The 114712-nt window shown below is 59.5% G+C and carries 101 protein-coding genes and 1 tRNA gene (2 of these 102 running past the window's edge); 56 read left to right on the top strand and 46 right to left on the bottom strand.

Annotation, left to right across the window (positions count from 1 at the left end; genetic code table 11):
• On the bottom strand, positions 1–292 hold the beginning of the coding sequence (locus K3G63_RS17230; RefSeq protein WP_220615364.1) for a DUF4142 domain-containing protein. 449 nt of this gene lie to the left of the window's left edge; only the first 292 of its 741 coding nucleotides appear in the window; its start codon is at positions 290–292; its stop codon lies off the left edge, out of view.
• 295 nt (positions 293–587) lie between these two features.
• On the opposite strand from K3G63_RS17230, the gene K3G63_RS17235 reads away from it, so the two are divergent.
• Positions 588–1574: a YheT family hydrolase gene (locus K3G63_RS17235; RefSeq protein ID WP_220615365.1), complete on the top strand. Its 987-nt coding sequence runs from the start codon at positions 588–590 to the stop codon at positions 1572–1574.
• Positions 1575–1695: 121 nt separating this feature from the next.
• Here K3G63_RS17235 and rsmG read toward each other — a convergent pair whose 3' ends face one another.
• The 3 genes from rsmG to K3G63_RS17250 all read right to left on the bottom strand — a co-directional run bounded on the left by rsmG (position 1696) and on the right by K3G63_RS17250 (position 4406).
• A complete protein-coding gene (rsmG, locus tag K3G63_RS17240; RefSeq protein ID WP_220615366.1) occupies positions 1696–2334 on the bottom strand; it encodes a 16S rRNA (guanine(527)-N(7))-methyltransferase RsmG in 639 nt (212 codons plus the stop codon).
• 342 nt (positions 2335–2676) lie between these two features.
• On the bottom strand, positions 2677–3294 hold the full coding sequence (locus K3G63_RS17245) for an RNA polymerase sigma factor (protein ID WP_188558823.1): 618 nt from the start codon (positions 3292–3294) through the stop codon (positions 2677–2679).
• Complete coding sequence (locus K3G63_RS17250; RefSeq protein ID WP_220615367.1) at positions 3285–4406, bottom strand: glycosyltransferase; 1122 nt, start codon at positions 4404–4406, stop codon at positions 3285–3287. Before K3G63_RS17250 ends, K3G63_RS17245 begins: the two co-directional genes overlap by 10 nt.
• A gap of 168 nt (positions 4407–4574) precedes the next feature.
• Here K3G63_RS17250 and tgt point away from each other — a divergent pair, with 168 nt between their 5' ends.
• The 3 genes from tgt (at position 4575) to K3G63_RS17265 (ending at position 7941) form a co-directional block, all read left to right on the top strand.
• Complete coding sequence (tgt, locus tag K3G63_RS17255) at positions 4575–5705, top strand: tRNA guanosine(34) transglycosylase Tgt (RefSeq protein WP_220615368.1); 1131 nt, start codon at positions 4575–4577, stop codon at positions 5703–5705.
• Between the two features lie 117 nt (positions 5706–5822).
• Complete coding sequence (locus tag K3G63_RS17260; protein ID WP_220615369.1) at positions 5823–6899, top strand: LptF/LptG family permease; 1077 nt, start codon at positions 5823–5825, stop codon at positions 6897–6899.
• Between the two features lie 106 nt (positions 6900–7005).
• Positions 7006–7941, top strand: a complete 936-nt coding sequence (locus tag K3G63_RS17265) for a DMT family transporter (protein ID WP_220615370.1) — start codon at positions 7006–7008, stop codon at positions 7939–7941.
• A gap of 82 nt (positions 7942–8023) precedes the next feature.
• On the opposite strand, the gene ispE is transcribed toward K3G63_RS17265, so the two are convergent.
• Positions 8024–8836 carry a 4-(cytidine 5'-diphospho)-2-C-methyl-D-erythritol kinase gene (gene ispE, locus K3G63_RS17270; RefSeq protein WP_220615371.1) on the bottom strand — a complete coding sequence of 271 codons (813 nt, stop codon included), beginning with the start codon at positions 8834–8836 and terminating at the stop codon, positions 8024–8026.
• A gap of 49 nt (positions 8837–8885) precedes the next feature.
• On the opposite strand from ispE, the gene K3G63_RS17275 reads away from it, so the two are divergent.
• From K3G63_RS17275 to K3G63_RS17285, 3 genes are all read left to right on the top strand, one after another.
• Positions 8886–9566, top strand: coding sequence for a sugar transferase (locus K3G63_RS17275; protein ID WP_310794606.1), 681 nt, complete (start codon positions 8886–8888; stop codon positions 9564–9566).
• Positions 9563–10255 carry a NeuD/PglB/VioB family sugar acetyltransferase gene (locus tag K3G63_RS17280; protein WP_220615372.1) on the top strand — a complete coding sequence of 231 codons (693 nt, stop codon included), beginning with the start codon at positions 9563–9565 and terminating at the stop codon, positions 10253–10255. The genes K3G63_RS17275 and K3G63_RS17280 overlap by 4 nt, the downstream gene beginning before the upstream one ends.
• Before the next feature lie 101 nt (positions 10256–10356).
• A complete protein-coding gene (locus K3G63_RS17285) occupies positions 10357–11496 on the top strand; it encodes a DegT/DnrJ/EryC1/StrS aminotransferase family protein (RefSeq protein WP_220615373.1) in 1140 nt (379 codons plus the stop codon).
• Positions 11497–11942: 446 nt separating this feature from the next.
• On the opposite strand, the gene K3G63_RS17290 is transcribed toward K3G63_RS17285, so the two are convergent.
• From K3G63_RS17290 to atpD, 4 genes are all read right to left on the bottom strand, one after another.
• Positions 11943–13064 (bottom strand): PLP-dependent aspartate aminotransferase family protein, encoded by a 1122-nt coding sequence (locus K3G63_RS17290; RefSeq protein WP_220615374.1) that lies wholly within the window; start codon positions 13062–13064, stop codon positions 11943–11945.
• A gap of 63 nt (positions 13065–13127) precedes the next feature.
• The gene (locus K3G63_RS17295) at positions 13128–14012 is read right to left on the bottom strand and encodes a lipopolysaccharide assembly protein LapB (RefSeq protein ID WP_220615375.1); all 885 of its coding nucleotides are present in this window, start codon (positions 14010–14012) and stop codon (positions 13128–13130) included.
• Positions 14013–14223: 211 nt separating this feature from the next.
• Positions 14224–14463, bottom strand: coding sequence for an ATP synthase F1 subunit epsilon (gene atpC / locus K3G63_RS17300; protein ID WP_220615376.1), 240 nt, complete (start codon positions 14461–14463; stop codon positions 14224–14226).
• A gap of 81 nt (positions 14464–14544) precedes the next feature.
• The gene (gene atpD / locus K3G63_RS17305) at positions 14545–16050 is read right to left on the bottom strand and encodes a F0F1 ATP synthase subunit beta (protein ID WP_220615377.1); all 1506 of its coding nucleotides are present in this window, start codon (positions 16048–16050) and stop codon (positions 14545–14547) included.
• A gap of 266 nt (positions 16051–16316) precedes the next feature.
• Here atpD and K3G63_RS17310 point away from each other — a divergent pair.
• The 4 genes from K3G63_RS17310 (at position 16317) to pth (ending at position 19221) form a co-directional block, all read left to right on the top strand.
• A tRNA-Gln gene (locus tag K3G63_RS17310) sits at positions 16317–16389 on the top strand.
• 186 nt (positions 16390–16575) lie between these two features.
• Positions 16576–17505, top strand: a complete 930-nt coding sequence (locus tag K3G63_RS17315) for a ribose-phosphate pyrophosphokinase (protein ID WP_220615378.1) — start codon at positions 16576–16578, stop codon at positions 17503–17505.
• 329 nt (positions 17506–17834) lie between these two features.
• Entirely contained in the window at positions 17835–18407 is a 573-nt protein-coding gene (locus tag K3G63_RS17320; RefSeq protein WP_220615379.1) for a 50S ribosomal protein L25/general stress protein Ctc, read from the top strand.
• Positions 18408–18654: 247 nt separating this feature from the next.
• Positions 18655–19221 (top strand): aminoacyl-tRNA hydrolase, encoded by a 567-nt coding sequence (gene pth, locus K3G63_RS17325; RefSeq protein ID WP_220615380.1) that lies wholly within the window; start codon positions 18655–18657, stop codon positions 19219–19221.
• A gap of 351 nt (positions 19222–19572) precedes the next feature.
• On the opposite strand, the gene metG is transcribed toward pth, so the two are convergent.
• On the bottom strand, positions 19573–21618 hold the full coding sequence (gene metG, locus K3G63_RS17330; protein WP_220615381.1) for a methionine--tRNA ligase: 2046 nt from the start codon (positions 21616–21618) through the stop codon (positions 19573–19575).
• 296 nt (positions 21619–21914) lie between these two features.
• On the opposite strand from metG, the gene K3G63_RS17335 reads away from it, so the two are divergent.
• The gene (locus K3G63_RS17335) at positions 21915–22529 is read left to right on the top strand and encodes a hypothetical protein (RefSeq protein ID WP_220615382.1); all 615 of its coding nucleotides are present in this window, start codon (positions 21915–21917) and stop codon (positions 22527–22529) included.
• A gap of 104 nt (positions 22530–22633) precedes the next feature.
• Here K3G63_RS17335 and K3G63_RS17340 read toward each other — a convergent pair whose 3' ends face one another.
• Positions 22634–22984 carry a hypothetical protein gene (locus tag K3G63_RS17340; RefSeq protein ID WP_220615383.1) on the bottom strand — a complete coding sequence of 117 codons (351 nt, stop codon included), beginning with the start codon at positions 22982–22984 and terminating at the stop codon, positions 22634–22636.
• A gap of 70 nt (positions 22985–23054) precedes the next feature.
• Complete coding sequence (locus K3G63_RS17345) at positions 23055–23852, bottom strand: DUF3050 domain-containing protein (RefSeq protein WP_220615384.1); 798 nt, start codon at positions 23850–23852, stop codon at positions 23055–23057.
• 548 nt (positions 23853–24400) lie between these two features.
• On the opposite strand from K3G63_RS17345, the gene typA reads away from it, so the two are divergent.
• Positions 24401–26209: a translational GTPase TypA gene (typA, locus tag K3G63_RS17350; protein WP_220615385.1), complete on the top strand. Its 1809-nt coding sequence runs from the start codon at positions 24401–24403 to the stop codon at positions 26207–26209.
• Positions 26210–26331: 122 nt separating this feature from the next.
• Here typA and K3G63_RS17355 read toward each other — a convergent pair whose 3' ends face one another.
• Together K3G63_RS17355 and K3G63_RS17360 are read right to left on the bottom strand one after the other, a co-directional pair.
• Positions 26332–26667 (bottom strand): multidrug efflux SMR transporter, encoded by a 336-nt coding sequence (locus tag K3G63_RS17355; RefSeq protein WP_220615386.1) that lies wholly within the window; start codon positions 26665–26667, stop codon positions 26332–26334.
• Between the two features lie 4 nt (positions 26668–26671).
• A complete protein-coding gene (locus K3G63_RS17360) occupies positions 26672–26947 on the bottom strand; it encodes an acylphosphatase (protein ID WP_220615387.1) in 276 nt (91 codons plus the stop codon).
• A gap of 101 nt (positions 26948–27048) precedes the next feature.
• Between K3G63_RS17360 and nagA the strand changes: the two genes are divergently transcribed.
• The gene (gene nagA, locus K3G63_RS17365) at positions 27049–28203 is read left to right on the top strand and encodes an N-acetylglucosamine-6-phosphate deacetylase (RefSeq protein ID WP_220615388.1); all 1155 of its coding nucleotides are present in this window, start codon (positions 27049–27051) and stop codon (positions 28201–28203) included.
• A 113-nt stretch (positions 28204–28316) separates the two neighbouring features.
• Here the strand turns inward: nagA and K3G63_RS17370 are convergent, their stop codons facing one another.
• A complete protein-coding gene (locus K3G63_RS17370) occupies positions 28317–29123 on the bottom strand; it encodes an RNA methyltransferase (RefSeq protein WP_220615389.1) in 807 nt (268 codons plus the stop codon).
• 168 nt (positions 29124–29291) lie between these two features.
• Here K3G63_RS17370 and K3G63_RS17375 point away from each other — a divergent pair, with 168 nt between their 5' ends.
• The 10 genes from K3G63_RS17375 to K3G63_RS17420 all read left to right on the top strand — a co-directional run bounded on the left by K3G63_RS17375 (position 29292) and on the right by K3G63_RS17420 (position 39012).
• Positions 29292–30788, top strand: coding sequence for an ATP-binding protein (locus K3G63_RS17375; protein ID WP_220615390.1), 1497 nt, complete (start codon positions 29292–29294; stop codon positions 30786–30788).
• Positions 30789–30941: 153 nt separating this feature from the next.
• On the top strand, positions 30942–31352 hold the full coding sequence (locus K3G63_RS17380) for a response regulator (protein ID WP_220615391.1): 411 nt from the start codon (positions 30942–30944) through the stop codon (positions 31350–31352).
• 439 nt (positions 31353–31791) lie between these two features.
• Positions 31792–32718 carry a hypothetical protein gene (locus tag K3G63_RS17385; RefSeq protein ID WP_220615392.1) on the top strand — a complete coding sequence of 309 codons (927 nt, stop codon included), beginning with the start codon at positions 31792–31794 and terminating at the stop codon, positions 32716–32718.
• Positions 32719–32818: 100 nt separating this feature from the next.
• Positions 32819–33550: an endonuclease III gene (gene nth / locus K3G63_RS17390; protein ID WP_259404539.1), complete on the top strand. Its 732-nt coding sequence runs from the start codon at positions 32819–32821 to the stop codon at positions 33548–33550.
• Between the two features lie 32 nt (positions 33551–33582).
• Positions 33583–33783 carry a hypothetical protein gene (locus tag K3G63_RS17395; protein WP_220615393.1) on the top strand — a complete coding sequence of 67 codons (201 nt, stop codon included), beginning with the start codon at positions 33583–33585 and terminating at the stop codon, positions 33781–33783.
• A gap of 3 nt (positions 33784–33786) precedes the next feature.
• Positions 33787–34059, top strand: coding sequence for a DUF167 domain-containing protein (locus tag K3G63_RS17400; protein WP_220615394.1), 273 nt, complete (start codon positions 33787–33789; stop codon positions 34057–34059).
• A 93-nt stretch (positions 34060–34152) separates the two neighbouring features.
• Entirely contained in the window at positions 34153–34944 is a 792-nt protein-coding gene (locus K3G63_RS17405) for a ZIP family metal transporter (protein ID WP_220615395.1), read from the top strand.
• A 105-nt stretch (positions 34945–35049) separates the two neighbouring features.
• Positions 35050–36450 carry a 26S protease regulatory subunit gene (locus K3G63_RS17410; protein ID WP_220615396.1) on the top strand — a complete coding sequence of 467 codons (1401 nt, stop codon included), beginning with the start codon at positions 35050–35052 and terminating at the stop codon, positions 36448–36450.
• Between the two features lie 15 nt (positions 36451–36465).
• On the top strand, positions 36466–37740 hold the full coding sequence (locus tag K3G63_RS17415; RefSeq protein WP_220615397.1) for a tetratricopeptide repeat protein: 1275 nt from the start codon (positions 36466–36468) through the stop codon (positions 37738–37740).
• Between the two features lie 63 nt (positions 37741–37803).
• Positions 37804–39012, top strand: a complete 1209-nt coding sequence (locus K3G63_RS17420; RefSeq protein ID WP_220615398.1) for a tetratricopeptide repeat protein — start codon at positions 37804–37806, stop codon at positions 39010–39012.
• A gap of 152 nt (positions 39013–39164) precedes the next feature.
• Here K3G63_RS17420 and K3G63_RS17425 read toward each other — a convergent pair whose 3' ends face one another.
• The 3 genes from K3G63_RS17425 to K3G63_RS17435 form a co-directional block, all read right to left on the bottom strand.
• The gene (locus K3G63_RS17425) at positions 39165–40547 is read right to left on the bottom strand and encodes an ammonium transporter (RefSeq protein ID WP_220615399.1); all 1383 of its coding nucleotides are present in this window, start codon (positions 40545–40547) and stop codon (positions 39165–39167) included.
• A 312-nt stretch (positions 40548–40859) separates the two neighbouring features.
• Positions 40860–42056, bottom strand: coding sequence for a threonine synthase (locus K3G63_RS17430; RefSeq protein ID WP_220615400.1), 1197 nt, complete (start codon positions 42054–42056; stop codon positions 40860–40862).
• Positions 42057–42121: 65 nt separating this feature from the next.
• Positions 42122–43027 (bottom strand): LysR family transcriptional regulator, encoded by a 906-nt coding sequence (locus tag K3G63_RS17435; RefSeq protein ID WP_220615401.1) that lies wholly within the window; start codon positions 43025–43027, stop codon positions 42122–42124.
• A 256-nt stretch (positions 43028–43283) separates the two neighbouring features.
• On the opposite strand from K3G63_RS17435, the gene K3G63_RS23100 reads away from it, so the two are divergent.
• Complete coding sequence (locus K3G63_RS23100; protein ID WP_310794607.1) at positions 43284–47696, top strand: hypothetical protein; 4413 nt, start codon at positions 43284–43286, stop codon at positions 47694–47696.
• 104 nt (positions 47697–47800) lie between these two features.
• On the opposite strand, the gene K3G63_RS17445 is transcribed toward K3G63_RS23100, so the two are convergent.
• Positions 47801–48793, bottom strand: coding sequence for a M28 family peptidase (locus K3G63_RS17445; RefSeq protein WP_259404540.1), 993 nt, complete (start codon positions 48791–48793; stop codon positions 47801–47803).
• Between the two features lie 188 nt (positions 48794–48981).
• On the opposite strand from K3G63_RS17445, the gene proB reads away from it, so the two are divergent.
• Complete coding sequence (gene proB, locus K3G63_RS17450) at positions 48982–50073, top strand: glutamate 5-kinase (RefSeq protein ID WP_220615402.1); 1092 nt, start codon at positions 48982–48984, stop codon at positions 50071–50073.
• A gap of 143 nt (positions 50074–50216) precedes the next feature.
• Positions 50217–51467 carry a glutamate-5-semialdehyde dehydrogenase gene (locus tag K3G63_RS17455; protein ID WP_220615403.1) on the top strand — a complete coding sequence of 417 codons (1251 nt, stop codon included), beginning with the start codon at positions 50217–50219 and terminating at the stop codon, positions 51465–51467.
• Between the two features lie 173 nt (positions 51468–51640).
• Here K3G63_RS17455 and K3G63_RS17460 read toward each other — a convergent pair whose 3' ends face one another.
• Positions 51641–52180: an alpha/beta hydrolase gene (locus K3G63_RS17460; RefSeq protein WP_220615404.1), complete on the bottom strand. Its 540-nt coding sequence runs from the start codon at positions 52178–52180 to the stop codon at positions 51641–51643.
• A 44-nt stretch (positions 52181–52224) separates the two neighbouring features.
• On the opposite strand from K3G63_RS17460, the gene K3G63_RS17465 reads away from it, so the two are divergent.
• Complete coding sequence (locus K3G63_RS17465) at positions 52225–52833, top strand: Uma2 family endonuclease (RefSeq protein ID WP_259404541.1); 609 nt, start codon at positions 52225–52227, stop codon at positions 52831–52833.
• Positions 52834–52867: 34 nt separating this feature from the next.
• Entirely contained in the window at positions 52868–53464 is a 597-nt protein-coding gene (locus K3G63_RS17470) for a Uma2 family endonuclease (RefSeq protein ID WP_220615405.1), read from the top strand.
• Positions 53465–53468: 4 nt separating this feature from the next.
• Here K3G63_RS17470 and K3G63_RS17475 read toward each other — a convergent pair whose 3' ends face one another.
• On the bottom strand, positions 53469–54194 hold the full coding sequence (locus tag K3G63_RS17475) for a hypothetical protein (RefSeq protein WP_220615406.1): 726 nt from the start codon (positions 54192–54194) through the stop codon (positions 53469–53471).
• 108 nt (positions 54195–54302) lie between these two features.
• Here K3G63_RS17475 and K3G63_RS17480 point away from each other — a divergent pair, with 108 nt between their 5' ends.
• The 10 genes from K3G63_RS17480 (at position 54303) to K3G63_RS17525 (ending at position 75928) form a co-directional block, all read left to right on the top strand.
• A complete protein-coding gene (locus K3G63_RS17480) occupies positions 54303–59864 on the top strand; it encodes an alpha-2-macroglobulin (RefSeq protein ID WP_220615407.1) in 5562 nt (1853 codons plus the stop codon).
• Positions 59865–59899: 35 nt separating this feature from the next.
• The gene (locus K3G63_RS17485) at positions 59900–60379 is read left to right on the top strand and encodes a hypothetical protein (RefSeq protein ID WP_220615408.1); all 480 of its coding nucleotides are present in this window, start codon (positions 59900–59902) and stop codon (positions 60377–60379) included.
• 149 nt (positions 60380–60528) lie between these two features.
• On the top strand, positions 60529–61305 hold the full coding sequence (locus tag K3G63_RS17490; protein WP_220615409.1) for a protease inhibitor I42 family protein: 777 nt from the start codon (positions 60529–60531) through the stop codon (positions 61303–61305).
• A 76-nt stretch (positions 61306–61381) separates the two neighbouring features.
• A complete protein-coding gene (pbpC, locus tag K3G63_RS17495) occupies positions 61382–63694 on the top strand; it encodes a penicillin-binding protein 1C (RefSeq protein WP_220615410.1) in 2313 nt (770 codons plus the stop codon).
• A gap of 379 nt (positions 63695–64073) precedes the next feature.
• On the top strand, positions 64074–65426 hold the full coding sequence (locus tag K3G63_RS17500) for a TolC family protein (protein ID WP_220615411.1): 1353 nt from the start codon (positions 64074–64076) through the stop codon (positions 65424–65426).
• Between the two features lie 135 nt (positions 65427–65561).
• Positions 65562–66740, top strand: a complete 1179-nt coding sequence (locus K3G63_RS17505) for an efflux RND transporter periplasmic adaptor subunit (protein ID WP_220615412.1) — start codon at positions 65562–65564, stop codon at positions 66738–66740.
• Between the two features lie 200 nt (positions 66741–66940).
• Positions 66941–70168: an efflux RND transporter permease subunit gene (locus K3G63_RS17510; RefSeq protein ID WP_220615413.1), complete on the top strand. Its 3228-nt coding sequence runs from the start codon at positions 66941–66943 to the stop codon at positions 70166–70168.
• Between the two features lie 325 nt (positions 70169–70493).
• Entirely contained in the window at positions 70494–71834 is a 1341-nt protein-coding gene (locus K3G63_RS17515; protein ID WP_220615414.1) for an SWIM zinc finger family protein, read from the top strand.
• A gap of 76 nt (positions 71835–71910) precedes the next feature.
• Positions 71911–74985, top strand: a complete 3075-nt coding sequence (locus K3G63_RS17520; protein WP_220615415.1) for a DUF6493 family protein — start codon at positions 71911–71913, stop codon at positions 74983–74985.
• Between the two features lie 79 nt (positions 74986–75064).
• Positions 75065–75928, top strand: a complete 864-nt coding sequence (locus K3G63_RS17525) for an alpha/beta hydrolase (RefSeq protein ID WP_259404542.1) — start codon at positions 75065–75067, stop codon at positions 75926–75928.
• Here the strand turns inward: K3G63_RS17525 and K3G63_RS17530 are convergent.
• Positions 75925–76230, bottom strand: coding sequence for a hypothetical protein (locus K3G63_RS17530; protein WP_220615417.1), 306 nt, complete (start codon positions 76228–76230; stop codon positions 75925–75927). The two genes, K3G63_RS17525 and K3G63_RS17530, sit on opposite strands and share 4 nt — an antisense overlap.
• A 200-nt stretch (positions 76231–76430) precedes the next feature.
• On the opposite strand from K3G63_RS17530, the gene K3G63_RS17535 reads away from it, so the two are divergent.
• Both K3G63_RS17535 and K3G63_RS17540 read left to right on the top strand, forming a co-directional pair.
• Positions 76431–76958 carry a YMGG-like glycine zipper-containing protein gene (locus tag K3G63_RS17535; RefSeq protein WP_220615418.1) on the top strand — a complete coding sequence of 176 codons (528 nt, stop codon included), beginning with the start codon at positions 76431–76433 and terminating at the stop codon, positions 76956–76958.
• A 99-nt stretch (positions 76959–77057) separates the two neighbouring features.
• Complete coding sequence (locus K3G63_RS17540; protein WP_220615419.1) at positions 77058–77531, top strand: nuclear transport factor 2 family protein; 474 nt, start codon at positions 77058–77060, stop codon at positions 77529–77531.
• Positions 77532–77681: 150 nt separating this feature from the next.
• Here the strand turns inward: K3G63_RS17540 and K3G63_RS17545 are convergent, their stop codons facing one another.
• On the bottom strand, positions 77682–78590 hold the full coding sequence (locus K3G63_RS17545) for a manganese catalase family protein (RefSeq protein WP_220615420.1): 909 nt from the start codon (positions 78588–78590) through the stop codon (positions 77682–77684).
• 175 nt (positions 78591–78765) lie between these two features.
• A complete protein-coding gene (locus K3G63_RS17550) occupies positions 78766–79179 on the bottom strand; it encodes a DUF779 domain-containing protein (RefSeq protein ID WP_220615421.1) in 414 nt (137 codons plus the stop codon).
• A gap of 91 nt (positions 79180–79270) precedes the next feature.
• Between K3G63_RS17550 and K3G63_RS17555 the strand changes: the two genes are divergently transcribed.
• Positions 79271–80023 (top strand): DUF3239 domain-containing protein, encoded by a 753-nt coding sequence (locus K3G63_RS17555; protein ID WP_220615422.1) that lies wholly within the window; start codon positions 79271–79273, stop codon positions 80021–80023.
• 108 nt (positions 80024–80131) lie between these two features.
• Here the strand turns inward: K3G63_RS17555 and K3G63_RS17560 are convergent, their stop codons facing one another.
• Positions 80132–81658, bottom strand: coding sequence for an aldehyde dehydrogenase family protein (locus tag K3G63_RS17560; RefSeq protein WP_220615423.1), 1527 nt, complete (start codon positions 81656–81658; stop codon positions 80132–80134).
• A gap of 157 nt (positions 81659–81815) precedes the next feature.
• Between K3G63_RS17560 and K3G63_RS17565 the strand changes: the two genes are divergently transcribed.
• Complete coding sequence (locus K3G63_RS17565; RefSeq protein ID WP_259404543.1) at positions 81816–82766, top strand: AraC family transcriptional regulator; 951 nt, start codon at positions 81816–81818, stop codon at positions 82764–82766.
• A gap of 89 nt (positions 82767–82855) precedes the next feature.
• Positions 82856–84097: an MFS transporter gene (locus tag K3G63_RS17570; protein WP_259404544.1), complete on the top strand. Its 1242-nt coding sequence runs from the start codon at positions 82856–82858 to the stop codon at positions 84095–84097.
• A 144-nt stretch (positions 84098–84241) separates the two neighbouring features.
• On the opposite strand, the gene K3G63_RS17575 is transcribed toward K3G63_RS17570, so the two are convergent.
• Positions 84242–84439 (bottom strand): hypothetical protein, encoded by a 198-nt coding sequence (locus K3G63_RS17575; protein WP_220615424.1) that lies wholly within the window; start codon positions 84437–84439, stop codon positions 84242–84244.
• 317 nt (positions 84440–84756) lie between these two features.
• On the opposite strand from K3G63_RS17575, the gene K3G63_RS17580 reads away from it, so the two are divergent.
• On the top strand, positions 84757–85083 hold the full coding sequence (locus K3G63_RS17580; protein ID WP_220615425.1) for a hypothetical protein: 327 nt from the start codon (positions 84757–84759) through the stop codon (positions 85081–85083).
• A 255-nt stretch (positions 85084–85338) separates the two neighbouring features.
• On the top strand, positions 85339–86430 hold the full coding sequence (locus tag K3G63_RS17585) for an acyl-CoA desaturase (RefSeq protein WP_220615426.1): 1092 nt from the start codon (positions 85339–85341) through the stop codon (positions 86428–86430).
• Between the two features lie 81 nt (positions 86431–86511).
• Here K3G63_RS17585 and rfbD read toward each other — a convergent pair whose 3' ends face one another.
• The 5 genes from rfbD to K3G63_RS17610 all read right to left on the bottom strand — a co-directional run bounded on the left by rfbD (position 86512) and on the right by K3G63_RS17610 (position 91016).
• Positions 86512–87369 carry a dTDP-4-dehydrorhamnose reductase gene (rfbD, locus tag K3G63_RS17590; RefSeq protein WP_220615427.1) on the bottom strand — a complete coding sequence of 286 codons (858 nt, stop codon included), beginning with the start codon at positions 87367–87369 and terminating at the stop codon, positions 86512–86514.
• Between the two features lie 163 nt (positions 87370–87532).
• On the bottom strand, positions 87533–88447 hold the full coding sequence (locus tag K3G63_RS17595; RefSeq protein ID WP_220615428.1) for a TIGR03915 family putative DNA repair protein: 915 nt from the start codon (positions 88445–88447) through the stop codon (positions 87533–87535).
• Between the two features lie 11 nt (positions 88448–88458).
• On the bottom strand, positions 88459–89343 hold the full coding sequence (locus tag K3G63_RS17600) for an alpha/beta fold hydrolase (RefSeq protein ID WP_220615429.1): 885 nt from the start codon (positions 89341–89343) through the stop codon (positions 88459–88461).
• A gap of 116 nt (positions 89344–89459) precedes the next feature.
• Positions 89460–89645, bottom strand: coding sequence for a hypothetical protein (locus K3G63_RS17605; RefSeq protein WP_220615430.1), 186 nt, complete (start codon positions 89643–89645; stop codon positions 89460–89462).
• Positions 89646–89747: 102 nt separating this feature from the next.
• The gene (locus K3G63_RS17610; protein ID WP_220615431.1) at positions 89748–91016 is read right to left on the bottom strand and encodes a putative DNA modification/repair radical SAM protein; all 1269 of its coding nucleotides are present in this window, start codon (positions 91014–91016) and stop codon (positions 89748–89750) included.
• Between the two features lie 213 nt (positions 91017–91229).
• Here K3G63_RS17610 and K3G63_RS17615 point away from each other — a divergent pair, with 213 nt between their 5' ends.
• The 5 genes from K3G63_RS17615 (at position 91230) to K3G63_RS17635 (ending at position 97224) form a co-directional block, all read left to right on the top strand.
• On the top strand, positions 91230–93134 hold the full coding sequence (locus tag K3G63_RS17615) for a hypothetical protein (protein WP_220615432.1): 1905 nt from the start codon (positions 91230–91232) through the stop codon (positions 93132–93134).
• A gap of 224 nt (positions 93135–93358) precedes the next feature.
• On the top strand, positions 93359–94192 hold the full coding sequence (locus tag K3G63_RS17620) for a S1 RNA-binding domain-containing protein (RefSeq protein ID WP_220615433.1): 834 nt from the start codon (positions 93359–93361) through the stop codon (positions 94190–94192).
• 240 nt (positions 94193–94432) lie between these two features.
• Positions 94433–95101, top strand: a complete 669-nt coding sequence (locus tag K3G63_RS17625; RefSeq protein ID WP_220615434.1) for an NAD-dependent epimerase/dehydratase family protein — start codon at positions 94433–94435, stop codon at positions 95099–95101.
• Between the two features lie 65 nt (positions 95102–95166).
• Positions 95167–95733 carry a hypothetical protein gene (locus tag K3G63_RS17630; protein WP_220615435.1) on the top strand — a complete coding sequence of 189 codons (567 nt, stop codon included), beginning with the start codon at positions 95167–95169 and terminating at the stop codon, positions 95731–95733.
• A 162-nt stretch (positions 95734–95895) separates the two neighbouring features.
• Positions 95896–97224, top strand: a complete 1329-nt coding sequence (locus K3G63_RS17635) for a T9SS type A sorting domain-containing protein (RefSeq protein ID WP_220615436.1) — start codon at positions 95896–95898, stop codon at positions 97222–97224.
• 77 nt (positions 97225–97301) lie between these two features.
• On the opposite strand, the gene K3G63_RS17640 is transcribed toward K3G63_RS17635, so the two are convergent.
• From K3G63_RS17640 to K3G63_RS17680, 9 genes are all read right to left on the bottom strand, one after another.
• Positions 97302–97580, bottom strand: a complete 279-nt coding sequence (locus K3G63_RS17640) for a hypothetical protein (protein ID WP_220615437.1) — start codon at positions 97578–97580, stop codon at positions 97302–97304.
• A gap of 108 nt (positions 97581–97688) precedes the next feature.
• The gene (locus K3G63_RS17645) at positions 97689–98669 is read right to left on the bottom strand and encodes a DUF4249 domain-containing protein (RefSeq protein ID WP_220615438.1); all 981 of its coding nucleotides are present in this window, start codon (positions 98667–98669) and stop codon (positions 97689–97691) included.
• Positions 98670–98715: 46 nt separating this feature from the next.
• Entirely contained in the window at positions 98716–101118 is a 2403-nt protein-coding gene (locus tag K3G63_RS17650; RefSeq protein ID WP_220615439.1) for a TonB-dependent receptor, read from the bottom strand.
• Positions 101119–101402: 284 nt separating this feature from the next.
• On the bottom strand, positions 101403–102059 hold the full coding sequence (locus K3G63_RS17655; protein WP_220615440.1) for an OmpH family outer membrane protein: 657 nt from the start codon (positions 102057–102059) through the stop codon (positions 101403–101405).
• A gap of 126 nt (positions 102060–102185) precedes the next feature.
• Positions 102186–103265 carry a succinylglutamate desuccinylase/aspartoacylase family protein gene (locus K3G63_RS17660; RefSeq protein WP_259404545.1) on the bottom strand — a complete coding sequence of 360 codons (1080 nt, stop codon included), beginning with the start codon at positions 103263–103265 and terminating at the stop codon, positions 102186–102188.
• A gap of 239 nt (positions 103266–103504) precedes the next feature.
• The gene (rimK, locus tag K3G63_RS17665; protein ID WP_220615441.1) at positions 103505–104452 is read right to left on the bottom strand and encodes a 30S ribosomal protein S6--L-glutamate ligase; all 948 of its coding nucleotides are present in this window, start codon (positions 104450–104452) and stop codon (positions 103505–103507) included.
• An 85-nt stretch (positions 104453–104537) separates the two neighbouring features.
• Complete coding sequence (locus K3G63_RS17670; protein ID WP_220615442.1) at positions 104538–104999, bottom strand: RimK/LysX family protein; 462 nt, start codon at positions 104997–104999, stop codon at positions 104538–104540.
• Between the two features lie 124 nt (positions 105000–105123).
• Positions 105124–106254, bottom strand: coding sequence for a sorbosone dehydrogenase family protein (locus K3G63_RS17675; protein ID WP_220615443.1), 1131 nt, complete (start codon positions 106252–106254; stop codon positions 105124–105126).
• Positions 106255–106298: 44 nt separating this feature from the next.
• On the bottom strand, positions 106299–106583 hold the full coding sequence (locus K3G63_RS17680) for a 2TM domain-containing protein (RefSeq protein WP_220615444.1): 285 nt from the start codon (positions 106581–106583) through the stop codon (positions 106299–106301).
• 212 nt (positions 106584–106795) lie between these two features.
• On the opposite strand from K3G63_RS17680, the gene K3G63_RS17685 reads away from it, so the two are divergent.
• Positions 106796–107380, top strand: a complete 585-nt coding sequence (locus K3G63_RS17685) for an O-acetyl-ADP-ribose deacetylase (protein WP_220615445.1) — start codon at positions 106796–106798, stop codon at positions 107378–107380.
• 78 nt (positions 107381–107458) lie between these two features.
• On the top strand, positions 107459–107944 hold the full coding sequence (locus K3G63_RS17690; RefSeq protein ID WP_220615446.1) for a DoxX family protein: 486 nt from the start codon (positions 107459–107461) through the stop codon (positions 107942–107944).
• Positions 107945–107947: 3 nt separating this feature from the next.
• Here the strand turns inward: K3G63_RS17690 and K3G63_RS17695 are convergent, their stop codons facing one another.
• Positions 107948–108742, bottom strand: a complete 795-nt coding sequence (locus K3G63_RS17695; RefSeq protein WP_220615447.1) for an alpha/beta fold hydrolase — start codon at positions 108740–108742, stop codon at positions 107948–107950.
• Between the two features lie 106 nt (positions 108743–108848).
• Positions 108849–109403 carry a DUF502 domain-containing protein gene (locus K3G63_RS17700; protein WP_220615448.1) on the bottom strand — a complete coding sequence of 185 codons (555 nt, stop codon included), beginning with the start codon at positions 109401–109403 and terminating at the stop codon, positions 108849–108851.
• A 160-nt stretch (positions 109404–109563) separates the two neighbouring features.
• Here K3G63_RS17700 and K3G63_RS17705 point away from each other — a divergent pair, with 160 nt between their 5' ends.
• Positions 109564–110505: an AraC family transcriptional regulator gene (locus tag K3G63_RS17705; protein ID WP_220615449.1), complete on the top strand. Its 942-nt coding sequence runs from the start codon at positions 109564–109566 to the stop codon at positions 110503–110505.
• 92 nt (positions 110506–110597) lie between these two features.
• Positions 110598–111350: an SDR family NAD(P)-dependent oxidoreductase gene (locus K3G63_RS17710; RefSeq protein ID WP_220615450.1), complete on the top strand. Its 753-nt coding sequence runs from the start codon at positions 110598–110600 to the stop codon at positions 111348–111350.
• 86 nt (positions 111351–111436) lie between these two features.
• On the opposite strand, the gene K3G63_RS17715 is transcribed toward K3G63_RS17710, so the two are convergent.
• The 4 genes from K3G63_RS17715 to K3G63_RS17730 form a co-directional block, all read right to left on the bottom strand.
• Positions 111437–112321 carry a 4-hydroxy-3-methylbut-2-enyl diphosphate reductase gene (locus K3G63_RS17715; RefSeq protein WP_220615451.1) on the bottom strand — a complete coding sequence of 295 codons (885 nt, stop codon included), beginning with the start codon at positions 112319–112321 and terminating at the stop codon, positions 111437–111439.
• A gap of 133 nt (positions 112322–112454) precedes the next feature.
• On the bottom strand, positions 112455–113171 hold the full coding sequence (gene cmk, locus K3G63_RS17720; RefSeq protein WP_220615654.1) for a (d)CMP kinase: 717 nt from the start codon (positions 113169–113171) through the stop codon (positions 112455–112457).
• Between the two features lie 41 nt (positions 113172–113212).
• On the bottom strand, positions 113213–113605 hold the full coding sequence (locus K3G63_RS17725) for a hypothetical protein (RefSeq protein ID WP_220615452.1): 393 nt from the start codon (positions 113603–113605) through the stop codon (positions 113213–113215).
• 11 nt (positions 113606–113616) lie between these two features.
• Positions 113617–113883 carry a hypothetical protein gene (locus K3G63_RS17730; protein ID WP_220615453.1) on the bottom strand — a complete coding sequence of 89 codons (267 nt, stop codon included), beginning with the start codon at positions 113881–113883 and terminating at the stop codon, positions 113617–113619.
• 758 nt (positions 113884–114641) lie between these two features.
• On the opposite strand from K3G63_RS17730, the gene ade reads away from it, so the two are divergent.
• Positions 114642–114712, top strand: partial view of an adenine deaminase gene (gene ade, locus K3G63_RS17735; RefSeq protein ID WP_220615454.1) — the 5' portion only. The gene runs 1585 nt beyond the window's last position; only the first 71 of its 1656 coding nucleotides appear in the window; the start codon lies at positions 114642–114644; its stop codon lies beyond the right edge, outside the window.

Consider the following 114712-nt stretch of genomic DNA (forward strand, 5'->3'; position numbering starts at 1 on the left):
AGGCTGTCATATCCGATGCACTGCCCGTACCCATGGTAGCGCTGCTGCCTCCCGAGCCACCAGTTGCTGCCGCGCTGCTGGAGCCCGCGTCTCCCATGCTGCCCGAGGAGCTGGTATTTGTGCCGGTAGCAGCGGTACCGCTGGCCGAACTCATGTCGGAGCTCATCTGGCCGTTCATACTGCTCCCGGAGGTAGTGCCGGTACTGGTTCCGGTGTTGGTGCTGCTACAGGCCGTGCCGAGCACGAAAGAGCTAGCTGCCAGGAAAAGAGAAAATGCGTGAGTCGTTTTCATAGGAAAGAAGTTTAGTAATACGAATACCTCCATACGTTTTTTCACCGGCCAGGTCAACGCCGCCGGCTACTTTGACAAGATTTTACTAACGAGGCCCACTACCGTTGAGCTACTGATTATAAGCCACTTACACAATAAGCATACAAGGTAACGCCCTGTCCACGCAAACGCTAAGCACTGAAAAGCTGCTGAAGAGCAGCAAGCAGCAACTTCCCCGAACTAGGTATGCATGCCTACTTGTTTTCTACGTACATTTAACTAACTGAACAAGCCTTTCACGCCAGCTTGTCGTCTTATGCCCCTCGTCCCGCACTCCCCTTATCAGCCACCGTTCTACCTCTTCAACGGCCACCTGCAAACTATTGTCCCTAGCCTGTGGCGCTCCGTGCCGGAAGTTCGCTACCAGCGCGAGCGGGTAGAAACGAAGGATGGCGATTTTCTGGACCTGGACTGGTCGCGGCAACCGGCCGACCAGCCGACGGACACGCTGGGCATCGTATCGCACGGCTTGGAGGGCGACGCCGGCCGGCCCTACGTGCGCGGCATGGTGCGGGCTCTCAACCGCGCCGGTATGGATGCCCTCGCCTGGAACTACCGCAGCTGCAGCGGTGAAATGAACCGGCTGCTTCGCTCCTACCACCTCGGCGATACTGACGACCTAGACTTTGTGGTGCGCTACGCCCTGGGCACTGCCCGTTACCGCCGCGTATTTCTCACGGGGTTTTCGGCCGGCGGCAACGTGACGCTGAAATACCTGGGTGAAAACCCGGACCGGGTACCTCTCCAGGTGCAACGGGCGGCCGTATTCTCGGTACCCACCGATCTGAAGTCCAGCTCCTACCACATTGCCCGACCAGAAAACCGTATCTACCTCAAGCGCTTCCTGAAAACCCTGCGGGCCAAAATCCGGCAGAAAGCGGCCCTGCTGCCCGGGCAGGTAGACCTCACCGACCTCGACCAGCTGCAGGACTTTCCGCAGTTCGATGACCGGTACACGGCCCCCATGCACGGATTTACCTCGGCCGATGAGTACTACGAGCACGCCAGCTCCGGCCGCTACCTCAGCGGCATCCGGGTACCCACGCTGCTGGTCAACGCCCAGAACGACCCGTTCCTGCCTCCCTCCTGCTTTCCTCGCGAAGTAGCCGCCCAAAGTAAGTACGTGTACCTGGAAACGCCTTCTGCTGGTGGTCATGTAGGCTTTGGCGAGGGCAGCCCCGACGGCGCATACTACTCCGAGCGGCGCGCCGTGGAGTTCCTGACGGCCGACAGGCCCGCGTAATACCGTGCTACCCGAGCGCACGCAACAACACTTACTGGTTTTCTCATAATTGCAAAGAAGCCCTCCTCTACTCCTCATACCGAGGTAGGGAAGGGCTTCTTTGCTGATGCTACTTGCTGCTTTAGCGCTTTTTGCTGGGACCAGCGGGCACTATCACTACCTTCTTAGTGTCAAAGAATTCTTCGCTGTAGAAGTCTTTCAGATCTATCACCTCGGCCTTCAGGCCCGACTCCTCGATTTCTTCGGCTAGGTCGCCACCTTTGAGGTAGTAAAGGCCGCTGCCGGGGGCAGCTTCGGCCAGGGGCTTGTAACGGTGCTCAATCCAGGTGTAGAAAGTAGCCAGGCGGGCGACGGCGCGGCTTACCACGTAGTCGTAGTGCGGGCGCAGCTGCTCGGCGCGGGTTTGCTCGGCCGTGACGTTGGGCAGCTGCAGGGCGCGGGCCATTTCCTGCACCGCCTTAATCTTTTTGCCGATGCTGTCCACCAAGTGAAACTGCACCTCCGGAAACAGAATAGCGAGTGGCAAACCTGGCAACCCGCCGCCCGTGCCCACATCCAGCACCGAGGAACCAGGTGCAAAGTCCACTACCTTGGCAATACCCAGAGAATGGAGGAAGTGCCGCTCGGCCAGGTTGTCGACATCGGTGCGGGCCACCAGATTCAGGCGCTCATTCCAGCCCCGGAATTCGGTTTCCAGCTGCTGAAAAAGCTGGCGCTGATGGTCGGTAAGGTGCGGGAAGTAGTGGGTGATAATCTCCATAGTAGGCGCAAAGATAGCAGCACGATGTTTGGGCTTCAGCACTACTTTCTTCTACTTACTGGCCGTAAATCTACGCCAGCTCTCAGCTCCCAATCTGTTTGAAGCTTCCGCTGATAACCGAGCAGTCAGGACCTGTGACGAATGCACGGGCCTGTTTTCTGCTGGCTCCGCTGTAGTGCTTGGGCTACGCGCTGAGTGCGCTTATCATCAATATGCTCTATCCAAACTGTGAGCATAGGGTTGAAAATGGCAGAGGTGTGAACTGCTGCTGGGATGGGGGCACAACCTATTTCACAGAAAGCCTGAAATGAAAAAGCCCCGACTTGCATCGGGGCTTTTTCGCTAGATGATTTCCTTTTTGTTTTTCACCATGTCGTAGAGCAGTTCGCGGGCGCGGTGCAGCTGGGCTTTCACGGTGCCGAGCGGGGCTTTCAATTCCTGGGCAATTTCCTCGTAGCTCAGCTCATCGAAGTAGCGCAGAGTTACTAGGCGCTGATATTTCTCGGGCAGCCGGGACACCACGTGCTGCATGATTTCGATTTTCTGATTTTTGATGGCCGACTCCTGCGGGTTCAGGTTCTGGTCGCGGAAGTCGATGGTGATTTCGTCGCCGTTGTCAATCTTGATGGCCGAATCGATGGACATCGTCTTGATTTTATTCTTGCGAATAAAGTCGATGCAGTTGTTGGTGGCAATGCGGAACAGCCAGGTGCTGAAGGCAAACTCCGGGTTGAACTTGTGCAGGTTCCGGAAGGCTTTGGCGAAGGCTTCGATAGTGAGGTCCTCCGCATCGTCGGGGTTGCGCACCATCTTTAGCACGACGTGGTACACCGGCTTCTTGTAGATCTGCATCAGCTCGGCGTAAGCTTTTTCGTCGCTCTGCTCAACGGCGGCCCGAATCAGCTTGAAGTCGTGCTTGGCTTTGGCGGAGAACTGTTTTTCCTGATTGTTTACTTCCATCGGAGGGTGCGGTAGAGGAACAGCGACATTCCCAGAGCGAGATAATAAAAAAAATACACAGCGTCGAGGACGGGCAGCCACGCAACCGGCAGCCGGTCCTCGAGCCGACGGCCGAGTTGGTAGTACACGGCCGTCATAGCCACGGTGCGCACCAGCCACACCACAGCCAAAGGTACCCAATCGGGCCGGGAAAACAGCAAGCCGACTGCCATGCTGTGGAATAGCAAATTTACGCCAATAAATGTTCCAATCCGAAGACGATCGGCAAGCCGGTATTGCCGGCCGGCGGAGAGATGCCGCCGCTTTTGGCACCACCAGGCTTCCCAGGTCTGGGCTGGTTCACTTAGGGTATGGGCCCCGGCATCGGCTACTACCGCTACCCGGGCGCCCCGGGCCACGGCATCCTGCACCAGCAGGTCGTCGTCGCCGGAAAGGCTGCGGATATGGGAAGCGAAACCTTTGGTCAGCTGAAAGACCTGCCGGGTGTACCCGAGGTTGCGCCCTACCCCCATATAGGGGTAGCCGCGCCACGCGAACGACAAATACTGTGCCCCGGTCAGGAAGGTTTCAAACCGGATGAGCTTATTTAGAAAGCCGTTTTCCTCGGCGTAAGCCGAATATCCCAGCACCACATCGGCCGGCTTACTAAAGCCACGCTGCATATACCTGAGCCACTGATTGGTGACCGGAATACAATCGGCATCGGTGAACAGCATCCGCTCGTGGCGGGCCGTTTTAATGCCCAGGGTCAGGGCATATTTTTTGGGTGCCAATCCGTCAGGCGTTTTGTTGACGGTTACGAGCCGGACGTGGGGGTAGTACTGCGTGAGTTGCTGCACGAATAGATAGGTGTCGTCTTGGGAGCGGTCATCAATGACGACCAACTCAAAGCCGGCGGGGTAGTCTTGTTGCAGCAATAGGGGTAGCAACCGCCGCAGGTTTTCCAACTCGTTGTGAGCACACACCAGGATGGAAACCGGCTCGGTATCGGGGCCATCGGCGGCTTCGGAAGGCCGGCGGGCAAAGGGCAGAAAGTAGTAGGCCGCGTAGAAAAGCTGCCCCAGCACGCAGGCCAGCAGCAGCCACAGGGCCGGAGAAAGATGGAAAGGCAAAGCAGAGCAGGTAGTTCAGGCGGTAAAAGTAGGCATTCGGGGTAGGCCGAGTACCTTTGCAGGAAGAAGCTGGGAGCGGGAAGGTAGAAGTACGTAGCCACTGAAAATGTTGGCTACGAATTTCTGGCATCTCACTTTCAGCTTCTCGCTCTAGCTTCTATTTGCAGAATGACCTTCGACCTCGTAGCCAACGACCCGCATACCAAAGCCCGCGCCGGCATAGTCCACACCGACCACGGGGCTATTGAAACGCCCATTTTCATGCCCGTGGGCACGGCCGGCACCGTGAAAGCCGTGCAGCAGCGCGACCTCAAGGACGACGTGCAGGCCCAGATTATCCTCGGCAATACCTACCACCTCTACCTGCGCCCCGGCCTGGAGGTGCTCAGCAAAGCCGGGGGCCTGCATAAGTTCAACGGCTGGGACCGGCCCATTCTCACCGACTCGGGCGGGTACCAGGTGTACTCCCTTTCCGGCACCCGCAAAATCAAGGAGGAGGGCGTGAAGTTTCGCTCCCACATTGATGGCTCCCAGCACCTGTTCTCGCCGGAGGGCGTCATGGACATTCAGCGCACCATCGGGGCCGACATCATCATGGCTTTCGACGAGTGCACGCCCTGGCCCTGCGAGTACAGCTACGCCGCCCGGTCCCTGGACATGACCCACCGCTGGCTGAAGCGCTGCATCGAGCGTTTCGACAGCACCGAGGGCCACTACGGCTACTCCCAGACGCTTTTCCCGATTGTGCAGGGTAGCACGTTCAAGGATTTGCGGGTGAAATCGGCGGAGTTTATTGCCGAGCAGGGCCGCGAGGGCAACGCCATTGGGGGCCTGAGCGTGGGTGAGCCGGCCGAACTGATGTACGAAATGACCGAACTGGTCTGCGACATTCTGCCCCGGGACAAGCCCCGCTACCTTATGGGGGTAGGCACGCCGGCCAACATCCTGGAAAACATAGCCCTGGGCGTGGATATGTTCGACTGCGTGATGCCCACCCGCAACGCCCGCAACGGCATGCTGTTCACTACGCAGGGCATTATGAACATTGCCAATAAGAAGTGGGCCGACGACTTCTCGCCGATTGATGAAGAGCTGGGCGGCTACGTCAGCACGTTTTACTCCCGCTCCTACGTGCGCCACTTGTTCCACAGCAAGGAAATGCTGGGCCCGCAGATTGCCTCCATCCACAACCTCACCTTCTACCTCTGGCTGGTGAAGCAAGCCCGCCAGCAAATTCTGGCCGGCACCTTCCGCGAGTGGAAAGAGAGGATGGTAAGACAGGTCATGACACGTTTGTAAGCCCCCATTCGTTTGTCATCCTGAGCAGCGCGAAGGACCTCTACCGCTTCGATGAGGGTAGTAAGAGTACCTCCGGTAGAGGTCCTTCGCGCTGCTCAGGATGACAGATAACACGTTATGCGCCTCCTCGATAAATACATTCTCAAAAAATTTCTCACGGCGTTTTTCTTCACGGTGGTGCTGCTCGTGTCGGTTATCTGCGTGATTGACTTCACGGAGAAAAACGACGATTTTCTCAAGCATGACCTCGGGGCCTGGCAGATTGTGTCGGAGTACTACGTGAACTTGTTTCCGTATTTCGCTAACCTGCTCTCCCCCATCACGGTGTTTATTGCGGTGGTGTTCGTGACGGCCCAGCTAGCCTCGCGCACGGAGGTAGTGGCTATGCTGGCCTCGGGCATCAGCTTTAAGCGGTTTCTGCTGCCCTACATCATGGGCAGCGCCATTCTGGGCGTCCTGACCATGGCCATGACGGGCTGGTTGATTCCTCTTGCCAACAAAACCCGGGTCCAGTTCGAGAAGGCCTACATCAAAAATCCCTACCGTTTCGATGCGCGCAACGTGCACATCAAAATCGGGCCGCAGAGCTACGCCTACATGGAAAGCTACGACAACGTGAACAACGTAGGCTACAAGTTTGCGCTGGAAACCATTGACGGGCAGCTCCTCAAGCGCCGCATGACGGCCGAGGCCATTACCTGGGACTCCACGAAGCGGGCCTGGAAGCTTACCCCGCAGCTTGTGCGCACCTTCAACGGCGAAAAGGAAACCCTGCTGAGCCTGCCCGCCCGCGACACTACCCTCAACCTCTACCCCAAGGACTTTGCCAGCACCTACCGCCTGGCCGAAACCCTGACCCTACCCGAGCTGAACCGCTACATCAATCAGAAGATAGCCCGCGGCGCCGACGACACGCAGGTGTACCTCAGCGAGAAGTATGAGCGCTACGCCTACCCTTACGCCATGTTCATCCTGACGGTGATTGGGGTGATTATGAGTGCCCGCAAGAGCCGGGCCGGGGTAGGCGGCCAGATTGCGTTGGGCTTCGTGCTGGCCTTCGTGTTTATCATCTTCGTGATTCTGAGCCGCAACCTGGCGGCCGTGGGCACGCTCTCACCGTTGCTGGCGGCCTGGGTGCCCAGCATTGTGTTTACCATTATTGGCCTGTTCCTGTACCGCGTGGTTCCACGCTAACGGTGAAATAGTGAATGAGTGAATGCGTGAATTGGGGGTTCTACTACCACTACTCGCGCCATTGGAGCAGTTACTCCACTCATTCACGCATTCACTCATTCACTCTATGCTCAAAGACTACCTCCGCCTGCATTTCATTGTGTTGCTCTGGGGCTTCACGGCCATTCTGGGGAAGCTGATTTCGGTGCCGCCGGTGGAACTGGTATTCTGGCGGACGTTGCTGGCAGCTACCGGGCTAGCCGGACTCTTGCTCGGGCGGCGCCAGCCCTGGCGTATTCCGGCGAGTGAGGCGTTGCGGCTGTTGGGCATTGGGGCACTGGTAGCAACGCACTGGATTACCTTTTTTCTCTCGGCGCGCTTGTCGTCGGTGAGTGTGAGTTTGGCGGGCATGGCCACCCTGGCCCTCTGGACCTCCCTGCTGGAGCCGCTGCTGCTGTGGCGGCGGGTGCGCTTTTATGAGGTAGGGCTGGGCCTGCTGACGATGGTAGGGCTTTACCTCGTGTCGCAGGCAGAGCTGGATCAGCTGCCGGGTTTGCTGGTAGCTATTGTATCGGCGGGGCTTTCGGCTTTGTTTAGCGTGTTCAACTCCAAGCTGGTACACCGTCATCCTCCGCTACGCCTCACGCTGTACGAAATGACGGGGGCCTGCCTGAGCATTGCGCTGTTTCTGCCCATCTATGGCCGCTATTTCACCGAAGGTCGTGGCGTGCAGCTGAGCCTCTCGGGTTTCGACTGGCTATGGCTGCTTATCCTGGCGGGCGTGTGCACCGTGTACGCCTTTTCCGCCTCCGTGGAGCTGATGAAGCGGATTTCAGCCTTCGTAGTAAACCTGACCATCAACTTGGAGCCGGTTTATGGTATCATTCTGGCCGTGCTCATGTACACGTTTCATATTCCGGGCTTCGGGCAGGAAAAGCTTTCCACCGGTTTCTACCTGGGCACCTTCATCATCCTGCTCAGCGTGCTGATTCACCCCATCCTCGACCAGTGGAACCGCCGGCGCATTCGCCAGAAGGAAGCCGCCGACTTGCTGGTAGGATAACTGGTGGAATAGTGATTAGGTGAACAGGTGAGGTAGATAACCTCAAGAGCAGAGTTACCCCAGGCAGTACATACTTTCTCTCCTACAGCTTTCCGTCCCAGATCTGGTACTCTGCGGGCAACCCTAAATGCGGGGGCTGCTCGTGGCCCGGAAACAGGCCATATACCGCCGAGCCGGAACCCGACAAGCTAGCGTAGGCAGCCCCGGCCGCGTAAAGTGCTTGCTTTATTTCGCCCAGTACCGGGTAGTGTGGCGTTAAGGCCTCCTCGAAGTCGTTACTGACGGTGTGTCGCCAGCTTTCCAGAGGTTGGGCCAGCGCCGTGCGCAGGTCGTGGCGCGGAGTGCGAGGCTGCACGCGGGAGTAGGCCTCAGCGGTGCTAATGTGCAAGCCGGGGTAAATAACCTTGCAGGCAGTGCCCGTGAGGTCCAGGCTGATGTCTTCGAAAACGTCGCCCTTCTCGTAGGCAAAAACGGGTTGGTTGCGAATAAAGAAAGCACAGTCCGCGCCCAGCCGGCGAGCATAGCTTTGCAGGGTTTCGGGGGGTAGGCCTAGTTGAAAAAGATCATGTAAAGCCCGCAGGGCAAATGCTGCGTCGCCAGAGCCTCCGCCTAAGCCAGCACCAATAGGCACCACTTTGTGCAGATGCAGGTGCACCGGCGGCAGGTTAAAATCGGCCTTGAGGAGCTGGTACGCCCGCAGACACAAGTTTGTAGTCGGCTCGCCGGGGATAGGAATGCCGCTGAGGCCCAGAGTGGTTTCGGCGGCTGGCAGCACCTCCAAGGCATCGGTCCAGGGCAAGGGAATAAACACCGATTCGAGGTTGCGGAAGCCATCGGGGCGCTGGCCGGTGATGTAGAGGCCAAGGTTGAGCTTGGCGTTGGGGAAAACGAGCATACAAAGCGCAGATTGGACCGCAAGCTAACCGCTCCAACGGCGAAGTCAAATGCCCACTACATTTCGCCGTATTTTTGACGCTATGTGCGCCGTTGTAACTTCCTGGTACGCCCGCCGCGGCAAACGTCTGCTTGATGTAGCCGTGGCCGCGCCCTTGCTTCTGCTTTCGGTGCCGTTGCTCCTACCCCTGGCGGCGGCACTAGCCGTTCAGAATGGCGGAGCCTGGTTGTTTCGGCAGCAACGGCCAGGCTTACACGGTAAGTTGTTTACCTTCTACAAGCTTCAAACCATGACCTCCCGGCACGACGCTCAGGGTCACCTCCTACCCGATGCCGAGCGGCTACCCCGCTTGGGCCGCTGGGTGCGCGCCTCTTCCCTCGACGAGTTGCCCCAACTCTGGAACGTACTCCGGGGCGACTTAAGCTTGGTAGGGCCACGTCCGTTACTGGAGCAATACCTACCCTTGTACTCGCCGGAGCAGGCCCGCCGCCACGATGTACGCCCCGGTATTACGGGCTGGGCCCAGGTAAATGGCCGCAATGCCATCAGTTGGGAGCAGAAGTTTGTGCTGGATGTGTGGTACGCCGACCACCTCTCCTTTGGGCTGGATATGCGCATCTTGTGGCGCACGCTAAGCCGGGTGCTCGGCGCCCACGGAATTTCAGCTCCTGGTCAAGCCACCACTACCGCATTCACGGGCACTCCTCCCTCTAACCTGCCGACTGCATGACTACATCCTCTACGGTACCTGGTGCTGCTACCTTACTGCCCCAACTGGTTATCGTTGGGGCGGGCGGGCTGGGCCGCGAAGTGCTGGTGCTGGCCCGGCAGATCAACGAAGCCCACCCGACCTGGGAATTAGCCGGCTTTTACGATGACCGCGCGCCGGTTACCCCTTCCGTCCACGGCCTTCCCTACCTCGGCACCATTGCCAGCCTCAATGAGCAGCCCGAGGCGCTGCACGTGGTAGTAGCCGTCGGCAACAGCCGCAGCCGGGCCGCCATTGTAGCGCGGCTCTCCTCACCACAACTCACCTTTGCTACCCTTGTGCATCCCAGTGTAGCCCGCGCCGACTACCAGCAGCTGCGCATTGGGGCAGGCAGCGTTATCTGTCAGGGCTGCATCCTGACGTGTGATATTACGCTGGGCCGGCACGTGCTGCTTAATCTGGCCTGCACCATTGGCCACGATGCTGTACTGGAAGATTTTTGCTCCCTGATGCCTCATGCTAACGTGGGCGGCGAAGCCTACCTCGAAGCTGGCGTGTATCTGGGTACTAATGCTACCGTCATCAATCAGGTGCGCGTCGGCGCCGGTGCCATCATCGGGGCCGGGGCCGTAGCCGTGCGCAACCTGCCGGCCCATTGCACGGCTGTGGGTGTACCGGCCCAGATAATTAAAATAAGAAATCCGAAGTAGGCACCAGGAAACCAGGAATTTGTCCGTTCTTTCCCGCTTAGTACGTGCGTTTGGCCCGTAGGTCAGCGCCTCGTTTCTCTGCTTTCACTCATCCTTCTTCAATGCGCAGCCAGGATTACGACCGACTGTACCTCTCTCCTCCCCACCTCGGCCGGCACGAATTAAACTACCTGCACAAAGCCATTGAAGACAACTGGGTGGCGCCGGTTGGTCCGAACCTGGACGGGTTTGAGCGCGACATCTGCGAGTTTACCGGTGCCCGGTACTGCGTTGCCCTTACCTCCGGCACGGCCGCTATTCATCTGGGCCTTCGCCTGCTAGGGGTGGGCCCCGGCGACGAGGTGCTCTGCCCTTCTTTCACCTTTGTAGCCACGGCTAACCCTATCTTATACGTGGGTGCTACCCCGGTTTTTGTTGACAGCGAAGCCGAAACGTGGAACCTCTGCCCCGAGCGGCTGCGCGAGGCGCTGGAGGATATGCGCCGCCACAATCGTCGGCCCAAAGCTCTCATAATCGTGCATTTATACGGCATGCCCTGCCGCCTGCGCGAAATCATGGCCGTAGCCAGGGAGTATGAGGTGCCTGTGCTAGAAGATGCCGCCGAAGCCCTGGGCAGCCGCTACGACGGCCACCCCCTCGGCACCTTCGGGGACGTTGGCGTTTTCTCATTCAATGGCAACAAAATCCTGACTACCAGCGGCGGCGGAGCCCTTATCACGAACACTGCTGAATGGGCCCAGAAAGCTCGTTTTTGGGCCACCCAAGCTCGCGATGATGCCCCTCATTATCAACACAGCGAATTAGGCTACAATTACCGCCTCAGCAATCTGCTCGCCGGGATTGGGCGAGGGCAAATGGAACTGCTGGAGGACCGCGTAAAGAAGCGCCGGGAGATTTTCGCGTGGTACCAAAAGCACTTGTCCGATATTCCGGGCCTGGTGTTCGGACCTGCGGAGCCTATGGGTGGGCGCTCTAACCGCTGGCTTACCTGCGTAACGCTTCATCCCACTGATACTACCTCTTCGCCTGAGCAGCTACGCGTTCATATGGAAAAGCACAACATCGAAAGCCGGCCGCTCTGGAAGCCGCTGCACTTGCAGCCGCTATTCGCTACGGTGCCCGTTTACGGTGGCGAAGTTTGCGAAAAACTTTTCAAGCAAGGCCTTTGCCTACCCTCCGGATCGGCCATGACGGAAGCAGATTTGCAGCGTGTGGCCGGGGTAATAAAAGCTATTCTATAACTTAATCTTGCAGCCCTGGCCTACCCCTTTTAGTACATAAAGTTCATTCGGCAGTTTATAACGCACAAAGCTTGCAGTGTGTAGTATATCACAAAATGGCTTATTCCGGCGCATAGAGGTGGTTTTATGGCGTCTTCCTTCTTAGGGCCAGCTCCCAAGTACTAAAAAATAATACCTCTTCAGTGGGTTGGCGCCTGCTCGACACGAAATTGAAGCGCCCATGTTACCCAGCCAGTTCGGGTGCGCTTTGTGCTGGACTCTCTTCGACAAAGCCTTCGGACGTGCCGGCCACATTATGTGCTACCGTATCAAAGCGGGCACTAGTGAGTTGGAAGGCCGATTTGCTCAGACTCCGGTACATAGTATTGCTATCAGACAGGAGCAGAGAGGCCCGTACTGATACCTGTCAGTAACTGTTCACCTACTGGCTTTCACTCTCCTCCACGCTACCCCAGCGCTTGCTTCAAATCAGCCAATAATTCTTCAACTGGTTCTATGCCCACCGACAACCGTACCAGGCCCGTACTGATACCTAGTTCAGCTTGCTGCTCCGGCGTGAGGTAGCGATGTGAGGTACCAAGCGGATAAGACAGAGACGAATCGACCCCCGCCAGGGACGGAGCAAAGGGAAACCGCTGGCTGCGCTGCATAAAGCGGTTAACCACTTCCACTTCATCGGCTAATAGTACAGACAACATACCACCGAACAGGCCTGCACCCTGCTCCTGGGCTAGTGCGTGCTGAGGATGGTCGGGCAAGCCCGGATAATACACCTCCCGTACAGCTGGTTGCTGACGCAAAAACTCAGCTACGGCTAGGGCATTATGGCTGTGCTCACGCACGCGCAGCCGCAACGTTTTCAGTCCACGTACCGCCAACCAGCTTTCCATGGGACTCAACGTCAGGCCATAGAACACGCTTACTTGTTTGAGCCGCGCCGCTACTTCAGGCTCTGCCGCTACCACTACCCCCGCCGTTACGTCGGAGTGGCCGGCAATGTATTTCGTGACGCTGTGCATCACCATATCGGCACCCAGTTCCAGCGGGCGGGTGAGCACCGGGGTAGCAAAGGTATTGTCTACCACCAGCTTTAGTCCGTGCTGATGGCACTCAGCAGCCAAACGGCGAAGGTCGGCTACCCGCAACAGCGGGTTACTGATAGTTTCAGCCAGCATCACCCGCGTGGTAGCCTGCACAAACTGCCCTACGTTATAAAGCTGCTCAAACGGCACATAGGTTACGGTAATGCCCAGCCGGCTGAGTTCTTGATTCAGCAACGACGACGAGCCGCCGTAAATATCTGCCGCGCACAGCACATGGTCGCCGGCCTGGCAGCAGGCGGCCAGTGCGGCAAAAATGGCGGCCATACCTGAGCCCGTAGCAATAGCCCCCACGCCGCCTTCCCATCGATTTACAGCCGCGGCCAGCTCATCGGAGTTGGGGTTGCCGTTGCGGGAGTACATATAGCGGCTGCCCGGCTCCCCAAAATACTGCTCCAATTCGGTGAGGTCTTCGAACTTGAAAACAGAAGTTTGATAAATCGGGGTGATTTTGGGGTGGATATGCATGGGTGGGGAAGTCAGGCAAAGCGGAAAAGCAAAGGTAAACTACGGCAGCGTTGCAACCGGGCACTATTTCATTTTGCGCACTTCCTTACCCAAGTCAGCAGCGGCAGGGCGCCCGGCGGGCAGCTTCTGCAATGATGCAAGGTACTGTTGAGCTTCGGTTTTACGATTCATACTGATGGCCAAGCGGGTGAGATTAGCCAGCGTTTGCCAATCGTTAGGGCGGCGGCTGTTGGCCTGCTGAAACAGAGGGTAAGCTTTATCGGGTTGCTGCTGCAGGGTGTAGTACATGCCCAAATTGAAGGGACCTAATGAGCTTTCCGGATAGTACTGGCTGATAAGCTCAGCCAGTCGTCGGGCCACTTCTGCTCCCTCGGGCGTGTCTGATTGCCAATAGGGTAGCATATACTCTTCCAAGCTTTCGGGCAGAAAAACAGCTTCTGATGCGGGTAGTGCTTTGCCTTCACTCCACCGCCAGGGCTTGCTGCTGGCTTTGTGGTCGGCTAAGGCTGCTGTCAGCACGGCTACTTCCTTGTCGGGCTCGTGGGTCATTTCGTAAGTCTTGGCCAAACCGAACCGCATATCCAGTCGGTCAGGTGCAACCTTAATACCCTCTTGTAAAGTAGCACGGGCGGCTTCGAGCAGTTGTGGCTCATAGCCCTCATTAAGCGAGCCCGCTGCTTTTCCATCTTTCTGTTGAACTGCTACCCCCCGACCCGAAGGCGGTGCCGCACTTACCACTACTCGGTACGACTTCCGAAGCAGGTAATTAAACCGAGCCACATACAAGTCAGGATTCTGAGGATCTTTTTGCTGCCAAGCGACTAGCACTTTGCGCACTTTAGCAGTATCCTGAGCCTGCATGGCCCGCCGATAGTCAATCTGAAACGTTTGAGCGAAACCCGAAATAGCAACCAGCAACAGGCCAGCCGTGACAAGAGGAATATGCATAATAACCGCTGTGATAAGCCCAGAGAAGAGGTTCTGCAAGCTACGGCAGTTGCCGAATTTTCCACTGTCTTCTAGCAGGCCGTGCCTCATTCAAAATCTGCTTCCTTTACCTTATTTTCTCATGTGAGCCAGCTTCCTTTTTCGCCATATGTAAAAAGCCCCGTGCCTGAGAGCAGACACGGGGCTTTTCACCGAATAACCTTTAAGCAGACTAGGCTGAAGCGCCTTCGGCCAGTACGATTACGTTGTTGCGCAGCACCTCCACTACCCCGCCTTCAATGGCAAAGCGAGTAGCACCGCCGTTCACCACTACCTCTCCGGCTTTCAAAGCCGAAATCAGCGGGGCATGGTTGTTCAACACTTCAAATAACCCATCAACGCCGGGAAACTGAGCCGACGCAACTTCGCCTTCAAACACCTTGCGGTCGGGCGTGATGATTTCCAGATGCATAGTTTTGGTTGTTGATTGTTAATGGCTGATTGGTGGAAGCTGAAAAGAGTAACTATCAACTTCCACCAATCAACAACCAAATTACTTGGCTTCGGCCATCAGCTTCTCGCCTTTCACTACGGCATCCTCAATAGTGCCTACCAGGTTGAAAGCCGCCTCGGGCAGGTGGTCGTACTTGCCGTCGATGATTTCGTTGAAGCCCTTGATGGTGTCTTTGATGTCCACCAGCACGCCTTTCAGGCCCGTGAACTGCTCAGCTACGTGGAAGGGCTGCGACAGGAAACGCTGCACGCGGCGGGCGCGGGTTACCGTCAGCTTGTCTTCCTCGGAGAGTTCGTCCATACCCAGGATGGCGATGATGTCCTGCAGTTCCTTATAGCGCTGCAGAATTTCTTTCACGCGCTGGGCCGTGCCGTAGTGCTCCTGACCGATAACGGACGGGTCGAGAATGCGCGAGGTGGAGTCCAGCGGGTCCACGGCGGGGTAGATACCCAGCTCGGCAATCTTACGCGACAGTACGGTGGTAGCGTCCAAGTGGGCGAAGGTCGTCGCCGGAGCCGGGTCAGTCAAGTCGTCGGCAGGTACATATACGGCCTGTACCGAGGTGATAGAACCACGCTTCGTAGAGGTAATACGCTCCTGCATGGCACCCATTTCGGTAGCCAGCGTGGGCTGGTACCCTACGGCCGAAGGCATACGGCCCAGCAGAGCCGATACTTCTGAACCAGCCTGGGTGAAGCGGAAAATGTTGTCGATGAAGAACAGAATGTCACGACCAGCACCAGTGCCGTCGCCGTCGCGGAAGCTCTCGGCAACCGTGAGGCCCGAGAGGGCTACGCGGGCACGGGCTCCGGGGGGCTCGTTCATCTGGCCGAATACGAGGGTAGCCTTCGAGTCTTTCAGGGCTTCGGCATCCACTTTCGTGAGGTCCCAGCCACCTTCTTCCATCGAGTGCTTGAAGCCTTCGCCGTACTTAATTACGTCCGACTCCAGGAATTCGCGCAGCAGGTCATTGCCTTCGCGGGTACGCTCACCCACGCCAGCAAACACCGACAGACCACCGTAGGCCTTGGCAATGTTGTTTACCAGCTCCATGATGAGTACAGTTTTGCCTACCCCGGCACCACCGAACAAACCAATTTTGCCACCCTTTACATAGGGCTCGAGCAGGTCGATTACTTTGATACCCGTAAACAGTACTTCCGACGACGTTGCGAGGTCTTCGAAAGCCGGGGCGCCGCGGTGAATCGGCAAGCCGCCGTCGCTCTTCGGTTGCTCAATGCCATCAATGGCATGACCGATAACGTTAAACAGACGACCGCGCACACCTTCGCCGGTAGGCATAGTGATGGGCGAGCCTAGGTCACGAACTTCAGCGCCGCGGGTCAGGCCCTCGGTCGAGTCCATGGCGATGGTGCGCACACGGTCTTCGCCCAGGTGCTGCTGGCACTCCAGCAGAACTTTTTGGCCGTTGTCTTTCGTGACTTCGAGGGCGTCGAGAATGTTGGGAAGCTTAGAGCTTTCACCCGCGAAGCTCACGTCCACGACGGGACCGATAACCTGGGTGATTTTGCCGGTATTCGCCATTGCTTTTTATATAAGGGGATGGGTGCAACGTTTCAGGACGCAAAAGTACGGCTTAATCCCGGCATTGCCAAGACCCCTCTAAAGCCTGCCCCGTCAACTTTTTTTTCAGCGCCTGAAGACCTGAAAATCAGCTCAAAAAGCCACGTTGCCGGGCTTTTCGGGGGTAGCCCGACGAAAAATTTTTACCCGGAAATTTGCCTTGAATAAAAGCTGCCGTACATTTGCACAACCAAACGGCATACTTACACCGGTAGCCGCCTGGAAATTGTCCGATGGTGTAACTGGCAACACGCTTGATTTTGATTCAAGAAAGTCCAGGTTCGAGCCCTGGTCGGACAACCGACAACCCAACGCGAAAGGCGCTGATTCTTCCTACCCCGGAAGAGTCAGCGCCTTTCGCTTTTTCGCCACGGATGAAACGGGTAGAAAGCGGATGGCACGGATGCAGTAACTACTCCTGTATTCGTGCCATCCGTTTTTTGCGCCATACAATCTGACTTCTATACCTTCTCCACCTTTCCTTTCATGTCACAGCAGGTAAAAATATTCGCGGGCAACGCCTCGCGCGAACTGGGCGAACAAATTGCGGCCGCCTACGGCACTCCGCTCGGCGACCTGAGCATTCAGCGCTTTGCAGACACGGAGCTAGGACCCAGCTTTAATGAAAGCATTCGGGGCTGCGCCGTGTTCCTGATTCAGAGCACCAACCCGCCCGCCGAAAACCTGATGGAGCTGGCCCTGATGGTGGACGCTGCCAAGCGCGCCTCGGCCTATAAGGTGAACATTGTGATGCCCTACATGGGCTACGCCCGCCAAGACCGCAAGGATAAGCCACGGGTAAGTATTGGAGCGAAGGTGGTAGCCAACATGATTCAGAGCGTAGGCGCCGACCGCATGATGACCTGCGACCTGCACGCCGGCCAGATTCAGGGCTTCTTTGATATTCCCGTCGACCATTTGGACGGTGCTACCGTGACGGCGCCCTATATTCAGTCGTTGAACCTGGACAACCTGATTTTCGCTTCGCCCGACGTAGGAGGAGTAGTGCGTACCCGCGCCTTTGCCAAGAAGTTCGGGGCGGAAATTGTGGTTTGCGACAAGATGCGGCTGCGGGCCAACGAAATTGCTTCTATGCAGGTTATCGGCGACGTAGCCGGCATGAACGTAGTGCTTGTGGATGACATTGTGGATACGGCCGGCACCATCTGCAAAGCCGCCGAGCTGCTGATGGAGCGCGGCGCCAAATCGGTGCGGGCCGTAATTACCCACGGCGTGCTCAGCGGCCCGGCCCACGACCGAATTCGGAATTCTGTATTGGAAGAGTTGGTGATTACCGACACCATTCCGCTCAAGCAGGAAAACCCCAAAATCAAGGTAATTTCCGTAGCCAGCTTGTTTGCGCAGGCCATTCGCAACGTGGTAACCCACGAGTCAATCAGCTCGCTGTTTATCTAGCTTCTACCTAGTAAGGTAAGCTCTTTATTACCCGGCGCTTCCTAAGTATCGTCCTTCTATAGGGCAAAGCACTGGTTGTCGGCATCCTTACATCCCGCAGGGTACTGCTTGCTAACTTGTCATCAGAGGAAGGCCATAGGCTGCTGGTTGTCCTCTTTGTCTGCGCTATAGCCATTAGCCTGACAGCTGACAGGCTAATGCTAGAGGAGCCTTCTTGCGTGCTAGGGAATCTTTGCTCTTTCCATGGCTAGTGTAAAGCAAAAATCATATCTTTGCGGCCCGTTTACCTGCTGTGGGTAAGCGTTTTTCTCTTCAAACGAACACGTTTTATGAAAAGCCTCGAGATTGTAGGGTTTAAAAGAGCGAATCTCGGTAAGAAGGATGCCAAGGCCCTGCGCCTGGAATCCTACGTACCGTGCGTACTGTACGGTGCAGGTACCCAAGTGCACTTCTCGGCTCCGGCCATCCTATTCCGCGAACTGCTGTACACCCCCGAGGTGCACATCGTGGACCTGAACATTGAAGGCGAGATGCGCCGCGCTATCGTGCAGGACGCGCAGTTCCACCCCGTGAACGAAATGCTGCTGCACGTTGACTTCCTGGAACTGCAGGAAGGCAAAGAAGTGAAAATGGACGTGCCCGTGAAGTATGTGGGTACTTCGCCTGGCGTTCAGCAAGGTGGTAAGCTGGTAAGCAAGCTGCGCAAGCTGAAAGTAAAGGCTACCCCCGAAAATCTGCCCGACTTCGTAGAGGTAAACATTTCGGACCTGGGCCTGGGCAAGTCGATTAAGGTGAACAAAGTGGAAGCCCAGGGCTACACCATCCTCACCAACCCGCTGGCTCCCATTGCTACCGTGACCATCCCGCGTGGTCTGCGTGGCACGCTGCAGGCTGACAAATAAATCACGGATTAAGACGGATTTTTCGGATTACACGGATACCGTGCCCGAGTTACTCCGTCTGCCGAAAAAAGCCGTTCTGCTTGCAGAGCGGCTTTTTTGTTGTCAGCTGCCGACTGTTAGTCAATTCCCTACCCCTCTACTGGAAGCTAAAGCCTTACGAAGCATCCGCCCCGGCAGAAGGAAGTTGAACCGCAGGCTGACAAGCGAATCCGTGTAATCCGTTCAATCCGTCTAAATCCGTGATTTTATGAAGTTCCTTGTTCTGTGCCTGGGCAACATCGGGCCGGAGTATGCCGATACGCGGCACAACGTAGGATTTATGGTAGGCGACTACCTGGCCAAGAAGTTTGAGGCTGCACCCTTTGAGTTGGGGCGCCATGCCTTCACCACCGAAATCAAGCACAAGGGCCATACGTTTGTGCTGGTAAAGCCAACTACCTACATGAACCTGAGCGGCAAAGCTGCGGCCCACTGGCTGAGTGCGCTGAAAATCCCGAAAGAGCAGCTGCTGGTAGTTACCGACGACCTGGCCCTTCCTTTTGGCAAGTTACGTCTGAAAGGCAAGGGCTCGGCCGGCGGACAAAATGGCCTCAAGCACATTCAGGAAATCCTGGGCACCGACGAGTACGCCCGCCTGCGCTTCGGCATCGACTCCAGCTTCTCGAAGGGCCGGCAGGTAGATTACGTCCTCAGCCCCTTCTCCGCCGACGAGCAGATTGATTTGGCGGCGCGCCTGGAAAAGGCAGCCGAAGCCGTGCTACTGTTTGGCACTGTAGGGCTGGAGCGGGCCATGAATGTGGTGAACGTAAAGTGAGCAGGCTTACAGGAAGTTAATCACACTCATTAGCGCTACCGCCGCACAAAATAGCAGCAGTAAGCCACGAAGGGGAGTTACCACTTGATGTCGTTCCTTGCTATTAGACCGCAACAGGTTGATGCCGCCCCATATAACTCCTACTGCTAAGCTCGGGTAGCAAAGGCCGGCAAGTATAACAGCAATAAAAGCCCCCGCATTCCTGGTGTCAAGTGGCCCGGTATTCTAAGCAGTGGCGTATACTTTAATACCGTACGGCAGAAGTTATAACCTAGCGCGTTACCAAAGCAAGCCGGCCACCAAGTTCTCAACTCGGCGGCCGGCTTGCTTTGGGGGCTTGAAGTAATAACGCTACGCTACTCCCGAACCGGGGCGCACGGAGCTGCTGGGCTGCATCAGACTCAGGGAGCCATCGGCGTTTTCGGCCATCAGGAGCATGCCCTGGCTTTGGATGCCTTTGATTTCGCGGGGGGCCAGATTGAGGAGCACCTGCACCTGCTGACCTACCAAGGCTTCGGGCAGGAAGTGCTCAGCAATACCCGAGACGATAGTGCGCGGCTCCTCGAAGCCCAGATCCACGCTGAGCTTAAGCAGCTTCTTGGTTTTAGCAACTTTCTCAGCGGCTACAATGGTCCCAATGCGCAGATCCATCTGCTGAAACTGCTCAAAGCTGATGTCGTCCTTGGCAGGGGCTGAAACGGCTGCGGCCAGTTCATTGGCTTTCTTAGTATCGAGCAGCTTCTGGACCTGCGCCTCCACAGTGGCGTCTTCAATTTTCGTGAATAGCAGCGCCGCTTCGGCCAGCTGATGCCCGGCAGCCAGGTTATTGGGCTGGCCGGCTTGCTGCCACGGGCCTTTTTCAATGGTAAGCATCTGCCCCAGCTTACCAGCCGCCGTAGGCAGGAAGGGCTCCAGCAGCGTGACGAGGCTGGCAGCCAGCTGCAGGGCCACGTGCAGCACCGTACCCGTGCGCGCCTCATCCGACTTAATCAGCTTCCAAGGCTCCATGTCGGCCAGGTACTTGTTGCCCAGGCGCGTCAGGTTCATCAGCTCGTTCAGGGCGTCGCGGAAGCGGTAATTGTCAATCAGCTCCCCGATGCGCTGTGGGAACTCCTGGAGCTGGCGCAGCACGTCCTCATCCTCAGTGGTGAAGCCCACGGCGGCGGGCACTTTGCCCTCGAAGAATTTGTGGGTGAGCACCACGGCCCGGTTCACGAAGTTACCCAGGTTGGCTACCAGCTCGTTGTTGTTGCGGGCCTGAAAATCCTTCCAGGTGAAGTCGTTGTCCTTGTTTTCGGGAGCATTGGCGCACAGCACATAGCGCAGCACATCGGCTTGGCCAGGGAAGTCCTGCAGGTACTCGTGCAGCCACACGGCCCAGTTGCGCGAGGTGCTGATCTTGTCGCCCTCCAGGTTCAGAAACTCGTTGGCGGGTACGTTGGTGGGCAGAATATAGTCGCCGTGGGCCTTGAGCATCGCCGGGAAGATGATGCAGTGGAACACGATATTATCCTTACCGATAAAGTGCACCAGCTGGGTGCCCTGGTCTTTCCAATAGGTTTCCCAGGTGTCAGGCAGCAGGTCTTTGGTAGCGGAGATGTAGCCAATGGGCGCGTCAAACCACACGTAGAGCACTTTGCCCTCGGCTCCTTCCACCGGTACGGGCACGCCCCAGTCCAGGTCGCGGGTTACGGCGCGGGGCTGCAGGCCCTGGTCGATCCAGGATTTGCACTGGCCGTACACGTTGGTTTTCCAGTCCTGCTTGTGGCCTTCCACAATCCACTCGCGCAGCCAGGGCTCGTACTGATCCAGGGGCAGGTACCAGTGTTTGGTTTCGCGGAGCACGGGCTGATTGCCCGAAAGCATGGAGCGGGGGGCAATCAGCTCCGTAGGCGAAAGAGACGTGCCGCATTTCTCGCACTGGTCGCCGTAGGCGTTGTCGTTGCCGCAGTTCGGGCAGGTACCCACGATGTAGCGGTCGGCCAGGAACTGGTCGGCTTTCTCATCATAATACTGCTGCGAGACCTGCTCGATGAACTTGCCGTCCTCGTAGAGCTTTCTGAAAAAGCCGCTGGCTACCTCGGCGTGGGTTTGGGAAGAGGTACGTGAGTAAATATCGAAGGAAATCCCAAAGTCCTGGAACGAGTCGCGGATGATGGCGTGGTACTTATCCACTACCTGCTGGGGCGTGACGCCTTCCTTCTGGGCCCGAATGGTGATGGGCACCCCGTGCTCATCAGAGCCGCAAATGAATTTTACGTCGCGCTGCTGGGCGCGCAGGTAGCGGGCGTAGATGTCGGCCGGAATGTACACCCCGGCCAGATGACCGATGTGTACCGGACCGTTGGCGTAGGGTAGGGCCGCCGTAACAGTGTAGCGTTGGGGAGTAAGGGACATATCAGAAGCGAAAAGCTACTTTTCAAATCAAGCTTGGCGCTGGCGTACCAGCCGCCGGAGCTGCAAAGGAACAGCTAAAAAAGAGGAAAGACGCGGATTGGTTTTCGGCTCGGGCCGGCAAACGTCGTATAACCAGCTGCGGTGGGCTGCCTGCAACGGGACGCGCTTGCACCCGGCGCCAGAAAAGTCCCATACTTATTAAACAAATTCATCTGCGAATCCTTCTACCTTGCAACTACCTACGGTGGAGTTTTGCCGTATGCCACAGTAGTACTGCCCTTCCTACGTTCAAAGACATGAAGAACTCCGATCAGGACCAGCCCGCTAAAAAGGCTAAAAAAGAAAAAGACCCGGCCGAAAAGGCTCAGCGCAAAGTTGCCAAAGCTGCCCAATCAGCCTCTGCTACTATTTCCGAAGCGGGGTCCGGCAAGAAAGCCAGCCAGAAAAAGGCCCTGAAAACGGCGGCTAAGCAGCTGCAAAAACAGCTCGACATCCGCATTAACGAGGTAGTAAAGCGCATTCGCAAGGAAACGAAGGCCAAGCTGAAGGAGGTAGTGAAAGATGCTACCCGCCGCCTCGACGTGGACATGGAGCACCTCTTCGAGGAAGCCTTGCACACCATTGTGCGCCACCATGAGGCCGGCACCCCCGCCGCGTCCGACAGCTTCTCTACTCTATCGGAGGGTAGCACAACGGAAGCGGCCCCTGCTTCAGCCGCTCCAGCCCGGACCCGGTCGGGCAGCTCTACCAGCCGGTCAGCCGCGCCGAAAGTAACGCCGAGTGTTCCGCCCACTACTGCCCGCCCAGCCACGCCCGCCCGCTCGCGCACTACAGCGAAGAAAGTAGCTTCTTCCGACAGCCTACGTGACATTCCAGCCTCCGACCTGAGCACTAACGAAGTGGGGCTGTAGCTTTACTTGTTCTTAAACACACCGAGCCCCCGATGGTGCTGATGCATAATCGGGGGCTCAGTGCGTTGGGACCAGCTCGCAGGCATAATGCGGCCACTGCCAGGTTACTGCCGCGGCAGCCGCATGGTGTCGGCGGGGGCCCCATTGAGGCGGCGCAACCGCGTTTCGGGGGTAGTCGTGTTGTTGTCGTTGGTATTGAGGCTTTCGGGGCGCTTGCGGGAGTTAATACCACTGGCCTGTTCCCCCAGAAGTACGCGGCCAGGCGTAGCATCGGGCACGGAGCCGCCGTAGCCCGCATTACTGTTGTAGGCTGCCTGCCGGTCAGCATCGGTGAGAATCTGCGTTGGGGGCCGGCGGACGGCGCTTTCCTCTGTTGAGGTTTCCTGGGAAGCAGTGCAGGCCGCCAGCAGACCCAGAGCAGGAATAGCCAGGCGAATAGAATGAAGCAGGTTCATGGCAAAATAGAGAAGCTGGCCCACGCGGGCCAGCTTCTCTCCTAACGAACTGGAAGCCGGTAGGTTGACTTTAGCCCTGGCTGGCGTGTACCAAGCTCGCCTGAATTCCGTCCCAGAGGGCCACGCGCGCCTGCATGCAGCGGGCCGCCACGGCTTGGCTTTCCTGCCAGCGCTGGGCGTCGTCGCCGCACAATTCGCGCACCATCTGCTGAGCCAGAGGTGTGTGCACCTCCTCGTCAAGCTGAATGTGGCGGTCGAGGTAGTAGGTGAAGGTATCGAGCTGACCGGGAAAGCGCTGGCGCAAGTCGTGCACGAGGTGACGGAACATATCGGGGATGACATCTTCCCGTCCGAAGGTGAAGGCTGCCGCCACGGCGTGGGGCTGGCCCGAGTTAATGATGCGGAAGGTATCCAGCACAAACTCCCGCACCGAAGCCGGTACCTGGGCCTGCTCCAGGGCCTCTCCTACCGTGGCGCCCTGGGCCAGAGCGGCGAGCAGACGCTCTACCGGGACCGTATCGGCGCCGCACTCGCGCATGGAGCGCAGGTACAGCTCGAAGTGGCTGGCTGGGTTGCCCTCGGGGTCCACGTCGGTTTCTTCTTCCAGCACAATATCGTTGATGAGGCGGCGGGTAGTAGGGTTGCCACGCGGCACCCAGGGCACATCTACGCAGGTCAGTTCCCGCTGCAACGCTTTCAGCAGCGACATAAAGTCCCAGACGGCAAACACATGGTGCTGCATGAACACGCGCAGGTCGTCGAGGGAATGCAGGGACTGGTACACACCGTGAGCTACGAGCTGCTCGCGGGCCGGGGCCAGGGCTTGTTGCAGGGCGGCAATGGAATCAGACTGAACTTGGGTTGACATAAAACAAGCAGAAAAAGGCAGCGTGGGTGAGTCCGGGCTACCCACAAACGGAATAGCTGATCCGGCCGGATTGGGCAAAATTACGGATGAGGTGTCAATTCCTTCCCCACTCGGAGTATCACGTCTTTTACTTTGCCTTCTCGAACACCATGCCCTAGGAATCCATGCACTACCGCTGGCTAGTGGGCTGGGGCCTTCATCGAAGACGTAGCCGAGGTAGCCGCCGCATCGGGCGCAGAGCAGCTTGTTGCAGGGGAGCACGCTGCGCATACCACCGGTAAGGCCGAAACGCGCATAGAAAGAGACCGGTAAGAAAATACTCAGCTGCCCGTGCCCGACGGATGGTGCTGGCCGCATAGCGCATGCTGTTAAGCTTGGGCTCGCTCTGGGGCGGGCTGGGGCGACCTAGGGGCCGGCGGCGGGAACATCAGCAGCCCAAGTAGTTGTCTTGTTTACTACCTGCGGTTTCTTCCTCACTCAGTAACAATTAATTAGTGCGCGCTTTTGCGCCAAACATTCCATACCTTTGCGCCCGGAAAACCCTTTGTATGCAGAACATCCGGAATATCGCCATCATTGCGCACGTTGACCACGGCAAGACGACGCTCGTGGACAAGATCATTCACGCCTCGAAGATTTTCGGCGAACACCAGCAGTTCGACGACTTGATCCTCGACAACAATGACCTGGAACGTGAGCGGGGCATTACTATCGTCTCCAAGAACGTATCGGTACGTTACAAGGACGTTAAAATCAATATCATCGACACCCCTGGTCACGCCGACTTCGGCGGGGAAGTAGAGCGCGTGTTGAAAATGGCCGACGGCGTGCTGCTGCTGGTGGACGCCTTTGAAGGCGCCATGCCCCAGACGCGCTTCGTGTTGGGCAAAGCCATTGACCTGGGCCTGAAGCCCATTGTAGTGGTAAACAAGGTAGACAAGGAAAACTGCCGCCCCGACGAGGTGCACGAGCAGGTGTTCGACCTGATGTTTAACCTGGGCGCTACCGAAGATCAGCTGGACTTCGTGACCCTGTACGGCTCGTCGAAGCAAGGCTGGATGTCGCGGGACTGGAAACAGAAGACCGAAGACATTACCCCCCTGCTCGACGCCATTATTGATGTCATCCCGCCGGCTCCCTTCCTTGAGGGCACGCCCCAGATGCAGGTTACCTCGCTCGACTACTCAGCTTTCGTAGGCCGTATTGCCATTGGGCGCGTGCACCGCGGTGTCCTGAAAGAAGGCTCGAACATGAGCCTGATGAAGGCCGACGGCTCGGTGAAGAAAGTAAAAATCAAAGAGCTGCAGGTATTCGAAGGTCTGGGTAAAGCCAAGGTAAGCGAAGTGCAGGCCGGTGAAATCTGCGCCGTAACCGGCATCGAAGGCTTCGACATCGGCGACACGCTAGCCGACGCCGAAAACCCCGAGGCGCTGACCCGCATTGCCATCGACGAGCCGACGATGAACATGCTGTTCACTATCAACAACTCGCCTTTCTTCGGTAAAGAAGGCAAGTTTGTTACCTCGCGCCACCTGCGCGACCGTCTCTACAAGGAAACCGAGAAAAACCTGGCCTTGCGCGTGCAGGAAACTGACCGGGAAGACACCTTCCTGGTGTACGGCCGCGGCATTCTGCACTTGTCGGTACTCATCGAAACGATGCGCCGCGAAGGCTACGAGCTGCAGGTAGGTCAGCCTCAGGTACTGTTCCAGGAAGACGAGAATGGCAACCGTCTGGAGCCCATCGAGCACTTGGTAGTGGACGTGCCCGAGGAAACTGCTGGTAAGGTGATTGAGCTGGTAACCCAGCGCAAGGGCGAGCTAACCATCATGGAGCCCAAAGGCGACCTGCAGCACCTGGAGTTCAACATTCCGTCGCGCGGGCTGATTGGCCTGCGTAACAACGTGCTGACTGCCACCGCCGGGGAGGCTATTATGAACCACCGCTTCACCAGCTATGAGCCCTACAAAGGCACCATTCCTGGTCGTATCAGCGGCTCACTCATCTCGATGGAAAGCGGTCCTGGCACCGCCTACACCATTGACAAGATGCAGGACCGCGGCGAGTTCTTCGTGGACCCAGGCGAGGAAGTGTACGGCGGCCAGGTTATCGGGGAGCACACCCGTCCCAACGACCTGACCATCAACATTCAGAAGGGCAAGAAGCTCACGAACATGCGCGCTTCGGGCTCGGATGAAAACGTGAAGATTGCGCCCAAGCGCCAGTTCTCGCTGGAAGACGCCATGGAATACATCCAGAAGGATGAGTACCTGGAAGTAACCCCGAAATCGGTGCGGATGCGCAAGATTCTGCTCGACGAAAACGAGCGTCTGCGTTCGGCTAAGAAGGAAGACTAGGTTGTCCCTGGTTACCGAAAAACACAAAAGGCGCAGCCAGTTGGCTGCGCCTTTTGTGTTTTTGACATTTATGGGCCACCCACTCAGTTCTTGGGAAAGGGGTGGCGCATAAGCTGCTAGCTTTACTCGTGCCCTGCCATGTTGGAGAAGATATTGATGATGATAACCCCGGCCAGGATGAGCCCCAACCCGAGCAGAGCGGGCCAATCGGGCACCTGCTTGTAGAACACTATCCCAACCAGCGTGATGAGGACGATGCCAACGCCCGACCACACGGCATAGGCAATGCCCATCGGAATACTTTTCAGCGTCAGGCTCAGAAAGTAAAACGCCAGCCCGTAGCCTACTACTACCGCCACGCTGGGTAGCAGCCGGCTAAAGCCGGCCGAGGCTTTCAGCGCGGAGGTGGCAATAGTTTCCGACACAATTGCCACGAACAGGTACAGCCAGTGTTTCATGCCGCTAGCGTTGCACAACAAACTCCCGGTAGCCTTGCACGGCTCCGCGGCTGGCTTGCACCTGCTCTACCTGGGCCGCCGGTGGCCCCTGTCGGCACCAGGCTTCTAAGGCATCCAGCACTTCGGCGGGGCCTTCAGCCTCAATTACTACCGTACCATCGGGGTTGTTGCGGACGGTGCCTACCAGACCCAGGCGGCGGGCCTCCTGCTGGGTGCTTTGTCGGTAGAATACGCCCTGGACGTGGCCCCGAACCAGGAAAGTGCGGTGTTCGATGCTCATAAATAATAAAGCGAAAGGCAAATGCGCTCCGGCGGCACTGCGTCTGCCTGATACGGGTGTGCGGCCTTGCAGGCGGTAATCTGCCCATTTGTTCCCAACTTTTGCCGTACACCCACTTTCACTCCCCTACTCTGCCCGTGCGCTACCTGCTTCGCAACTGTACCCTGTATACCGGCACTTCGGTGCTGCGCCACCACGCTTTACTTATTGATACCGGCCGCATTGAGGCGGTATTGCCCGAAGTGGTGGCCCCCACCGGCCTATCTGAAGTGGATGGGCGCGGCCTCAACGTAGCCCCCGGGCTGCTGGACTTGCAAGTGTACGGGGCCGAGGGGCGCCTGTTTTCGGTGCAGCCCACCGCCGATGCCCTGGCGGCCCTTACTGGCTTCGCCTTCCGACATGGCACTACCGGGGTACTGGCCACCATGCCTACCAACTCCCTGACCATGATGCACGCAGCGCTAGAGGCAGGAAAGGAATTTCAGCGCCACCACCCGGGCCTGCTGGGCATTCATCTGGAGGGCCCCTACATCAACCCGGTTAAGAAAGGTGCCCACCAGCAGGAGTTTATTCACGCGCCCACAGTAGCCGAAATCGATGAGCTGCTGCGGGTGGCCGATGGCGCACTGAGGATGATGACGCTGGCTCCGGAAATAACTCCCCCCGCTGTAGCGGCCCGCCTGCGGGAAGCCGGCGTGGTATTGTCGGCGGGGCACTCCAACGCCACGTACACCGAGGCGACGCAGGGTTTCAGCAGCGGCTTTGCGGCGGCTACTCACCTGTTCAATGCCATGTCGGGGCTGCAAGGGCGGGAACCGGGACTGGTGGGTGCCGTGTACGACCACGCGGCGGCCCAGGCCAGCATTATTGCCGACGGCGTGCACTGCGACTTTGCCTCCGTGCGCATCAGCAAGAAGCTGCTCCAGGAGCGGCTGTTTCTGATTACCGACGCCGTGACGGAAAGCCAGCAGGGCGCTTACCGCTTCCGCCGCCAGGCTGACCACTTCGTGGACGAGCAGGGTACCCTGGCCGGCTCGGCCCTGACCCTGCCCCAGGCCGTGCGCAACTGCGCGGAGCAGGTAGGCGTACCGCTGGCCGAGGCGTTGCGCATGGCCTCCCTTTATCCAGCCCGACTGCTGGGCCTCGATGATGAGCTGGGCTACTTAGAAACGGGGTATACGGCGGATTTCTGGCTGTTTGATGAGGAGCTGACCACCGTGGCAACGGCCCGCGCGGGGAAGCTGGTGTGGCACTAGGTAGCTGCTGCGGCTAGCCCAGTAGCCGGCTACCCGCACCAGTTGCGCGGCATACACCCGGATTATCCTTTTAGAAACACTACCCCGCCAGCAAGAGTAGGCTCCCCGCCACGCTACTCCTCGCGCTGCCGCACCGCCTCAAAAGTAAGGATGGCCGTAGCGGTGCTTACGTTCAGCGAGTCAATGGCCCCGCGCATGGGAATGATAATGGTCTGGTCGCAGGCCTGCATCAGCTCGGGGGTGAGGCCATCGGCTTCCGTGCCCATTACCAGCGCCGTGGGGCCCCGGAAGTTGCAGGTGGTGTAGGGCACGGCCCGCTCGGTGAGAGCCGCAGCGTAGGTCCGGATGCCGTGCTGCCGGCACCACTCTAGCAGTTCCTGGCGGGTAGTGGCAATGGTGGGTACCGTAAACGAGCAGCCGATGCTGCTACGGATGGCATTGGGATTAAACAAGTCGGTGCGTGGGTCGCAGACAATAACGGCCGTGGCCTGAGCCGCGTCGGCTGTGCGCAGAATGGCGCCCAGGTTACCGGGTTTTTCCACCGCTTCCAGCACCAGCAGCAGGGGCGCGGCGGGCAAGGCCAACTCGGCCAGCGCCAGGTGGGGCGGCCGGGCCAGGGCCAGCACCCCATCGGAGCCTTCCCGGTAGGCTACCTTCTCAAATACGGCCTTCGACACCTCGAACCACTCCGTTTCCCTACCCCCGAACAAGGCCTGCAACTGCTGCTGCCGCTGGGTACCGGCCAGCTCGGGACACACGAACAGGGCCGGTACCGCTACCCCGGCGCCGTGGGCAATAGTCAGCTCACGCAAGCCTTCAATAATGGTAAGCCCCTGCGCGCGCCGCTCCGACGATTTTTGCTGGAGCTTCAGCAGGTTTTTGATACGCGGATTCTGGGGACTGGTAATGGGGTCGGGCATGGGCGCGGCAAGCTGGCATAGGCTGGGCGCAACCGGTGGGGCTCCGCCTGGGGCCACGAAGATACGCACCGAACCGGCTTGGCCGTTCTCCTTTCAGGCGCGCCACCTACTGCCGCCGGGCTCCTACCTTGCAGCTGAATTTGTCTTTCTCTTTCCTCTTTTGCCAGCATGGGTCTTAAGCTACATACCAAGATTATTCTGGGCTTTGTCATTGCCATAGGCGTGCTGCTGCTAACCTCGGCGGGCTCCTGGTATAGCATTCAGCAGCTGGCTTACTACACCCAGCGCGTGGAGCACACCTACCAAGTGCTCCAGGGGGTAGCCAACCTGCGCACCCACATGCGCGATGCCCAGAGCCACGTGCGTAGCTATCTGTTGCTCACCGACACAACCGCCCGCACCAGTTTCCGCCAGGTGCTGCCCGAAGCTCGCGCCGACTTTGAGCAGCTCCGCCGCCTCACCCTCGACAACCTGCACCAGCAAAACCGCCTCGATACACTGGAACAGGCTGTGGAAGACGAAGGCCGCTACCTCAGCGCCTGGATGCAGCAGCACCCCAGCACTGACGCTGTGCGCCAGTTGGTGCTCGGGGACCGGCAGCGCCAGCTACAGCTGCGCAAGCTGCTCAACCGCGTACATCTGGAGGAAGAGGCCTTGCTGCGGGAACGGCGCCGACGCCAAGATTTTTTTGAGCACACTACTCCGGCTGCCATCGTGGTATCGGCGGTGCTGGCGGCCCTGATTGTGGCTTGGCTATTCACCAAAATCAACCAGGAGCTACGGGCCAATGAGCAGCTCCAGCGCGAGCTGGCCCGCAACAACGAGGCCATGGCCCGCCGCATCCAGCTTATTGAAGGGTTGGCCAACAAAGTAGTGCAGGGCGACTATACCGTGAAGATTTCGGACCGGGAGCAGGACAGCCTCGGCAACTTGGCTACTTCCCTTAACCACATGACCCAAACCCTGGACACGAGCTTCGCGGCCCTGGAAAACCGCAACCGCGAACTAGACCAGTTTGCCTACGTAGCCTCCCATGATTTGAAAGCCCCCCTGCGTGGGGTACTAACGGTGGTGAAGTGGATTGAGGACGAACTACCCCACGAGCTGAGCCCCCAGATGCGCCAGTACCTGGATATGATGAAGGGACGCCTGCACCGCCTCGAAGACCTGATCAATGGGCTGCTGGCCTACGCCCGGGCCGGCCGCACCGAGCAAAAGCTGGAGGAAGTAAACCTTACCCAGCTGGTGCGCGAAACAGCCGAGCTGGTGGTGCCGCCTACCTTCCGCGTGGATATACCGGCGCCCCTGCCCGTTTTCACTACGGACCGCCTGAGCTTGCAGCAAGTCTTCACGAACCTGATCGGCAACGCCGCCAAGTACCATAACCGCCCCGATGGCCGTATAACCGTACGCTGCCTCGACGTAGGGGAGTGCTACCAGTTCCGGGTGGAGGATGATGGCCCCGGTATTGCGCCGCAGTTTCATCAGAAGGTATTCCTGATGTTCCAGACCCTGCGCGACCGGCACACGGCCGAAAGCACCGGCATCGGGCTCAGCATTGTCAAGAAGATTATTGAAGAAAAGAAAGGCACTATTCACCTTGAATCGGCCGAGGGTGAAGGTGCCGCCTTTATCTTCACTTGGCCTAAGCAAGTGAAATCGTGAGAAGATGATGGCGTGAATAAGCAAGCGGCTCTGCTAGCCTGAGCAGGCGGCGCAGCAAGCAGGCACGAAGGACGACAGGGCCTTTTGCCGCTTCACTCAATCACCATTTCACCCTTTGCAACTTCACCCCTCACCCCTTCACTACCTTACCAGATGCGCTCTGTACTTCTCGTCGAAGACGATTTTTTTGATACGATGACAGCCCAGAAGGCCTTTGAAAAGTTTAGCGTTCCGCACCGCCTTTACACGGCCTTCAACGGCCTGGAAGCCCTGGACTTACTGCTGGGCACTAACGGGGCAGAGCCCATCCGGCCGCTGCCGGAAGTTATCCTGCTGGACTTGAACATGCCTAAAATGAACGGTCACGAGTTCCTGGCCGAAATTCGGACCCACCCCGACCTTAGCCAGATTCCGGTCTTCATTACTACTACGTCCGGCATGGACGTCGACCGCTTGAACGCGCAGAACCTGGGCGTGAGCGGCTACATTCTTAAACCCCTGGATTTTGAAACCAGCTCTGATATGGTGGATAGCCTTAGTTTGCTGGAAAAACTTTTACGGTAGCCCGGGGCCTGCCCCACGTTTCCCTACAGCCAGAGCCTACAATCAGCCCGGATTCCGGGCCTGCAACAGCGCGGGCACGGGAAGCCGCCCGCCCTGTTGCAGGCCACCAAATACGCGCAGTGAAGCTGGTACTTTCCGGGCCCGGGTAGCCGCTGCTTTCAAAGAAGAACACATGCGTGGCAGCAGGCAGCAGCGACCCGGCATGCAACCTTTCCGGCTTCGGCAGGCTCTGGCCTGATACCGGCGGCAGGTTGTTTCCGGGCTATTCCGGTGGCTTATACAGCTGAAACGGATTATTTCGTTTGCTTCGTAGCCGGGCACCTTCGCGGAAGATTCATTGTTAAAAATCACCTCGTCGGTAGCCTGCTCAGGCAAAGGCTTAGCCCAGCAGTTTTCCTTGTGCAGCCCGCTCCGCTGACCTACTACTTCACCTGTTCCTATGCTGTTTCGTTCCCTCTTCCTGCTTCTTTTCTGCACGGTAGCAGCTCCCACTTTTGCCCAGCAAACGCCGCGGGAGCTGAACACGCTGCCCGGGGCGCCGCAGCCGGCTGCGGCGCCCGCGCCCGCACCCGCACCGGCCGACACTGCCCGCCGGGCACCCCGTACGCTGGCTTCGCCCCCAGCCGTACCCGAATCGGAACGCCGCCAGGCTGCCCAGGCCCAGCTGCCGCCGGCCAACACAACTCGTTACGCAGTAGGGCTGAAAACCGGTCAGGTAGTGCGGGCTTACGATGTGGAGCTGAAGCAGCCCTTGTTGGGCCGCACCTTCGTGCTAGTAGACGGGCAGCAACGCTTCGATTTAAATGATGTGCGCTACTACGAGGATGAAACAGGCTTCTACGTGCGTACTACCCTGCCCGGCCGCTCCAAGCGCGAAAGCACCCTGCGCCGGGACCGGGTAGGCCGCATCAGCCTGTACTCCATCACCAGCCAGCAGTACATGAACAACCCGTATGGCTACAGCCCCTACGGCATGGGCCGGTACGGCTATGGCTACCCCTACGCGGGCTACGGCGGGTTTGGCGGCTACCGCACCGTGCGCCAGGAGTATTTCAGCAAGGATAATGGCCCGATTCAGGACCTGAGCATCCGCAACCTGCAGCTGGCCACCACCGACAATCCTGGCTCTCAGCAGCTGCTGGCCAATGCCCGCCGCTACCAGACGCTAACCACGCTGAGCTACGTAGGCGCCGGCGGCTTGCTGCTGGCCGGGGTGCTGTCCAGCTTTAATGGCAACGGCAATGGCTTCTCGGTGTCGCCGCTGATGTACGCGGCGGTGCCGCTGGCTATTGTACCGCTGGTTATCGGTGGCAAGCAGCAGAACAGCATCAAGCAGGCCATTCTGCTCTACAACCGCGGCGAGTAGCGCCTGCTTATGGTACGAAAAAGCCCTGGCTGGATATGGCCGGGGCTTTTTTTATGGGCTGCGCTTCGCCCCTGCGCCGGCAAGTTGCGTAGGCAGCAGCATGGCCGCCTCTTCCCTACCCCTTGCTCCCGATCCTACCTTCTTCGCCCGGCAGGAGTTGGCGCTGTGGGCGCATGAGCGGCTGTGCGCCGAGTACGGAGCGCCCTTTCGGTTTTTCAGCTCCAAAGACCCGCTGAGTGAGCTCATCAGCTCCCTGCTTTCCCACCGCACCCGCAACCACGATTCGCACCTTGCCTACCAACAGCTGCGGGCCCGCTTTCCTACCTGGGACGAGGTGCGCGATGCCCCTACGGCCGAAGTTCAGGAAGCCATTAGCCCCTGCACGTGGCCCGAGCAGAAAGCCCCGCGCCTGCAACAGGTACTTCGCGAGGTAAGCCAGCGCTGCGGCGGCCCCTGCAACCTGGAGTTTCTGGCCGACCTGCCCATTCCCGAGGCCCGAGCCTGGCTCGAAGAACTGCCGGGGGTAGGCCGCAAAACCAGCGCCGCCGTGCTGCTATTCAGCACCCTGCGCCGCCCGGCCATGCCCGTGGATAGCCACCACCACCGGGTAGCCCAGCGCCTGGGCCTGATCGGGCCGAAAGTAGGCGAGGCAGCGGCCCACGCGCTGCTGGAAGCCTTGCTCCCCCTCGACTGGGATGCTCAACAGGTGTACGACCATCACGAGGCCCTAATGTTTCACGGGCAGAAATGCTGCTATTTCCACACGCCTGCCTGCGGCCGCTGCGTGGTGCTGAGCCGGTGCCCGTTTGGGCAGGCCCGCGTCAATACGTAACTTTTTTCTCCCACTCTTGCCGCCTTTGAGCTATGAAAACGACGTACGGCCTGCCTGCCCTGCTTTCGGCCTTTTTCCCAGGGTTGGGTCAACTGGTAAAAGGTCAGATCCTTAAAGCCCTCCTGATCTGGATGGTGGGTGGGACCGTGGGCTTCCTGCTGGGCTGGACCATACTTGTGCCGGTGGCGCTTTGGGCCTGGGTGGTATACGACGCCTACAACGACCCCGCCTGAGCCGTGCCGGTTCTGCACCTGAAAGCCAAGCCCAACGCCCGCCGCAACCAGCTGGAAGTAGCCCCCGACGGTAGCGTGGTAGTACGCCTGAATGCCCCGGCCCAGGATGGCAAGGCCAATGCCTGTTTGCTTACTTACCTGGCCGAAGTATTCAACGTCGCGAAAGCCAGCCTTACGCTGCTGAGCGGACACACGGCTCCGTTTAAGAAGGTGGAAATTGCGGGGATTTCGCCCGAAGAAATGCAGGCGGCTTTGGCCCGGCACCGGGCAGTGTAAGCCGCCGGGCGTGCATCCTTCGGTACGGGTTTGCGTTGAACGGTTCAGCTCCGGCTCTGGCCGGAGATGCGCTACTCCTCATTCCCCTCACCCATGATTGACTTTCCTACCTGGGCCGTTGCTGGCTTCTGGGGGCTGGTTTCCGGCTCGGCCTTGCTGCTGGGTGCTGGCATCGGCTACTTCGCCCACGTTCCGCAACGCCTGATTGCCGCCGTTATGGCCTTCGGCAGCGGCGTTCTGATTTCTACCTTGTCGCTTGATTTAATGGAGGAAGCCTATAAAAAAGGCGGCTTCGATTCTACCGCTATTGGTTTTGTGGGCGGAGCGGCTGTGTACACGGCGGCCAACTGGCTGCTGGCGCGCTACGGTGCCAAACACCGCAAACGCTCTGGCGAGCACCAGGCTCAGGAGCGCCAAGCAGTGCAGCAGAACCAACCAACCAGTAGCGACGACAACGGAATGGCCCTGGCCATTGGGGCTTTGCTAGACGGCATTCCGGAAAGCATTGTCATTGGGCTGAGCATGCTGGCTGGAGGTAGCGTGAGCATAGTAGCAGTGGTAGCCATTTTCCTGAGCAACCTGCCTGAGGGGTTGAGCAGCGCCGCGGGCATGCGCAAAGCGGGCCGCACTCCTATCTACGTATTGGGCCTCTGGGGCGGCATTGCGCTCATATCGGGGGTGGCCTCCCTGGTAGGCTACTCCGTGTTTAGTGGATTCTCGCCGGAGGTAGTGGCCGCTACAACGGCCGTGTCGGCAGGGGCCGTGCTGGCTATGATTGCCGATACCATGATTCCGGAAGCCTTCGATGTAGCCCACAACTTTACCGGCCTGATTACGGTGCTCGGCTTTTTAGTGTCGTTTGTCCTGAGCAAAATGGGCGGGTAACTGCTGGTGCGGAAACCTGGCTTTTTTACTTTTCCGCCAAGCTCGGCAACTCCGGCAGGGCCTAAATCTGCGTAGCTTGCAGCTACTGTCTTATTCTGCTTAGGTATGCCCGACTTGTCTGCTATTCAACCGCTACTGGAAGCTTTATCTTTTTCGCCCGATAACCTACCCCTCCGCAAGCACGTTGCGGCCCTGCTGGTGCAGGCCGGCCGCCTGCCCGAAGCGGAGGAGCACTACCGCACCGGCCTCCGCCAGGCCCCCGACGACCCCGATTTGCAGTTGGGTCTGGCCGAAACGTACGCCAGTCTGGGCAAAACTTCCGCGGCTTTTGTGGTGGTGGAGGAACTGCTGGCCGCCCGCCCGGAGCACGCCCGTGCCCACCTGCTGCACGCCCGCGTGTTACTCACTACCGACCAGGTAACGGCGGCGCGGGAGGCTTACCAAACGGCTCTACATTACAATCCTACCCTGGAAGACGCTGAGTTGGCCGCCCGCCTGCGCGGCGGTGCCGCTACCACGGCCCAGCCGGCTCACGGCGGGGCGCCTACCCCCTTTTCCGGTTCAGAGCTTGATACTTCCGCTGGCGCCAACGACGATTTCAGCAGTATTGAACAAAACCTGTTCAGTGGGCTGGAGCGTCCCAAGATTACGTTTGCCGATGTAGGCGGTATGGAGGCCATTAAGGAGGAAATCCGGCTGAAGATTATTCACCCGCTGCAGTTTCCTGATTTGTACAAAGCCTATGGCAAGGCGGCCGGCGGCGGGCTGCTACTGTACGGCCCGCCCGGCTGCGGCAAAACTCACTTGGCCCGCGCCACGGCCGGCGAGGTGCAGGCCAGCTTTATCCACGTTGGCATCAACGACATTCTGGATATGTGGCTGGGCAACAGTGAGCGGAACCTGCACCAGATTTTCGAGCAGGCCCGCTTGCAGGCGCCCTGCGTGCTGTTTTTCGATGAGGTAGATGCCCTGGCCGCCAACCGCCACGATTTGCGCCAGAGCGCCGGCCGCACCGTCATCAACCAGTTTCTTTCGGAGCTGGATGGCGCTACCCGTTCCAACGACGGCGTGCTGATTCTGGCCGCCACCAACGCGCCCTGGCACCTCGATTCCGCCTTCCGCCGCCCCGGCCGCTTCGACCGGATTCTGCTGGTTACGCCGCCCGATGAGCCCGCCCGCGAGGCCGTGCTGGAAGTGTTGTTGCAGGGCAAGCCCGTAGCGCCCTCGGTAAACCTGCGCAAGCTGGCTTCCCAAACCGCCGGCTTTTCCGGCGCCGATTTGCAGGCTGTGGTAGATGTGGCCGTGGAAGCCCGCCTGCGCGAATCCATGAAAGCTGGCAAGCCTCTACCCTTGGAGCAGGCTACCTTTCAGGAGGCCATCAGCAAAGTGAAGCCCAGCACCCGCGAGTGGTTCGCTACGGCCAAGAACTACGCCCTCTACTCCAACGAAGGCGGCGTGTACGACGATATTCTGGTGTACCTGGGCATCAAGAAGCCTTCGGCTTAGCCTTACGCTGGCTGTATGAGCACTACCGCCACTTCATCATGGCAGGCTGCCGTGCAACAGCTGCTTGCCGTGCGCCGGCCGCAACAAGCAGAGCAGTTGGTGCGGCGACACTTGGCCCAGCACCCGCAAGACCCGTTTGCGCACGTTTTGCTGGCGCTGGCCCTACTACGGCAACAGCGGTTCGACGAAACAAAAACAGCCGCGAAAACAGCTCTCAGCCTCAACCCGGCAGAAAGTGAGGCTTATTACCTGCTCAGCTTGGCCCAGGCCCAGACTGGGCAACCCAGGGCCGCCGAGGCCTCTATCGGCCGGGCCTTACAGCGTAACCCGCTTAGCAGTACGTATCTGGGCATCAGGGCCTGGGTTCTCAACTTGCTCGGGCGTCCGCAGGAAGCACAGGCCGCCGCCGAAATGGGCCTGCGGCATGATCCGGCTCATGCTGAGTGTCTTGTGCAACTTGCCCAAGCCTTGTGTAAGCAGGAGCAGTGGGGCGCGCTATCCACGGTATTGCACCGTTTAGTGAAGGCTCAGCCCCAGTTGGCCGTGGCACACCGGCTGTTAGGCCAGGAAGCCCTCCGGCAGGAGCAGTTTTTGGCTGCCCAGACGCACTTTGGTGAAGCCTTGCGCCTGGCACCCGAGGATTCCGAGTCGCACCAAGGCCTCACCCGAGCACTACGCTACTCCTTCGGCCCAGGCCGCGCAATGCGGCGCATCGACCGGTATCTGACCTTTATTTCTGAGGGGACCAGGCAGTGGAAGGCCAAGGCGTGGGGGCACTTTTTACTGATTCTGCTGCCCCTCTCCTTTTTCTGCATTCCATTGCTGCTTTTCATGGGCTTTGAAGCTCTGTACTGGCGGCTGCATCCGCGGGTGCGGCAGGTGCGCAACCGCCCTGCTGGTACGCACTCTTACCTGCGGGAGACGCTGTATCGATACGGTGCCATAGCTTCGGAGCTGCTCCTGATACTCAGCCTGCTACCTCCCGTAATTTGGGGAGTCTTATGGATAGGGTTGCCGGAAAATAGCTTGGGTCCGGGCCTGACGGGTGGTCTGACGGTATTGGTTATGGCAATGGGCGGGGCTCTAAAATCGGCGGCCAAGCTGCCCGCACCTGACAAGTTGCCCCTGGGGTGGTTGCTAACGGCCGGGCTGATGCTTACAGGCAGCATTACCGCGTGCGTGTTGGCTGAACAATGGCCGTGGGGCCCCCTTGCCATGCTAGTGGGCAGTAGCCTACTGTTGGCGTGGCGCGTACGAAGCACACGGCAACAAGTCATCCTCAACAGGTAATTCTTGTTTTTTTCCGCGTACTCCCAACCGTTTACTTACTTGGTGCCTGACGCCCCTACCCCCATGGAACAAGCCAACTGGCCCGACCGGATTTTACTGCTGCTGCGCCAGGGCCGGGCCGCTCAGGCCGAGCAGGAGCTACGCCGCATTCTGCGCCAGGAGCCTAACGATGCCCTGGCCCACGCCTGGCTGGGCATGGCGCTGCTGGATTTGGGGCAGCTAGCCGAAGGACAGGAGCACATTGAAATTTCCATCGGGCTGGCCCCGGAGTTCGACTTTGCCTACTACCTGCTCAGCCTGGCTCACCAGCGTCAGCAACGCCTGCCCGAAGCACAGGAAGCCATTGAGGAAGCCCTGCGCCTTGACCCGACTGACCCCAACTACCACCATACCCTCGGCCTGATTCGGTTTCAGCGCGGGCAGTGGGAAGGGGCCTTGCGGGCGGCCGAAATGGGCCTTGCCTACGACCCCGAGCATGTAGACTGCCTGGGCCTGCGCGGCCGCTGCCTGGCCCGCCTCGGCCGGCCCCAAGATGCAGCAGACTCCCTGCAAACCGCCCTCCGCTACGACCCTGATGACGCTGGCACCCACGCCGACGCCGGCTGGGTAGCCCTGGAAGCCGGCCGCCACCGCCAGGCCCTGGAGCACTTCCGCGACGCCCTGCGCCGACAGCCTACCTCCAACTATGCCCGCGAAGGGCTGGTGGAGTCGCTGAAAGCGCAGTATTGGCTGTATCGTGCCTTCCTGCGCTTCACCGTCTGGACGGAAAAGCTGGGCGGCGGTACGCGGCGGCTGCTGTTCATTGGGTTATATGTGCTGGTGCGGTTTGTGCCGATTTTACTACCCCTCTACCTGCCCCTGGTATTTATGAGCTGGTTTGCCGACCCCATGTTCAACGGCTTGCTTTTGCTCAATCCCTACGGGCGCCATGCCCTCTCGGAAGCGCAGCGGCGGCAGGCCCTTGTGTTTGCCGGCGTGCTGCTGGCCGCTACTGCACTGCTGACCACCGCCACCTTCACCCACCTGGAAGGCCCCGGACTGTTGGGCGGCAGTTTGCTGGCGGCCCTGTTTCCGCTGACGGTGGCGCTCCGGCCCTACGTTTCGCGCAAAGCCCGAACCTGGGCTATCGTGGCTGCGTCGCTCCTGCTGGTGCTGGGGGTAGCGGGAGCCGGGGCAAGCTTGCTTTTCCCGGAGGCAGGGGTGCAGAAGGGTATCGTAGGGCTGCTGTTTATTATCTGGCTGGTGTACCTCTGGTCGACGGCGCTTAGCTAAACTACCCTACCCCCATCAAACAGTAAAAGGCCACCGGGTTCCTCACCGGTGGCCTTCTTGTTTTACCCCTAACTTTTAAATACTCCAGTTGCTGTCAGAGTTATACTTCACATCATTGCCGGTGGTGAAGTTGAAAATAGCCGGCGCGGCTATTACGCGTTTTCGGGGGCTAGCTCCCGGCGGTACGTGCGCTCAAATTCTTCGTCTACGTGGTAGGTAGACTCCTCGTGCTGGCTTAAATCGAGGCCCAGCTCTTCTTCCTGAATCTTCACGCGCAACCCAAAAATGCGGTCGGTGATTTTCAGCAGAATCCAGGCCCCCACAAAGGAGTAGGTAATCACGATAAGCAGGCCCAGCAGATGGTAGCCAAACGTGGTAAAGGTGCCATGAATCAGGCCTACCTTATCGGCAAAAACGCCCGTAAGCAGCATCCCGACGATGCCTCCCAGCCCGTGGCACGGAAATACGTCCAGGGTGTCGTCGATGGTCGTGCGCGAGTTCTGCCAGTGCACAGCGGCGTGGCTGATGAGCGCGGCCAGCACCCCAAACAGAATGCTTTGCCCGTAGTCGACGTAGCCAGCGGCGGGCGTAATAGCCACCAGGCCAACCACTGCTCCCGTGCAGGCGCCCACAGCCGTGGGCTTACCCCCGCGGGCCACTTCAATCAGCAGCCAGGCAATAAGGGCCGCAGCCGAGGCCAGGTTGGTGTTCACAAAGGAGAGGGCCGCCAGTTCATTGGCTCCCAGGGCCGAACCCGCGTTGAAGCCAAACCAGCCAAACCACAGCAGGCCCGTGCCAAGCAGCACGTAGGGCACGTTGGGCGTCGAGAAAGACGAGGTGCGCAGGTTAGCCGAGCGGCGGCCGAGCACCATGGCCCCGGCCAAAGCTGCTACCCCCGCCGAAATGTGAACTACGGTACCGCCGGCAAAATCCAGTACTCCCCACTTACGCAGGAAGCCTTCGGGGTGCCAGGTCCAGTGAGCCAGCGGGCAGTAAATAAACAGGCTGAACAGCACCATGAAAGCCAGATACCCCTTGAAACGCACCCGTTCGGCGAAAGAGCCGGTAATCAGGGCGGGGGTAATAATGGCGAACTTCAGCTGAAAGGCGAAGTAGAGAATAAAGGGAATGGTAGCGGCAAAGGCCGGATTAGGCGCCGTGCCTACGTTGCGCAGCAAGGCAAACGTGCGCGGGTCGCCGATAAGACCATACCAGGAGTCGCCGTAGCAGAGGGAGAAGCCCACGAAGTAGAACAAAACTGAAATAACGCCCAGTGCTACGAAGCTCTGCAACATGGTGCTAATCACGTTTTTGGGACGCACCATGCCGCCGTAAAAAAACGACAAGCCTGGGGTCATGATCAGTACGAAGGCGGTGGCCGTCAGCATCCAGGCTACATCGGCTCCGTTGAGCGAACCGGGGGCCGCGGCCGGATGCGGTACTTTCGCTAGTGCTGCAACAATGGCCAGCACCAGCAAGACGCCCAGCGTGAATAAGCTGAAGCCAGGACGAAAGGGGGCAGCTTTGGGAGTCATAAAGCGCTTTTCAGAATATTACCATCATTTTCAAAGGCAATATACCATGCAAGTCCATTACTTTCCTCAATAACCCATCAAATTACATAGGGTGTTTCCTAAAATACATGCACTATCTCGACACTACCCCCCTTTATATAGTAGCCCTTCTCTCAGAAGTACTGGCTACAAAAACATAGCCCCGACTGATGTAGAACTCCTGCAACAGAGGTTCTACATCAGTCGGGGCGAAAGCCAGCTGAGCACTGCCTATAGCTTTTCTGTTAGCCTAAGGGTAGCGTTAGAGGTGTCTGAGTTCGTTCCAGCCTTAGCTTAGGCCAGCCCGATAATATTCTCAAGGTATTTCTGGGCCGAACCAGTGTTCAAGAGCAGCACCTGCTCCTCGGGTTGTATCCAGCCGATGCTGAGCAACTGGCGGGCGGCCATCCAAACGGCCGCCCCCTCGGGAGCCACAAACAGGCCTTCCTCTTTGCCCAACTCCCGCAGGCCTTCCAGCATCTGCTCATCGGTAATAGCCAGCGCCGTTCCTCCTGATTCGGCTAGTACGTCCAGCATCAGGGGCTCGCCGAGGGGGCGCGGCACGGCTAGCCCGTTGGCAATGGTGGGCCGGCCGACGTAGGCATGGCAGTTGGCCTGGCGGCCAGCGCGGGTTTCTACCAGGGGGCAGCAGTTGGCGGCTTGCACTGCTACCATGCGCGGTAGTTTGGTACCGGCGGGCAGCCAGCCCAGGGCCAGCATCTCACGCACTGCTTTCCAGATGCCAATTAGCCCGGTGCCGCCCCCGGCGGGGTAGAGCAGCACATCGGGCAGGTGCCAGTTGAGCTGTTCGGCCAGCTCGTAGCCCATGGTTTTCTTACCCTCAAGCCGGTAAGGTTCTTTCAGGGTGGATACATCGAGCAGCTCGCCAGCCGCGTTTAGCTCGCGCACCCGGGTGGCACAGTCGTTGATCAGGCCATCTACCAGATGCACGTCGGCCCCGTACCAGTAGCATTCCTCGCGGAAAGCCTGCGGAGTGTGGCGCGGCATTACCACTACGGCGCGCAAACCAGCGCGGGCGCAGTACGCCGCCATAGCTACCCCCGCGTTGCCAGCCGTAGGAATGATGCAGCCCGTAGCACCCAGCTCCTTGGCTTTGGAAACGGCCATGCTCAGGCCCCGGGCTTTAAACGAGCCCGTGGGGTTCTGGCCCTCATCTTTCAGGCGCAAATCGGAGAAGCCGTAGCGCGCCGCCAGCCGGGGCAGCTCCAGCATCGGCGTCCAGCCCTCTCCCAGACTGACGCGGTTAGCCTCATCGAGCAGGGGTAGCAAGGAGCGGTAGCGCCACATCGAGTTGTCGGCTAGCTCAATACCAGCCGTCCGGGTTAGCGGTTCCTGCAGGTCGTAGTCGGCGATGAGGGGCTGCGAGCAGCACTCCGAGACGCGTTGCAGCTGGAAGGCAGAATGCGGGGCTCCGCAGGCCGCACAGTGCAGCTCGTGGAGGCGGGAGGTAGTAGCGAGGAGAGTTTTCATAGTGGGGAGTTCAACGCAAAACTCCTCCATAGCTATTCCTCCGGCAAACGGCAATTTGGAATAGCCTATTCCATTTTGGAATAATAGCGCCGGGCGAACTGCACAAAGGTTTTGTAGGGCATGTTGTTCTCGGTGCCCTTGCGCTGCACAAAATCGAAGTGACGCACCAGCTCCAACCCCTGAATGGGCACTTCTACCAGCTCGCCGGCCTCCAACTCTTTCATAACCGACTGCCGGGGTAGGAAAGCAAGGCAAGTATCTACCCGCACAAAGTTCTTGAGGGCTTCCGTGCCTCCAAGTCGCACTTTCACGGGCAGGTCGGTGAGGCGGATACCGTGGGTGGCCAGGGCTTCTTCCAGCACCGCGAGCGTACCGGAGCCAGCTTCACGCAGGGCTACCGGAATCCGGCGCAAGTCCTGCACCTGGAGCTGCTGGCGGGGTAGCGGATTGCGCCCCGAGCACACGGCAATAACGGCATCAGTAAACAGAGGGGTGTAGGTTACGTTGCTGACTTTGTGGATGCCCTCAATAATGCCCAGGTCGATTTCGTGCTCCAGCAAGGCTCTCAGGATGTTCTCGGAGTTGCGGTTTTTGAGCGTTAGCTGGGTATGCGGGTACTGACTGAGGTAGGCGGAAAGCACGGCCGGAATGACGTAGAGCGAAATGGTGGTGCTGGCCCCGATAACCATGCGCACCTGGGGCGAAAACATGGGGCTAAGCTCGCTGAACTCCTGGTGCAGCTCGTGCTGGAGCTGCCGGGCCAGTAGCAGCTTACGGTACAGCAGCTGCCCGGCCGGCGTGAGCTGGATGCTGTTGCCCAACCGCTCAAACAGGCCCGTTTTGTAGTGCTCTTCCAGGCCCTTTACCTGCTTACTCACCGCCGACTGGCTTAAAAACAGGGTTTGCGCGGCTTTGGTGAAGCTTAGCTGACGGGCTACTTCAAAGAAGATTTCGTGGGGATAGGAAAGCATCAGACAGATGAACAGAAGAGGCGAAGCAGCAAGGCTTAAAACGGCCCTGAAAGTGCCAAGAAAGGCTTCAAGAAAAAAATGTGTAAAATTTTGTCATCTATGTATTACTTATTCCAAGGGCAATTTGTATGTTTCGGTCCCTATGTTATTGTGAGCCAAGGACTGCGGCACCTTATCTGCCCGCCGCACCGGGTTTGCGCTGTTATGGGCCGCTCGCCGGCGGCCAGTTGTGTTTTATTCTTAACCACATTCCTCTATGGGCATTTCCCTGCTGATGCTGGTCGTCATTGTCGTCGGCCTGCTGTACCAGGACATTACCAAGCGCATCCGGGAGCTGAGTAATTGGCTGCACCAGCGCCAGGACGACCACCAGGCGTTGCTCGCCACGGTGCACCGTCTGGAACAAGAGCTAAATCAGCTACGCGCTGCCGCAGCAGAACCCGCCCCGGCGAAACCTGCACCGGCCGCGCCCACGCCAACCACGGCTCCTCTTACGCAGCCCGCACCGCCTAGCCCACTGGAATGGTACCGCGCTACCCCCGCGCCGCCTCCAGCCGCTGCCTCGCCTACCCCTCCGGCCGAGGCTACACCAGCAACGGCACCAGCCCAGCCCGCAATTGCCGCTGCCGCCGCTACCCCAGAGCCCCCCGTTCCGCCGGTTGCGGCCCCAACGGCCCCTCTCACCGAACCAGCTCCGGCAACTCGCCCGGCAGCGGCGCCAGCACCAGCAGCTCCTGCCCCAGGCATTCCCCCTACGCCTGTTCCCGCTACTCCGGAGGCCACGCCTACCGCTCAGCCGGCTTTGGTAGCGGCTACTACCCCGCCCCGGCCGCAAAGCCCCACTCCTCCTTCCCCGCCCTGCCCACCGCAACGCCCCACCGCAGTGCCCACCGAACCTACCGGACCTAGCTGGTGGGACCGGGTGGAGCAACTGCTGCTTGATAACTGGACCGGGATTCTCGGGGCCGTGGTGCTTGTTACGGGAATTGGATTTTTGGGCGTTTATACAGCCTTGCGCGTTAGCCCGCCCGTACGTTTCGGCATGATTACGGCCTTCGCGGCAACGTTGCTGGGCCTGCATTACTACCTGCGGCCTAAGCCGTTTGCTGCCCGGCTGCACGTGTGGCTGCAAAGCAGTGCGGCAGCGGTGTTCTTGTTTGCCTGCGTGGGCGCCGTGAGTGTACCGGGCTTGCAGTGGGCGGGCCCGCCGCTGAGCTACTTGCTGCTGTTGGCAGGGGTAGCGGCCAACCTGTGGCTGGCCTGGGACGCAAGCCGCGAATCGGTGGCTACCCTGCACGGGGTGCTGAGCCTGGTGGCCCTGGCCGTGCTGCCGCACACACTGCTGACGCTGGCTGCGGCCGCAGGTGTCACGGCTTTCAGCATCGGCATTACGTATCGGCAGCGCTGGAAATATCAGCTGCTTTTAAGCATCATCAGCTTTTTCAGCTTCCATCAATACTGGCACCACTCGCTGCTGAGTAGCGGGCCGCTTTCCGGCACCGTGCGTTTGGGGGCCATGGGGTTGGTGCTGCTGGTGGGGGTAGCGGCCGCCGTGGTGCAGTACCGCAAGGTGTACGCCACTACCCGCTTCGATGCCCTGCTGTTCGCGGCGCACGTCCTCAACTGGACCTGCCTGGGCATCAACCTCTACCAGTACAGCACTGGCTCGCCCTGGAAAACCGTGCCCCTGGGCCTCGGCGCCGTACTGACGTTCTGGGTAGCCCGGCGGGCACGGCACCTGGGCATTGCCTGGCTTTTCCGTACCGACAGCGTTATCTCCCTGGCACTAGGCTTATTTACGGCCTTCTCCTTGCAGGGCTGGCACGCCTCCGGCACCCTGATCCTGCTGTTTATGCTCTTGGAAACCCTGCTGGTGGCTTTCATTATGCGGCGGGAGCACGAACTGGTGGTTTTCCAGGTAGCTACGGCCGGGGCGCTCCTTGCCTCGGGTGCCTTGCTGGCGCTTAACATCAGCCAGCTCATGCTGTACTCGCCCACCCAGCTGTACCGCAATGCCTTTTTGCTAGGGCTAGCCGGTATTTTGGGGGCCGGCTACTACCATCTGGTTCAGCGCCAACCTTTGCCGGAGGAAGATACCGGTAGCTACGGCACGGAGCTGCACCAGGGAGTCGGAGCCATGGCAGGGGCCCTCTACATTGGTACGGCCGTGTTGCTGCTGCGGGCCCTGTTTGGGGTAGCGCAGCCACCGGTAGGGCTTCTGATTGGCAGCTCGCTGGCTGGTACAGGCTTCCTCTGGACCCTGGCGTGGTGGTTGCGCGGCGGCGCGGCGTGGTTCCGAACAATGCACCTCCTGAGCGGACATATGCTGGCGGCGGTGGCCATTCTGGGCCTGCACGAGGCGGGGCTCAGCTGGCCCGCTACTGCCGCCACGCTGTATCTGGCAACGCTGCTGGTGGCAGGCACGCTGGGCTTGCTAGCTGAGCTGGTTGCTTACCGCCTGCTGGTTGGGGCGGCACTGGTTAGTGGCGGCTGGCTGCTGCTCCAGGTGACGCACAACGTCCGGCACCTGGCGGGGCCAGAGTTGCATCAGCGGCTGGGTCTGCTGTTGCTGGTAGGCCTGACGACCTCCGTGCTGCTCATCTTACCCCGCCGACACGTACGCTTTACCCAGCTGCTGGCGCCAGTTCAGCACCTGTATACCGGCTTGCAACTGCTGGCGGTGCTGGTGTACCTCACCGGAACGGCGCTGCTTGGTCAGGCTTTGTTTGCGCTACCCCAACCACCTGTCGCCAGCTTGCTGGTGTGCGCAGTGGGAGCAGCCGGCCTGCTGCTGGGCCTTGCAGCCTGGCTTCGGGGTAGCACCGGCTGGTTCCGGGAGGCGCACCTGCTCCTGGGCCAGCTTCTGCTGATGGTAGCCGTGCTGGGCCTGCACGAAATCGGCTTGTCGTGGCCGGCTACCAGCACTGTGCTATATGCTGAGGTACTGGCCATGACTTTGTGGTTGGCCTGGCAGGCCGAGTGGCCGGTGTTCCGGTTGCTGCATTATGGGTCGTTGCTGCTGGCCGTTGCCTTGCCGCTGCTCGTGTACCACACCGGCCTTCTTACCGACTCCGTGCGGGCCCTGCTGCTGGTAGTGGCTGCTTTGGCTACCCTTACGGCGCAGTGGCTACTAGGGCGTACTATTTCCCTACCCAGCGTCCTACCCCCGGCGTACCACCCAACCTATAGCCTGCGGGTGCTGGGCTGGCTGATGGGGCTGCACTTACTTGCGGCCGGTGGCCTAGTGTATGAACATACCTGGGCCGGCTGGGTGGCCGTTGCCCTGGGCAGCGCCCTGCTGCTAGGGCGACGCTACTCCACGCTGCCCGGCTTATGGACGGGCGTGGCCGGTGCCGCCCTGGGGTATCAGGTGTTGCAGTGGACCCGGGTGCTGCCCGCCGGACCGGTATTTCAGCCGGGGCCGGTTCTGGGGTATTTGCTACCCTTGCTCTTGCTGCCGATGGTAGGCGTGAGTTGCTCGTGGTGGGAAGCCCGGCAGCAGCATGTCCGCTGGCCCTGGCTGTATCTGAGCGGGTTGCAGCTGCTGGTGGCCACCTGGGCCGCCCTGGCCCCTCGCTCCGAAGCCCTGCCCCTACTCGCCTGGACCGGGCTGGCGGCCGCGCTGGCTTGGGGCGCTACACTGGTGCGTCGGCAGTGGCCTGCTCCTGCCGACCTGCAACGCGCCGGCTCCCCCGACAGCTACCTGCTGCACCTGGCCTACGGGCTGCTCGCACTAGCCACCCTCGGACACCTGACGTTGGTAGCCACTCATTCAATGGATGTGTTGCTGGGCTGGCCGGCCCGGCGCCTTACTGCCAGTGCTCTGCTCCTGGTGCTGGCTGGCTGGAGCTGGCAGCGGCCACCCGCCACTGCCCCGGTATATGCCTCGTGGCGTTACCTGCATCCGTTGTTGCCCGAAGCTACTCTGCTGTTGGGTGGCCTTACGGTGTGGGGTGAAACGCGGGTTGAATGGCATGCGGTGCTGTGGGTGCTGGGCGCCTTTGCCCTCACTCTGGCCGGGAGCTACTTACCCTTGCGCCTGCGGCGGGTGCGCGTATACGGACTTCTGCTCTTCGGGGCGGCTGTGCTGAGTAGCGCCTACGTGACTCTGGCGTATCTGGAGCCGGGTCAGCTGCTGAGCCTGGCGGGCCTTACTACTATGGCAACCACCGTGGGCCTGTTTGCTTACGCAGCCGTGGCCTTGCAGCAGTTCCCAAGTACTACGGCCGCCTCGTGGCCGCGGCTGCTGGCCCCGCTGGCAGCCCTGGGGCGGGTGCCCACGGCGCTGCTTATTCCGCTGTTGCTGTACCCGGCTTTCGGGGTGCTCACGCTGTTGCTGCTCCAAAGCTTCGACCGCTCTATCCTGACGGTGCTGCTCATGCTGGAAGTGTTGGCTGCCTTTATCAGTAGCCTGCTGCTCCGCCGCCAGGATCTGCGCTACGCTGCTCTGGCCGGCACGGCCTTGTGCTTCGGACGCCTGCTGCTTGTCGATCTGAAGCAGCACGGCACCATCACCCGCGCCATCGTCTTTATCCTGATGGGGGTGCTGTTGCTGGGCATGAATGCTTTGTATGCCCGGTTTAAAAGCCGGTTTGCCGAACCCGACTCTCCCGAAATGCCCGACCACCCCGATGCGCCGGAGGAAACCGTGGCCGATTCCTTAAGCTGATACTCTTGGCCGGGGCCGGACTAGAAGCCGGCCCCGGCCTTTTTGTTTGCTCGGGAAACCAGGCCCGCCCGATGCTACCCCTCTCGTAAGCCCCAGGCCTGCGCCTATAACCCCAGAACGGCGGCGTACACCCCGTTTACTACCTCCGCCATGCGCCGGAAATCCAGGGTGTCAATGGTATCGGAGGGCTGGTGGTAGTTGGGGTTGCGCAGGAAAGCCGTGTCATTAATCATCACGGCATCATAGCCGTAAGTCCAGTAGTTGCGGTGGTCGGAGAGGCCGGCCAGGCCCATTTCGGCGGGCAGATTGATGTGCTGCACGTCAATATCGGCCTTGGCTTGCATCAGCTCCTGCACCTGCTGGGTAAAGGCCTCCTGACCGGTCCGGCCCACCACCGTAATGAAGTTGCCGGTGTTGGGGTAGCGGGCGGCCAGCTGCTCATTGGGGAAACGCTGCGAGCCGGGCTCGTCGCGGAAGTAGCCAATCATTTCGTAGCAAAGCATGGCCCGCACCTGTACGCCGGCATCATGCAACGATTTGGCGTGCACGGCGCTACCCATGTACTCGGTGGCAAAGTAAGGCGGCTCCTCGTTGGGGTAGGCCACCAGATCGATGCGGTATTTCAGATTGGAGCCCAAGGTGTGCAGCAAACGAGCCGTTTCCAGCAGGCCCGCCACGGCGCTGGCGTTGTCGTCGGCCCCGGGCATGTCATCGAACACATCATAATGTGCCCCCACCACAATGCGCGGCGCATTCGCCGAGCCCAAGGACAGGATAATGTTGCGGTACTGCCGCCCATCGGCCCGAAACGGCTGCTCCTCCACGGGGCCGGCTTCCAGCTTCTCAAACTCTCCCTTGATATAGTCGGCGGCCTGGTTCAAGGACCGGAGGTTGCGGTAATGACGACCGGGTTGCAACGAGGTCAGGAACTTTACGTGGGCGTAGAGCAGGTTTTGGTCGGCGTGCATGGTAGTGGCGGGTTGGGTGGGAGAAGATACGGCCGGCAGCTGGCTGCGCTGGGCGGAGTTGGTGTCGCAGGACAGCAAGGCCAACAGGCTCGGCAGAAGCCAGCTGCGGCTGGTTCGAAGCAGTATCATAGCTGCATAAACGCACGAGACGAGCGGAGGTAGGCGGCCTAGCGAATTATCGGTTTCTACTGCCGGGCTCACTTCCTGCACGGCGGTTCTGGTGGGCGCTGCGGACATTTCTTTTGCGGTGCCGCCCTGCCCCCTACCCTGCCTACCTCTTCTCTGCTACCTTACGCTCCCGAACTCAACCGCAGGCTATGGCGCTTTCTTACCAGCGAATCATTGTAAAAATCGGCTCCAACGTACTAACCCAGCCCGACGGCTTCCCCGATTTGGCCCGCATCCGCCACTTGGTAGAGCAGATTGCGGAATTGAAAAAACAAGGCAAAGAGGTAATTGTGGTGTCGTCGGGGGCGGTGGCCTCGGGGCGCAGTGTGGTGCAGGTGCCGGCCAAGGCCGATGCCGTTACCAGCCGCCAACTACTGGCTGCCGTGGGCCAGGTAAAGCTGCTGGCCACTTACGCCGAGCTGCTGGCCGGGCACGGCCTGTTGTGCGCGCAAGTGCTGGTGACGAAAGAAGACTTCCGCGACCGGGTGCACTACCTCAACATGCAGAATTGCTTCCGGGCCCTGCTCCAGAACAGCATCATCCCGATTGTAAATGAGAATGACGTGATTTCGGTAACCGAGCTCATGTTCACCGACAACGACGAGCTGGCCGGCCTGGTGGCGTCCATGCTCAACGCCGACGCTCTGCTGATCCTGAGCAACGTGGACGGCATTTTCAACGGCGACCCGAAAGACCCGGCTTCCGAGCTGATTCCGGAAATTGGGCCGGCTACGACCAGCTTTTCGTCCTTCGTGACGGCGCAACGCTCCCAGTTCGGGCGGGGCGGCATGATTACCAAGTGCCACATGGCCCAGAAAGTAGCCCAGCTGGGCATTGCGGTACACATTGCCAACGGTACCACCGAGAACGTACTACCCCGCCTGCTCCGCCAGGAGGTAGTGAACACGCGCTTTGTGCCCAGCAAATCGGCCTCCGGCAAAAAGAAGTGGCTGGCCCACTCCGAGCTGGCGGCGAAAGGGGCCGTGCAAATCAACGCTGGTGCCAAAGCCGCCCTCACTACCCCCGGCAAGGCCACTAGCCTGCTGCCGGTGGGTGTTTTAGGGGTAGTCGACACCTTTCAGAAGGGCGACATCATCCGCATCCTCGATGAGGCCGGCAAGCCTCTGGGCCTGGGCATAGCGGAATACGGCGCCGACAAAGCCCTGGAGCGCCTGGGCCACCAAAACCAGAAGCCGCTGGTACACTACGACTACCTGTTTCTGACCACGGAAGCCGGCTAGACCTTGGCGCTGCTCCTACCTCACAGCTAGGTTTACCTTCTAGAGAGTAACTCAGATTACTCTGTTCAGGAATGACAGCCGTTGATTAGCAATACGAAGCAGAAGCCTGGCCTGCTGCCTTTCGCTCCTTAAGCGTTTATCCTATGCACCTGCAAGAAATTTTTCAGGCTACTCAGGCCGCCAGCCGAGCCTTGGGTCAGCTTTCGGCCGAAACCATTCGCGGGGTACTGCTCGACCTAGCCGCAGCTGCGGTAGCCGAAACACCGTTTCTGCTGGCTGAAAACGAGAAAGACTTGGCCCGCATGTCGCCCGAGGACCCGAAGTACGACCGGCTTCAACTCACTGCCGCGCGCCTCGAAGCCATTGCTGCCGATATTCGCAACGTGGCGGCCCTACCCTCGCCCCTGGGCGCAACCCTCCAGGAACGGACGCTACCTAATGGCCTGCACCTGCGCAAAGTGCGCGTGCCGCTGGGCGTGGTGGGCGTCATCTACGAGGCCCGCCCCAACGTGACGTTTGACGTAGCGGCGCTGTGCCTGAAAACCGGCAACGCCTGCCTGCTGAAAGGGGGTAGCGACGCGGCGTATTCCAACCAGGCCATCAGCCAGGTGATACAACGCGTGCTCCGGCGGCACAGCCTGGCCCCCGCCAGCATCAGCCTGCTTCCGCCCGACCGCCAGGCCACGGAAGCCCTGCTCCAAGCCATCGGCTACGTCGATGTGCTGATTCCGCGCGGCAGCCAGCAGTTGATCGACTACGTCCGCCAGCACGCCAAAGTCCCCGTCATTGAAACCGGCGCCGGCATCGTGCACACCTACTTCGACGAAACCGCCGACCTGGCCCAAGGTCAGGCCATCATTGCCAACGCCAAAACTCGCCGGGTCAGCGTCTGCAATGCCCTGGACTGCCTGCTGGTGCATGAGGCTCGCTTGCCCGAGTTGCCTGCACTGCTCGCTCCTTTGGCTGCGGCAGGTGTGGTGCTGTATGCCGATACGGAATCCTACCAAGCCCTGGCGGGCTCCTACCCGTCACCGCTGCTGCAACCTGCCACTACCGAGCACTTCGGCACCGAGTTCTTGTCGTTGAAAATGGCCGTGAAAACTGTCGGGGATTTAGAGGAAGCGCTGGCCCATATTGCTACCTACAGCTCCCGGCACAGCGAGGCCATCATTTCCGAAGATGCGGCCCACATTGAGCGGTTCCTGAATGAGGTGGATGCCGCCGCCGTGTACGCCAACGCCTCCACCGCCTTCACCGACGGCGCCCAGTTCGGCCTCGGCGCTGAAATCGGCATCAGCACCCAGAAGCTGCACGCCCGCGGCCCCATGGGCCTAGAAGAGCTGACCAGTTACAAGTGGCAGGTGCGCGGCACCGGGCAGGTGCGGAAGGGATAAACGGCAGACGTGCACCGCCTCGTGGCTAAGATGCGCGCAGTTGCCTCTTCCCGTTGCACAGCGGCTGGTCGGGGGCGGCCCGAATCGGTTGTAACAACATCCGCAACTACTCCTTCCTATATGAATACGCGCCTCTACTGCCTGCTTTTAACTACCTGCGGCAAGCTATTCTGCTAGTGCGCAGTGTTCAGCAGTTCCCGCAACAGCGCATGTCCTTCGGGCCACAGCCCCAAACCGGATGCAGAGTTGATATGGCCTAGCGCTCCTACGTTCACCAGCCGGCTGCCCCAGGCCTTGGCAAACTGCTGGGCCCGCGCCAACGTGGCGTACTCATCGTTGGTGCTGGCTACCACCGTGCTAGGAAACGGCAGACGCGTAAGCGGCATCGGAGCAAAGTTTGCTACTTCTGGCGGCAAGTCGGGCCGGTCTACGTCGGCGGGAGCAACCAGCAGGGCACCTGTTATGCGGGGTGAGGTGGAGCCGGCCCAATGCGCAATGGTCGCACAAGCCAGGCTATGCCCAACCAGCACCACCTCGGGGCCGGCAGCCGCTATAGCCGCATCAAGTGCGGCTACCCATTCGGAGAGAATGGGTTGGTCCCAGTTGCGCTGCTCTACGCGCCGGTAGCCGTAGTGCTGTTCCCAGCGGGTTTGCCAGTGGTCAGGGCCGGAGCTGCCTAGGCCCGGTACGATAAAGATGGTCGGTTGCTGCATGAGCACGAAAGTAGCGCCTGCGCGTATCTTTACTACCCTACGAAATGCCCGCTGCCATGCCCCCCATCACCAGCCTTTCCCAGCTCGACCTCACCAAAACCTACACCTACGCCGACTACCTCACCTGGCAGCTCACGGATTTTGTGGAGCTGGTGAAGGGCAAAGTCCGCCGCATGAGCCCCGCCCCGCGCCGGGTGCACCAGAAGATTTCCGGCTATTTCTTCGGCTCCGTGTACGCCCACTTGCTCCAACGCTCTTGCGAGGTATATCACGCGCCCTTCGACGTGCGCCTGACTACCACCGGCCCCAACGGCGATGCCCAGATTACTACCGTCGTGCAGCCCGATATTTGCGTGATCTGCGACCCGGAAAAGCTGGACGACAAAGGCTGCCTCGGCGCTCCTGACTGGATTATCGAAATCCTCTCGCCCAGCACGGCCGCTTACGACACCCGCGAGAAGTTTGAGCTCTACGAGGAAAGCGGCGTAACCGAGTACTGGATTGTGTTTCCCGGCGAGAAAACCGTGGCTACCTACGTACTGGAAAACGGCCGGTACCAGTCGCGCGGCGCTTACTTCGAGCCGGGGCCCCTACCCGTGCACACGCTGCCAGGGTTGGAGCTACAGTGGGAAGGCGTGTTTGCGGGGGTGTAAGCCTACTTTCTACTTTACGAAACATACTACCGCCATGCCCCCCATCACCAGCCTCTCCCAACTCGACCTCAGTAAAAGCTACACCTACGCCGACTACCTGACTTGGCAGCTCACGGAGTGGGTAGAACTCATCCGGGGCAAAGTGCGTCCCATGAGCCCAGCCCCGCGGGTGGTGCATCAGCGTATTTCGAGCCGTTTCATGGGAATGATTTACATGCATCTGGCCCACCGCTCCTGCGAGGTTTTTCACGCGCCCTTCGATGTGCGCCTGACCACCGCCAGCCCCAACGGCGACGCGCACATCACCACCGTTGTGCAGCCCGACATCTGCGTAGTGTGCGACCCAAGTAAACTGGACGATAAAGGCTGCGTAGGCACCCCCGACTGGATTATTGAAATCCTGAGCCCCGGCAACCTCGCCCGCGACACCAAGGAGAAGTTCGACCTTTACGAGGAAAATGAGGTAGGCGAATACTGGATTGTCTCGCCCGGCGAGAAGAGCGTGACGGTGTACGTGCTCCAGGACGGCCGCTACCACGTGCGCGGCGAGTATTATACACCCGGCCTCATTCCGGTTCATACGCTGCCGGAGTGCGGCATTGAGTGGGCAGAAGTGTTTGAGGGGGTATAGTATTTTATTTTGTCGCTACGGACTTTTTAATCAAGTCAGCCCACTCCCATTGTTTGCGCTTCCATGTATAGCGAAGGTGCCTAGGTTCGCCTGAACTAGTAAACTCCTCCTGCCTGACTTGAAACTTCACCGTTTTATTACCTAAGTAAAATTGAATATGTGTCACATCATCGTGTATAGATGTTGGAGGCAGAAATTTTATATTTTTTGGATGGGTACGGTTATAGGCCTCAAAATCCTGGAAGAATTTCTCTCCAGCTTGGAAGTGGGTTTTATTCTGAAAATAAAAATTGATTACAGATGGCCTCCCTGTCGCTACAGGCTGATTTTGGCAGCAATCAAGATTTTTAGACAGCGTTTTGCCTTTGTCACGCCAGAATAAATAAACAACCTGCTCTTCCTCTGAACATAGGCAGCTTTTCTTTGGCTTGCCTAGCTCATCCAGCGCAGGCAGATACTCACAGCCTACACAACCACTCTGATAAAACAGGACTGTATCAACTCCCGATTTCTTCAATCGGCTGGTAAGAATCTTATGCAGATTCCACATTCTGTTATGCTGAGGAATGTTTTTCGTCAGATAATTTTTGGTAATTGAATCTAGCACTTCGATATAACCCGGCTGCTTCGCAATGTTATGTGAAGGCAAATTCACTGCTTCAAGACGAAAGCCAGACAATAACACACATCCTATTAAAGCCAGTGTGAGTAGCAAGTTGCGTTGCCTCATGATAATTCAGGTAATATTCTCAATAAGCTGATAGCGAATCTATACATAACATAGCAAAAACGCCGTTTTTCTATACCTTCCGGCGTCCTTTCTACCTCCTTCCTATCCATGCTTTCCCGCACCCTTTCTCGCCTGCCGCTGCTGGTGCTGCTGGCTTTGCTATGTGCTTGCTCTAAGTCGGGCTCTGATGCCACTTCGGACCCCAACGGCGAGGAAATTGACCCGTACCAGAATCTGGTGTTTCAGTTTGCGGATGCCGTAGCCAGCCCCGAGCAGCAGGACCGGTGGGATACGGTGCAGGTAGTAACGTTCGAGCCGGCCATGCGCGGCAAGTTCAAGTGGACATCGGATAGAGAACTGATTTTCTCTCCCAGCACCCCCTTTAAGCCCAGCACCGCCTTCACGGCCACGCTACGCAAAGAGGCCCTGCCGGAAGGCAAGCAGGGCGTGGAGCTACCCGAGAACCGCCAGAAATTTCACACGCCCTACCTGCAGCTGCAGGAGCCGCAGGCGTTCTGGGGCCGCTCGGAGCGGGCGGCGGGCACGGCCGAAATGCGGGTGGAGCTACCCTTCAACTACAGCGTAAAGCCCGCCGATGTGAAGCCCCTGCTGCGCGTAACCCAGGACGGGCAGCCCGTGGCCTTCGAGGTAAGCGGGGAGCCGGGTCAGGTGGTGCGCGTGAGCCTGAACCAACAGGTGCGCCCGGGTAGCCCGCTCACGGTGGCACTGGCTCAGGGACTGCGCGCCCAGGGCAGCGACCAGGCATCTACCGCCGACTACGAAAAGCAAGTGCAGGTGCCCGACCCGGAGGCGCTGGAGGTGCGCTCCATCACCGGCACTCTGCAGTCAGCTGACCCGGTCATCACCATCCTGACCAACCAGCCGGTAACCACGGGCGATTTGCAAAATGCTCTGTCGGTGTCGCCGCAGGTGGCCTACGAGGTGGAGGAGTTGGAAAGCGGCTTCCGCCTTAAGGGCGGTTTCGAGGTAGGCAAAAGCTACCAGGTGAGCTTGCGCCAGGGGCTGCGCGGCAGCTTAGGCGGCCATCTGGGCGAGGATTTCACCCAGACGGTGAGCTTCTCCGATGAGCGCCCGACCATCAGCTTTGCCAGCGCCGAGAAGGCCATGTACCTCGATGCGTTGGGCTCCCGCAACCTGGGCGTGCGCATCAATGAGGTAGGCCAGGTGAAGGTGACCATTGCCAAAGTCTACGCCAACAACATTCAGCAGCTGTTGCGCGGCGGTACCCAGTACGGCTACCCCGGCTACGAGGGCGAAGAATCGGAAGGCGAAGAGGAACAGGACGAAAACGGCGAATACGTGGACCGCTCCTACCAGTACTACGACGTGGAGAACCTGGGCAACGTACTCACGGAGCGCACCTACACGGTGTCGGGGCTGCCGAAGGCGCAGGGGCTGCGGCTGCTGAATCTGAACCTCAAGGACCTGGAGTTTTCCGGCGGCCTGAAGGGCCTCTACATTATCAAAGTGCAGGATACGGAGCGCCAGTGGCTGCAGGTGAGCAAGCTGGTGGCCGTGTCGGATATCGGGCTGATTGTAAAGCAGGGCAAGGCCGGTAGTACGCTGGTATTTGCCAACTCCATCCGCAATGCCAAAGCCCTGAGCGGGGTGGAAATGCGCTTTATCAGCACCAACAACCAGGTAATGGGCACCGGCCTGACCAACGGTGAGGGGGTAGCGAAATTCGATAGCACCGCCCAGAACGGCCGCTTCCGGCTGGGCATGGTGATGGCCCAGCAGGGCAACGACTTCACTTTCCTCGACCTGAGCCGCAGCCGCGTAGAAACCTCCCGCTTCGAGGTGGGTGGCCTACAAAGCAACGCCGCCCGCTACCAAGCCTTCCTCTACGGCGACCGGGACCTGTACCGCCCCGGCGATACCATCCAGACCAACACCGTCATCCGGACCGAAGATTGGCAGGCGCCGCCTAAAGGCCTCCCGGTAAAAATCCGGTTGCTGCTGCCTACCGGCAAGGAGTACGCCAGCCTACAGAAAACCCTGAACGCGGCCGGCTCCTTCGAGGCGCGCTTCCTGCTACCCCCCGCCGTGATGACGGGCCTCTACACGATGGAAGTGCTGACCGGTAACGATGTGCTGCTGACTTCGCGCCAGATTTCGGTGGAGGAATTCATCCCGGACCGTATGAAGGTGACGGTAAAAACCGACCGCACGGTGGTGAAGCCCGGCCAGGCTGTTTCCGCCCAGATTACGGCCCAAAACCTGTTTGGTCCGCCCGCCGCCGACCGCAAGTTTGAGGTAGAGTTTTCGCTTAAGGAAAAAGCCTTCAACCCTAAAGGCTTTGAGCAGTACACCTTCGCTATCAACAGCGGCGAGCGGCGGCGTGGCTCCTACGGCGACCAGGAATCTACCCCACTCTCTGACCGGTTCGAGAAGACTACCCGCGAAGGCACCACCGATGCTGCTGGCCGTGGCACCGCTACCTACGAGGTACCCGACTACACCGACTTAGGAACCCTGGAAGGCGCGGCTTTCACCACCGTATTCGACGAAACTGGCCGCCCCGTGAACCGCCTGGCTACCTTCGAGGTGCAAACCCAGTCGGTGCTGTTCGGGGTCAAGAGCCCCGATGAGTTGGTGAGCACCGGCAAGCCCCTGGCCGTGCAGCTGGTGGCCCTTACCCCAGCCGGCAAGCCCGCCCAGGCGCAGGCCCAGGTACGCATTGTGCGCCTGCTCTGGGAAACGGTGATTGAGCGCCAGGGGGGCCGCTACATCTACAACTCGCAGAAGCGGGAGCAGGTAGTGCTCAACCGCACCATTCCGGTGTATGGCGGTAGTAACGCCGAGGCCAACCTCGGCTTCTCGCCCACTTACTCCGGCGAGTACGAAATCCGGGTTTCCCGGCCCGGAGCCGTTACCTACGTAGCTCGGCGCGTGTACGCCTACGGCTACGGCGACACCCAGAGCAACTCCTTCGAGGTGAACAACGAGGGCGAGGTAACCATTGAGGCCGACAAGGCCAAATACGAGCCCGGCGACGTGGCCCACCTGCTGCTGAAAACGCCCTTCCCCGGCCGCGTGCTCGTGACCGTGGAGCGCAACCGCGTGCTCGACCACTTCTACGTAAACACCGATGAGAAATCGGCCAAGGTGGACGTACCGATTCGCGCGGGCCATGTGCCCAACGTGTACGTAACGGCCACTGCCATCCGCGAAATCAAGGACAACCGCCTACCCCTCACGGTGGCCCGCGGCTTTGTGCCGCTCACGGTAGAAAAGCCCGGCGCCAAGCTGCAAGTGGCCATTAAAGCGCCCGCGCAAAGCCGCTCCCAAACTGCTCAGACCATTGAAGTTACCACCGCCCCTGGCGCCCAGGTGACGCTGGCTATGGTGGACGAGGGCATCCTGCAGATGAAGGACTACCGCACGCCCGACCCCTACGGCTACTTCTACCAGAAGCGCGCCCTGGAAGTACAAGCCTACGATGTCTACCCCTTCCTGCTGCCCGAACTCGGGACCAGCAGCACCGGCGGCGACGGCTACGACCTCTCGCGCCGCACCACGCCCGTGCCCAACCGCCGCGTAAAGCTGCTCGCTAAATGGAGCGGCGTGCTCACCGCCGATGCCAGCGGCAAAGTGCGCTACAAGCTGCAAGTGCCCCAGTTCAGCGGGGCCGTGCGCATCATGGCCGTGGCCTACAAGAACGACGCCTTCGGTTCCGCCGAGCACACCATGCGCGTCGCCGACCCAGTAGTCATCAGCACTGCCCTCTCCCGCTTCCTCAGCCCCGGCGACACCATTGACGTGCCCGTAACGCTGACGAACACGACAGGGAAGCCTATGAATGCTGTTATTACCCTGAAATACAATTCACTCTTAAAAATACCTAAGCAAAAATCTATCTATAGAACTGATAAGGTAAGTGGAGAGGTATCGGTATTAACACCAATTCTCAACGATATAACTGAAACTCTAAAGCCTAATTCGGAAGCTCGAGTGCAGTTTCATATTGAAGCGAGTGGCCTAGGAGTAGGTTTAGTAACCGTTTCTGTAAAAACTAACGGTACTAATGAAACCTTCACCGAAACCATCGAACTACCCATCCGCCCTGCTTCGCCGCTGCAGAAGCGCACGGGGGCGGGTGTGGTAGCGGGCGGCGCGGCTCAGCAGTTGAATCTGCGGACCGACTTTCTGCCCTCGTCGTTGCGGAGCCAGCTGGTGGTGAGCCGCTCGCCGATGACGGAGTTTGCCAAGGACCTGCGCTACCTGCTGCAATACCCCTATGGCTGCCTGGAGCAAACTGTGTCGGCCGCTTTCCCGCAGCTGTACTACGGTGATTTGGCCGCCACGCTAGGCCAGAAAACCGGCAAGCCTGGCAAAGCAGGCCTATTCAACCCCAACTACCACGTGCAGGAAGCCATCCGGAAGGTGGAAGCCCAGCAGATGTACAACGGCTCCCTCAGCTACTGGCCCGGCGGCGACTACGACAACTGGTGGTCCACCACCTACGCCGCCCACTTCCTGCTGGAAGCCCAGCAAGCCGGCTTCGAGGTGAACAAGAATGTACTCGATAGAGTACTGCGCTACCTGCAAGCCCGGGTGCGCAAGCGCGAAACCGACACCTACAATATCATCCAGACCGGTGGCGTGATTCAGCCCGTGACGCTGGCCAAAAAGGAAGTGGCCTACTCCCTCTACGTGCTGGCCCTGGCCGGCCGCCCCGATGCTGTGGGCCTGAACTACTACAAAGCCAACCGTCCCCAGCTCGCCGAAGATTCGCGCTACCTGCTGGCAGCGGCCTTCGCCCTGAGCGGCAACCAGCGCGGCTACCAAAGCACGGTGCCCACCCGCTTCGGCGCATCGCCCAGCATTGCCGGCCGCCAGCTCGACGGGGCCTTCTCCTCCCCCATCCGCGACGAAGCCCTGGTGCTTAATGCCCTGCTCGCCGCCGACCCCGCCAACCCGCAGGTAAATACCCTGGCCCGTCAGCTCAGCCGCCAGGTAAAGCAAGCCTACTGGCTCAATACGCAGGAACGGTCATTTGCCTTACTAGCACTGGGTAAGCTGGCGAAGAAGAATGCCGGCAGCACGGTAGTAGCCAGCCTGCTGGCCGATGGCAAGGCCATTGGCAACTTCTCGGGCAAAGACCTCACGGTAAGCAACGTGGCTAACCGCCAGCTGCAGCTGCGCACCAGCGGCAAAGGCAGCCTTTACTACTTCTGGGAAACGGAAGGCATTTCGCCCACCGGCCAGGTGCGCGAGGAAGACGCCTACCTGCAAGTGCGCCGCCAGTTCCTGGACCGCAACGGCGCGCCCGTGGGCAGCACTAGCTTCAAGCAAAATGACCTGGTAGTTGTCAAAATCACCATCCAGTCAGCTGAAACCGCGGGTGAAGTCAAGAACGTGGCCATTACGGACCTACTGCCCGCCGGCTTGGAAATCGAGAACCCACGCATTGGGGCCGTCCGCGACCTGACCTGGGCCAAAGACGCCGCCCAACCCGACTACCTCGACGTGCGCGACGACCGGATTAACCTGTTTACTACCGCTACGCCCACGGCCAAGTCGTTCTACTACCTCTGCCGCGCTGTGAGCAAAGGCACCTTCAAGCTCGGTCCCGTCAGCGCCGATGCCATGTACAACGCCGAATATCACAGCTACGCCGGCAGCGGCGTGGTGCGGGTGCGGTAATATTTAATTCGGCCAACCATTTATATTTCAAACTAATGGCTTGGGACAATATCCTTTTCTACTTCATTGTTTTATTGCTCGCACTGCCGGTGGCTATATCAGTGTATGCAGCTGTGCGGACAATAATTAGCCGGTTCTGGCCGATGCAACAGCACTCTACTGGAGTTTCCATTGGCATAGCGGCTGTAACTACGCCTTTCTTGTGCGTGGCTGGATTTCAACTCGCGCTGTATTTCTACTTCTACTATCCTCACCGCGACTTTGACCCAAATAGATGGGCATCTACTTTGCCTAAGCGCTACGAGATGGTCGAAGACCTCCAAGCATCACACCAACTTGATGGTCTTACGGAGGCAGAAGTTATTAAGCTATTAGGCAAGCCGGACTATCAATTTGAAAATGGTTGGGAATACTATATAGGCATGTTTCCTAAAGCAGTTCCTATTGATGGCGACGCGTTGTCTATACAATTCAGCAATGGTAAAGTGGTGCGCTACAGGATACACGAAATGTAACCCGCGAATAGCAGTCCGAGACTTATTAAGCAGCTCAACTGCAGCCTTTCCACCCAGCACGCGTACACTTCTAACCGCTTTTCACGCAGCCGGCACTTGGTAAGTAGCCGGCTGCGCTGCTGTTGCCTACCTCCACTACCGTGCGCTATATGAACCGGACTTCACTTACTGCCCTCGTACTTCTGCGCCTTTCGATGCTGGCTCTGCTCGGGGCGGCTTTCATGATGCCTACCGTAGTCCAGGCCGACATTGTGACTCTCAATGCCAATGATAACGGCAAGCAGGTGCAACTGAACGTAGGCGACCAACTGACGATTCGCTTGCCAACGATTTCGCCCCGCTTTGGCTGGCGCCTGACCCAAGCGTACCCGGGGCAGCTGACGGTAACGACCACAAATGTGCTGCCGGGCCTGAGCAGCGGTGTACCGGGTGCGCCGGCTACCTTCGAAATTCACTTTCAGGCCGTAGGCACGGGTGGCCTTGACTTAGCCTTAGTGTCGGCCCAGCCGGGCACGGGCTACTCCACGCTGGGCGGCTTTTTCCACGTATTTGTTACCATTGATAAGCCCGGCGTGGCCAAAAACGTGAACATCACGGAGTACGGCAACCACAGCCGCGTAAAGGTGAACAAGGGCGACCAGCTGGCTATTCGGCTGGATAATACCGCTGGCTCGCAGTATCAGTGGGAGGTAATGCCCATTGCCGATAACGTCATCCAGCTGATTACGCCCCCGTCCGCCGCGCCGGCAAAGAAGCCGAAAAAGAAAGCCAAAGCAGGCAGCGCAGAAGACGTTACATTTCAGTTTCAGGCCCTGAACCCCGGCAAAACCACCCTGCGCTTTCTCTACCGCAACGCCACCAACAACGAAGCCCCGCCCAAGCGCGACTTTGAGCTGGAGGTAGAAGTACCCGAGCCGCCCCGATAAAAGCGGTACTACCGCCGTCGGCTTTCTATCTTGCTACCCCTGAACAACGGCTCTATGTCGTTGGCGGGCGGGCCGCATGAAACGCGCATCAACAATCATTGCAGGAGTGGTACTGGCCTTGGCGGTAGCGTGGGCCCTTGACCTGGCATTTCCGCTGCCGCCTACTCCCCAGTACTCGCCCATTGTACTGACATCCGACGGCACAGTGCTGCACGCCTACCTCAACCCCACCCAAAAGTGGCGGATGAAAACGGAGCTGCGCGAGATTACGCCCGTGCTGCGCAAGGCTATTATCGAGAAGGAAGACCGGTGGTTTCGGTGGCATTTCGGCGTGAACCCCGTAGCATTGGTGCAGGCGGCGGGGCGCAACGCGTTTGGCAAGGGGCGCACCACCGGGGCCAGCACCATTACCATGCAGGTGGCGCGGCTGCTGGAGCCGAAGGAGCGCACCTTCGGCAACAAGCTGCTGGAAATGCTGCGCGCTATGCAGCTGGAAGCCCATTACAGCAAGGATGAGATTCTGCAGCTCTACCTAAACCTAGTGCCCTACGGCGGCAACGTGGAAGGCGTGAAGTCGGCGGCTCTGCTCTACTTCCAGCAGCCTCCCGACTACCTGTCTCTGGCCCAAACCGTAACGCTGGCCATCATCCCGAACCGTCCGCGGGGGCTGGTGCTGGGCCGCAACAACGCCGCTGTGTTGCAGGAGCGCAACCGGTGGCTGAAACGGTTCGGGGAAGCCGGGCTTTTCCCCCAGCAGGATGTAGAGGATGCTTTGCTGGAACCCCTGGACGTACAGCGCCACGCGGCGCCCACGCTGGCGCCCCACCTCTCGCGGCGGCTGGTGCGGCAGTTTCCGCGGCAGGCTATTATTCGTTCCTCGCTGCACCGCAGCAAGCAGAGCAAGGCCGAAGACCTGACCCGCAACTACGTGCGCCGCCTCCACGAGCTGGGCATTACCCAGGCCGCCGTGCTGGTAGTGAACAACCGCACCCGGCAGGTAGAAGCCTACGTGGGCTCGGCCGATTTTCGCGACTTCGGCAGCCAGGGCCAGAACGATGGGGTAGTGGCCGTCCGCTCGCCGGGTAGCACGCTCAAGCCGTTTCTGTACGCGCTGGCCCTGGACCGCGGCCTAGTAACGCCCAAGCTGCTGCTGCCCGATGTGCCGACCAACTTCCAGGGCTACCGCCCCGAAAACTTCGACAAGCACTGCAACGGTGAGGTGACGCTGGAACGGGCCCTGGCCTACTCGCTCAACATTCCGGCCGTGCGCGTACTTAACCAGCTCGGCGTGCCCACCTTCACCGATAAGCTCCGCCAGGCCGGTTTTCAAAACGTAACCCGTAACCGCGCGCGCCTGGGCCTCAGCAGTATTCTGGGGGGCTGCGGCGCTACCCTAGAGGAACTCACGAACCTGTACGTGACGCTGGCCGACGGCGGCCAACACACCGCGCTGCACCTGACTTCATCCCCGGAAAGAAAGCCGCCTGGGGAGGCGACTACCGCCCTGGTTTCGCCGGCGGCGGCGTTCCTGACCACCGACATCCTCAGCCAGCTTACCCGCCCCGACCTACCCCTGAACGCGGCCAGTAGTATGCGCCTGCCCAAGGTAGCCTGGAAAACCGGCACCAGCTACGGCCGCCGCGACGCCTGGAGTATCGGCTATAACCGGCAGTACACCATTGGGGTGTGGGTGGGCAACTTCAGCGGCCAGGGCAGCCCGGCCCTCACCGGTTCCGACGTAGCCACGCCCCTGCTCTTCGACCTGTTCAATGCCCTGGCCTACAACTCGCCCAACGATTGGTTTGTGCCACCCGCCACGCTGGACTTCCGGCTGGTATGCGCCGAAAGCGGGCTGGTGCCGGGCGAAAATTGCCCCAATCAAATCATCGACTACTTTCTGCCGAACAGAAGCAGTGGGCAGCGCTGCCAGCACCAGCGCGAGGTACTCGTTTCGGCCGACGGTAGCTTTACCTACTGCCGGGCCTGCGCCCCGGCGGCCGGGTATCGGCGGGAGCTCTACCCCAATTTGCTCCCCGAAGTGGCCGCTTACAAGGAGGCACAGGGAATTCCGTACCGCCGCCTACCCCCGCACAATCCACAATGCCAGCTGGTGCGGGGCGGGGCCGAACGGGCCCCGTCCATTACCTCGCCTACTGCCAACACGGAATATGTGCTCAATGCCCGCGAGCAGCAGCAGCTTCTGCTCAGCTGTACTACCGACAGCGAGGTTCGGCAGGTACACTGGTATGTCAACGACCGGTTTGTGCGCACGGCGGCGGCCACCGAACGGGTCTTTATCCGGCCGCCGGCTGGTCAGCTCAAGATTTCCTGTGCCGATGACCACGGCCGCAATGCCGATGTGGTTGTTACCGTCACGGAGCTAGAATAATGGGTATCCCTTCCTGCGCCTCTAAAGCCAGCCCGCGGGCAGTGTTTTTCTAGAGCTGGGCTGTGCATGGGCGCTGGGTTGGCGGCCGGGGCGGGGGTAGCCTATTATTTTATTCGGCGGCCACAACCTTTTGGTGTTGCCCTGGTTTACCTGCCTTGGAGCGCCAGAAGCATGGTTGTATTCTTCCGGAAGAAGTCTGGACGGTACCACCCTGATAATCAGAACGCCCTTTATTTTTTCACAGAATTACATCATCATCAGGCAGCGGGCCGGGCATTCCGGGTGTCCTTGCGCCTGATGTTTGGAATACAGCCTGCCTCTACGCAGCCTGTAGCGTGTTAAGCTACATACACTGTGCGGTAGCTGCTTTACCTAGGATATGAAACAGATGAAACGGGTGCTCCGACTGTTGCTTGGGCTGTTGCTGCTTGCTCCGGCCTGGCTGCAAGCCCAACCTACCTCCCCTCCGCCGCCTCCCAGCCAGCTTACGCTGGAGCAGTGCCTGCAGTACGCCTTGCAAAACCAGCCGGTGCTGCGCCAGGCCCGCATTGATGAAGAAACCAACGAAGCCACTATCCGCATCGGGTTGGCGGGCTGGTTACCGCAGGTGGGCCTCAATGCCACCGGGCAGCATTATTTCCAGCTACCCTACACCGTGTTTCCAAACGCCGATGGGGTAAGCGTGCCCCGTCAGATTGGCTTGCGCAACACCTCCACGGTAGGCTTATCGGCTACCCAGGCCCTGTACAACAACGATGTGCGCCTGGCCCTGCGCACGGCGCGGCCTTCGCGGCAGTTCTACCAGCAGAACACCACGGGCGTACGCATTGATGTAGTGACGGATGTCAGCAAGGCTTTCTACGACGTGCTGCTTTCCCAGCGCCAGCTCGATGTGCTCAACGAGGACATTGTGCGCCTGCAGCGCAGTCTCCAGGATGCCCGGGCCCGCTACGAAGCCGGCATTGTTGATAAAACCGACTACAAACAGGCCGAAATTCTGCTTAACAACTCTATTGCGGCCCGCAAGCAGGCCCAGGAAGCCATTAAGGCGAAATCGGCCTACCTGCGCGAGTTGATGGGCTTGAGCGGGCAGCAGCCCCTAACCCTGCAGTACGACACGGTGCGGCTGATGCAAGACGCGGTAGTAGATACGGCCGTGGTCCTGGACCCTACCAACCGCATTGAGCTACAGCAGCTGCAAACCCAAAAGGCGCTGCAATCGGCCCAGATCAGCTACTACCGCTGGGGGTTCCTGCCGTCCGTGTCGGCCTTCGGCAACTACAACGCGGTATTCCAGAACAACAACTTCGGCGACCTGTACAGCCAGCGCTTCCCCAACTCCTATGCTGGTCTGCAGTTGAGCCTGCCCATTTTCCAGGGTACGCGGCGCCTGCAAAACCTGCGCCGCGAGCGGCTCACCGACCAGCGCATCGACCAGGACATCCTGGCCACCCGCAACCGCATCAACACCGAGTTTGAGCAAGCCCTGGCCAGCTACAAAGGCTACTACATGGACTACCTCATCGGGCAGCGCAACCTGGCCCTGTCCAAAGAAGTGTACTCAGTAGTAAACCTGCAGTACCGGGAAGGCATCAAAACCTACCTCGATGTGATTGTGGCCCAAACCACCCTTCGCACGGCTCAGCTTAACTACTACAGCGCCCTGTTTCAGGTGCTGAGCAGCAAGGTGGATTTGCTGCGGGCCCAGGGCAACTTAGCTACCTCTTACTGACCACTCATAGGGTAGCGCGCTTGTACTGGCTGCCTGCTCTACCAGTCCCGGGCTTTCTAATGCTCGCTCCCCTTATTCCCCGCCTTCCTTCTAAGCTCGGAGGCCTAGCTGCTGAGCTCTCTGAAAATACCTGATATGAAGAAGACTTTTCTTGTTTTGTCGTATGCCGCGGGCCTGCTGGCCGTTGCCAGCTGCGGCAACAAAGAGGCCGAAAAACCGGCCGGCCCGCCGCCTGCTACGCCCGTTACCCTAACCACGGCCCGCGTAACGGATGCCGTGTATTACGATGAGTACCCAGCTACTGTCGTCGCCATCAACAACGTGGAGCTGCGCAGTCAGGTAGCGGGCTTTATCACGGGCATCTTTTTCAAGGAAGGCGACGTGGTGCAGAAGGGCAAAACCCTGTATGAAATTGACCGGCGCAAGTACCAGGCCGCGTACCAGCAGGCGCTGGCAGGCCTGCGCAGCACTCAGGCTACCGTGCAGAACGCCCAGGTAAACCTGAACCGCTACGAGCGGCTGCTGGAGCAGGACGCCGTGGCCCGCCAGATTGTGGACAATGCCCGCACCAACTACGCTACGGCCCAGGCTCAGGTAGGCGTAGCTCAGGCCAACGTAGCCGCCGCCCGCACCGACCTGGATTACTCCCTGATCAAAGCGCCATTTACCGGCCGTATTGGAATTTCGCAGGTGCGTTTGGGCTCCCAGGTAAGTCCCGGCTCTACCTTGCTCAACACCATCAGCGGCGAAGACCCGATGGGCGTAGACTTTGTCATTACCGAGTCGGACCTTACCCGCTTCACTGATCTGCAGCGCCAAAACAGCGGCAGCGCCAGCGACTCTACTTTCCGCTTGGTGCTACCCGATGGCACCCGCTACGAGCAGCCCGGTAAGATTCTGGCCATCGACCGGGGCGTGAACCAGCAGACTGGTACCGTTCAGATTCGGGTGCAGTTCAGCAACCCGCAGCGCCAGCTCAAGGACGGCATGAGCACGGTGCTGCGCGTGCTCAACCGGCAGTCGGGCCGCCGCATCGTGATTCCCTACAAAGCCGTGACCGAGCAAATGGGTGAAAACTTCGTGTTTGTGGCCGGCGACAGCAGCAAGGCCTACCAGCGCAAAGTGCAGCTGGGTCCGCGCCTGCGCGACCAAGTTGTGATTATCAGTGGCATTAAAGAAAACGACCAGGTAGTAACAGAAGGCCTGCAGCGCCTGCGCGACGGCGGTCAGATTCAGACGGGTGCCCCCGGCCAGGCCGGAGCCTCGGGCCAGGGCGGTGCCGGTGCCCCAGCTGCGGGCGGAGGCGCCAAATAATTCTGGGCCAGAGCTAGCAGCCTGCTTTTCTCCACGGCACTTTCTGCGCTCCAAGCAGCCGGGCCAAGGGTAGCACCTCTCGGCAAACGAGTTACTGGCTCTGGTTTTTCACTTTACTAAAGCAGCCACCTCTCCTTCCCCAGGAGGTGAGTTAGTCCGGCTCGGGCTTTCATCCAAGCAGCGCATCTATTTCCTCTGATATGATTGCAGAAACCTTTATCCGGCGCCCCGTTACCGCCATTGTCACCTCCTTGGTGATTGTGCTGGTGGGGGTGCTGGCCATCCTGAACCTGCCCGTGGGGCAGTATCCGGAAATTACGCCCCCCACCGTATCGGTGAGCGGCACCTATACCGGTGCCGACGCCCAGACCGTGGAGCAGACCGTGGCCACGCCCGTGGAAGTGCAGGTGAACGGCACCCCGGGCATGACCTACCTGCAAAGCAACAGCACCAGCAACGGGCAGATGAGCATGACGGTGAACTTCGAGGTAGGCACCGACATCAACATTGCGGCTCTCGACGTGCAGAACCGCGTGGGCATTGCCCAGCCTACCCTGCCCCAGGAAGTACAGCGCCTGGGCCTGGTGGTGCGCAAGCGTAACCCCAGCATCCTGATGCTGGTGGCCCTCTACGCGCCCAAGGGCTCGCACAACACTACCTTCCTCGACAACTACGCCAACGTCTTCATCAAGGACGCCTTGCTGCGCACCAAGGGGGTAGGCGATATTGTGAGCCGCGCCGACGACTTCTCGATGCGCGTGTGGCTGAACCCCGACAAGCTTTCCCAACTAGGCGTAACGGCCCAGGAAGTAACGGCCGCTATTCAGGAGCAGAACGCCCAGATTGCGGCCGGCTCCATTGGAGCCCCGCCCGCCCAAACCGGCCAGACGTTTGAGTACATCGTCTTCGTGAAAGGCCGCCTCACCGACACCGAGGAGTTCGGCAACGTCATCGTGAAAACCCGGCCCGAAGACGGCTCCGTGGTGTATCTGAAAGATGTGGCCCGCCTGGAGCTGGGCAAGTTCAACTACGCCAACAACTCCTTCGTGGACGGCAAGCGCGCCGCCTACCTGCTGGTGTACCAAGCCCCCGGGGCCAACGCCCTCGAAACCTACGAGAACGTGCTGGGCACCATGGCCCAGCTGAAAAAGCAGTTCCCCGCCGACCTCGACTACGTAGTGCCTTTCGAAGCCGCTTCGGTTGTAAAAGTGTCGATTGAGGAAGTGCTGCACACGCTGGTAGAAGCCCTGGTACTGGTAATTATTGTGGTGTTCCTGTTCCTGCAAAGCTGGCGCTCCACCCTGATTCCGGTGCTGGCTATTCCGGTGTCCATCATCGGCACGTTCATCATGTTTATCCCGCTGGGCTTCACCATCAACACCCTGACCATGTTCGGCTTTGTGCTGGCCATTGGTATTGTGGTCGATGATGCCATTGTGGTGGTGGAGGCTGTGGAGCACAACATGAACGAGCGCGGCATGAATCCCCTGGACGCTACCCTAACGGCCATGCGCGAGATTTCGGCCCCGGTTATTGCCATTGCCCTGATTCTGGCCGCTGTATTCGTGCCGGTAGGTTTCATTCCCGGTATCACGGGGCGCCTGTACCAGCAGTTCGCTATTACCATCGCCATTTCCGTGATTATCTCGGCTTTCGTGGCGCTTTCGCTTACTCCGGCTTTGTGCGTGTTGCTGCTCAAGCCCCATAAGCGCAACGAGGAGTCGAAAGGCCTGGACAAGTTCTTCTTTAAGTTCAACGCGTGGTTTGACCGCGTGACCAGCAAGTACGGTAAGGGCGTACAGCGCGGCATCAAGCACTCCCGCTTCGTGGTGGTTATTCTGGTGTGCATTGTGGCCGGCACTGGCCTGCTGTTCGCCAAGAAGCCCGGCGGCTTTATCCCGACGGAAGACGAGGGCCGGGTAATTATCACCTTCAACCTGCCCGAAGCCTCCTCCACGGAGCGCACCGTGAACACGCTAAACGCCATTATGAAGGAGCTAGGCCAGATTAAAGGCATCCGCCACTACGCGGGCCTGGGCGGCCTAAACGCGGTTAACTTCTCCTCTAAGTCGAACAGCGGTACGGTATTCTGCCAGCTGCAGCCCTGGGAAGAGCGCAAAGACGAAAAGCTGCAGCTTCAGGGCCTGATTGCGACCATTCAGCAGCGCCTGAGCCACTTGAAGGAAGCCAACATCGTTGTGATTTCGCCGCCGGCTATTCCGGGCCTGGGCAACACGGGGGGCTTCTCCTTTATTCTGCAGGAACGCGAGGCCGGCGGCGACATCAAGAACTTCGATGCCCAACTCCAGAACTTCCTCGGAGCCCTGCGCAAGCGCCCCGAAATTACGGGTCCCTTCTCCTTCTTCACGGCCAACACGCCCGGCTACCAGCTGACTATTGACCGCGAAAAAGCCAAGAAGCTGGGCGTTTCGATTTCGGATATCGGTACGGCCCTGCGCACTTACCTGGGCTCGTCCTACGTAAACGACTTCACGGTGTACGGCCGAAACTTTAGGGTAGTAACCCAGGCCGACTCCATGTACCGCGCCGATATCAGCAACCTGGGCCAGTACTACGTGCGCAACAGCCAGGGCGGCATGGTGCCGCTGAGCACGCTCACCAGCTACCAGCGCACCGAATCGGCCCCGCTTATTTCGCACTACAATCTGTTCCGCTCGGCGGAAATCAACGGTAACGCGGCCCCCGGCTACTCCTCCGGCGACGCCATCAAGGCTCTGCAGGAAACGGCTGCACAGTCGCTGCCGGCGGGCTATGGCTTCGAGTTCTCGGGGCTGAGCCGGGAAGAGCAGTTAGCAGGTGGCCAGACGATTTACATTTTCGCCTTGTCGCTCACCTTCGTGTTCCTGTTCCTGGCGGCGCTGTATGAAAGCTGGTCGGTGCCCTTCTCGGTGCTGCTGGCCGTGCCGCTGGGTGCGTTCGGCGCTATTCTGGCTCTGATTTTCCTGCCCAAGCTTACCAACAACGTCTACGCCCAGATTGGTCTGATTACGCTGATTGGTTTGTCGGCCAAAAACGCCATTCTGATTATTGAATTCGCCAAGGAACGGGTAGACAAGGGCATGCCGCTGGTAGATGCTACCCTGGAAGCCGTGCGTCTGCGCCTGCGCCCCATCGTCATGACTTCGCTGGCCTTCATTCTGGGCGTACTGCCGCTGGTGTTTGCCTCCGGCGCTGGTGCTCAAAGCCGCCAGACCATCGGCTGGACGGTGTTGGGTGGTATGCTCTCGGCTACGCTACTGGCTATCTTCATCGTGCCGGTGCTCTACGTGCTTATCACGCGCTTTGCCTATGGTAAGGAGAAGCTGGCCGAGTTGGAAGCTAACTACAAGCCCGACGAAGAACACGGCGGCCCTCAAGAAGAAGGCCCTGGTGAAGGAAACCACTCCCCCGTGCCCAGCCCCGCCTAAACGACTCTAGCTACAGTATACGTTTGCCTGTAGCAAGACAAAGCCCCAGTGAAACTGACACTCTCAATTTGAGCTGTCGGTTCTACTGGGGCTTTTCGTTTGCGTTTAGTTACAACTAGCCCACAGCCGTCTATAGCATCTTTAGCTACCTTACCATCGGCAATATTTATCATCAAATAATTCTTCTGAGTGAACTGCTTACCCCTTTTGCACTACTAAAAACAATAGCCAAGCGAGGACTAAATAGACACAACCTTATGCTAAAAATATTAGTATACATTATATAGATTTCCGAACTTGAGGCAATCATAAAACCCTACTTCGCATGTCTGATTTTGCTTATGCTTACACCCGTCCTTCCGCGCTGGAAGCCCGTCCCGAGGGCAATGCGTTATTATTATCTGCCTTTGCTGAAGATGCTATAGAGTCGGGGACTTCCTGCTTTTTTTGGGGTAGGCTGCGCAACTCCTGGCTGGCTGCACGCGGACTAAGCACATTAGCTAAAGTAGTTGCCTCACGGTTCGTGCCCCAGAGTGCCGCTCTCCGCGACCCTATCGTGACGGCGGGAGCAGGCTTGCTGCGCTTCGAGGCTTTTTCCTCATGCAACGGGGTGTACGCCCGCCTTGATTTGGGGCCCGATGCGTTGGACGGAGAGTTCCTGAGCAGCGGCACCACCAACGTCGATTTCAACGAGCCTATGGTGAATGCCCTGGCCCGCATTTCGCGCACCGAGCCGGTGCTGCTGTCGGTGGGCGAAAAAGAGGTAGTGCTGGAGCGGGCCGAGGGCCGCGTGACGGAGCGCAAAGTAGCCCTGCCGGAACGCTGGATTAAGGGCCTTACAGCCGTACAGGCCTACCTGGCCCTCATGGAGGAAAAGCTGCGCATGACCCGCGTACAGGCCGTGCAACTGGTACAAGGCCTACCCGCTGGTAGCGCCAAAACCGACGTTTTTCTGGTATTGCGCGGCCCGCGACCCAGCTTCTCGCCAGTGGCTACGGCGGGGGCCGTGCGGGTAGGCGGGGCGCACCGGCTGCGGCTCCTGGAGGGGCTGCTACCCCTGTGCGAAGCCCTGCGCGTGTACGCCACCCCTGATGGGCAAGCCTCAGCGTTTGTGCTGGAGCTGGGCGGCGGGCAACAATTTGTGCTGGCGTTGTCGGCGGATGTGTGGCGCGGCTTTTCCGGCGAAGGCAACCAGCTGGATGCCCTGATGGAAGAACTGCCCACTGAGTGGATTGCTGGCGCCAACAACCTGTTCCGGGGCAACGAAACCTTCAACCCTACCCTGTTCGCCCTCGAAAATGGCCTCGACCCGGCCACCGTGGATAAGCTGTGCGCCAGTCTTTCGGCCATGGGCCTGCTGGGCTTCGACTTGGCCGAAAACCATTATTTCTACCGCCGCCTACCCTTCAAAACCCAACGAATCCTGAGCCTGAACCCGCGCCTAAAAAATGCCCGGGCTTTGCTGGCCGCCGCCGATGGGGTGCAGCTAATTGGTGTGGGCGAAGGCGGGCGCACCGAAGCGCGGGTGCGGGGCACGGGCGTGTGGCACACGGTGCTGGTAGGTGGGGCACAGCCACCCCAGTGCACGTGCACTTGGTTTAGTGAGCACCAGGGGCAGCGCGGCCCTTGCAAGCACATTCTGGCGGCTCAGATGCAATTCGTGTAATATCCTCCTACCCCTGTTGTCGGGGCCAAGGCTCCGCCTCGCCTTCTTCCTTTCGCTGCGTACCTCCTGCTATTCTATGACTACTGTTGAAACCTTCGAGCACATCATTCGCCACCAAAGCTGCCGGGAGTTGGTGCCGTTTCTGGGGGCGCTGGGCAAATCCGACATTGTACCAGTCCGGCAGAAAACGAAAAGTCTGCTCCGGGAGCTTGACCGCTATGTGAACACCGAGGTAAAGCCGGGCCAGTGGCAGTATCGTCACCAGCTTACGCAGGAGCAACAGATGATGCTGTTTTTCGCGGGCCTAGCAACGTACTCGCGCAAGGAAGCCCAAGCTCGTAGCTTCTCGCTGCCCTGGCATCTGTCGGACCGGGGCCCCGACCCGCAGGGCCACCAGCAGCATTTTATCACCATACTAGAACAGGCCCGGCCCGAGTGGCTGGCGGAGTGGCTGGTACGGCTTACCCGTGCAAATCAGTGGGCTGTTATATCTTACAAGCAGCTGCGTGAGCTGGAAAACCGCGGCCTACTCGCCCACGACCCCTGGCTGTTTACTCAATCGGTTGCCCACCAGCTAACCCGCTATAACTGGCTGCGCAACACGTATAAGAAAACCGATATTGACGGCTACGACCAGCAGATTCTGCACGACCTCCGTGCCGACACCACCCTGCTGCAGCGCGACTTGCTCCTGCTATTCGATTACGACAGCATGGTGGACTCTGACAGCACCATCAGCGGAAAAGACCGACAGTTAGTAAACTGGCTTACGCTGCTGCCACAGCTGGTTGCTTCTGGCCACCTGAACCGGTCGGAGGTGCTTACGCGCTGCTTGCTGGCCCTGCGCCGCGACTTCCGGCGGCCCTTGCTGACGTGGTTCAAGAATCTGTTTCTGGCCTTGCACCCAACACCTGAAGAGCGCCTGGCCCGGCAGACGGAATTAATTGATCTGCTGGCTCACCCGCTGCCATTGGTCATCAATTTCGCACTTGACCAGCTCAAAGAATTCTGGACGCAGCCGGAGTTTGATACCGCTGCGCTGCTGCTCTACGCCGACGCTCTGGTTACCCGCCAAGACCTGAAGACTGGCCTCCGGGCACTGTTCAGTGGCCTGGAGAAGCTTCTGAAACAAGACCCTACCCTGGCGGCCACCCTCAGCCGACTCAGCACCACTGCCCTTACCAACGCCGATGCCAGCGTGCAGGAGCGGGCAGGTAAGCTGTTGAAAGCTATTCTCGGAGCCAAGAAACCGTTGCTGACGGCGGAGGAGGTAGTGGAAACGACCGACACTATTAGTCTCTACACTGACCTGCTGACACCGGCTACGCGCACTCTGCTGGGGCCCTACCTAACAAGCACAAGCGCACCCTCAACCGACGACTCTGCACCGCTAGCTAGTACCTACACACCGACGAGCAGCTTCATCCCCGATATTTCGGCAGCTACTGCCATTGCCCCGGTGCGCGACTGGCACGAGCTACTCTTCCTGACGGGAGAGTTGGTGCAGCACAATGGCCCCGCCAGCGTGGAGCGGTGGCTCGATGGCCTGGGACACCTGCGCGGCCACTACCCCGCCGACTACGCCCAGCAGCTGCGGCCCTACCTGGTGCGGATATCCTCCTCGGAGCTCAAAAACAAAACCGACGACGAAATCCAGGAATACTTTCGCACCTACTCTTTCGGCGGGATTCGGCAGGGCCGCCGGGAGCTGCTTTCGGCGCTGCTGATTAGCTGGTACCAGGGGTTCGCTCAGCTCAACGTTTCGCTCGTCAACCTAAAGGCCCAGCAATACAGCGCCCCCGACCCGCTGCTGCAGGTGGAGCAGGCGCGGCTAGCGGACTTGGAGCATCGACTACAAACAGCCACCCCAGCCCTACCCCTGCTGAGCACCCCAAGCCACGCCCCGTACTGGGTGGCCCCTTCGGTGCTGGTGCAGCGCCTTCTGGATTACCAGGCAGCCGGTGCAGAGCCCGCCCCCGCCGACCTCGCCCTGGCCCTAACCCGCACCGCCGCCACTGCTCCTGACGATGCCGCTGCTGCTCGCCTGCTGCTACCTCAGCTTCAGCACCCTGAACTTTGTGCGCTGCTGGAATGGTATCTGGCTCCTCAACCTGAGCCCACGGCCCTACCCTCGCCTGCGGCCCCAACTGCCAGCAAGCCCATGGCCCGCGAGTTCACCGAGCGTCTGAGCAAGCTGATTCCGTTTCTGAAACGCACCACGGCCCCGGAACCCTCGCTCTCCTTGGCGGAGGCCCTGCCCTGGCTTTGGGCAGTAGCGGCCCGCACGCGCCTGCCCTATCAGGAGTTGCCGGAGCTGGCCGCCGTGGCTAGCTACCCCGGTGTGGCTCAGCCCTGGCTCCCCCAATGGCGCTTTGAGCAGAAAACGCACACCTACAAGCAAAGCTGGAACAAAGAGAAACCCGAAGTAACGAATACGTGGCAGGAGCTTTTGGTGCAGACGCCTCCGGTGCCGCGGGGGCTGCCCAACCAATTACTGCTGTATTCCACCTATGTACAGCCCCCGAAGTCGACCACTGATTGGTATTCCCTTTTCTCCTTGCAACTGGAGCTGCCCTTCCTGCTTTCCGTGTTCCCCAATAACCCCGACGTAGTATACTGGCATTTGATTCGGCTGAGCTGCCGCACCGATGAGGCAGATACTACGGCTCGGGAAGTGGTACAAACGGCGGTGCATTCACTACTGGAACCAGGCCCTCTATTCAGCGAGCCGGCTACCTTGCTGCTGGCGCTGGGGCTTACGCATTCTGCTCCTGCATGTAGGGCAGTAGCCCTGGAGGCCCTGCTGGCCTCTGTTGATACCGGCCGGCTCGTGCCAGCCGCGCTGGGGCAACACCTAGGTCAGTTGCTGTCGGTGGGCTTTGTACCGGTACAGCGTCTTAGCGATACGCTAGCGCAGGCTCGCGCCATCAGCCCCCTGGTAGATGATGCCGTATGCCAAGTGCTGGAAGTGTTGCTACCCCTCCTGCCCTCGGCCACGCCCCTGCGCAACACCCGCAAGCTGCTGGAAGGATACGCCGATGTGCAGAGCCGTACTAGCCGGCCCGTACCGGCAGCCGTTGCCCAACATCTACAAGCCTGGGGGCAATCAGCTGCCCTGAAGAAAGCAGCTACGGGCTTGCTAACTGCGTAATTCGTGGCAGACTATTCCTCTTCTGCTTATGCGCGTCTACCTGCTTACGCTTCTTTTCAGTCTTTCTTCTGCCCTACTAATGGCCCAGACGCAATCCGTCATTCCCCTGTACCCCGGCGCCGTGCCTAACGCCAAGCCCAGCAGCGTACAAGAGGTAGTAGATACGCAAGCCAACGGCAGCATCCGCATTTCCCAGGTAGTGCAGCCTACCCTTGCCGTTTACAAACCGGCCAAAGCCAACGGTACGGCCATTATTATCTGCCCTGGTGGCGGTTATGCTCGGCTGGCCATGGACCACGAGGGATACGACGTAGCCAAGCGCCTAACCGATATGGGCATCACGGCTTTCGTGCTGAAGTATCGCCTACCCAATGACGCAAGCCAAACCGACAAGTCCATTGTGCCGCTCCTGGATGCCCAGCAGGCGTTGCGGCTGGTGCGGCAGCGCGCCACGGAGTTTGGCGTGAGCCCGGCCCGGGTAGGGCTAATGGGCTTTTCAGCCGGTGGGCACCTGGCTTCCACGGCCGGCACCCACTTCGCTACCCCCGTTGGCAGCTCAAAGGACAAGACTTCCGTACGGCCCGATTTTCTGATGCTGCTCTACCCTGTTATTAGCTTCTCGGATACGCTAATGCACGCGGGCTCGCGCACCAACCTCATCGGCGAAAAGCCCGCCGCCAGCCAAATTCGCCTGTATTCCAATGAACTGCAGGTTTCGGCCCAGACCCCGCCTACCTTCCTGGTGCACGCCCAGGACGACAAAACCGTGAAGGTGCAGAACAGCCTGGTCTTTTATGAGGCTTGCCTGCACCACAAGGTGCCCGTAGAAATGCACCTCTACCCCCAGGGCGGCCATGGCTTCGGGATGGTCAATAACACCACCAAAGACAATTGGACGGACCGCCTGCAAAACTGGCTGGAGGCTGGGGGCTGGCTGCGCTAAAGCAGTTCCTCCCAGCTTACTTCGGCCCCCGGCCACCATATTTCTGCGCCTACTGGTACAGGTGTACTTCCTTCCTGAGTAAGTAACAGCCCCCGAAGTTCCGGAAGCTGGGCACTGGTTATTTCTTCCACGGTAGCTATGGCGGTTTCGGCTTCGCCGGTGGGGTAGTGCAGCCGCAGTTTCAGGGCCGTGTACAAGTCGAATTTTTGAAGCTCGGGCGCCTCCTCTGCCGGCAACAGCAGCACGCCTAATCCGGGCAGCGGAATTTTTTTAGCTACGCGAAATAAAAATTTTTCAGCCATAGGCTGCTGTACGAAAAAATAGCAGTAGCGGCCTGTAAAGTCATGTTTTTGCGCTTTTGAGAAGCTCTCTGAAAGGCCAGGAATGCGGGTACTGTTGGGTTAAACCCGCGCAATATTCTGCCCGTATTGGCATGGTGCTTGTAAAACTGAGTTCAGGGCTGCTGATCAACCGGCCCGCTGAACCTAAACTTCTCTTCGCCATGAAAAAGGTAAGTCTGCTTCTCGCCCTGGTTATGTTCTTCTCCGCCATTGCTACCAGCTTTGCGCAGGATCGTAAGATTAGCTCGCACGCCAAAGGGGCCGTAATTGGTGGCCTGGGCGGTGCCGCCGCTGGTGCCATTATCAACAAGCGTAACCGCGTAGTAGGTGGTGCCGTGGGGGGTGCCGCTGGCGCTGGCTTAGGCTATGTTATTGGCAAGAACGCCGACAACAAGCGCAAAGCCGAAGCTGCCCGCGTAGCCGCCGCCCGCCGCGCCGAGCAGCGCCGCGCTGCCGCCTACCGTGCTGGCCTGGCCCAAGGTGCTGCCAAAGCCAAATCTAACAACACGGCCCTGGCTGCCGCTGCCGTACCGGCTGCCGTTGCTGCTCCTGCCATGATGAACAGCTTTGGCGCTCCGGCTGGTGCTCCTACCTCGCTGGCCATGAGCTCGGCTTATTTGCCCAACAACAACTACGGTGCCCGCGACGCCGCTTATCCTACCTCGGAAGTACGTCGCAAAAGCTGGTAATCCGTTTCTTTGCCGTAGCTTCTAAGCCCAGGCCCCCGGGCCTGGGCTTTCTGTTCCCTCGCTTTTCTCCCGGTTCTGCCTCACCTAACCTCTGTTCCCATGAAACCTCTGTTTGGTTTTCTGCTCGGAAGTGCCGCTCTGCTGGCCTCCTGCTCGGCGCCTAAGCAAGACGATGCCGCTGCTGCCGTCGATGTCAAAAACCTCAACCAGCAGTTTATTGGCGCCTGGAACGCCAAGAATACCGCCGCCCTCGATACCCTGCTGGCCGACGACGTGCAATACGCCCAGGGCGCAACCCGCTTCAACGGCAAGTCGGAAGTATCGGATAAGTGGGTGCGCGCTACCCTTGGCACTATTGCTGATCTGAAGCTCTACTCTACCAGCTCGGGTACCGATGCCAACACGGCTTACGAAGCTGGTACGTTCTCCACGGAAGTGCTGCCCGAGGCTCCTGGCCAACCCAGCGGCGAAGGCGAAGGCAACTTCATTCTGCTCTGGAAGAAGAACAAGAAAAACGCCTGGAAGCTCAGCTACGTGCAGCTCGAAGGCTTACCCGTAAAAATCAGCAACTAGAGTTAAAAACTAGGTCCCCGCAGATGAAGAAGGAACCTAGTCTTTAGGTTTAAATCTGTTCGGCACAGAAGTTTCCTACCTCTCTTTCTACGCAAAAAGCCCCGACCATCTGGCCGGGGCTTTTTGTTGTTGCCAAGTAGCGTGGCGCTATTAGCTTTCAGTAGAAGGCGTACCGCCGCTACCGCTCAGTGTGCCTTCAATCTTGCTGGTAACGGTACCGATGAGGGAATCCACGGCCGTCATTTGCTCCTTTTGAGCGAAAGCGCCGGGTACCGGCGGCGCCAGTTTCGGAATGCCACCCAGCGGAGCGGCCTTCTCTACGTGGAACTCGCCCTGGCCATCCAGCGAGGGGCCCTGGGTCCAGCGGCCTCCTTCGGTGGTGTCGGAGCCGATGTAGGTGCTCACGAAAGCGTAGTTGAAGCCTTGCACTTCCTCGCTCTGCGGGAAGCTGTTGGGTACGGGCATGGAGCGCAGGCCGCCGTTTTCCTCAATTACTGCCATCCACTGATTTTGGTGCATGGTGTCGCGGGCAATCAGGAAGGAAAGGAAATCCTTCATGCCAGCGTCGTCGGTCATGTGCCAGAGGCGGGTAGCCAGCACGCGGCCCGTCGATTCGGCGGCCACGTTGCTGTACATATCGGCTACAATGTTGCCGCTGCCTACCACCCATGAGCCGTTGAACGGTACGCCGTTGGAGTCCGTAGCCAGGGCAGCCATGCCCGAGGACAGAATGTGGCGCGGGTCCATGCCGCCCATGATAGCACCTACCATTTTATCGTTGGCAAACTCTTCCTGCATGCTGGTGGGAGCCCCTTCCAGGTTGAGTGCTACGGCCGTGGCCAGCATCTCGATGTGGCTGATTTCCTCGGTGCCGGTTTCGAGCAGCATGTTGCGGTACTTTTCCGGGCCGCGGCTACCCCAGGCCTGGAACAGGTACTGCAGGCACACCCGAATTTCGCCTTCGATGCCACCAATGGCTTGCTGGAGCATGCGGGCAAATGCAGGATTAGGTTTGTCGACCCGGACCTTGTACTGGAGTTGTCTATCGTGGTAAAACATTACGAGGGTGTTGAGGTGTGAGAGATGGGGGTTGCTCTCCTCCGAGGAGAAGCGCCCTAGCAATACGCGGCCTTCCCCCCTCAAAACCGACGCAAAAACACGGAATTCTCTACCGGATTGTACGGATTTCCTGTGTATAAACACGGATAATCTCCTCAGTACCTACCCCACTTAATCAGCTCGCTACTGGCCGCGCTACGTATTCCTCCCCATCATACACTGGTGCTAGGTTTGCCGATTCCTCCTCCGTAAACAGACGGGAACGAATCAGGAACCGGACGCCCAACGGAATTTCCAGCGAGAAGCTCGCGCCCCTACCCTTGGTAACGTCTACGGTGAGCTGGGTGTGCTTCCAGTACTCGAACTGCGCGGCGCTCATAAAGAAGTCGCAGCCATGGATCTGGCCCAGCCACACGTCGTTGCTACCCACCCGAAACTCGCCGGCCTGAAAGCACATGGGCGAGGAGCCGTCGCAGCAGCCGCCGCTCTGGTGAAACATCAGGGGGCCGTTTTCCTGGCGGAGCACATCAATAGTTGCTTCGGCGGCAGGCGTGACCAGGACGCGGGGGGTGGTAGATTGGCTGGACATGGAGGAGTAGGAATCAGGAAGGAAACAGATGCAGACTGGTAACCCGGCAGTAGCCGGAGCCGTTGCCGTATATAGTAACTCGACTATTACTATGGAACGATCTATCGGCGACCCTGGACAATTTCTGAATGGCTCGGTGGCTACCCGGGCCGTGAACCTGGAGCCCGACATGCGCAGAGTGCGCCGCTACGATATTTACCACCGGCGCTACCGCAACCTGCTGAAAAACTGGGGCGCGGCCGGGCTGGCACTACTGGCGGCAGGCGTTGCGCTGTGCTGGTTTGAGCACCCTGTCTGGGGTAGCCTGCTGATTGTATTATCGTTGCCGGTGCTATTCATTGCCGCTCGCCTCCCCCAAACCCTCCGCGGCGACGCCTACCGCAACGGGCTGCTGATTCCAGGCATCATCACTAATCTTGCTCCGCTCACGATGCTGTGCGTGACCGACATCCGCACCAGCGGCGACGAGGACGAAACGGCGGAGGCTGGGACGGTCTTCTGGGGAACCAAGGAAGTGGTTATCGAACAGCTGCCGCTACACCCCGCCCAAGTAGGCGAGCAAGTGCCCTGCGTATCGTTATTCGGGGGTAGTGATGAGGAAGGCGAGTACTACCTGAACTTTGAGCCCCGCCCCCTGGCCTGGGGCACCGATTCGGTTAGCAGCATCGAGCAGGCGCGCGCCGCCATTGATGACGAGGAGTGGCTGTTACTACTCCTGCTTGCCCGCGCCTACGCCAGCAGCGAGAAGAACGACGACGGCGTTGCCTACTTCGATGCCGACCTCAATCCGCTCAGGGTAGCGAAGGCCGAGGCCGCACCCGCAGCACCAGAACAGACGAATTAAGATAACCTCGCGCCCCCAGTGCCTTTTAGAAAAGCGGTGAGCTTGACGCCCGGCTAAGCCGTGACGGCGTCAAGCTCACCGCTTTCTTATTTTATCGGCTCCATTTCGTTAAAAGAAACCCAGCTTCTGTTGGCTGTAGCTGATGAGCATGTTTTTGTTCTGGCGGTAGTGTGAGAGCATCATCTTGTGGTTTTCGCGCCCGAAGCCTGAGGACTTGTAACCGCCAAACGGAGCGCCAGCGGGGTAGTCGTGGTAGCAGTTGACCCACACGCGGCCAGCCTGAATGGCACGGGGGACTTGGTACAACTCGTGTGCATCGCGGGTCCAGACGCCGGCCCCGAGGCCGTAGAGCGTGTCGTTGGCAATTTCGATGGCCTCTTCTACCGTTTTGAAGGTTGTCACGGATACTACCGGCCCGAAGATTTCCTCCTGGAAGATGCGCATCTTATTGTGGCCCCGGAACATAGTCGGCTGGATGTAGTAACCTTCGGCCAGGGCCCCATCTTCCTGCTGGTAGGCGTCGCCGCCAGTCAGCACTTCGGCGCCTTCGGCCTTGCCAATTTCCAGGTAGCTCAGGATCTTCTCGAACTGGTCGTTGCTGGCCTGGGCGCCCATCATCGTTTCCATATCCAGGGGGTTGCCCAGCTTAATGGCCTTCACGCGGGCAATGACGCGGGCAATAAACTCATCATAAATATCCTCCTGCACCAGCATGCGCGAGGGGCAGGTGCAGATTTCGCCCTGGTTCAGGGCAAACATCACGGCGCCTTCAATGGCCTTGTCGAGGAAATCATCGTCGGCATCCAGTACGCTCTTGAAGAAGATGTTCGGCGACTTACCGCCCAGCTCCATGGTCACGGGGATGATGTTTTCGGAGGCGTACTGCATAATCAGGCGGCCCGTGGTGGTTTCGCCCGTGAACGACACCTTCTGAATGCGCGGCGAGGAGGCCAGCGGCTTACCGGCTTCCAGCCCGAAGCCGTTCACCACGTTTACCACCCCGGCCGGCAGCACGTCCTGAATCAGCTCCATGAGCACCATGATACTCGCGGGGGTTTGTTCGGCGGGCTTCATCACCACGCAGCAGCCGGCGGCCAGGGCCGGGGCCAGCTTCCAGGTCGCCATCAGCAGCGGGAAGTTCCAGGGAATAATCTGGCCCACTACCCCCAGCGGCTCGTGGATGTTGAGGGAAAGCGTAGTCTCATTGAGTTCGGTAGCGGAGCCTTCCTCGGCCCGAATCACGCTGGCAAAGTAGCGGAAGTGGTCGATGCACAGGGGCAGGTCGGCGAGGGTAGTTTCGCGGATGGGCTTGCCGTTTTCCACGCACTCCACGGCCGCCAGGTGGGGTAGGTTCTGCTCGATGATGTCGGCAATCTTCATCAGCAGATTGCTGCGGGTGGTAGCCGAAGTGTGCTTCCAGGTGGCAAAGGCTTCGTGGGCGGCATCGAGGGCCAGTTCAATATCTTCCTTAGAGCTGCGGGCCACCTTACAGAAGGCCTGCCCATCAATGGGCGAAATATTATCGAAGTACTGCCCTTTGACAGGCGCTACCCATTTGCCGCCGATGAAGTTGTCGTAGTGGGACTTGAAGGTGGGCCGGGCAACGAGGGTAGTGGGTCTTTCGAGGGTTTCCATGCTGGTGGGATTGTGGTGGAATTTGGATAAGCCAAGCTAGCGTTCTTCCCGGCCTCCACGGCTGCACTATCGTCGCACAAAAGCCGCCTATCGTCGCAAGTTGCTGCCGTGCTAAGTAAGGACTCACTATATTGTATAGTCTCTCCGTTCTACTCGCATGAAAGCTTCCCCGATGCCCATGCCTTCGGCTTCTCACCTGCCGGCTCCTATTAGTCTGCGCCAGCCGCACCAGCTTACCACGCTGATTGAAAATCGCACGGTGTACTCGCTGGAAGCCTTCGAGTTGAACGTGTTTGAGACGCACCGCGCCGCCTACCAGGTGCCCCTGAGCATGGGCCAGGTGGTGCTGACGACCATGCTCAGGGGCAAAAAGGTGATGCACCTACCCGGCCGCCCGGCGTTTGAGTACTTGCCCGGCGAATCGGTGGTGGTAGGCGAAAAGGAAACCATGGTTATCGACTTTCCGGAGGCCACGGAGGAGCAGCCCACCCAATGCCTGGCGGTAGCTGTTCCAATCGAAACCATCCGGCAAACCGTGGATTTGCTGAATGAGCAGCAGCCCCGCGCCGAAGAGCACCTGCCCTGGCACCTCGACACCCTCGACCACGCCCACTTCCGGAACACGCCCGAGCTGACCGGTACCCTGGAGCGCCTCGTGCAGCTTTCCCGCGACACAGGCCGCATCAAGGATGTGCTGGCGGGCTTCACCATTCAGGAAATGCTGGTGCGCCTGATGCAAACCCAGGCCCGGCAGCTTATTTTCCAGAATTACCAGCAGCACGCTACCTCCCACCGGTTCGCGGCCGTGGTGCAGTACATCAAGCAGCACCTCACCGAGCAGATTACCGTGGAAAAGCTTTCGGAGCTGGCGTGTATGAGCAAGGCTACCTTTTTTCGGGTGTTTAAGCGGGAGCTGGGCCTGACGCCGGTGGAGTACATTATTCAGGAACGCCTCGCCGAGGCCAAGCGACTACTCCGCAGCCCACTGACCTCCGTGGCCGAGGTTTGTTTTCGGGCTGGTTTCAATAATACGGCCTATTTTCAGAAGCTCTTCAAACAGTACGAAGGCGTGACGCCGGGCCTGTATAAGCGGCAATACGGTGCCTAAGTGGCCCCACCGACAACCTTCCCCGTCAAAAACCTGTTACCTGAGGCCACGCAAGCGGTAGTTACCAACCATCCGCCGATTTTTGCCTCATGACTAACGTAGCAGCGGCTGATGTTCAGCCCGTGACCGAGGACGCCCGTCCTACCCCTCAAGCTCCCCTGGCCCCGGCCCTGGTGTGGCTCATGGCCATTACCTGCGGCTTGGTCGTGGCTAATATTTACTACAATCAGCCTTTGCTGGCGGAAATAGGGCGCACCTTTGGCCTTTCCGAAAGCCGGGTAAGCTTGGTGGCTACTATCACGCAGATTGGCTACACGCTGGGCCTGCTGTTTGTGGTGCCCCTCGGCGACAAGCGCGAGCGGAAAAGCCTGACGCTGGTGCTGCTCTTGTGCTCGGCAGTGTGCATGGCGGCCGCCGCGGCAGCGCCTACATTTGCCTTGCTGGCAGCCGCCAGTTTGCTGATTGGTCTTTTCTCGGCGGTGCCGCAGCTTCTGATTCCGATGGCGGCTTCGCTGGCCAGCGACGAAGAAAGAGGCCGGGTAGTGGGCAAAGTGATGAGCGGCTTGCTCATTGGCATTCTGCTTTCGCGCACCATCAGCGGCTACGTGGGCGCGCACTTTGGCTGGCGCACTATGTTCTGGGCCGGTGCAGGCGTGATGGTAGTGCTGACGACTATTCTGGCCCGTATGCTGCCACGTAACCAGCCTCAGTTTACGGGGAGCTATGCCAGCCTGCTGAAATCCTTGGGCACGCTTACTGGCGAGTTGCCAGTGCTGCGCCGCTCGGCGCTCGTGGGTGCGTGTATGTTTGCCGGCTTCAGTGCCTTCTGGACTACGCTGGTATTTTTCCTGGAAAGCCCCGCCTACCACTACGGCAGCGACGTAGCCGGTTTGTTTGGCCTTATTGGGGCTAGTGGGGCGTTTGCTGCCTCTTTCGCCGGTAAATCAGCCGATACAAAAGGGGCCGATTACGCCCTCAACCTCGGGATTCTACTGTTTCTGGGGGCTTACCTGCTGCTGGGCTTCGGGGGCACCTACCTGGTAGGGCTGATTGTGGGGGTAGTGATTCTGGACATTGGTCAGCAGATGACCCACATTTCCAACCAGGCCCGCATCTTCACCCTCCGCCCCGAAGCGCGCAGCCGCCTTAATACGGTGTACATGACAGCCTCCTTCATTGGGGCGTCTGTTGGCTCGTTTGTGGGCGCCCTCGCCTGGGACCATTTCCACTGGGCGGGCGTCTGTGCCGTGGGGTTAGGATTTGTGGTGTTGGCCTACCTGGCCAACCGCTTCTACGGCTACGCCGCTACCAGCGCACCTGCTGCACAATAGCCACCAAGAGGATAGATGGTCGCTCCCCTCAGCTGGCGGCTTGAGGGAGCAGTTGTGACATCCGGGTTAGGCAGAAAGCGGTGCTGTTTCCGGATGGTTTTCGGCTCTTCTAACCGAAGTACAAAGCGGGCGACTACTGCTTTTTCAGGTTTGGGTGGCTTCGCGCAGGGTGCACACATCCTGCCAGCTTAGCTCCCCGTCCACGTAGCGACGGTACAGCTGCGCCACATATTCGGTTACCGCTTTGTGTACGTTAGGTTGCGTTGCTTGCATTTGCGCCAGCACGTAGGCTCGTTGCTGCGGCGTTTGCGCGGCCGGGCCATATTTCGGGTTCTTCTCCATGAGCACGCCATCTATCCCCGGCAAGATGCACCCACCGCGGGCTAATGTCTAGGAAAAACCGGGGGCATTTGTGACGGCGGAACCCGCGTGCTTGGTTAGCTGCGGGCCTGGTATACGCCTTCTTGGTGCTACCCCCATCCGGGGCGCAGACTTGGTAGATAAAAAGAGGGAGTAAGCCGATAATACGGAAGGCTTGGAAGAAACTGGCGGGTACGGGGCTGCACGCCAGCCGCCCGTGGCATATGGCTTGCACTAGGTCAGGCAAGCACGGTGTGCTACTCTCCTACCGCTTTTTCATCCTTCTTTTCTTCCTACTCATGAACGCCTCCATCTTCTCCCTCGTTGCCGCTCTGGGCCTGCTAGCCAGCTCTTCTTCCTTCGCCGCTTCGGCTGGCCCTGCCGATCCTTATAAAGCCCGCAAAGAAGCCATCAGGTACGACCGTCGGGCCGACGTTGAGCGTGCCCGCCGCGAAGCAGCCCAGCGCAAAGCCGAACTTGAACGCCAGCGCCAGCTAGCCGCCGAACGCCAACGCCTGGAAGCCCAGCGCCGACTGGAACAGCAGCGCGCCCAGGAGCGGGCGCGCTGGGAAGCTCAGCACCGCCAGCACGATGACCACGGGCGCGACTATGGCTACCGCCACTAATCTGCTCTTTCTGGTCTCCACAACGCTAAAGTGCCCCAGCCCCCTCGCTGGGGCACTTTAGCGTTGTGGGGCAGCGGAGCCAAGGGCCTGACTTGCAGAAATTTTGAAGGAACAAACAGGGCACGACCTGGACAATTCCGTGAATAGTCGTATCGGTGGAGCTTTCTCGACAGTATATGGGTTAGAAGGGATACATTTAAACTTTCCTATTGTGGCCAAGGCAGTACGCATTGCTTTAGCGCAGTACTGTTGCCAATGACCAAACCCCTCAAATTCACCAACGCCAACCGCTCTACCTTCTTCGCTACGGTACGCCAGCGGGTTGACGTATACTTCCAGAGCCAGCAGCTTTCCCGCCATGCCAACGGGGCTATGTGGACCAAAACCATCTTTTTCCTGACGGCCTTTGTAGGAACATATGCCCTCATTATGTCGGGGCAGTTCGGGCCCTGGGTTATGCTGGGGCTGTCCGGCTTGCTGGGCGCCTGCTGTGCGTTCATTGGCTTCAACATTTGCCATGATGCCCTGCACGGGGCATTTTCGGCCAATAAGCACGTCAACAAGGTCTTTAGCCTCCTTTTCAACCTGATTGGGGCAAACCCCTACGTGTGGTCTATCACGCACAACATCGTACACCACACTTACACCAACATCCCGGGCCACGATGAAGACATTGAGGTAGCGCCGGGCCTGATTCGGTTGTCGGAAGAGGAGCCGGTGCGGCCCTGGCAGCGTTTTCAGCACCTGTATGCCTTTCCCTTGTACGGGTTAGCTTCTCTTTCCTGGGTGGTGCGGAAGGACTATATCAAGTTTTTCAAATCAAAGATTGGTCAGCACCCTACCCCTCGTCACCCCCGCAAGGAGTACTTCAACCTTTTCGCTTACAAAGCCCTGTACTACGTGCTCTTTATTGTGCTGCCGCTAGTGCTGCTCGATATTACCTGGTGGCAGTTTCTGCTTGGCTTCCTGACTTTGCACCTGGTAGAAGGGTTCGTGCTGGGGCTGGTGTTTCAGTTGGCGCACGTAGTAGAAGGCACGTCCTTTCCTTCTCCCGACGAAACCGGCGACATGCAGGAAGCCTGGGCCGAACACCAGTTGCGCACCACAGCCAACTTTGCGCCCCGCAGTGCCCTGGCTAGCTTTCTGTGCGGCGGCCTGAACCGTCAGATTGAGCACCACTTGTTTCCGCGCATTTGCCACATTCACTATCCGGCCCTGGCCGTCATCGTGCAGCAAACAGCCCATGAATTTGGCCTGCCCTACCTCGAAAACCGCTCGTTCCTGACGGCTCTTCGCTCTCACTACCGCATGCTGCATCAGTTTGGGCAGGCTGCTGCTGCTGCCTAGCCCAGGCTTGCTACCCCCTTCCAAACGCAAAAGCCCCGACCAACTAGGTCGGGGCTTTTGCGTTTAGGTTTGCTGTAGAAGTTAGGCCTCCAGCCGGCTCAGGCACACTTTCAGGCTCTCGCGCCAGTGCGGAATGGCTACCCCCAACTGGGTTTTAGCTTTCGATTTATCCATTACCGAAAAGGCCGGGCGCGTGGCTTTAGTGGGGTATTCGGCGGTGCGGATGGGTAGGGTGCGCACGGACGTATTGCTCAGCTCGAAAATAGCTACCGCGAAGTCGTACCAGGAGGTCAGGCCTTCGTTGCTGTAGTGGTAGATGCCGTACTGCTGATTCTGCTGCTCAATGATGGTAAGGATGCAGCCGGCCAGGTCGATGGCGTACGTGGGCGTGCCTACCTGGTCCCAAATCACCTTCATTTCCTCCCGCTCCCGGCCAAACTTCAGCATTGTTTTCACGAAGTTGCCAGCATACTCCGAGTAGAGCCAGCTGGTCCGCAGGATAAAGTACTGGCTTGTGTGAGCCGGAATTACCTGCTCGCCCTCTAGCTTAGTAAGACCATACACGCTGATGGGCGCGGCCTCGTCCGTTTCCAGCAGCGGGGTGTTGCCCGTGCCGGCAAACACGAAGTCGGTGGAAATATGGAGGAGGGTAGCGCCGTGCTCCCCACACAAGCGGGCCAGATTTTCGGCTCCGTCGCGGTTTACTTTGCGGGCAATGTCTACCTCGTCCTCGGCCTTGTCCACGGCGGTGTAGGCGGCGCAGTTGATGCAGTAGGTCGGCTTATACTCGGCGAATACCGCCTGCAGCGCATCTACATTCAGAATATTGGCCTGCTCTTCCGGCAGGAAAACCAAGCTGGTGAGGTTACGCTCCTTGGAAACGTGTTGCAGGCACTGCCCTAATTGCCCGGAGGCCCCGAAAACGAGGATGTTGCTCATGTAATAGTGAGTTGTAGCGAAAGCAGGTGGTGCTGGTCCTGCTGAAAGCAGTCAGAAAGTGGGGTACCTTCCCAACGGGTTCACCCTACCTCCTACCACTGCTCAGAAGGCCAATCCAGTTGATGCGCTGCAAAATAGGCTTTTCAACTCAGCTTCGGATACCTTACTGAATAGGACGCTTGTTCTTGATAGGCTCGAAACGCTGCTCACGAGGCTGTTTTTCGCTGAGGTAGCGCCAGTAGCGCAGCGGCATGTGGCGGCGGTGCAGCTTCATGTTTTTGCGTTCCGGAATGTTCACGTGGTCGAAATAGGACTGCCAAAGCAGCTTAAACAGCGGCTCCCGCTCGTCCAGTACCGTAGCCGAAATATCGGTGGCGCGCTGGGGGCCGGTAGTTTCAAACTGCACGACATCGGTGCGGTGCAGGTCGTAGTAAAGGCCGTAGCGACGACGCTCATCGAAAATCAGCCACCGCTGGTCGGCGTAGCGCTTGGTGAAGTGAGGCGCAATCAGGGGCAGCACATCAAAATCCGGGTCGATGGTAGCATGAAAGAGGCCATCGGAGGTTTTCTCGAAGCGCACGAAAGCCTCCATGCGGTGCTTTTCGCGGTACATCTGCTGGGCGATGCTGGCTACGCGGCGCACATTGTCGTCGGCGTAGTTATCAGAAATGTCGCGGCCCGCGCGCATGGCTAGGTCGGCGTAGCGGAAGATAAGCAGCTCCCGGTCGGGCTGTTCGCTCAAGAAGGTATGAAACAGGCGCGTACGGGCTTCCGGGTCCATGTGCCGTAGCAGGCCCTCCCACACGCGGGCAGCCGTAGCCTCATCGGTAGTAATCTGCACCGGCTGAGCAAACAAACCACCCTGCACTGCTCCCAGGGGCTGAATGCTATTGGGGGCGGCCTTCCGGTCGTAGATGGCGAAAAGTACGGTCAACAATCCCTCAAACGAACCGTCGTAGGCGTAATCCAGGGGCGGATTTGACAGTTGCACGACGGCGGGACGGGGTGCTACCGGCCCGGTGGCTTTGCTGGCAGCCGTATTTTTTCTCGGGTTAACTGGCGTCAGAGAGCGACCCATAAACTGAACAATCAGGTGGTAGAAATAGCCGCTGCCCGCCCCAGGAACTCCAGCAGCAGCTTGTTTACCGCCGCGGGTTCTTCTTGGTGTAGCCAGTGGGTAGCGTGGTCGAAATACGTAAGCTCGCCCTGGTCACACTGCTGCCGACTGAGTTGGGCCAGCTCAGGCACCAGAAAGGCATCCTTCCGGCCCCAGAGAATGCGCACCGGAATCGTAATCCGGCCTACAGTTCCTACCCTCCTCGCCTTCCGGAAGGCTGCTCGGTACCAGTTAATCATACCGGAGGGCGCCCCGGGCTGGGCCCAGGCGGCAGTGTAGTGGTGCAAGTCGTCGGTGGTGAAGGTGCCGGGCCGGCTGGTGCCTCGCAAGGCTCCACGTCCAAACCGGAACTGGCGCCGCCGAAACAACCGTTCGGGCAACCAGGGTAGCTGAAAGAAGAAGATGTACCAGCTTTTCAGCAGCTGCTGGGGCGTTCGGCGCAACGCGTTGCCGAGTACTGCCGGATGCGGCACATTCAGAATAGCCACCCGATGCAGCCGCTCGGGATGGTGCCCGGCCAGCCACCAGGTAACGGCTGCGCCCCAGTCGTGCCCGATAACGGTGGCTTTGGCGGCACCGGCCGCGTCCAGCAGCCCCAGAATATCGGCTCCAAGCTGCTCAATGCGGTAGTCGGTTACGCGGGGTGGTTTGTCGCTGAGATTATAGCCGCGCTGGTCGGGTACCCACACCCGAAAGCCAGCTTCGGCCAACGCTTGTATCTGATGGCGCCAACCGTACCAGAATTCCGGGAAACCGTGCAGCAGCACAACCAGGGGCCCGGTGGTTGGTCCGCACTGTACCACATGCAGGACGATGCCATTGGTCGGTACGCGGTGATGTTCGAGGTCGAAAGCCATAGCGTTTCCTACCCCCTAGCGGGCAGCAAGGTTACGGCACCCATGGCCCGGACAGAGCCCGACTTCAGCCAGCTACCAATGCAGAGCCGACCAAAGCCGAGCTCCTAGTGGCCAGGCTAAGCTGCTTCCGAACGCTGTCCGGCCTGCCGGGCATTTGTGCGGGCTGCTTCCCGGTGAAGTTGCTGCACCAGCGGAAGCAAATCAGAAAGCTTGCAGCAGCAGGCCATTCGGGCCACTTTCACGGATTTTGCAGTACCGGCAGACACGGCCGACGCGTCGGCAGCGCGATGAGAGATAGTCATAATTAGCTGAGTTACTGGTGGTTTGTTTTCGATATTTCTGGCAAGGAAAGTGGGTATTTGCTCCTGTCAACGCACTGAAAGTCAACCACCAGGAACAGTATATTAAGAGGCTTGCGCAAACAGATCGAGCTGCTGGGTAACCAGCGCGGAGCGCACCGAGCCCGCCCCGAAAAGAATCTGGCGGCGGATGGTTTGCTCGTCGTAGTCGCGCTTCTCCAAGGCTTGGCCGCGGCAGGTCAGGAAAAACTTAGCTCGTTTGAGCACTACCCCGAATTTGTGCAGGTGGTCGAGGGTGATGGGTGCAAACCGGCGAGCGGCCACAATGCGCTTCGCCGAACGGGCACCTACCCCCGGAATCCGCAGAATCATTTCGTAATCAGCCGTATTCACATCCACCGGAAATACGTGGCGGTTACGCAGGGCCCACGCCAGCTTCGGATCAATTTCCAGGTCCAGGAAGGGATGCGCGGGGTCCAGAATTTCATCGGCCTGAAAGCCGTAGAAGCGCATAAGCCAGTCGGTCTGGTAGAGGCGGTGCTCCCGAATCAGGGGCGGCTGGGTTACTTGGGGCAGGCGGGCGTCGTCGGTGACGGGGATGTAGCCCGAGTAGTACACGCGCTTCAGGCCGTAGCCTTTGTAGAGCGAATCCGTCAGACTGATGATCTGCAAGTCGTTTTCGGCGGAAGCACCCACGATGAGCTGGGTGCTTTGGCCCGCCGTGGCAAACTGCGGCACCTTCTTGAACAGCGCCTTTTCCTCTTTATTCTGCTGAATACCGTCCCGAATCTGCGCCATCGGAGTTAAAATCTCCTGGTAGTTTTTCTCGGGAGCCAGGGTAGTCAGGCTCATTTCCGAAGGCAGCTCAATGTTCACGCTCAGGCGGTCGGCGTAGAGGCCGGCTTCCTGAATCAGTTCCTCGGAAGCGCCCGGAATGGCTTTCACGTGGATGTAGCCATTGAACTTATGCTCCGTGCGCAGCTTTTTGATGATGCGCACCAAACGCTCCATGGTATAGTCGGGCGAGGAGAAAATGCCGGAACTCAGGAACAGGCCTTCGATGTAGTTACGACGGTAGAAGTTCATGGTCAGGTCCACCACTTCATCCACCGTAAAGGCGGCGCGCTTCACGTCGTTCGAGCGGCGCGACACGCAGTAGGCGCAGTCGAAGATGCAGTGGTTGGTAAGCAGGATTTTCAGCAGGCTCACGCAACGGCCGTCTTCGGTGTAGCTGTGGCAGATGCCCATGCCTTCGGCGTTACCAAGGCCTTTGTCTTCGTTTTTGCGCTTGCCACCGCTGCTGGAGCACGATACATCGTACTTCGCGGCGTCTGCCAAAATGCTTAGCTTTTCCTGAATGCGCTGGTCGTTCATTGGGCCGGTATCTGGGCTTAAAAATAGGAGCTTGCGCGCAATTACGCATCATCCTTTAAGGCTAATTTTGTTAGAAATGTTCCTCAGCCATCAACTTTCCTAGGAGTGCTATCAGCCGGTTTTGCGGCCCGAATTCGGGCCCGGCTGCATTGGTCCGATAACTGCGGGAAAGGCGTTTGCGCTGTATCTTGCCAAACTTGGCGAATTGATACTATGAAGTACTTGGTGTGGATGTGGGGAGTAGTGCTGGGGGTAGCCCTGGCTACCGCTGCATTGGCCCAAACCCCGGCGTTGCCCCACCCTGATACCACGCGCCTGCCCGGTGCCCGCCCCGACTCGTTGCGCCGCCGCTTCGACCAGGAGCGTATGCTTAATAATCTCAAGGCCTACACCAAGCGCAAAACCATAGCGGGCAAGGCGGCCTCCGCCCTATTCAACTTCACGGAACGGCGCGAGGACAAGGCAGGGCTTGATGCGACCTTGCTCGACCGACAGTTTGATCGGCACAACTACAAGGTCATTCGGCAAATCAACATCCGCACGCTCGATGCATTTGGGTTCAGCATTTCCGACTCGTTGCGGACGCCCAACAATATTCTGGAGAAAGCCGGCAACACTTTTCACGTCAAGACCAGCAAGCTGCGGGTGCGGCAGGTGCTGCTGTTTCGGGAGGGCGAAGAACTGGAGCCGCAGGACTTGGCCGAGTCGGAGCGTCTGCTGCGCCAAACCTCGGAGCTGCTGGATGCCCGCGTTTTCGTGAATGAGCGCACGAGCACGGCCGACAGCGTCGACATTCAGGTAATTACCAAAGACGTGTTCAGCATTAGCGGCACCTTCCAGCTGCGCGACGTGGCGGCCGGGGTTATTGGGGTGCGCGATGTAAACTTTCTGGGGCTAGGCCACCAGTTCCGGAACCGCTACGAGTACGGCCGCCGCGACCCCGGGCCCGGCGCCCAAACCTGGCGCTACATTGGGAGCTACCAGGTGCCGTTTCGCAACTTTGTGTACGGCCAGGTTCGCTACCGCAACGAAACGCGCAACAAGGAAGCCGGCGCTACCCTTAGCCGCGACTTCTACTCCATCAATACGCGCTACGCCGGGGCTGTCAGCTACGATTTCGTAGACCGCGTCGTTTCAACTACGGGCAGTGGCACAGTCGAGGATCCGTACATTTTCAAGCCCCTGCGCTACAACGTGCAGGACGTGTGGCTGGGCCGGGCCCTGCGCCTGCGCAGCTACGATTTGGGCTACGAAAACCCGGGGCGCGCCATTGTGTCGGGCCGCATGATCCGGACCAGCTACGCTCAAAAGCCTACCTCCGACTACCTCAACGGCAATTTGCTGCTAGGTACCATTGGCTACAGCGTCCGGCGCTATTACAAGGACAAGTACCTGTTCGGCTTCGGCCGCACCGAGGATATTCCGACTGGTACGCTGCTGAGCCTAACGGCGGGCTACGAGTTTAATGAGTTGGCCAACCGCCGCTACTATGGGCTGCGCCTGGCCTATGCCGGCTACCACCCGCAACGGGGCTACCTTTACCTTAACGGCGAGTTTGGCTCCTACATCCGGGAGTACGACAACAACTGGCAACAGGGCCTTATCAGTGGGGAGCTGCTGTATTTCACCCGCTTGTATCACACGGGCAACTACCAGTGGCGGCATTTTCTGTGGCAGCGCACCAGCCTGGGGCTTAACCGCCGGCCCGGCGAGCAGCCTCTCAGCATCGACGGCGAGCATGGCCTGCGCGGGTTTCAGCCCGGGGGCCTGCTGCTGGGTACCAGCCGGGTAACCCTGAACTACGAGGCTACCTTGTTTACGCCGGTATCGTTCCTGGGCTTCCGAATGGCGGGCATTGCTTTTGCGGACGTGGCCTGGCTGAACGCACGCACCCAACAGCAGGTACTCCCCTTCTATGAGTCGCCGTACACGGGCTTCGGGCTGGGGCTGCGCTTTCGCAACGAGTACGCCGCCCTGCCTACCTTCCAGATTACGTTTGGCTTTTACCCCCGCGGCATGAGCACGCCCAACGGCATCCGCATCTTCGAAAACTCCCGGCCCTACTACGACTTCAGCGACTTTAGCTTTGGCCAGCCGGGAGTAGTGCGCTACCAATAAAAACGAAGAATAAGGAATGAAGAATTGCGGGTGGGTAGCTTCTTCGGACCTTTGCTACCTGTTTCGGCTGCGCCGGACCTCTGCCCGTAAGCCCCCTGGGGTGGTGCAGGCTCTGGCCGATACGACCTGGTAATGCGGCGTTTCCCCCCCGAAGACAGACAAAAAGATGGCTTTTTCCCTGTTATGGCCATTCTTCATTCCTCATTCTTTACTCTTCATTGCTTATGAACCTTGGTGATTTCAACGAGCTGGAAGTAGCCCGCGAGGTAGATTTCGGCCTGTACCTGACTTCCGACGACGGTGACCTGCTGCTGCCCCGCAAATACGTACCGACCGGCACGCAGATCGGCGACGTGCTGCGCGTGTTCGTGTACCGCGACTCCGAGGACCGGCTGATTGCCACCACCCTGGAGCCCTACGTCCGGGTGGGCCAGTTCGCGGCCCTCAGCGTCCGCGACGTGACGCCCACCGGTGCGTTTCTGGATTGGGGCCTGGAAAAAGACCTGCTGCTTCCCTACCGCAACCTGCGCCGCACCCTCCGGCCCGGGGAGCGGGCCACCGTGTTTGTGTACCTCGATGACACCACTGACCGGATTGTGGCCTCCGCTAAGTGGGAGTGGTTTTTAAGCGAGGAGCCCTACCCTGGCAAAGCCGGCGACACGGCTGAGCTGCTGGTGGCTGAGGAAACCGACCTGGGGTACAAGGTAATCGTCGATGGCACGCACCAGGGCCTGCTCTACCACAACGAAGTATTTAAACCCCTGCGCCTGGGCGACGTGCACACGGGCTACGTCCGGCAGGTGCGGCCCGATGGCAAGCTCGACCTCAGCCTCCAGCGCCCGGGCTACGACGAAGCCGTGGCCGCCGCCGATACACTGCTGGAGCTACTGCGCCAAGCCGGCGGCACCCTGCCCCTCGGCGACAAAAGTGAGCCCGACGACATCTACCGCCGGTTGGGTATGAGCAAGAAAGTGTTTAAAAAGGCACTAGGTTCCCTTTATAAGCAGGGCCTGGTGCACCTGGCCCCCGAGAAAACCGAGCTAATTCCCGGGAAATAAAGCCAGGCTACGCTTACCGCCCCGGTTTTGGCTTCCTGGGAAGCTAAGCCGGGGCCTATTGCGCCAGTTGAGGAATCTCGTGTTTGCTACCCCAGGAAAGCAGGCCGGGCAACTGCGGCGGGTCCGGCAGCATCTGGCCGGGAAGAGATGGGCGGCGTTTCGGTGGAAGCACACGTATCAGGTACCGCCTGATAGCCACCTCGTTCCCATCCGGTAGTTTCCTTCTTTTCCCCCGAGCATATGCAAAAAACGGCTCTTATTGCCGGTGCCAGCGGCCTGATAGGCAGCCTGCTTCTCCCCCTGCTTCTGGCCTCGGAGCGCTATAGCCGCGTAATTTCGGTAGGACGACGACCGGTGCCGCTCGTGCACCCCAAGCTGGAGCAGCGCATCCTGGATTTTGACCAACTGGAAGAGCACCGCCTGCAACTCATTGCCGATGACGTGTTCTGTTGCCTGGGTACTACCCTGCGGCAGGCCGGCTCCCGCGACGCCTTTTACCGGGTTGATTACCTATACGTAGTGAAGCTGGCGGCGCTGGCGGCGGCCAACTTTGCCGCCCAGTTGCTGGTAGTGTCGGCCCTGGGGGCCAGCCCGGCCTCCCGCTTCTACTACTCCCGTGTGAAAGGCGAGATGGAAGCAGCCGTGCGCCAAACTCCGTTTCGCGCTATCCATTTCTTCCGCCCCTCCCTGCTGCTGGGCCCGCGTGCGGAAAAACGTACCGGCGAGCAACTAGGAGCGGTGGTGCTGCGGGTGCTGGGACCCGCGCTGGTAGGCCCCCTGCGGAAATACCGGGCCACTGAGGCTGCCACCGTGGCCCAAGCCATGCTCCGGGCCGCCCACGCGGAAGCCCGTGGTGTGCAGGTGCATCTGTCCGACGCGCTTACGGCCACGCGAGCCGCCCGCCGGTAGTATTCCGGGCATTTTTGTATTTTTTCGGGAATATAACTGGCATACGTACTGTTTTCTTTTCCCGCATGAAGTGTTTGATGTTTGGCTTGGCAGCCCTGGGGCTGTTGATGACTACCGAAGGGGCGCAGGCCCAAAGCAAGAAAAAAGGCAGCGCGGGCGCGGGCTACACCACCGGTATTGGCCTGCGGGGCGGGGGCTGGTCGTCGGGCCTGACGGTAAAGCACTTTTTGAGCGGCAAGAACAACGTGGCCTTTGAAGGACTGCTCACCCGCGAGTACGCCGCCCGCGGTGGCCGCCTGACCCTGCTGCTGGAAAAGCATTTGCCCGTTTCCGACTTCAAAGGCCTACAGTTCTACTACGGCGCTGGCGCCCACGTTGGCTCTTACCGCCGCTACTACTATTACTACGATGGCCGCTACGGCCATGGCCGCGCCAAGCGCTACTACACTATTTACCGGGTGGATGAGGACCCGCGCATTGCAGCCGGCGCCGACCTGATTCTGGGCCTGGAGTACAAAATGGAGGACCTGCCTTTCGTAGTGGGGGTAGACTACAAACCTTTCTTCGAGGTATTCGACGGCTATACCGGCTTCTACAACGATGCCGCCATCAGCCTGCGTTTCGCCTTCTAAGGCTACCCTCCTTCGCCAGTACAGGCATTGTGCAAGCCCGGCTCCGCAACCAGCGGAGCCGGGCTTTTTTGCGGTTGTTTATCTAGCTATAATACAAGTCTTTGCGTACCTTTCGAATTGCTATTAACTTGTTTTTCGCTCCTATTCATCCTGCGTTTTGCCATGCTGTTTCGCTGCCTCGGGTTACTGCTAGTACTGTTGGGAAACAGCATGGCAGGTTGGAGCCAACAGGCACCAGGAGCCCGTTCTCTGGCCGGTCCCTGGCCGCGTCTGCGGGCCTCCGGGGCCCAGCGCCCCGGTAACACGCTCGTTTTTCGCCCCCGGCTGGCTATGCGCTACCGGTGGGATGTGGCCACGGCAGCTTGGGTGCTACCCCAGCGGGAAACGCTCACCTACGATGCGCAGGCGCGGGTCAGCAGCAGCATCACGGCTGACTCGGCCACGGCTTTGGCCTACCGCCGGGTGCAGTATACCTATGACGCGGCCGGCCACTTGGTGGAGGAGCTAAACCAAACGGGAAATGGCGCTCCCTGGCTGAATGAGCTCCGAACGGTGAGTGCCTACGACGCGCAGGGCGGGCTGACCGAGGAGCTTACCCAGCGCTGGAGCAACGGCAGCTGGGAAACCACGGCTGGTTTTCGCTATCAAAATACCTACAGTAGTGGTGTGCTCAGCGAGCAGGTCGTGCAGCGCTTTGCCAGCGGTAGCTTCACCAACGAAACCCGCTTTCAGTATACCCTCACCGCCGGCCGCTGGAGCGGATCAGTGGCTCAGCGCTGGGAAGCCGGGGGCTGGGTAGATGAGGAACGGGTGCTGGACCTGAACTGGCACAGTTGGGAGGCCCGCCAGCCAGCTACCTACCGGATTCAGTCGGCGCAGCCCGGCGGACACTGGGCTGATTTTCAGTGGCTTACCTTCACTTATAACGCGCCGGGCACTACCGTAAGCCTGGCCGAAACCGCCTTGCCCGGCGGGGGCTGGCAACACCTCTTCCGCTTTACCACCCTCACCGATGCGCAGGGCAACGACCTGGGCTACCGCCAGGAAGACTGGGATAACGGCAGTTGGGTGGTCAATACCGAGCTACGCTACCTGCTCCAATACGACGCAACGAACCGACTAATTCGCCAGGTTGAGCAGGAATACTCTGTTGCTGATGCCCGGTTTATAAACCGCCAGCGCACTAGCTACGGCAGTTTCCAGGATATTGCTACCGCCCAGGCGCCGGCTGAGTTGGCCGCCCGGCTAGCCCTGTACCCCGTTCCCGTAACGGGCACCGCCGAAGTAGAGCTGACAGGCCTGCCAGACGCGCTGGCCGTGCCCGTACAGGTGCGCAGCCTAACCGGCCAGCTGCTATGGGCCGCTACCGCATCTGCCCGCCAGGGCCGCCTCACTACCCGCCTCGACCTGCGGGGACTGGCGCCGGGGGTATATGTTCTACAGCTTGCCACGCCCCAGGGAGTAGTTATGCGGCGCTTCCTGCGGCAATGACCATCTGAGTAGATAGGTACCCCAAAGCCCCGCTGAACATTCAGCGGGGCTTTGGGGTACCTAAAGGACGTATTTCACTACCGCCCCCGCACCCCACGGTGCGGACGCGTATTATAATACGGACGTGGAGCCACCACTATTGGTCGGCGGGGCTCCACCACTACTACCCGGGCCGGACGAGGCCGGTAGTAGGGCCGGTACGGGCGGTAGTAGGGCCGGGGCGGGTAGCGGTAGTATGGAGCGGGCGCCGGAGCTACTACTACCGCACCCGGCGTGGTAGAGGCTACGCAACCCGTCAGGGAGGCCGAGGCGAGCAGCAGAAGAAAAAAGACGGAGAATTTCAGAAGGCTTTTCATAGGAACAGGGGCGGCCTGCTTATTAACAGGCTCCAGTTCTTTGATGCCTTTACCTGCCTCAGGTTTAACGGCTTATTTGAAGAAAAACACTTCTTCCACTCCCTGTCTTCATAGCTGAATCCGGTAGGTAGCCGCCGCCATGCCTCCAAAGACGCCGTAGCCGTTACGGATGTTGGAGTAGAGTGGAGCCGGCTCGGCAAAGGGATTGTCCTGGGTATCCTCGTAGCGCTGGCGCGACTGGTAGAACTTATAGGCATCGGCCGTGAGGTTTAGTACCATGAGTTCCAGGTAGGCCGGCACCGGCGGATTGAGTCCTCCGTACGCGCCGGAGATAACCACATCCGTGCTCAGATTGATCTGCTGGCCGTTCACGTTGCTGTCTGGGTAGGGCGCGAGGCTGTTGTAGTAGCCGTTGTAAAGCGTAGAAAGGGTGAAGGTTTCCCCTACGCTCCCGAACTCTGTGTTGTCGGTATCATCTGATAGCAGGGTGCCATAGATATTGTCCCGCGTATCGTAAACGGTACCTACCACCACGTAGTAGTCGGCGGTGGCGGCCTCATCGTGGAGCGTCAGCGTCAGGCGGCCCCGCTGCTGCCCGTAGTCGGTGGGCGCCCGACTGACATAGGTAGCCCGCGCTATCCGGGGGGGCAGAGGCATGGTCAGCTGGCTTTCCACCGCCTCAAAACCCGGCAGGCGGCCCCGCAACGTGTAGGTGTGGCCTGGCTGGCCGGCGAAGTTCATGGTGGCCTCGTAATAACCCGGCTGGCTGCTGGGCTGCGGATAGGTCTGCCCGCCCTGGTTTCGCGCCTGCCGAAACCGCTCCACCACGGTGCCCGTGGCATCCAGCAGTTCCACGGTGGCATCGGGGCGGCCCTCCAGGGGGCGGGTGTCAAACATGCGCTGGCTGTTGCTGACGTAAAGCTGATTGAACGTCAGCATACTGGCGGACTGTTGGCCAGGAGCCTCGGTACTTAGCAGGTAGCGCAGGGCAATACGGGGCGTGTGTGCCGGCTCGGGTAAGTTAACGGCAGTTTCACAGCCGCTCAGGAATGTAGCAGCGAGCAGAAGTAGCGGGAATAGCTTGGGCATATACCAGAATGGTTATCGGCCGGGAAAAGCGGGCGGCGTACCGACGCTAAAACCGGAAGGCTTTGCTAAAGGATGGAATGATGGGAAACAGGGAAATCTGCTTGTAAGTGGCCTGTTGCTCTACCGTGCCGTTCTGGTCCTGGTAGCCTCGCTGGAAGTAGAGGTAGTACGGGTTGCGCCGGCTGTAGGCGTTGTAGAGCGAGAGGCTGTTCACGACCTCGCCCCAGCGTTTCTTCTTCGTTTTGCTCAGGTCGAGGTCCAGGCGGTGATAGGCCCGCATGCGGTAGCTATTGCGCCCGCCGTAATCCTCGTACTCCTCATAGTCGCCGAGGCTAAAGCGGCCCTGCCCTAGCGTCACGGCATTACCGGTGCCGTACACCCACGTGCCGGAGAGCGTAAGTGTGGGGCTGAAGTGGTGAATGACCACCAGCGAGGCGTCGTGGCGCCGGTCGTACTTGTAGGGAAAGATGCGGCCCTGGTTCAGGTCGGGGAAGCGGCGCTTGCTCCAGGCCAGGGTGTAGCCAATCCAGCCCGTGGTGCGGCCCGATTTCTTTTGCAGGAACAGCTCGCCCCCGTAGGCCCAGCCGTCGCCACTGGTTACTTTCTCCTGCCAGTTGTTGTCGGTAGTGCCCAGAAAACTGGCGCCCTCGCGGTACTCAATCAGCTGGCGCATGGGCTTGTAGTAGCTCTCGAAGCTGAACTCGTAGTCATGGTCGTGCATGCGCAGGGTGCGGGCCGCGCCCACGCTGAATTGCTGAGCTTTTTGGGGCTTTACCTTAGCCGTGGCCGGCACCCACAAATCGGTAGGCAGGCCAATGCTGCTGTTGGTGAGCAGGTGAATGTACTGCGTGGTGCGGGCGTACGCCGCTTTCAGAGCCCACTCATCGGTGAGCAGGAAGCGCGCAGCCAGCCGTGGCTCCAGCGACGGGTACAGGGTTTTATCCACTAGAAAACCGTTCAGGCGCAGCCCCCCGTTCACCTTCAACCGCTCCGTCAGGCGGTAGTCATCCTCCAGATACAGCGAAGCCTCGCTGGCCCCGGTGCGGCTACCCGCATTCAGGCGCGAGTCGAGGTCTGAAGCGTTATCCTTCACTTGCAAGGCTCCCGGCCGGAAGGAGTGCAGAATGTACTGTCCGCCGAACCGCAGGTAGTGGTCGGCGGTAGGCGTGTAGTCCAGGTCCGATTTGAGGCTGAAGTCGCGGATGTTGGACAGGTACTTCAGGGCGAACTTGTCGGTCTGGGTGCCGCCGTTGTTGTTGGGGTAGCGACTTTCATTTTCCTCCGATACGTTGAACTGGTACTTGCTATAGGTAAGGTGGGTATTGAGAAACAGCTGGTCGGTGAGCAGGTGATTCCAGCGCAGGGCCGTGGTGAGGTTGCCCCAGCCCAGCCCGGCCTTGTTCCGGTCGTAGTTGTCGCCGTCTTCTTCGCGGTAGCGAGCGTAAAACTTATCGTAGCCGGTGTAGGCGCTCAGGTACAGCCGGTCGCGGCGGCTTACCTTCCAGTTGAGCTTGCCGTTCAGGTCATGGAAAAAGTAGCCGATGGAGCCTTTTGCCCCTTCCTGCGCCAGTGAGGCCTTAATCAGGGGCTGGGCCAGAATATCGATGTAGGTACGCCGGGCCGAGAAGATAAACGAGGCCGTATCCTTCTTGATGGGGCCTTCCAGCGTAATTTTCGAGGCAATCAGGCCAATGGCGCCCTCGCCCTGAAACTTCTGCATGTTGCCCTCCTTCATCGAAATATCCAGCACCGAGGAAAGCCTACCCCCGTAGCGGGCCGGGAAGCCACCCTTAATCAGCTCCACGTTGTTCAGCGCGTCGGCGTTGAACACGGAGAAAAAGCCGAACAGGTGGGAAGCGTTGTACACCGGCGTGCCATCAAGCAGAATCAGGTTCTGGTCGGGGGAGCCGCCGCGCACGTACAGGCCGCTGGTACCTTCGCCCCCACTCTGCACCCCGGGCAGCAGTTGCAGCACCTTCAGCACGTCCCGCTCCCCTAGCAGGGCGGGCACGGCCTTAATCTGGTTTAGCGGAATGTTCACGGTACCCATGCGGGTGCTCTGGGCAATTTTCTCTTCGCGGCTGCCCACTACCTCCACGCCCGCCAAATCGTTGGTGGCAGAGCGCAGGCGAAAGTCGTGGGTGAGGCTGCGGCTGGCAGGCATGGCCCAACGGGCTTTCTCGTAGCCTAGGTAGCTTACCAGCAGCCGCACGGAGTCGGCAGCCGCTGCGGGCAGGGTCAGAGAGTAGAATCCGTACGTATTGGTGGCGGTGCCCTGACCTGTGCCCGGACTAACCACGGCCACGCCAATGAGATTTTCGCCCGTGGCCGCGTCGCGCACGTAGCCGCTGATGGTTACGCGGGAAGTAACCGGAGCCTGCTGGGCCACTACTGCCGGGGCAGACAGAGTAGCGCCGCCCAGCACTAGCGAGCAGAATAATCGGCTCATACAGAGAGGTATAAATTATGTATAGGAAAAGATTTACGCGTAGTAATAGGGGTCTGTCAACAGTACCCTAGTAGGTAGCAGCAGTAGCAGAGTCACGAAAAAGCTGACTCGGCGCCATAGTAATTTTCAATGCTACTTCCTGCCTCTAAGCTAGCAACAAAAACCCCTGCTTCCGCCCAGGGCAGCAGGGGTTTTCCAGCGTAGTATAGAATGAATTTCGAACCGGGCTGAGAACAACCGCGTGACGGTCTGCTGCTGGGCTACCAGTGCCGCGCAGCTGGACTTTATTTCTTGCCGCCGCGGTACTCGTCGTTGAGGTGCTTGAGCACGGGCGTGGTAATGTCAAGGTCCTTGCGGCCGTAGGCAATGGTGCCGCTGGGGGCGGCAATGAGGATGAGCCGGTAGCCGTTTTGCTTGCCGTACACCTCCACCTGCTTGTTGATGCGTTCGAGCACCTGCTGGGTCATCTTGGCTTCTTCCTCTTGGGCCTGGCGCTGCAGCTTTTCCTGCTCCTGAGCTACCTGCACCTGGCGGCTCTGCAGCTGCTGCTCGGTGGAAGCGCGCTGCTCGGGGCTCAGGCCGGCGGCCTGCTGCTGGTACTTCTGCACGGCGCTCTGGAAGCCTTTTACCAAGGTTTGGTTCTGAGCTTCCCAGCGGCGGGCCTTGGCTTCAAAGTTCTTGCGGGCGTCCTTCATGCCCTGATAGCCATCCAGCAGCTTGCCCGATTCGACGTAGGCTACCTTATCGGTGTCGGCTACGGCTACTAGGTCTGCAGGCTCGTCGGTAATGGTAGCCGTGCTGGCCGAATCAGGGGTAGAAACAGCGGTAGCTACCGGCTTTTTAGTGACGGCCGCCGGTTTGCTGGCGAAGTGCAGGTAGAACAATACGGCCACCGCCACGGCCAATACCGCGTTGATGATGAGCTGGAGAGAGTTTTTCATTCAGAAAACGGGAAAAGACGAAGCGCCGCAGTCGGGCGTGCCAAAAGTACGGGAAAGTTGCGCAGGTGCCCAGCCGGAGTTGGGCAAGGCCGCGTTCTGCCTTGCCCGGTAAACCTGAGCGAAACCTTATTTTTCCGGAGCCTCGCCGGCTTCCTCGTCCTCCTCCGTTTCGATGTCTTGGGGCTTGGCGGGCTTTTCCTCAAAGGGCACGCCCAAATCGGAGCGGCTAGGGGCCGAGTCCGTGCGGCCCACGTGCACCAGCGCGTCGCCCTGGTTAACGACAGGCATGTGGTTGAGTCCGATGATGTAGCCGGCCACCGGCGACTCCAGCCGCACCGACGTTTCGCCGTAAGGGTCAGCCACCGCCCCAAATACCTGCCCCTTCTCGATGTACTGGCCCAGGTGCACAAGGCTGTGAAATAGCCCGGCGTATTTGGCCCGCAGCCACGTGGAGCGCAGGCACACCACCGAGGGCCGGGCCGGCGGGGCGGCTTCCGCTACCATGCCCAGGTGCTGCAATACCCGGAACGTGCCGGCAATGCCCAGGTCGATGCCGGGCTCGTCCAGCCGCAGCGACTCACCGGTTTCGTAGACGATAATACGGCGGCCCTGCTGCATGGCCGTTTCGCGCAGGGAGCCGGGCCGCAGGCCGGCGTGTAGCGTGAACGGGGCAGCAAAGGCCTCGGCCAGCGCATCCGTTTCGGCGTCCTGGTGCAGCAGGCAGCGAATCTGGGAGATATTGGCCCGGGCCGCCCCGCCCGTGTGGAAGTCAATGCCGTAATCAATCAGAGGCATGATTTCGCGCATGAAGCGGGCGGCCACGCGGCTGGCCAGGGAGCCGCGCGGGTTGCCGGGAAACGAGCGGTTCACGTCTTTGCCGTCGGGCACCTCGCGCGAGAAGTTCAGAAAGCCGTAGATGTTGAGAATGGGAATGGCCAGAATGGTACCCCGCAACGGTTGCAGCAACTGCCGCCGGATCAGGCGCCGGATGGTTTCAATGCCGTTCACCTCGTCGCCGTGCAAGCCTGCCATAAGCAGCACCGTCGGGCCGGGCTCCAGGGCCCGGAACACGTGCACCGGAATGTCGATAACCGTGCCGGAGGGGAGCCGCGAAATCACCAGCCGCGTCAGCACCTGCTCACCGGGCTTAATAACGAGGCCATTCAAACACAAATCAGAGGAGCTACCGGCAGATTCCAGGGTCAAGGCTATACAGAGCGTCAGGGCAAGGAGCTTCCCCACCAGATAGAAACCACAGCCAGCGCAGCTTGCACCCCAGCCGGCCGAACGAATGTCAATTATCGTTCCAAGGCTGACTTTATGCAAGTTGGGCTACGCTTGCCTGCGCCGCTACGGCTGCCAGCTTGCCTTTCCACCCAGATAAAAACCAGCGACCCGCCTGCAAGACAGACAGGCCGCTGGAAAGTCAGGAGCAGACCCAGAGGCTATTCTTCGGGCTGAGCGTCGGGCAGAGGTTTCGGCTCGGCAGGGGTAGTAGCCGGCTTTATGCGCTTTTTCTTGTGCGCCAGCTGTTCGGTGTACTCAATGATTTTGCCGGCAATATCGAGTCCGGTGGCCTTTTCAATGCCCTCCAGACCCGGCGACGAATTTACTTCCAGCACCAGCGGGCCACGCTTGCTTTGCAGCATATCCACGCCGGCAATACCCAGCCCCAGAGCTTTGGTGGCCAACAGGGCAGCGGCCTTTTCGGCCCGGCTTAGCTTCACGAGGGTGCCGGAGCCGCCGCGGTGCAGGTTGGAGCGAAACTCGCCCTCCTTGCCCTGCCGCTTCATGGCCCCTACCACCTCTCCGTTCACTACAAAAGCCCGCAGGTCGGCGCCCTTGCTTTCCGCAATGAACTCCTGCACAATGATGCGGGCCTTGAGGTTGTGAAAGGCCTCAATCACCGACTGCGCCGCCTTGGCCGACTCAGCCAGCACCACTCCCAGGCCCTGGGTGCCTTCCAGCAGCTTGATGATGACGGGCGCCCCGCCTACCTGCTGAATCATGGCCGGTACGTCGTCGGAGTAGTTGGTAAAGGCGGTTTTGGGCATGCCCACCCCGGCCCGGCTCAGGATTTGCATGGAGCGGAGCTTGTCGCGGCTGCGCACAATGGCCTGGCTTTCCACGGCTGTGCGCACCTTCATCATCTCAAACTGCCGCACCACGGCGCAGCCGTAGAACGTCACGGAAGCCCCAATACGGGGAATAATGGCGTCGAAGCCTTCTAGCTTCTGGCCTTCGTATACAATACCGGGCTGGCCTTTTTCCAGCACCAGGTTGCAATGCAAATGGTCGAGCACCACCGCTTCGTGGCCGCGCTGCTCGGCAGCTTCCACGAGGCGAGTAGTAGAGTATAGCTTCGGCTCACGCGATAGAATCGCCAGTTTCATCAGGATGCGGGTGGTACGTGTGAGAGGGGATAGGAGCAGAAGCGCGGGGCAAAGATAGGTGGCCCAACCGGCAAGCCGGGCAGTATTACCGGGCGGTAGGCTGATTTTTATAGGATAGGTTACGCCGGGCCACATCCACAACCAACCGCGCCTGACGCAATAATACCCGTCCTATTAATACGGGATATTTCATGTCGGAGCGGTCGGAAAGCGAAAATTCGGTAGCAAAGTCCTGCCCGAATAGCCGGATGGTCGCCCGAATGACATAGCGTTCCTGCACCTCGCCGTTGGAGCTTTTGATGTCGCGCAGCGTGAACTCATCAAACTGCATAGGCGAGCCATCGAAGTTAGGATGTGAGGGATCCAGCAGCTGCACATGCAGGCGTTGGCGTCCGCTCCCATCCGTCTCCACGTGAATATTGGAGCAGTGGATGGCGCCGGTGTAAGCACCGGTATCCACCTTGGCTTCCACGCCCCAGAGGTGAAACTCCGGAAAATCCACCAGTTCCCGCCGCCCTACCGTCCGCTTCGGTCCGCGCTGTTTCATATCAAGGGTGAAGTTGTGAACTTGAGAAAGGGTGAGTTGGTCGTTGTTCGCTCTACCAGCGCAATATGCGCCATAAAGCCATTCGAACATCCACTCCCCCTTTCTCAAGCGCATAATTTACCCCCTAGCCCTTGTAGCTGATGCGGTAGACGGCGTCGTTCTGGTCGTCGGAAACGAGCAGGGAGCCGTCGGGCAGATTAAGCAGGCAGACGGGACGGCCCCAGGGAGTCTGGCCCTGCAGCCAGCCACTGGCGAAGGTTTCGTAGCTGCGGGCCTGCTTACCGGTGGCGTCGAGGCGCACGAGGCTGATGCGGTAGCCGATTTTACTGCTGCGGTTCCAGGAGCCGTGCTCAGGGATAAAAATCTGGTTGCGGTACTGGGCCGGGAACTGCTTGCCGGTGTAGAACTTCATGCCCAGGGCCGCCACGTGCGGGCCCAGCTTACGAGCTGGCTTCACGTAGGTATCGGCGGACTTGCCTTTGCCAAACTCGGGGTCGGCAATATCACCAGCGAAAAAATAGGGAAAGCCGAAGTGCTGGCCGGGGCCGGCGGCGCGGTTCAGTTCATCGGAGGGCAGATTATCCCCGAGCTGGTCGCGGCCGTTGTCCGTGAACCACAGGGCTTTGTCCTGGGGGCTCCAGTCGAAACCCACAGTGTTGCGCACGCCGTAGGCGAAGGTTTCCAGCCCTGAACCATCGGGGTTCATGCGGTTGATGGTGGCATAGATGGGCTCCTCGGGCAGGCAGGTATTGCACGGGGCCCCCACGGGCACGTAGAGCTTACCATCAGGCCCGAAGGCGATATAGCGGTAGCCGTGCCACTCCTTGGTGGGGAGCTTGCCGTACACCACCACTGGCTTGGGCTGCTGCTTAAGCCGGGCGGCAATGTTGTCGTAGCGAATAATGCGGTTGATTTCGCCCACGTAGAGGGCGCCGTTACGCACGGCTACCCCGTTGGGCGCGTTCAGGCCAGTGGCTACGGTTACTACCTCATCGGCGCGGCCATCCTTGTTGCGGTCGGGCAGAGCATACACTTTGTCGTCCTTAGTGCCCACGTACACGGTGCCATCGGGGCCCACGGCCAGTTCGCGGGCGCTTTTCACGCCCTTGGCGAAGTAGCTGATGGTGAAGCCGGCCGGCAGCTTGATTTTGCTCAGGTTGGCATCGGGCGCCGGGGCCGGAGCGGGTTTAGTGGTAGAGGATGCCAGAGCCAGCGGAACCAGCGCGAGCAGCGGAAGGAAGTAGCGCGTTTTCATACTGCCACAAACCCCTACCTCCGCCGGAAGGTTGCAGCCGCGGCCTATACCCGGTCGGCGCGCTGGCGCACCAGCCGCTCGTACTCCCGCTCCGAAAGGTTGCCGCGGCTCAGGTTGCCGTAGGTGGCAAAGCCCTGAATAGCTACTCCCACGCCCCAGAACACGGTTGACCAGATGGGCCAGGGCAGCGGCAGGCCGGGCCGGCCTGTCAGCAGCCAAATCGTCCAGAGCAGAATATTGACGGCCACGTAGGTGAATAGGTGGGATTTAAACTTGGCGCGTTCTTTCGCCATCCGCCAGAGTTGAGGGTCGCGCTGAGAAGTTTCCATGATCTAGAGAAGGGGTTCGGGTTGTTGGATGCTCAAACGTAGGCAGTCTATCAATATACACAAATCTATATTTACTCAACCGGATATTTTGCCGGGCTGAACCGTCGAAAATCAGTCTTGAACCGTGAAGGCTGTTCTTCCTGCCAGCGGAAGCTCCGCCGCAACAGCCGCTCCTGCGCGGCCGTTACCTTCCCCGTACCCAACTCGCCTATATGCCCTCCTCCGCCCCTCCCCTTGCCTGGCGCACCGATGCCCAGCATTTCGGCCGCATCCTGCTCTACCGCGGCGACATCACCCGCCTCGATACCGACGCCATTGTGAATGCCGCCAACTCCAGCTTGTTGGGCGGGGGCGGCGTAGACGGGGCCATTCATCGCGCCGGCGGCCCCGAGATTCTGGAGGCCTGCCGCAAGCTACGCGCTAGCCACTACGGCAGCGGGCTGGCTACGGGCCAAGCAGTAGTTACCACCGGGGGCCGGCTCCCGGCCCGGCACGTTATTCACACCGTCGGGCCCGTCTGGAACGGCGGCCACAAGCACGAGCCGGAGCTGCTAGCCGACTGCTACCGCAATAGCCTGGGGCTAGCCACTGAGCATGCGTTGGGCAGCGTGGCGTTTCCCGGCATCAGCACCGGCATTTACGGCTACCCCAAGGAGCAGGCCGCAGCCATTGCCATTCGGGAGGTGCAGGCGTTTCTGCAAGCGCACGAGCAGCCGCGGGAAGTGGTATTCGTGGCTTTTAGCGAAGAGGACTACCAACTCTACGAGCAGCAGCTCCTGCGGGCTTACGGCAGGTAGTTGGCTAGCAAGCAGGTAGACCAGGAATGTTGTATATTTCATACAAACCGTTCTTCCCACCCCTAGTCCTGAACTCCCATGGAACTGTCCCACCGCTTCCCGGCACCCCCCCCTCGCACCCAGGCCCCACCCCGCCGAAACAGAACCAGCGCCGGTAACCCGGTGTGGCTGGATGGGCTGCGTATTCTGCTGGGCCTGTTTCTGCTTATCAAAGGCCTTTCCTTTCTTGATAACTCCTCCGACGTATTCTACCTGCTTAGCCAGCAACAAAGCGTGGCTGACCTAAGGAAAGCATCCCTGTTCATCAGTTTTTTCCACATTATGGGCGGGGCCCTGATTATGGCCGGGTCCCTGACCCGACTGGCGCTTTTGCTTCAGATTCCGATTCTGCTCGGAGCAGTGCTGCTGGTGAATTTCCGCAACGGCCTGGCGCTGGACAACACCGAACGGTGGGTTTCGGCGGTGGTGCTGGTGCTGTGCCTGCTGTTCATGGTTGTCGGCCCCGGCCGCTACTCCGTTGATAACAAAATTTTCCGCGACCAGTCGCGGCGTGACGTGGCATAAGGGCTAGAGTAGCCGCAACTCGGGATGGCGGCGCAGGTAGGCGGCCACATCATAAAGCAGGCCGGCGTGCCCGGCTTCAAGCAGCACGGTGCGAGCGTTGTGCAAGGAGCCGATAAACTGCTGCAAGCCCGCGCGCGGAATTACCCGGTCGTGGCGGCCGAGAAAAAATGTGACCGGCGTAGGTCGGCCGTTGAGGATAGCGGCCAGCCTTTTCAACTCGAAGGTGAGCTGACGAAAGCCCAGCCAGCTGCGGTACACGCGCAGGCGTTTTTCGCGGCTATCCAGCTGCCACTGCGCAAACCGGATGAGGTTGCCATCAATGAGGCGGCGCTGGTGCAGTGTATCCAGGAAGCGCAGCAGGCGCTGAGGGCGCAGCACCGCCCGGCCCAGCACCCCGCGCATCCAGGGCGGATAGGTGGCCAGAGCGTACCAGAATTGGCGCTGCAATCCATCGGGGGCAATAAGCCACACCTGCTCCACAGCCACCGGAAACTGCTCCACCGCCGTCAGGGCAAACTTGGCGCCCATGCTGAAAGCCAGCAGGCTAAATGTTTCGATGCCCTGCGCCCGCAAAAACTCTTCCAGCAGCTCTCCGAGGCGTTTTTTGCTCAACGGAGCGTCGGGCTTGGCCAGCCTGCTGCGGCCGTGGTAGAACAGGTCAAAGGCGTAGACCGTTACCTCCGGCCCCAGAGTGCCGATTAAAGTGCGCCAGTGCCCTTCGCTTTGCCCGTACCCGTGGAAAGCCAGCACTACCCGTGGCCCGGCGCCGTACTTCTGAAAGTGCAGGTGCGTTTTCATTAGGATGGGTGGTAAGAGGGTACCCTTGTAAACCAGCGAGCCGGGGTGCAGAGCCGCGCCAACTGCAACTCAACCGCATCTTTTGCAGCGTTTCACACCCTCACGACTAGCTCAGCCGCGATACGCCGCCCGAGACAATGAACTTCATAACCTCGCTGCTGGGAAGGTCGAGGTAGGTAATGTTCTGGATGGGCACCAGCACCAGTTCGCCCGAGAAGTTGTAGGAGTGTGGAAAATACACGGCCAGCAGGTCGTCGCGGTGGATGGCGGCCATAGTAGGCTGGGTTACGAAGCCCATTTTGAATGTTTGCTCGGTGGCGCTCAGGCGTACCAGCACGGGCCGGTTAAATTTCTGGTTGTCGCCCACAAAGGCATCGAATAAATCCTTGAGGCTGGAATAGATGATGCTCACCAACGGCGTGCGGTGCAGCAGCCGCTCAGTGATAATCAGGAAGGGCCGCACCAGGAATGACTTAGCTACGAACCCTACCCCCGTTATCAGCACCACAGCCACCACCAGGCCCAGCCCCGGCACATCGAAGCTCAGCCCGGCAAACAGGTCGTCGAGCCAGTGCAGCAGCGCGTACAGAATGTAGATGGTAAGCCCGATGGGCGCTACAATGAGGAATCCGCTGAGGAAGTAATTGATGAAACGACGCATGAACACGGGGTTGGAGCGGCTGGTATAACGGCCGCCCTGCGGCGCAAGATACCTGCACCCGCCAAAACCCAAAAGCCAAGCCCCGTACTGCCTCAACGCCCGTAGCAGTTATGCGGGCAAGTGGTTTGTTGTAACTTTGATTTTCACAACGCACGCCACCATGAAAGCTGCTCCCCTGGCCGAGTTCTACCACGACGTAACTGCCTGCACCGGGGCCGAGCTGAGCACGCTGCTTCCCGATGGCATTCAGCAGGACGTGGGGCATTTTAACGTGTTTGAGGTGGGCCTGCCAGGGCAGCCCATGCGCGAAACGCCCAGCGCGCCTTACGCCTGCCGGTCGTTCTACAAAATCAGTCTGCTTCGGGGCCGCAACCGCATTGACTACCCGGGTAGCAGCCTCGACCTGGCCCAAAATGCCCTGATTTTTTCCACGCCCAACGTGCCGCACTACTGGCTGCCGTACGATGCCGGGCAAACGGGCTTGTTCTGCGTGTTCACCACCGAGTTTCTGCGGCCGGCCAACAGCGGGGTGGTGCTGGACGAGCTGCCGCTGTTCAAAGCCGCAGGCTACCCGGCCTTTGAGCTTTCTGGCGAGCAGGAAGCTCGGGCTACCGCCATTTTTCGGCGGATGCAGGAGGAAATGGCTTCTGACTACATCTACAAATACGACTTGCTGCGAACCTACGTGCTGGAGCTGCTGCACTTGGGCCAGAAGCTCCAGCCGACTACTGCCCTGCACCCGGCCCACAGCGCCGCGGCCCGGCTTACGTCGCTGTTCATTGAGCTGCTGGAGCGGCAGTTTCCCCTGGAGGCGCCCCAGCAGCGGCTCCGCCTGCGCACGGCCACCGACTATGCCGACCACCTGGCCGTGCACGTCAACCACCTCAACAAAGTGCTCAAGGAAACTACCGGCCGCACCACCACCGAGCTGGTAGGAACCCGTATTGCCCAGGAAGCCAAAGCCCTGTTGCGGCAAACCACCTGGACGCTGGCCGAAATTGCCGACTCCCTGGGCTTCGCCGATGTGGCTCACTTCTCCAACTTCTTCAAGCGCCAGCTGGGCGTGGCGCCCGGCGCTTTCCGGCTGCAGACCAGGGTTTGATTTTTACATAAAACGGATTGGCATCCACAAAATGTCCGTAGGTAGTCTAGCAGACCTTTGTCGGGTTCTTACAACCCGTCAATTTTCATCTCATGACGACCTCCAAAATAGCCCTGGTAACGGGCGGTAGCCGCGGCATCGGCAAAGAAATTGCCCTCCAGCTGGCTCAGAAGGGCATCGACGTAGTGCTCACCTACCACCGCCAGCAGACCGAAGCCGCCACCGTGGTAGCGGCCATCGAAGCTCTGGGCCGCAAAGCCGTAGCCCTGCAACTCAACACCGCCAACGTGCGCAGCTTCGACGCCTTCTTTGCCCAACTGCCCGGCGTGCTACAGGCGTCCTTCGGCGCCAGCCGCTTCGATTTCCTCATCAACAATGCTGGTACCGGCCTGCAAGCCCCCTTCGCCGAAACCACCGAGGCGCAGTTCGACGAGATGCTGAACATTCACCTTAAGGGCGTGTATTTCCTGACGCAGAAAGCGTTGCCGTTGCTCCGCGATGGGGGTCGCATCATTAATATGTCGTCGGCTACCACGCGTATTTCCTACCCCGGCGCCTCGGCGTACGGTGTGATGAAGGGCGCGGTGGATGTATTCACGCGCTACCTGGCCGTGGAACTGGGCGCGCGGGGCATCACCGCCAACGTAGTAGCCCCGGGCGCCATTTTTGGCGGCGGCGCCATGACGGATACGCCGGAAATGCGCGCCTTCGCGGCCCAAATCTCGGCCCTGGGCCGGGTGGGCCTCCCCGACGACGTGGGCGGGGTCGTAGCCTTTCTCTGCACGGAGGAAGCCAAGTGGCTCAACGGCCAGCGGCTGGAGTTAACCGGCGGCGTGAGCCTGTAAGTCAGTAAGGCAGCTTGCTCTAGCAAAAACACCAGCCCCGGCGCAGCTAGCTGCGCCGGGGCTGGTGTTTTTGCTAGAGCAAGCTGCTACACTACGTGCTCGGCCACTTCCTCAATCCGTTCCTTCACCCGCTGCATCAGCCACATGGGCGTGCTGGTGGCCCCACAGATGCCCACCGACTCGGCACCGTGAAACCATTCCTCGTCCAGCTCCTGCTCGTTTTCCACGAAGTAGCTGCGCGGGTTGGTTTTGTTGACAACGGAAAACAAGGCCTTACCATTGGAGCTTTTGCGCCCGCTCACGAACACAATCACGTCGTGCTGGAGGGCAAACTTGGCCAGGGCCGGCTCGCGGTTGCTTACCTGCCGACAGATACTGTCGTTGGCGTCGAAAGCTTCCAGTGAGCCACCGGCGGCTTGAATGCGCTCCTCTATCACGGCCTTCATGTGGTAGAAGCCGGCCGTGCTCTTAGTGGTTTGGCTGAACAGGGTCACGGGCCGGGAGAAATCTACCTGATCCAGGTCTTGCTCGGTCATTACAATCAGGGCCTGGTTGCGCGTCTGGCCCGTGAGGCCAATCACCTCGGCGTGGCCGGGCTGCCCATAAATAACTACCTGCCCGTTCTGGCGGGTAGTCGCATCGAAGGCGTGCTTAACGCGGTTCTGAAGCTTGAGTACCACCGGGCAGGAGGCATCAATCAACTCAATGTTGTTGCGCAAAGCCAGCTCATAGGTTTCTGGCGGCTCACCATGGGCCCGGATGAGCACCTTGGCATTGTACAGTTCCTGGAGCTGGTCCCGGTCGATGATGCGCAGGCCCAGCGCGTGCAGGCGCTCTACCTCCATGCGGTTATGCACAATGTCGCCGAGGCAATACAGCGTTTCCTGCTGCCCCAGCTCATCCTCGGCCATTTGAATGGCAAACTCAACGCCGAAGCAATAGCCGGAATTTTTATCGATGGTGACGTTCATGGGCTCTTTCATTTGACTACCGGGCTTCCCCAGAGAAGTCAGGCAGCCGGGGCAAGACCCGCCCGGGGCAGGTCAGATAGCTACTTTCTCTACAACAATTCTGCCGCACTTTTGCTCCGGGCAGGACTGGGTCTTATTTCTGCTCGTTGCCCTGCCAGCCAGCTGCCGCCAAGGAAAACAGAGAAGCCGACACGCGTTCCAGCACGAAGTCAACCTGTTCGTCAATCATCATGTGGGTAGTGTCCAGCAGCACGGCGTCGGCGGCGCGGCGCAGGGGGCTTTCGGTACGGGTGGAGTCAAGGTGGTCGCGCTTGCGCAGGTTTTCCACAATGTCTTCCACGGGCACGTGCTCCTCCTTCAGGGCCAGCTCCTCCTGGCGGCGTAGGGCCCGGGTCAGCACGTCGGCGGTCATAAAGATCTTTACCTCGGCGTCGGGGAAAACGGTAGTGCCAATGTCGCGGCCGTCCATTACTACCCCGCGCTTGCGGCCCATCCGCTGCTGCTGGCGCACCATGGCGTGGCGCACGGCCGGAATCCCTGATACCTCGCTGACGAGGTTGGAAATGCGCATCTGCCGGATTTCATCCTCCCGGATCACCCCATCGAGGCAGAGCTCGTTGCGGCCGGTTTTGCGGTTGCGCTTGAAGGCAATGTGCATCTCGTGCAGGGCCTGCTCCACGCGGGGCAAATCTTCGAAGCTGATGCCGTGCTCCAGTAAATACAGGGTCACGGCCCGGTACATGGCCCCGGTATCGATGTAGGCGTAGCCCAGCTCGGCGGCCACAGCCTTGGCCGTGGTGCTTTTGCCACAGGAAGAATAGCCGTCGATGGCAATGACGATTTTTCGCATGGCGTGGTCGGTGCTGGGCTCAGGCTGACGGAAGGGACTCACTACATCCAGGATTTACGGCCCGGCTTAGCGGCCAGGCGCTGGGGTACATCCGCGAAAAACGCTGCCACCGACTGGCTCAGGCCCTTGGTCAGCTGCTCGCTTACGCGGTAGAATGGGTTAAAAAAGGCTGTTTGGTTGATGCCCACGCCGGTAGTACCATCGGGGCCCTGGGCCCAGGTGCCGCCGTAGGTTTCTACCAGGCACTGGCCCAGAAAGCAGCCCAGCGCCGTGATAACGCCCTGCCGGTCGGTTTCTTTGATGGTGGGGCGCTGCGCCTCAATAAACTCGGCCAGGCGCCCAACGGCGGAAGCATCAAAGGCATTGACCTGGAGCTGATGGCGTACCGCTTCGGCAGCAGTCAGTAGGGAAGCAAGCGGGTTGGTTTCGGGCATATAGAACAAGGTTACTGGCCGTTGGTAACGGATGCGGTAGGCGTGCCCTGCATTTTCTGGCGGACGTAGGACTCAAACAGGGGCTGCGCCATATCGGGGCCCAGCTCATCTTGCTGAAGCTGGCGCGCTAGCACCGGGTCGTCGCCGACTATGGTGAGCATTTCCTGCTGAAATTTCTTGCGCCCCGTCGACAGTAGGAGGTCTGGGTGCCCGGGAACTCCTACTATCATTCGTTCACGCATACCGCCACCAAACAGGGCGGGCCAGGAGTACGCCATCAATCGGTAGCCTCCTCTACAGTACACTTGCTTGACGAATAAGGCTTTCAACGGCTGCGTATTTTGCGGAAGCACTACCTCATGGGCTACGCAGAGCGTATCACGGGCTACCACAAACCGCTGCACTTCGGTAGCGTGATACGCAGTAGTTTCTTTACTCCTTTTTGCCACTGGCCGCACCAGTAACTGGCTGGGCTTCGCTAGCAAACGGCCTGGCCGCCACTGCCCATCGGCTAGTTGATAGCTTCCCTCCTGATAGGCAGGCTGGCTTGCATAGCTGTAGTGCATCGGTAAACCACCGGGTTGCCCAGGCATTGGGGGAGGTGCCATGCGGGGAGGCGCATAACTTGGCATCTGGGCCTGGGCCGATGCTGCACGCAGAACGAGCAGTACCACCAGCAATGCGCCATACACGAAGGGGGCTTTCACGAAGTTGGCAGATGAATAACAGGATGAGGTGGCCGGAATGCAGTCAGCTGCTTACCGGAGAATGCACTAAGAATCACCGGCCACTAGTGACTTTCACAGGGACAGGGCAGTTTACCGAATTTGGCTTTTCGCTTGATGGAAGCCGTTTTTTTCTGCTGCGGAGTGCGGCTGCTGGCGCAGCCGGTAGTTAGCAGGCCCGAGCCGCCAAGCAGGGCTGCCAGTAACAAAGTCACAATCTTTCTCACGGCGCGGATTTTCGGCAAATATACGGTTCTTTACCCGTTGCCCGCCCCGGGGCTCCACAATTCCCTACCCCTTCCGCTGCGCCTATGCCTGCCGATTTTCAGTTGCTCGCCAACGTCATCAACCTGTTTCAGAACACGATAATGCCCGCTACCCT

This window comes from Hymenobacter sp. HSC-4F20, from assembly GCF_019599275.1.
GTDB lineage: Bacteria > Bacteroidota > Bacteroidia > Cytophagales > Hymenobacteraceae > Hymenobacter.

Coding starts and splice junctions, on each gene's coding strand:
- K3G63_RS17235 (WP_220615365.1), top strand. CDS start 588: ATGCCCCTCGTCCCGCACTCCCCTTATCAGCCACCGTTCTACCTCTTC.
- rsmG (WP_220615366.1), bottom strand. CDS start 2,334: ATGGAGATTATCACCCACTACTTCCCGCACCTTACCGACCATCAGCGC.
- K3G63_RS17245 (WP_188558823.1), bottom strand. CDS start 3,294: ATGGAAGTAAACAATCAGGAAAAACAGTTCTCCGCCAAAGCCAAGCAC.
- tgt (WP_220615368.1), top strand. CDS start 4,575: ATGACCTTCGACCTCGTAGCCAACGACCCGCATACCAAAGCCCGCGCC.
- K3G63_RS17260 (WP_220615369.1), top strand. CDS start 5,823: ATGCGCCTCCTCGATAAATACATTCTCAAAAAATTTCTCACGGCGTTT.
- K3G63_RS17265 (WP_220615370.1), top strand. CDS start 7,006: ATGCTCAAAGACTACCTCCGCCTGCATTTCATTGTGTTGCTCTGGGGC.
- ispE (WP_220615371.1), bottom strand. CDS start 8,836: ATGCTCGTTTTCCCCAACGCCAAGCTCAACCTTGGCCTCTACATCACC.
- K3G63_RS17275 (WP_310794606.1), top strand. CDS start 8,886: ATGCCCACTACATTTCGCCGTATTTTTGACGCTATGTGCGCCGTTGTA.
- K3G63_RS17280 (WP_220615372.1), top strand. CDS start 9,563: ATGACTACATCCTCTACGGTACCTGGTGCTGCTACCTTACTGCCCCAA.
- K3G63_RS17285 (WP_220615373.1), top strand. CDS start 10,357: ATGCGCAGCCAGGATTACGACCGACTGTACCTCTCTCCTCCCCACCTC.
- K3G63_RS17290 (WP_220615374.1), bottom strand. CDS start 13,064: ATGCATATCCACCCCAAAATCACCCCGATTTATCAAACTTCTGTTTTC.
- K3G63_RS17295 (WP_220615375.1), bottom strand. CDS start 14,012: ATGCATATTCCTCTTGTCACGGCTGGCCTGTTGCTGGTTGCTATTTCG.
- atpC (WP_220615376.1), bottom strand. CDS start 14,463: ATGCATCTGGAAATCATCACGCCCGACCGCAAGGTGTTTGAAGGCGAA.
- atpD (WP_220615377.1), bottom strand. CDS start 16,050: ATGGCGAATACCGGCAAAATCACCCAGGTTATCGGTCCCGTCGTGGAC.
- K3G63_RS17315 (WP_220615378.1), top strand. CDS start 16,576: ATGTCACAGCAGGTAAAAATATTCGCGGGCAACGCCTCGCGCGAACTG.
- K3G63_RS17320 (WP_220615379.1), top strand. CDS start 17,835: ATGAAAAGCCTCGAGATTGTAGGGTTTAAAAGAGCGAATCTCGGTAAG.
- pth (WP_220615380.1), top strand. CDS start 18,655: ATGAAGTTCCTTGTTCTGTGCCTGGGCAACATCGGGCCGGAGTATGCC.
- metG (WP_220615381.1), bottom strand. CDS start 21,618: ATGTCCCTTACTCCCCAACGCTACACTGTTACGGCGGCCCTACCCTAC.
- K3G63_RS17335 (WP_220615382.1), top strand. CDS start 21,915: ATGAAGAACTCCGATCAGGACCAGCCCGCTAAAAAGGCTAAAAAAGAA.
- K3G63_RS17340 (WP_220615383.1), bottom strand. CDS start 22,984: ATGAACCTGCTTCATTCTATTCGCCTGGCTATTCCTGCTCTGGGTCTG.
- K3G63_RS17345 (WP_220615384.1), bottom strand. CDS start 23,852: ATGTCAACCCAAGTTCAGTCTGATTCCATTGCCGCCCTGCAACAAGCC.
- typA (WP_220615385.1), top strand. CDS start 24,401: ATGCAGAACATCCGGAATATCGCCATCATTGCGCACGTTGACCACGGC.
- K3G63_RS17355 (WP_220615386.1), bottom strand. CDS start 26,667: ATGAAACACTGGCTGTACCTGTTCGTGGCAATTGTGTCGGAAACTATT.
- K3G63_RS17360 (WP_220615387.1), bottom strand. CDS start 26,947: ATGAGCATCGAACACCGCACTTTCCTGGTTCGGGGCCACGTCCAGGGC.
- K3G63_RS17370 (WP_220615389.1), bottom strand. CDS start 29,123: ATGCCCGACCCCATTACCAGTCCCCAGAATCCGCGTATCAAAAACCTG.
- K3G63_RS17375 (WP_220615390.1), top strand. CDS start 29,292: ATGGGTCTTAAGCTACATACCAAGATTATTCTGGGCTTTGTCATTGCC.
- K3G63_RS17380 (WP_220615391.1), top strand. CDS start 30,942: ATGCGCTCTGTACTTCTCGTCGAAGACGATTTTTTTGATACGATGACA.
- K3G63_RS17385 (WP_220615392.1), top strand. CDS start 31,792: ATGCTGTTTCGTTCCCTCTTCCTGCTTCTTTTCTGCACGGTAGCAGCT.
- nth (WP_259404539.1), top strand. CDS start 32,819: ATGGCCGCCTCTTCCCTACCCCTTGCTCCCGATCCTACCTTCTTCGCC.
- K3G63_RS17395 (WP_220615393.1), top strand. CDS start 33,583: ATGAAAACGACGTACGGCCTGCCTGCCCTGCTTTCGGCCTTTTTCCCA.
- K3G63_RS17405 (WP_220615395.1), top strand. CDS start 34,153: ATGATTGACTTTCCTACCTGGGCCGTTGCTGGCTTCTGGGGGCTGGTT.
- K3G63_RS17410 (WP_220615396.1), top strand. CDS start 35,050: ATGCCCGACTTGTCTGCTATTCAACCGCTACTGGAAGCTTTATCTTTT.
- K3G63_RS17415 (WP_220615397.1), top strand. CDS start 36,466: ATGAGCACTACCGCCACTTCATCATGGCAGGCTGCCGTGCAACAGCTG.
- K3G63_RS17420 (WP_220615398.1), top strand. CDS start 37,804: ATGGAACAAGCCAACTGGCCCGACCGGATTTTACTGCTGCTGCGCCAG.
- K3G63_RS17425 (WP_220615399.1), bottom strand. CDS start 40,547: ATGACTCCCAAAGCTGCCCCCTTTCGTCCTGGCTTCAGCTTATTCACG.
- K3G63_RS17430 (WP_220615400.1), bottom strand. CDS start 42,056: ATGAAAACTCTCCTCGCTACTACCTCCCGCCTCCACGAGCTGCACTGT.
- K3G63_RS17435 (WP_220615401.1), bottom strand. CDS start 43,027: ATGCTTTCCTATCCCCACGAAATCTTCTTTGAAGTAGCCCGTCAGCTA.
- K3G63_RS23100 (WP_310794607.1), top strand. CDS start 43,284: ATGGGCATTTCCCTGCTGATGCTGGTCGTCATTGTCGTCGGCCTGCTG.
- K3G63_RS17445 (WP_259404540.1), bottom strand. CDS start 48,793: ATGATACTGCTTCGAACCAGCCGCAGCTGGCTTCTGCCGAGCCTGTTG.
- proB (WP_220615402.1), top strand. CDS start 48,982: ATGGCGCTTTCTTACCAGCGAATCATTGTAAAAATCGGCTCCAACGTA.
- K3G63_RS17455 (WP_220615403.1), top strand. CDS start 50,217: ATGCACCTGCAAGAAATTTTTCAGGCTACTCAGGCCGCCAGCCGAGCC.
- K3G63_RS17460 (WP_220615404.1), bottom strand. CDS start 52,180: ATGCAGCAACCGACCATCTTTATCGTACCGGGCCTAGGCAGCTCCGGC.
- K3G63_RS17465 (WP_259404541.1), top strand. CDS start 52,225: ATGCCCGCTGCCATGCCCCCCATCACCAGCCTTTCCCAGCTCGACCTC.
- K3G63_RS17470 (WP_220615405.1), top strand. CDS start 52,868: ATGCCCCCCATCACCAGCCTCTCCCAACTCGACCTCAGTAAAAGCTAC.
- K3G63_RS17475 (WP_220615406.1), bottom strand. CDS start 54,194: ATGAGGCAACGCAACTTGCTACTCACACTGGCTTTAATAGGATGTGTG.
- K3G63_RS17480 (WP_220615407.1), top strand. CDS start 54,303: ATGCTTTCCCGCACCCTTTCTCGCCTGCCGCTGCTGGTGCTGCTGGCT.
- K3G63_RS17485 (WP_220615408.1), top strand. CDS start 59,900: ATGGCTTGGGACAATATCCTTTTCTACTTCATTGTTTTATTGCTCGCA.
- K3G63_RS17490 (WP_220615409.1), top strand. CDS start 60,529: ATGAACCGGACTTCACTTACTGCCCTCGTACTTCTGCGCCTTTCGATG.
- pbpC (WP_220615410.1), top strand. CDS start 61,382: ATGAAACGCGCATCAACAATCATTGCAGGAGTGGTACTGGCCTTGGCG.
- K3G63_RS17500 (WP_220615411.1), top strand. CDS start 64,074: ATGAAACAGATGAAACGGGTGCTCCGACTGTTGCTTGGGCTGTTGCTG.
- K3G63_RS17505 (WP_220615412.1), top strand. CDS start 65,562: ATGAAGAAGACTTTTCTTGTTTTGTCGTATGCCGCGGGCCTGCTGGCC.
- K3G63_RS17510 (WP_220615413.1), top strand. CDS start 66,941: ATGATTGCAGAAACCTTTATCCGGCGCCCCGTTACCGCCATTGTCACC.
- K3G63_RS17515 (WP_220615414.1), top strand. CDS start 70,494: ATGTCTGATTTTGCTTATGCTTACACCCGTCCTTCCGCGCTGGAAGCC.
- K3G63_RS17520 (WP_220615415.1), top strand. CDS start 71,911: ATGACTACTGTTGAAACCTTCGAGCACATCATTCGCCACCAAAGCTGC.
- K3G63_RS17525 (WP_259404542.1), top strand. CDS start 75,065: ATGGCCCAGACGCAATCCGTCATTCCCCTGTACCCCGGCGCCGTGCCT.
- K3G63_RS17530 (WP_220615417.1), bottom strand. CDS start 76,230: ATGGCTGAAAAATTTTTATTTCGCGTAGCTAAAAAAATTCCGCTGCCC.
- K3G63_RS17535 (WP_220615418.1), top strand. CDS start 76,431: ATGAAAAAGGTAAGTCTGCTTCTCGCCCTGGTTATGTTCTTCTCCGCC.
- K3G63_RS17540 (WP_220615419.1), top strand. CDS start 77,058: ATGAAACCTCTGTTTGGTTTTCTGCTCGGAAGTGCCGCTCTGCTGGCC.
- K3G63_RS17545 (WP_220615420.1), bottom strand. CDS start 78,590: ATGTTTTACCACGATAGACAACTCCAGTACAAGGTCCGGGTCGACAAA.
- K3G63_RS17550 (WP_220615421.1), bottom strand. CDS start 79,179: ATGTCCAGCCAATCTACCACCCCCCGCGTCCTGGTCACGCCTGCCGCC.
- K3G63_RS17555 (WP_220615422.1), top strand. CDS start 79,271: ATGGAACGATCTATCGGCGACCCTGGACAATTTCTGAATGGCTCGGTG.
- K3G63_RS17560 (WP_220615423.1), bottom strand. CDS start 81,658: ATGGAAACCCTCGAAAGACCCACTACCCTCGTTGCCCGGCCCACCTTC.
- K3G63_RS17565 (WP_259404543.1), top strand. CDS start 81,816: ATGAAAGCTTCCCCGATGCCCATGCCTTCGGCTTCTCACCTGCCGGCT.
- K3G63_RS17570 (WP_259404544.1), top strand. CDS start 82,856: ATGACTAACGTAGCAGCGGCTGATGTTCAGCCCGTGACCGAGGACGCC.
- K3G63_RS17575 (WP_220615424.1), bottom strand. CDS start 84,439: ATGGAGAAGAACCCGAAATATGGCCCGGCCGCGCAAACGCCGCAGCAA.
- K3G63_RS17580 (WP_220615425.1), top strand. CDS start 84,757: ATGAACGCCTCCATCTTCTCCCTCGTTGCCGCTCTGGGCCTGCTAGCC.
- K3G63_RS17585 (WP_220615426.1), top strand. CDS start 85,339: ATGACCAAACCCCTCAAATTCACCAACGCCAACCGCTCTACCTTCTTC.
- rfbD (WP_220615427.1), bottom strand. CDS start 87,369: ATGAGCAACATCCTCGTTTTCGGGGCCTCCGGGCAATTAGGGCAGTGC.
- K3G63_RS17595 (WP_220615428.1), bottom strand. CDS start 88,447: ATGGGTCGCTCTCTGACGCCAGTTAACCCGAGAAAAAATACGGCTGCC.
- K3G63_RS17600 (WP_220615429.1), bottom strand. CDS start 89,343: ATGGCTTTCGACCTCGAACATCACCGCGTACCGACCAATGGCATCGTC.
- K3G63_RS17605 (WP_220615430.1), bottom strand. CDS start 89,645: ATGACTATCTCTCATCGCGCTGCCGACGCGTCGGCCGTGTCTGCCGGT.
- K3G63_RS17610 (WP_220615431.1), bottom strand. CDS start 91,016: ATGAACGACCAGCGCATTCAGGAAAAGCTAAGCATTTTGGCAGACGCC.
- K3G63_RS17615 (WP_220615432.1), top strand. CDS start 91,230: ATGAAGTACTTGGTGTGGATGTGGGGAGTAGTGCTGGGGGTAGCCCTG.
- K3G63_RS17620 (WP_220615433.1), top strand. CDS start 93,359: ATGAACCTTGGTGATTTCAACGAGCTGGAAGTAGCCCGCGAGGTAGAT.
- K3G63_RS17625 (WP_220615434.1), top strand. CDS start 94,433: ATGCAAAAAACGGCTCTTATTGCCGGTGCCAGCGGCCTGATAGGCAGC.
- K3G63_RS17630 (WP_220615435.1), top strand. CDS start 95,167: ATGAAGTGTTTGATGTTTGGCTTGGCAGCCCTGGGGCTGTTGATGACT.
- K3G63_RS17635 (WP_220615436.1), top strand. CDS start 95,896: ATGCTGTTTCGCTGCCTCGGGTTACTGCTAGTACTGTTGGGAAACAGC.
- K3G63_RS17640 (WP_220615437.1), bottom strand. CDS start 97,580: ATGAAAAGCCTTCTGAAATTCTCCGTCTTTTTTCTTCTGCTGCTCGCC.
- K3G63_RS17645 (WP_220615438.1), bottom strand. CDS start 98,669: ATGCCCAAGCTATTCCCGCTACTTCTGCTCGCTGCTACATTCCTGAGC.
- K3G63_RS17650 (WP_220615439.1), bottom strand. CDS start 101,118: ATGAGCCGATTATTCTGCTCGCTAGTGCTGGGCGGCGCTACTCTGTCT.
- K3G63_RS17655 (WP_220615440.1), bottom strand. CDS start 102,059: ATGAAAAACTCTCTCCAGCTCATCATCAACGCGGTATTGGCCGTGGCG.
- rimK (WP_220615441.1), bottom strand. CDS start 104,452: ATGAAACTGGCGATTCTATCGCGTGAGCCGAAGCTATACTCTACTACT.
- K3G63_RS17670 (WP_220615442.1), bottom strand. CDS start 104,999: ATGAAACAGCGCGGACCGAAGCGGACGGTAGGGCGGCGGGAACTGGTG.
- K3G63_RS17675 (WP_220615443.1), bottom strand. CDS start 106,254: ATGAAAACGCGCTACTTCCTTCCGCTGCTCGCGCTGGTTCCGCTGGCT.
- K3G63_RS17680 (WP_220615444.1), bottom strand. CDS start 106,583: ATGGAAACTTCTCAGCGCGACCCTCAACTCTGGCGGATGGCGAAAGAA.
- K3G63_RS17685 (WP_220615445.1), top strand. CDS start 106,796: ATGCCCTCCTCCGCCCCTCCCCTTGCCTGGCGCACCGATGCCCAGCAT.
- K3G63_RS17690 (WP_220615446.1), top strand. CDS start 107,459: ATGGAACTGTCCCACCGCTTCCCGGCACCCCCCCCTCGCACCCAGGCC.
- K3G63_RS17695 (WP_220615447.1), bottom strand. CDS start 108,742: ATGAAAACGCACCTGCACTTTCAGAAGTACGGCGCCGGGCCACGGGTA.
- K3G63_RS17700 (WP_220615448.1), bottom strand. CDS start 109,403: ATGCGTCGTTTCATCAATTACTTCCTCAGCGGATTCCTCATTGTAGCG.
- K3G63_RS17705 (WP_220615449.1), top strand. CDS start 109,564: ATGAAAGCTGCTCCCCTGGCCGAGTTCTACCACGACGTAACTGCCTGC.
- K3G63_RS17710 (WP_220615450.1), top strand. CDS start 110,598: ATGACGACCTCCAAAATAGCCCTGGTAACGGGCGGTAGCCGCGGCATC.
- K3G63_RS17715 (WP_220615451.1), bottom strand. CDS start 112,321: ATGAACGTCACCATCGATAAAAATTCCGGCTATTGCTTCGGCGTTGAG.
- cmk (WP_220615654.1), bottom strand. CDS start 113,171: ATGCGAAAAATCGTCATTGCCATCGACGGCTATTCTTCCTGTGGCAAA.
- K3G63_RS17725 (WP_220615452.1), bottom strand. CDS start 113,605: ATGCCCGAAACCAACCCGCTTGCTTCCCTACTGACTGCTGCCGAAGCG.
- K3G63_RS17730 (WP_220615453.1), bottom strand. CDS start 113,883: ATGGCGTACTCCTGGCCCGCCCTGTTTGGTGGCGGTATGCGTGAACGA.